Consider the following 84585-nt stretch of genomic DNA (forward strand, 5'->3'; position numbering starts at 1 on the left):
CCGGTGACCTGCTGCAGGTCGACCGCGGCCGAGGCGACTACCGACGGGTGCCGGGTATAGGGGTTGGTGACCCCGGTGCCGAGCTTGATCCGCGAGGTCACCGCGGCCGCGATTCCCAGGTGGACGAACACGTCCCCGATGACGTTCTGCGAGTCGGGGAACATCAGCCCGTCCCAGCCCGCCCGCTCCGCGTCCGCCGCGTAACCGGCGATGTCGCGCGCGAAAACCTTGCTGAGCAACCACATTTCCATGACGGCCTCCGCGTGGGTTCAGGAACCGGTCCCGGTGCGGACCCGGACTCCGGCCGCCTCTTCCTGCAGGGAGAAGATCACCCAGGAATCGCGGTCGTCCCAGCCGCGGCGGGTCGCCTCCTCGGCCAGTTCATGACAGCTCGATCCGAGCGGCGTGGGCACCTCGACCTCACCGGCCAGCTCCATGGCCAGCCGAATGTCCTTCAGGCTGAGTGCGTGCCGGAACCACGGGGTTTCAGTGGTCTCGAACTCACCGTTGAACACGCGCGTCGGGAGCCACTTGAGCTGGTCGTGGCGCCCAAAGGAGCCGGTCCGGACGAACTCATACACCACTGCCGGGTCGACGCCCGCCTTGGTGGCGATGGTGAACATCTCGGCCATCGCCTGGCGCAGGATGTGCAGCCCCAGGTTGTGGATCAGTTTGCACACGTCCCCCGCGCCGATGTTCCCGGCGTGCAGGACCAGCGTGGCGAACGCCTCCATGTACGGCCGGGCCCGTTCCACAGCCGCGGCCGTACCGCCCACGCCGAGCGTCAGCCTGCCCTCTTCGGCACCGGTCTTGCCTCCGCTCACCGGGGAGTCGACGAGCTCGATGCCTTGCGTGGCAAGCTTTTCCGCCGCCTCGATGACCGTTTCGCGGCGGTTGGTGGTGAGGTCCACGATCAGCGCGCCCGGGCGCAGCACCTCGGCCAGGCCGCCTTTGCCGAACACCACCGCCTCGAACTCCGGGGGCCCGGGCAGGCTCAGGAACACCAGCGTGCGGTCGGCCAGATCCGGCAGCGACGTGGCCGGTTTGGCGCCTTCGGCGGCGAACGCCGCCACTGCGTCCGGCCGCGCGTCGAAGACCATCAGATCGCCATCGAGGCGGCGAAGCAGGTTGCGAGCCATTCCGGCGCCCATCGAACCGAGTCCGATGTAGGCGACGCGCTCGGTTCCGTTGTGTGGTCCGGTCATCAGCCTTCCTCCGTTTCATCGAGGGTGGTTCACACGCGGGCGGGCACACCCAGCCGCGGGAGCACCTCGGACCCCAGCAGGGCCAGGGACTCGCGTACCGCGGATTCCGGCGTGCCAGGCGTGCCCACCTGGAAGATGAACTCGTCGAACCCGAGCCGCTGGTAGGCGCCGAGTTGCGCGACTACGGTGTCCGGGCTGCCGAGGATCACGCGGCCGGGCGGCACGTCGTCCCCCGGTTCACCGGTCGCGTGCTTCTCGCCGACGACTTCTTTGAAAATCCCCCAGCTGCCCAGCGCCCGGTAATAGGCGTTGTACGCCTCGGTGAATCGGGCTTCCGCCAGCTCGTCGGTCTCGGCCACCATGCAGTGCCGGAGCAACGGGCGCCGCGCAGGACGGCGACCGGCCTCCGTGAGCGCCCGGTCGTATTCGGTGGCCAAATCGGCCAGCACGGAATACGGCGTATGACTGCTGCCCAGCCAGCTGTCGCCGACGCGCGCCGCACGCCGCACTCCCGGAGCCGAACTTGCCGCGATCCACGCAGGAATCCCGCCCGGCCGTTGCGGTCGGGCCGTCATCTTGATGTCGCGGAAACTGAAGTACCGGCCCTCGAAGTCGAACGACTCTTCCGACTCCCACAGGCGGCGCATAACGTCGAGCGTCTCCTCGAACCGGCCGGCCCGCTGGCGGATCGGCACTCCGAGCGCGTCGAACTCGCGCTGCGCCCAGCCCAGAGCCGCGCACAGCGCGAACCGGCCGCCGCTGAGGTTGTCCAGCGTCACCAGCGATTCCGCCAGCCGGATGGGGTGGGACAGCGGGAGCAGATACACACCACCGATCTCCAGGTCGCCGGTCGCGCCGGCCAGCAGGCCGAGGTAGGTACTCGTGTCGAGCACCGGCCACGGGTCCGCCAGGATGTGCTGACCGACCCAGATCGAGGAGAAACCGGCGGCCCGCGCCGCGGGGATCCGGTCCAGCAGAGTGTCCACTGTGGACCTCGGCGACGGTGCCGCCGGGTCGAGCCAGCCGGACAGGAACAGGCCCATCCGGACCTGCCCAGGCGAATTCGGTACACCGGTCATGACGTTGCCTCCTTGCAACGCGGGCGGACGCCGCCCGGTCAGATCGTGACGTCGGGCGTGCCCGCCCAGGCGCGGTCCCAGTCGTTGTGGTGCACCACCGTTTCCAGCGGTTTACGCCGCGGCGCCTTGAGGTTCTCGTCGCCATAGCCGAGGAACACGCCGCATTCGAGGAACATCCTCGGCGGCACCCCGAGCAGCTCCTTGAGCTGTGGCTCGACCCGGTTGAAGAACGTCGTGAACAACGACTGCACGCCGAGCGCGCGAGCGGCGAGGATCATGTTCTGGCAGGCGGGGAACAGGCTCGCGCCCCGGCCGCCGTCGTGCGGGCGCAACTCCTTGAGCGTGCCGTCCGGGTTCTCCTCGTACTCACCGTGGAACCGGATGCCGCGGTCCGGGTTCCAGAAGACCAGGACGATCGCGCCGACGTTCGGCACGTTGGCGACCGCGTCCCGCCCGGTGATCGAGCGCCCCGCACCGTCGACGAGCTGATCGGCGGGCTGCGACCGTTTCGCGTCCACCTCGGTGGCCCACACCGGCGCGATCAGGTCGTGCATCTTCTGCTTGAGCCCGTCGTCGGTGACGACGACGAACTCCCACGGCTGCGTGTTGCCCGAGCTCCCGGCGAAGGTCGCGGCACGCAGGATGCGTGCCAGCACCGGCTCGGGCACGAGCTCCCTCTTGTAGATGCGGGTCGCCCGCACCGTGAAGAGTGTGTCGAAGATGCCGAGCTCACTCCAGCCTTCCCACGGCGCGGACTTCTGGGTCTCGACCACGGAACCGTCCTCTCTGTCGGCCTGTGAACAGACAGAAGAGTGTCAGACATTACATAGCCAGTCAATCGCAGATCTGATTAATCAAAACCGATACATCAGCCTTAGACTTGACGTTCAGCGGAGCTGTCGGACACACTGACCGCAGCGCCACTTCCCCAGCGCGGACCCGCAACGACGCAGGTCAGGAGCATTGATGCACCCCACCGGCACTTCGCTGCGACGCGTCGCCGTCGCCACCTTCACCGGAACGTTGATCGAGCTGTACGACTTCGTCATTTACGCGACAGCCGCCGCGTTGGTTTTCCCGCACCTGTTCTTCCCGGCGCTCGGGAGCTCGGCGGGCACCGTCGCGTCGTTCGCCACCCTCGGCGTCGCGTTCGTGTTCCGGCCCATCGGCGGGGTCCTTTTCGGACACATCGGCGACCGGCTCGGCCGCAAGAGCACCCTGGTGGCGACCCTGCTGATCATGGGCGTGGCCACCGCGTGCATCGGGCTTCTGCCCCCGGCAAGCAGGATCGGCGTCGCGGCACCGATCCTGCTCATCCTGCTGCGCCTGGTGCAGGGCATCGCGGCAGGCGGCGAATGGGCCGGGGCGACGCTGTTCGCCGTGGAGCACGCGCCCGCCCACAAACGTGGGTTCTGGGCCATGTTCCCGCAGATCGGCGGCACGTTCGCACTCGCGCTCGCGAACGCGACGTTCCTGGTGACCAGCGTCGGGATGAGCAATGCCGCGTTCCTCGCCTACGGCTGGCGGATCCCCTTCCTCATCAGCTTCCTGCTCGTCGGCATCGGCCTGTGGGTGCGGTTGCGGATCGAGGAGACACCGTCGTTCACCCGGCAGCAACGGGATGCCGGCAGCCCGGCGCTGCCCTTCTTCGAGGCCTGCCGCCACCAGCCGCGGGAGATCATTTTCGCCGCGGGTACCGGGCTCATGTTCTTCGCGTTCTTCTACATCGGCGCCACCTACCTGGCCAGCTACGCGACAACCACAATGCACCTGTCGAGGATCTTCGTCCTGACGGTGGGAATCGCGGGCGGCATCGCCATGCCGATCGGCATCGTGATCGGGTCGGCACTCTCCGACCGGTGGGGACGCCGCCCCGTCATCGGCACGGCCAACGCGATCGCCGCACTCTGGGCGCTGGCGATCGCCCCGCTCCTCACCGGCGGTACCGGCGCCGCGTTCGCTGCGACGATCTGCGTCACCATGCTGATCGCGGGAATCGCCTACGGCCCCACCGGCGCCTTCCTGCCCGAACTGTTCCGCACCCGCTACCGTTACACGGGCGCCGGGCTCGCCTACAACCTCGCCGCGTTGTTCGGCGCCGGAATCGCTCCCTTGGCAGCGACCTCCATCAGCTCGTCGTTCGGCCTTGCGGGAGTGGGAATTTTCGCCGCGGCACTCTGCGTGGTGAGCACCGCGAGCACGTTCGCGTTACGGGAGACAAGGCACGAAACGCTCGACCCGGCCACCGCCCCGCGCGGTTCCCGGCAACTGACCCGCCTCGAAGACCCATGATCCTGCTACCAGAACGAGGGTTGACTTGAGTGAGATCTTCCAATCCGGCCTGCTGAAAGACCGCGTGGCACTGGTGACAGGCGGTGGCACCGGGCTGGGCCTGGAGACGGCGACGTTACTCGCCTCGCTGGGCGCCCACGTGGTCATCGCCGGGCGCCGGATCGAGGTCGCAGAAACGGCCGCCGCCGGCATCGCCGCGGCGGGCGGCCAGGCAACGGCCCTGCAACTCGATGTCCGGGACTACCCGATGGTCGAGCAGATCGTCGGCGAGATCGTGCACCGCACCGGGTCGCTCGACATCCTGGTCAACAACGCCGCCGGGAACTTCCGCTGTGACACCGAGAAACTGTCGGCCGGCGGCTGGCGCGCCATTGTGGACATCGACCTCAACGGCACGTTCCATTGCTGTCGCGCTGCTTTCACCGCGCTGTCGGCGTCGCCGCACGTGGGCCGCATCATCAGCATCATCAGCTCGTACGCCTGGAGCGGCTGGCCCGGCTGCGCGCCGGCCGCGGCGGCGAAGGCCGGTATCCAGTCATTGATGCGGACCCTGGCCGTGGAATGGGGCGACCGCAACATCCTGTGCAACAGCGTCGCGCCGGGCGCGATCGCGGACACGGAAGGAACGAAGCGCATCCACGAGGACACGGGCCGTGGCGCACACGAGCTTGCGCGAGTTCCCGTCGGACGCTTCGGCAGTCGCGCCGACGTCGCCGGGGCCGTCGCCTTTCTCGCCTCACCCGCCGGCCAGTACATCAACGGGACCGACCTGGTCGTCGACGGCGGGCGGCAGTTCTCGTTCGCCCAGGAGCAGCGATCATGAGCACCGAAGACGTCATCGAGGTCACGCGCGACGGGCATGTCGGCATCATCCGGCTCACCGACGAACGCCGCCGCAACGCACTGTCGAACCCGATGCGCGACGGGCTCGCCGCGGCCGTGGCGGACTTCGTGGCCGACCCGGACGTGCGGGCCATGTACCTCACCGGAACAGGCAGCACCTTTTGCGGCGGCGGTGACCTGCGCATGATGCGTGCGGAAGGGGACACCTGGTCGTCGTATCAGCGACTGACGCGGACCGGCAAATGGCTCATCGAGCTGTTCCGCTGCCCGAAACCCGTCGTGGTGGGGGTGAACGGCGTCGCAGTGGGCGGCGGCATCGGCATCGCCATGGCCGGAGACGTGGTCTACGCCGCCGAAAGCGCCACGTTCATCTCGGGCTTCCTGCGGCTCGGCCTGATCCCGGACATCGGCATGATGTACACCCTCCCCCGGGCCGTCGGCATGACCCGTGCACGGGAGTTCCTTCTGGGCCAGGAGACGTGGACGGCGCAGCGGGCCGAGACAGCGGGGCTGATCACGGCGGTGGTCCCCGACGACGAACTCGACGCCCGCTGCCTCGAACGCGCCCGTGTGATGGCGGCGGGCCCGCTCGAAGCCTTCGGGCTCGCCAAGTCGATTCTCGCCCGCACCTTCGAAACCTCACTGGACGACCTGATGCACTTCGAAAGCCTCGGCCAGTCCGTCGCCTACGCCACGGAGTCCATGCGGGAAGGGCTGTCGGCGGTGACGGGTGGCCGACCCGCCGACTTCGTCTCGGCGACGGAACGAGAACCGGCGACGCGCATCGCCCGGGCACGCCACGCGAACGGATAGCCTTCGACGAGCGAGGACGAGACCCTGTGCCATTTTTCCCTTCATTTCCCGAAAACTCCGGCCCGCCCGTGGTTTTCGAAAAGCACCCCGAGGTGTACCGCCATTGGTCCGAGATGAGCGAACGCCTCATGAACGGGCCGTCACCCCTGAGCCGGGGCGAGCGGGAACTGATACTCGCCTACGCCGCCGGCGTGGCCGGGTGCGAGTTCGTCTACACGGCACATTCCGAGGTGGCGTACGCCCATGGCATTGCGGCCGGCACGCTCGACGCACTGCTGGAGAACCCCGAGGCCGCAGATGTGGCGCCTCGGCTGAAACCGTTGCTGGCCTTCGTGCGCAAACTGACGCTGGCTCCCGATGAACTGACCCAAACCGACGCGAACCGCGTTTTCGAGGCGGGCTGGGGTGAACACGCGCTCCACGACGCCATCGCGATCTCGGCCAGAGCCGCGTTCATGCAGCGGCTCGTCGAGGGCCACGGATTCACCCGTGTGCCGCGAGAAGTCGCCACGAAACACGCGCAACGCCGGGTGGCGAAAGGCTACGTGAACCTCTACCCACGATTCCGCACTGGCAGCTGACGACGGTTTCCTACCAGTCAGGGAATCCAGGCGAAGGTGTCAGGATCAGGACCGATTCGCCCGGCGGGGCCGCGGTCAAGGCCATCGATGGCGGCCATCTCCTCGGCCGAGAGTGCGAACCCGAACACGTCGAGGTTCTCCGCCATCCGCTGCCGGTGCGTCGTTTTCGGGAACACGACGTGGCCGTGCTGGATGTGCCAGCGGAGGACGACCTGCGCGGGTGTCTTCGCCTGTGCGAGGGCGATGCGGTCCAGCACGGGGTCGTCGAGGACGGCGCCCTGGCCCAGCGGGCTCCAGGCCTCGACGGCGATCCCGTGAGCGGCCGACGCGTCGCGGGCGGTGTCGTTGCGGAAGTACGGATGCACCTCGATCTGGTTGACAGCCGGGACGATTCCGGTTTCGCCGATGACGCGGTCGAGGTGGGCGGGCTGGAAGTTCGACACCCCGGCGGTGCGCAGCCGCCCGTCCCGCACCAAGTCGGTCACCGCCCGCCAGGTCGTGACGTAGTCGCCGTTGTAGAGGCTGGGCAGCGGCCAGTGGATCAGGAACAGATCGAGCCTGGCGAGGCGGAGTTCGTTCAACGTCCGGTCGAATGAACGGTGCACCTCACCGGGATCGTGGTTGCCATTGCCGAGTTTGCTGGTGACGTGCAGTTGCTCACGCGGAATACCGGAGGCGGCGACAGCTCGCCCGACTCCGGCCTCGTTGCCATACATCTGCGCGGTATCGATGTGCCGATAGCCCATGCCGAGGGCGCTTCCGACGATTTCGGCGGTCGCGGCGGTATTCTTCTCCGATCGGGTCCGGTCCCGCGAGACGTTGAGCGTGCCGAAGCCCAGTTGCGGGATCGTGGTGCCATCGTTGAGCGGCAGCGTGGGAATCACGGATTTTCCTTCCAGGGCCGGGAATCTGGCTAGCCGAAGGTGTGCGCCTCAACGAGGTCGGGATCAGAGCCGCCCCGCAGGACGATGTCGATCGCGTCGATCGCATCGATGTCTTCGGAAGTGAGTGCGAAGTCGAAGACGTCGATGTTCTCCGCGATCCTGTTCGCGCGCACCGACTTCGGGATCACCGCGCGTCCCTGCTGCAGGTGCCAGCGGAGCACGATCTGCGCCGGGCTCTTGCCGTAGCGCGCCGCGAGGCCGGCCAACGTCGGGTGTTCCAGCGGCCGGACGAGATCATCGGGATCGGCCGGGTGGTTGGAGTACACCCCACCTATCGGCGACCACGCCTGGGTGATCACGCCATGCGTGGCGTCAGCGTCCCGCACGGCGGGCTGGGTGAAGAACGGATGCAGCTCGACCTGGTTGACCGCCGGCACGACCGTGGTGCGGCTGATCAGGGTTTCCAGGTGCTTCTCGGTGAAGTTCGACACCCCGATGGCCCGGACTCGTCCCTCGTCGAGCAGCTTCTCCATTGCCTGGTAGGAGGCGATGGTCGCATCGAATTCAGCGGGGATGGGCCAGTGGATCAGGTACAGGTCGAGGTAATCCAGTCCCAGGCTGTGCAGGCTCGTATCGAAAGCGCGCAGTGTCGCATCGAACCCGTGCTCGCTGTTCCACAGTTTGGTGGTCACGAAAACCTCGCTCCGGTCGAGGCCAGAGCCGGTGATGCCTTCGCCGACCTGGGCTTCGTTGCCGTAGGCGGCTGCGGTGTCGATCAGGCGGTACCCGTTGCCGAGCGCTGTCCGGACCGCGCCGGCGGTGTCTTCCGGGGCACTCCGGTACACGCCGAGGCCGAGAGCGGGCATCGACACGCCGTTGTTCAGTGTCAGCAGCGGACTGGCAGGGGTGGTCACGCTTGTCTCCTTGTGCGGGTCAATGGATCTCGGTGTAGGTGTCGCCATTTCCGGCGTACTGCTGCCACAGGTGCTCGGCGACCGCTGCGGGCTCGTGCCGACGGCCAGGACCGACCGGGCCGACGATGACGACGTGGTGCACGCGCACGCCGGTGGGCGCCAGGGCCTCGGCGAGCAGCCGGGCGTAGACGGTCTGGGCGGTGGTAGTCACACCGGACACCGCGCGGTCGGCGTTGGGGTTCAGTCCGCCGCTGCCGGTGGTGAACAGCAGGACTCCCCGGCCCTTGGCGCGCATCCCTGGCACGACCGCGCCGACCACCGCCGCGGCGCCGACCACATTGAGGGCCAGCGAGTTCCGCAGATCCGCGGGCCCGGTGTCCAGGACTGGTTTGATGAGGTTCACATCGGGGTGGGGGCTGAAAACCACCACCTCAGGCTCACCGAGAGTGTCGGTGAGTTGCGTGATGCCTGTCCGCAGCGCGTCGACATCGAGGATGTCGGCCGCCGCCCAGGCGACACGGATCCCATCGGTGTCCAGCTCGCGCGCCTGCACGGCCAGCCGGTCGTCGTTACGGGCAAGCAAGCCGACCGGGTGGCCTTCACGGCCGAACCGGCGGGCCAGGGCGTCACCGATCCCTGGCCCTGCCCCGATGATCAGCACGGGTCCTGGCGTGGTCATCGGAGAACCTCCTTGTCGCGGGTGATGGCGAGCACACCCAGCGGGCCGAGCGCTACGACGGCGATCACGAGGCCCACCACAGGTGGCCCGTGCACGCCGAGACTGGACGAAAGTGCGAGCCCGCCCAGCCAGGAGCCACCGGCGATGCCGACGTTGAACGAGCTGGTACTCAACGACATGGCCAGGGTGTTGACCGGCCCGGTGGCACGGACGACCTGGGCGACCAAGATCGGATTCGCGACCAGCCCGAAGGCGCCAAGCGCCAAGACCAGGGCAACGGCGAGGACACCGTTACCACCCCACAGGGTCAGTGCCGCGAGGGTCACCGCGATCAGCCCGGCGGCCGGGATGGCGATGCCGAACGGATGGATGTCGCCGAGGCGCCCGCCGAAGGTGATGCCCGCCAGCGCACCGGCGCCATAGCCGAACATGGCCAGCGGTACCACGGCCTCCGGCAGCCCGGCGAGCTCCGTCAGCAGCGGGGCGACGTAGCTGTACGCGGCTACGAACGAGCCCTGAACCAGCGCGGTGGCGAGGTAGACGAGCCACAAACGACCGCGACGCAGGGAAGCCAGCTCGGCTGCGAACGACGTCTGCGGTCGGGTCTCGGCGGCCGGCAGCTTCCGGGCGAGCACTGCGGCCGCGATCAGGGCGAGCGCCGCCAGTACCCAGAACGGGCCCTGCCAGCCCAGCAGCTGGCCGCCCGCGGTGCCCAGCGGTACGCCGAGCACGTTCGCCAGTGTGACACCACCGATCATCACGCCCATCGCCCGCGCGCTGGCCGCCGGACCGGCCGCGGCCGCGGCGACCACGGCCCCGACGGCCCAGAAAGTGCCGGTGGCGACGGCCGCGGCGAACCGGGCGACGAGCACGACCGCGAAACTGCTGCTGAGCGCGGCGGCCACATGGCCCGCGGCGAAGAGCACCAGCGCCAGCACGAGTGTCGCGCGGGGCGGCAGACGCAGGGTGGCCATCGCCATGGCCGGCGCGCCCACCATCATCCCGACGGCGAACACGGTGATCAGCAGCCCTGCCTGGGAGAGCGTGATGTCCAGGCCGGCCGAGACTTGAGGCAGCAAACCGGCCACGACGAGCTCGGTGGTGCCCATCAGGAAGGCGATGGCGCCGAGCAGGTAGACCACAGGGGGAAGTTTGCGCGCCCTTGGCCTTTCTCTGCCGGGCGGCGAGGTGGCTGAGGTGGAAGTGGAGACCACCGGGTTCCTTTCGAAGATCGGGCGATAGTGCGGGAGGAGGCTCAAGGCCGATTCCACAAGCCGGCTCCCACGTGCTTCGCCATCCAGGTAACCGGCGTACGCGCGGACGGAACAGGACCTCTCGTGACGGGTCACGACGTAACCCCCCTCGCGGCGGCGTCCGCGTTTACAGTGGAAACGTGGACAATCGAGCGGAGGTACGCGACTTCCTGGTGACACGCCGGGCCCGGATCCGCCCTGAGCAGGCGGGGTTGCCGGTCTATGGACAGCGCCGTGTGCCTGGGCTTCGCCGCGACGAGGTCGCGACCCTGGCCAGGATGTCGCCCGACTACTACACCCGGCTGGAGAAGGGCAACCTCGCCACGGCGTCCGACAACGTCCTCGACGCCATCGCAACGGCCCTGCAGCTGGATGACGCCGAGCGGGCACATTTGTTCGATCTGGCCCGGGCCGCTCGCGACCGGAATCCCCAGACACGACGGCGGGCGCCCGCACCACGAATCCGTCCCAGCGTGCAACATCTGCTCGAGTCGATGACTGAATCCGCGGCATTCGTGCGCAACGGCCGCATGGACATCCTCGCCGTCAACGCGCTGGGCCGCGCTTTGTGGGCACCCCTGTTCGACGACCCCACCCGGCCACCGAACCTGGCACGGTTCGCCTTCCTCGATCCCCGCGGAACCGAGTTCTACGCCAACTGGCCCGACGCCGCGAAAGGCGCGGTCGCACTCCTGCGCACCGAAGCCGGCCGTGTGCCCCACGACAAGGCCCTGACGGCCCTTGTCGGCGAGCTGGCGACCCGCAGTGACGAATTCCGCGACTGGTGGGCCACCCACGACGTGCAGTTGCACTGCACCGGGGCCAAGCGACTGCGTCACCCCGTGGTCGGTGAGCTGTCCCTGACCTTCAATGCTCTCGACCTGCCGGCCGATCCTGGCCTGACCCTCACCGCCTACACCGCCGAACCAGGCTCCCCTGACGAAGAAAAACTCAGAATGCTGTCCAGCTGGGCCGCCACGGAAAACCCGGATCCCAGCCGGGTGTTATAGGCGCGGGTCCTGCGAATCGCCCGTGATAGATCAGACAGGGATGCCCCAGACCGGCGAAGGCCGTCCTCGCAGCCCTTTCCTCGAAAACTACGACGGTTCGTCATCCTTTTCTGTCAGGCTATGTCCTGACAGGTCAGTCCCCCTTGCCCTCATCGTCAACTCTAGTTCTGCCCTGTGGCTGGCGAGAACACGCTGGCTGCCACGAAGGTGCAGTTTCGCCGCGCCGAGGTGTTCGAAGAAGTCCCTGCCGTCATTGGGATCGAGTAGATCCGCGCTGATCATGGCGTGGCTCACGATGTCGAGCTCGTGGAGCGCGTCGCGGAGGTGGTCGAGCAGGGCACATGTCTGTTCGTACCGCTGCTGGTAGTCGTCGTCAGGTGGATGCGACATGGTTTTCGTCCTTCGGTTCGGCGAGAACGTCGTCGGGTGCTGTGTTGGGTTCTCGTCGAACAACGTAGGTGCCGCTCGGTTTCGTGAACACCAAGCCGCGGAAGCGGAGCAGCCGGAGGGCGTGGCGCACGGTACCGAGCGACACGCCATACTCCTCCTTCATCCGGTGTTCGGCGGGTAGCGGCCGGCCAGGCCGCAGCTCGCCGGCCTCAATCCGTGCGGCCACGTGGTCGGCAACCTGTTGGTAGACATAACCGACAGTGTCATCGGATTGAAAGTTGATCATCTACTCCTCCCTGCTGCACGATTCGGCGAATCGTCCAGATCGCGCTCTGGCCACTGCCAACCGATTGGCGAGCCGCGAGCGTAGGACAACGGCCGCTCGCCGGATCGCAGCCGCCGTTCGCGCTCGACCCGGGCGATGAGCTGCCACACCGGCAGGCGAAGCTGACGCACATGACGCTGCGTCCGCCAGCGATGCATCAGGAGCAGTGCCAGCGTAACGACAATTGGTCCAAAGTAGACAAGTGCCGCCAGGACCACCCTGCTCATAGTGAATCGGCACTTGCGTCGGCTGTCCAGGTGTCCACAAAGACCGCTGCCGCGTGATTTCCACTAGCTCAGTGGTGAGGTCCGCGTGCTGGTGAAGGAGCTCGCCGAGCTGGATCAGGATCGACCCGAGTTCGTGCTGCCGCTCACACGTCAGCGCTCCCTCTCGAAGTTGCAAGGCGGCCGTGGGCAAGTTGGTTGCACTGGTGACCAACGCGCGCACCAAGGCTTCGGTTTCGTCGATTGACGCGGACATGGTCAAAACGCCTCCCGCAGTCGACAGGCCAGTCGCACCGGCTCGCACGGCCAGACCGCACCACAACGGACACACAGTCCCGTTGACGCGGGACCGTGGACGTAGAGGTTCAGAACGACAAGGGTGTAAAGCTGAGCTGGTTCCGGTGTCAGCGGAACCGGGACAGTCACCAAGGCGTCCCGGTCGTCCTGTGGGCGGGCCGTGAGCTTGGTGCGTTCGACGAATCTGATCGTCATGACCGCACTCCTTCGCCGCGTCTGATGGAATTCATGACGGCGCCCGCGGCGCGGGAACAGGCAGGCCATCACTATGGGTTGTGGATTTCGTTGTTAGCGCTGCGCGATATCGACTTTCGACGCGGCAATTTGTGCGGTTTCCAACGCGTCCTTGGCGACGTAGCTCCCCTTGGAGCGGATCGTGACGACGAGGCCCCGGAAGCGCAGCAGCCTGGTGGCGTGCCGCGCGGTACCAAGTGCCACCCCGTACTGGTAAGCGAGGCGTCGCTCGCATGGGAGCGGTTCGCCGGGGACCAATTCGCCGTCGGCAATCCGCTTGATCAGGTGTTCGGCCATGGCCTCGTAGACATATCCGATACCGTCATCGAGCGTGAATCGTGGCTCGGTAATATCGCCCGGCATCAGGTTCATCGTCGATTCCACAGTAGCTTTCCCTTTCGCCAACCGAGGTGTTGTCATGTACAACCCGGAGCGTAGGGACGCGGTGGGGCGGGGACGAAGCGTGTTTCTCGTTGTTTCTTGATCTCGGCCAAGACGCGGGCGAGTCGGGAACCGACGCGCTCCGGCCTGTTCCTAAGTAGACCAGTGCGCGGCGGCCCTGGTGATCAGGTTGCGGGCCTCGCCGGAATACGAGGTGCCCGTGGCGGTCGCCAGGCGCTCGAAAATCCGGCCGTACAGCTCGATCTCTTGCGGCTGCGCGAGATTCAGCTCGGCGGAGAACGTCTCGATCATGACGCGCTCGTCGTCCAGCAACCAGAAACCGTGCGCCGGCGCAACGTCGTACTCCACGTCGAACCCGATGATCCCCAGTTTCACGTTCGGCAGGGTCGACAACGACAGCAGCCGATCCAACTGGCCGAGCATGACCGCGGGCGGACACAGCCGGTAGCGCAAGGTGGCTTCGGTCAGCACGAAGTGGAAACGCTTCTCCGGCCGGTACAAGATCTCCTGGCGCTGGATTCTGGTCTGGACCGCATCGTCGATGTCACGGCGCTGACCGAAGACGCGACCGGTCTGCTCGAAACGGAACCGCGCGTACTCCGCGGTTTGCAGCAGGCCTGGCATGAAGGTCGGCTCGAACACGCGGAAGAAGCGGGTCCGGGCGTTGATCTCCGTCAGCTTGAGCTGATGGTGTTTCAGCCCCGGGGCGAGCTGACGCTGCCACTCCGCGTGCTGGAACTCCAAATTCTGCAGCCGCGCCACGAGATCGTCAGCGTGATCCTCCGCGTGGGTCGCATGCGTCCAAGCACGGATATCGTCCGCGGTCGGGGTCTGCCGGCCATTCTCGATCTTGGAGATTTTGGAGTGGGGCCACTCCAAGATGGCCGCCAGCTGCCGCACCGTGAACTGGGCATTTCCGCGTAACTCGCGAAGCAGCGCGCCGAGCGTCACTCGTGCTTCTTGAACGCTCGATGTGTGCAAAGGCGTGTTACGGGGCAAAGTCCTCCCGCCCAACTGCCCGGTGCCGGGCCACATCCCGCCAGTAGTTGTGCCGAACGATCTCGGCCGGATCGTCGATGACCTCGCCGCCGAGAAACGTCTCGTCGTCAGCGAACCGCATCCGCACCAGCAGACGTGAGTCGAAAAGCCAGTAGTCGTAGTCCGGCAGCTCGTCGGCGTGAGCCCGGTCGAGATAACGGATATCCTCGCCCGCTTCGTTCGTGAAGCCGGAGCAGAACACGCCAAAACGGCTGTAGTCCGTCAGCGGCACCGTGACCACACGGACACGGGCGAACCGCTTCCCCTCGGCCGTCGCCTCGCGGATCATCGAGAGCCAGTTCTGAAACCAGCCCATGTCCACAGGCTCGCCCGCGACGAACTGGCGCAGGGCTTCCGTCTCGTTGCTGGACTTGTACTCATCGCGCGTCTCGAGTCGAAACGCCGTGTGCTCGAAGGTCCGGAACAACTGGCCGAACTCCGAGCCAGGTTCGATGAAGCGACTCAGCGCTCTCCTCCATCTTGCAGGTAGCGGCGGGCATAGAACTTCAGCACATCTTCCGGGATCTCGATGAGCGTCTCATGGGCCGGTACCGGCCCGACATCGGCCAGCACCTCAGGGTCGGTCACTCGCCACCCCTGGGCGATGTAGGTGATCCGGTCCGTCCGGTCGGTGGCGAACAACGTCGGCGACTGTCCTTCCTGCGACTCCGGGTCTTTCCCCAAGAACTTTGCACGCATCATAACCTCCTGTTTCGAGAACCAAAGTGAACCAGAGAACCAACCATGCCCGCCGGCTCCCCGAAAGTCAACCGACTGCAATCGATCGCTGGCACTCTGTAGTTCACCTAGGGAAGCCCGACGAGCCGCGTACAGGCGCTAAAACGAGAGCACGAAGCCGATCCGGCTACGTTTCGTAGCCAGTCGAACTACCTGGGTGAAAACCGCTCTATGCCGTGACTGACCGCGCCCGATCGCTTACCGCCGAAGGTTGGGGAGGTTAGCGGTATGTGACTGCACCGCTACCTAATGGCAGTTACGCCTTGGGGGGCGATATGGCTGGTCAAGCCCGTTTCGCCAGCGCGTTGCGCGTACCCGAGTTCCGCGCGTTGTGGTCAGCGGAGCTGATCTCGGTCGTCGGTGACCAGCTCGCGCGCGTCGGGTTGTCGCTGCTGGTCTACCGGCAGACGTCGAACGCTGCCCTGACCGCACTCACCTACGCCTTGACCTTCGTGCCGTCCATTCTGGGCGGAGTCTTCCTGTCCGGCCTGGCCGATCGTTACCCGCGGCGCGCGGTACTGGTGATCACCGACGTTGTTCGCGCCGCGCTCGCGGCCGCTATGGCGTGGCCTGGTTTGCCGCTGCCTGCGCTGTGGGTGTCGGTGGGGCTGCTGAGCATGGCGGCCGGTCCCTTCAAGGCGGCGCAGATGGCGGTCCTGCCGCAGGTGCTCCACGGCGAAAGCTATACAGCGGGGATCGCGCTGCGGCAGTTCACCGGGCAGATCGCGCAGCTGGTCGGTTTCGGTGGCAGCGGGATCCTGCTGACTTTTGTCGAGCCGCACCTGGCTCTGGCGATCAACGCGGCGACGTTCGTCGCCAGTGCGCTGATCGTGCTCGGCGGCGTGCACCGACGGCCGGCATCCTCGCAGGCCCCAGCGAGCACCGAGCCGAACTCAGGCTCCGAGCAACCTTCCACGACTGGGCGGCTGGTCGCGCTGTACGCCGTGGTGTGCCTGATCGGGCTCTATGTCGTGCCGGAGGGGTTGGCCGCACCGTATGCGAACGGCATCGGCGCGGCGGCGTTCGGAGTCGGGTTGCTGATGGCCGCCGACCCGATCGGGAGCGCGCTCGGCGCGTGGCTGACGACGCGGCTACGCGTCCCGGCCACCGGCAACGCGATCATCGTCTTGGCCGCTGCCGCGGGGCTACCGCTCATCGCGTCCGTCTTTCGGCCCGGGCTGGTCGTCTCGATGGTCTTGTGGGCCGTCTCCGGCATGCTGTCGACGGCGTACTTGATCAAAACTCAGGCGCTCGTGGCCGAGCTGGTTCCCGATCACCGGCGGGGAACCGTGATGGGCCGAATGGCCACCTGCCTTTATGCGTCCCAGGGCATCACGATCCTGGCCGGTGGCCTCGTTGCCGAGGTCGTCGGCCCATTCCAGGCCGTTGCCGCCGCGGGCCTGCTCGCGGTCGTTCTTGCTCTCGCCATCGGCGTCGCCTGGCACGCGGTTCGCCCCCGGCCCGGTGTCGCCGAAGGCGAACCGACGGCACGTCGTCACCAGTCCTTGTTGCGCAAGACAAGCACCTCCTCCCAGCGGACGGACCGCCTGGCCGATTCCGCTGCGAACGGCACCACCGGGGAACACGGTGAGGAACCGGCACACAGCACCTCCAGTATGAAGGCCCCAGGCCGGAGGCCGAAAAACTGGAAACTCTGGGCGCTCCCCACGCGGGTGAGGGTATTCGTCTTGATCGTCGAAGCCACGGCGCTGGTTCTCGGAGTCGTACTCGCCGTTGCCCGGCCAGCAACCAGTAGTGATTTCGCGCGCGCCGGCGTGCTCGTCGGCCTTGGCCTGATCACGGCGGAGGCCACCCGCCACATCGAGCGCTTGCGTCGCCGAGCGTCCGATACCCCGCACGTGAACATGAGTTCGGTGTGGACGCTGGCCGCTGCTTTGCTCACAACGCCAGCGCTCGCGGCGGCAGTAGCTGTCGTCCTCTACCTGCACATGTGGGTGCGCAGCTGGCGCCGGGTTCGGGTTGAGGTGCACCGCACGGTTTTCAACGTCGCTGCCGTGTCCCTCGCGTGCTTCGCCGCCGCGGGCGTTGAGAGGGTGCTCCCCTGGCATTTGCTCTCGCTGGACAAGCCGTCCGCGCTCGTCGGCCTGGTGATCGTGATCGCGACGTACTGGGTCGTGAACTCGAGCCTGGTTGCGGGCGCGATCGCGTTGTCCCAGGACGACCGATCATTACCTCGGCTGCTCGGCAGCTGGAGCGAAAACAGCCTGGAGTACGCCACCCTCAGCATGGGTGCGATGACCGCGGTCCTGCTGGCGTGGCATCCCTGGGGCGTCGCGCTCGTGCTGCCTGCCTTGTACGTGCTGACGCGGGCGGTGCTCATCCGGCAGCTGGAACACGCGACCATGAACGACGCCAAGACCGGGCTGCTCAACGCGGCCAGCTGGCACAGCCTGGCGATCAAGGAGCTCGAACGAGCTCAGCGCCACCGCGCGCACGCCGCGGTGCTGATGATCGATCTCGATCACTTCAAGCGGGTCAACGACGCATACGGGGAAGCGCTCGGCGACGAGGTTCTTCGTGCCGTTGGGAAATCCCTGCGTCGCGAAGTCCGGACCTACGACCTGTGCGGCCGGTTCGGTGGCGAAGAGATCGTCCTGTTCCTGCCTGACGCGTCGGTTCTCGACGCCGAGAAGGTCGGCCAGCGGGTGTGCGCGGCCGTTCGAACCCTGCGTGTCTCAGATCCGGCCACGGAGCAGTTCGTCGAGGACCTGCGGCTCAGCGTGTCCATCGGCGCCGCAGCCTATCCAGATCACGGCGGGAGTCTCGACGAAGTCCTGCTCGCCGCGGACAACGCTTTGTACCTGGCCAAAGACAGTGGCCGGGATCGTGTCTGTGCCGTCAAGCCTGGTCCCGAGGACACGGAAGTGCCGACCACTCGCTGAAGCAGCTCAGTCGTCATTGGACGGTCGGTGGTTCCGAAGTTCCTGCCGATTCTGCTGCGCCCATTCAGCAAGCGGACGCGTCGCGCGCAGCAGCGAACGGCCGACCGGCGTCAGCTGGTACCAGACCGCGCCGAAGTTGCCGGACTCGGCGCGACGCTCGATCAGCCCGTTCTCCACCGCACCCTCCAGCGTGTAGTTCAAAACGCGAGCGGACAACGGCTTTTCGTGCGAGGACCAACCGATTCGCTCCTCCACGGCGTTGATCTCGGCCAGCAAATCCTTGTGTCGCACCTCGCCCAAGGCCAGCGTCGCGAGGACGGCCAAGGTCCACTCCCGCTTGAAGATCCTCATGACCTCCAGCGCGGCTTGCCGGTATGGCATGTCCCAGGCGTCCTCCATGCCCACCAGGTTTCCGGATCGCGCCGGACTTCGGCCTCCGTTGCGCACGACTCTCCTCCGACCGGGTGAAAGACCGCCCGGGTACAGCGATGTACGTGGGCGCTTACCTTGCTGTTCCTGGGATCCGGCGCGCTATCCCTGGAGTTCCACCGGCGACGGACCGCCTGGTGCTGAAAAGGGAACAGGCGGTGGCCAGCCGCGAACCTGCCCTCGTGGCCGACCACCGCCGCAACTCGCCGACAAGGGGTGAGCAGAAGTGACCAGAGTAGTTCTGGACGAACACCCGCCCAGTGCAACGCGGCTGCGGCACACCGAGCCGTTCGGCCGCCGTTGGTGGCGCCAGCAGGCGATCGTCGCGGCCGTCGCTGTCCTGCTCGGCGGGACCAACGGGTTCCTTCTGGCTCAGATGGACAGGCGCGTTCCGGTCCTGGCGCTCACACATCCGCTCAGCTGGGGCGAGACGATCGCGGACGCCGACCTGGCCGTCATCAAGCAAGCACCGGCCGACGGCGTCAGCACGATCTCAGCGAAGGATCGCAGCCTCGTGCTCGGGAGGACGACTACGGGCGGAACTCTTCCCGCTGGAACGGTCCTGGCGTGGGGGCAGCTGTGCCCCGCTCGCCATTCAGGCCAAGGGAATTGCGGAGAGACCGCTCCGTTCACGGTGGTTTTCCCGTGAACAGGCGACCCGAGTACCGAGGCTCCAGGGAGGACGCTGGTGTGGACCACACTGATCTGGTTCGGCATCATCGCCGGGAGCGTGGCCGTAGGGCCGGCAATGCTCTGCGCGGCGGAGCGCACGACTCGCACGCTGTTGCTGGCCCCCACAAGAGCGCGCTTCGCGGCCGCGATCAGTATCTCGACGATCACCGTATTGTTGAGCTGGCTCGGGTGGAGAAGCTTCGGCATGACGCCGACCTGGCTGGCCTGGTGCTGGGCAGCCGCCCTGAGCTGCGGCCTCGTGCTCACGGACATCCGCTGCCAACGGCTGCCGTTTCCACTCGTGACCGCGTTGGCAGCCGGGTTAATCGCGCCAATGCTGGGTGCTGCGCTGATCGATGGCGACTGGTCGCGGTTCCGTTTTGCTTGCGTAGCCGGAGCGACGGTGTTCACGATCGCGGTTCTCGTGCAACTGTGCGCGCCTACGCACACCGGCGGCGGCGATACGGCCCTGTACGGCGCGATCGCTCTATTTCTCGGCTGGTTCGGCTGGGCCGGGCTGATGCGCGGACTGCTGATGGCCAGCATCCTCACGGGCGTGGTTGCGCTGCTGATCGGGGTGTCGTCCAGGAGTATGAACTCGCGTTTCCCCGCGGGTCCTTCCCTGCTCGCTGGCGCTTTACTGAGCATCCTGCTGACATAGGAGCCGAGCCGGACGAACTGGGGAGGACGTCGTGAAGAACTTCGGAACTGGTCGTTGGTCGCGAAGCATCATCGTCGCGGCGATCCTCCTTCCGCCCCTCGCCGCCTGCAGTAGCGGAACGGGTTCTGATCCGGCTCCGTCATCGCAGCCGAACCTGTCGGCACCCTCGCAGTCGACGAGTCCGTCTGTCCAAAATGAACAGGCCGCTATCGAAGACGCCTACACCAGTTTCTGGACGCACGCTCTCCACACCAGCGATCAGCCGGAGGACCGCTGGCACGACTCGATGGCAGAGGTGGCTGTCGACCCGCAACTCACCACGACGCTGAACGCGATGCAGCAGCAGAAGCAATCCGGTGTCAAGGTCTATGGCGACGTCACCGCGCGCATTGCTTCGGTTCAGGTCACCGGCGCCTCGGCGAAAGTGACCGACTGCCAGGACGCTTCCCGCACGGGCCAGGCCGACGCGAAGACCGGAGACCCGAAGACCGTTGGCGTAGAACGGAATCCGGTCAGCGCGGACTTGGTCCGTGGCACCGACGGCCGTTGGAAGGTCTCGCAGGTCACGTTTCCAGGCGGGACATGCTGATGAGACGACAACAGTTCACCCGAGTCGCATCGGCTGGTTTCCTTTGCCTGGCCAGCACATCGATCGTGACGCCCTCAGCCAGTGCGGACGATCCGTCGTCCAATGACGACGGACAGGTCATCGTCGTGCCAGGAGACTCCTCAGGTCTCGTCGCACCGCCGCACGTCGACATGCAGGCACTGCAGCAACGCGGCCAAGCCCCGGTTCGGGCTGGTGCGTCGAAACCGAAGTCAGCCGGTGCGGGTCAAACCCAGCAGGCCGCCTCCTCGGGCGGAACGACCGCTACGCAAGCGGGCGGAATTCCGGCAGGCTGTTTCCTCGGCGGCTTCGGTTTCAGCGGAGCTCCCGGTGGCCGCATGGGTGGCAGCGCGTTCGGAATGCGGTGCATCCCACCGGTCCCAGCCGACAACGCGCCGCCTCCTGCGAACGCTCCGGCCGCTGCTCCCCTGCCGACACCGGCCGAACTGGCGGCGCAAGCATTCGAGCAACTGCAGCTGCCGCTGCCGGTTCCCCGCCACTCCCCCGATGTCCACCTGCCCAACGGCCAGGACGCGACGATCGTCGGTGAGAACACCTGGATCTGGACCGACCGAGGTGCGTGGAAGCCAGCGGTGCAGCGGGTTCAAGTCGGACCGGTCTGGGCAGAAGTGACCGCGACACCGGTCGGGATGACATTCAACTCCGGCACCGGTGGCTCGGCGTCCTGTTCCGGCCCGGGAACACCATACGACCGCTCGTTCGGACTGCACGCCGCGAGCCCCGACTGCGGCTTCCGCTACACCCGTTCCTCGGTGGGACAGCCGAACGACCAGACCACCGCGGAGTGGGCCATCCAGTGGTCGGTGAGCTGGGTCGGCTCGGACGGAACCGCCGATGTCGGTGGCGTTTCCCACAGATGCTTTCCCGGGCAAGAGCCACGTTCGCCGTCGCCGAGGTCCAGGCGTTGCGCGCGAATCAAGAATGACCCAACCGCATTCCGCGGAGACAACGAACCGAAATTCCTGAAATGGGGAGGAGTTACCCCAGTGGGTACCGCTGTGTCTTTTTCCCGTCCGTCCCAACCTGTTGGCAACGACTCGATCACGACCGAACACCCCGAGGACAGCGATGGTCCGCGGGTGCCGCGACGGCGGCGCTGGTGGCTCCTGGGCGCTGCGGCCGTGCTGACCGCTGTGGTCGCATTCGGCAACTACGCGCTGATCACGGGACAAGACGACCGCATCGACGTGCTGGTGCTGGCCCGGAACGTGGGCTGGGGCCAGTCGATCAGCGATGACGATCTCGGGGTAGCGAAGGCCGTCCCCGATCAACCTCTGGCTTCCGTCGCGGTGGCCGACCGGTCCGAGGTCGTCGGGAAGGTCGCACGCTCGGCCTTACCGGCGGGCACGGTATTGGCGCGCAGCCAGCTGTCCGCCCAGCCCGTTCCGGGGCTCGGCGAGCGGTTGATCGGGCTGCCGGTGAAGCCGGGACACCTACCTGCGCGCGGGTTGTCGCCCGGCGATCTGGTCCAGGTCAGCCCAGTCTCCAGCAGCACCGGGACCGACGCCGGTCAAGCCTCCGCGTCCACCGCGAGCCCCTTCCGCGCACGAGTAGTGGACGTCGGCCCGCCGGATTCGAGCGGCGCGGTCACCGTCGACGTCGTCGTCGGTACGGACGTCGCCCAGGCCGCGACCAGCGCGGCTGCAGGTCAGGTCGTCATGGTCCAGCTCGGGCCTGGCGCTTAGGAAGGCGGTGAGGGCGTTGGCAATGATCACGATCGTCTCGGGCAAGGGATCGCCCGGCGCGACCACGACCTTGGCTGCGCTGGCGGCCGGTTGGCCCGCGCCGGTGCTCCTGGCGGACTGCGACCCCGCCGGTGGCGACCTGGCTACGGGGTGGCTGGGCCAGTGGATCGTGGATGGCGCGATCCGCTCGGACATCGGCGTCCTGTCGCATGCCACCGCGACCCGGCACGCGACGTCCGGCGATCCGGGAACGTTGGCCGAGCACGTGCAGGCGGCACCTCCGGCGCGGCACGTCGGGCTGGTCGCGGGCTTGAATACGCCGGGCCAGCACGCCGCGGTCGGCAGTCCGGGTTGGACTCGTCTGACCGTGGCGCTGGCCGCCTTTGAGACCGCGCAAGGGTTCCCGGCTGACGCGCTGGTTGACGTCGGCCGATATGGCCCGCTGACACCGTGGCCTCTCCTGCTCGCCGCGGACCTTGTGTTGGTCGCGGTACGCCCGACGCAGCGACACGTGCTGGCCGCCCGCTCGATGCTGACCGAACTGGGAGAGCGGATCGCACCGGATCGTTTGGGGTTGGCCGTCTGCGCCTCGACTTCGGCGGCCACGCGGGAAGTTCGTGCGGCCCTGGGCCGGGAAATCGCGATCGAAATGCCGACGGACGCACGGGGCGCAGCGGTGTTCTCGGACGGCCTGGACGCGGGCGCACTCCCCCGCCGGTCACCGCTGTTGCGGTCCGCGCGCCGGGCGGCACGCCGCCTGCACGGGACCTACCACACCTACACGCCCGCTGAACTTCGTGCGCCCGCTCCGCCGACGTTGGCGAGCCTGATCGGTGGAGGTTCACGATGACGTTGCCACACAACGGTTATTCGCTGCCAAACGGCCACACCGCCTTCCCGAAGGAGGCTCGGCTCGATCCACAGACGGTCCGCGAGATTCGGGAGTCGGTCGCGGCCCGGTTGGAGCGAGTAGCTGCCGGCGAGACCCATCTCGACACTCCCTTATCGGCCGAAGAACAACAGGCACGGACCCGCGCATACGTGGCCGAGGAAGTCGCGGCCTGGGTGCAACGCCGCGCCACAGCGGGCCAAGTACCCCTGCCCGTAGAGGAAGAACGCCGACTGACGCGGGCAGTGGTCGCCGCCCTGTCCGGGCTGGGCACGCTCGAGGAACTCTTGGACCGCCAGGACGTCGAGAACATCCACGTGCACGGCTGCGACAACGTGTTGCTGGAGTTGGCCGACGGATCGATCGAACAGTGGCCGCATCCGGTTGCGGACACCGACGCCGAGCTGGTCGAGATGCTCGCCGCCATGTTCGCCCGACAGGGCCAAACCTCGCGCGAGTTCAACGCCGGCCGCCCGCTCGGCAACCTCCGCATCGGCGCCGGCGGACCGTTGGGCGCCCGGGTAGCAGCCGTGATCGAGGTCAGCAACCGGCCGCGGGTAGCGATCCGGCGCCACCGTCTGGTCGATGTCGGCCTCGACGCCCTCGTCGCCAACGGCACCCTCGATCCGCTGCTCGCGACATTTCTCGCGTCGGCGGTACGGGCTGGCTGCAACATGATCGTCTCTGGTGGACCGGCCGCCGGGAAAACCACCTTGCTGCGCGCGTTGTGTGCCGAGATTCCAGCCTCCGAGCACGTGGTCACGGTGGAAGAGGAGTACGAGCTCGGCCTGCACATCGGCTCGCGCCAACTTGTCACCCCGCTCGAAGCACGTCCGGCGAACTCCGAGGGAATCGGGGAAATCTCGTTGGACGACCTTCTCAAGCAGACGCTGCGGCACTCGCCGAGCCGGGTCATCGTCGGTGAAGTCCGGGCCGGTGAAGTCACCGCGATGCTTCGTGCGTTGGGAAACGGAGCTGCGGGCGGCATGTGCACCCTGCACGCCACCAGCGCCTCGGCAGTGTTCGACCGGATCGGCGCGCTGGGACAGCTCGCCGATCCGCCGCTGCCGATCGAGGCAGCCCACCAGTGGACGGCTTCGGCGATCGATCTCGTCGTGCACGTCGCTCGCGCTGATCACGAGGATCCTCGCGGACGACGTCGCGAGCGGTTCGTCTCGGAAGTGATCGAGGTCGGGCCGGTCGGCGATTCCGGCCGCCCGGACACGACGCGGATCTTCGCCCCACGCCCAGTCGACGGCCGCGCGATTCCGGGCTACGCGCCGAGTCGGGATCTCCTGGATCGCTTGGAGCGACAGGGATTCGATCGTTCGCAGCTCAGCACTCCACTCGCGAGCGCCGGCTTCTCGAACGGAGCGAGGCGATGACGAGCGTGTGGCCGAGTGCACTCGGCGTTGCTGCGGTGCTGGCAGTCTTCTGCGCCGTCGCAGCGTTCCTCTCGCCTGGACCGGCTGTTCATCGGCCCCCGGCAGGCTGGCGGCACATCGTCCGCCAGATTCGCTGGCGCCGGGTTCTTGCTGCGCTCGCGGCGGGCGTGATCGTGTGGTGGGGCACCGGGTGGCCGGTTGCCGCATTCCTCGCCGTGGCCACGGTCGTAACCGTGCCGATCTTGATCCACGGAGACGACGCGCGGCGGGTTATCGCGCGGCTGGATGCGCTGGCGAGCTGGGTGAGGCGACTGGCCGACATCTTGGCGTCCGGCGCGGGCGGCTTGGAGCAGGCAATCTCCCGTTCGGCCCGCACCGCGCCCGAGGCGCTGGCGACCGAGATCGAGACGTTGTCGGTGCGCCTGCGCACCCGCGGCCTCGAGCCTGCCCTGCGCGCGTTCGCGGAGGACGTGGCCGACGAAGCCGCCGACGAGGTAGTCCTCGCGCTCATCCTTCGCGCCCGCGCAGGCGGACGCGGTCTGGTCGACATCCTCGACGCCAAGGCAACCGCGCTGGAACGCGAAGTGGGCGCGCGCCGCGACATCGAGGCCGACCGTGCGAAACCGCGCACGGACGTCCGGGCCATCCTCGGCATCACGGTGCTGTTGCTGGCCGGCCTGCTGTTCTTCGCCCACGAATTCCTCACCCCGTTCGACAGCCTGCTCGGCCAACTCGTCCTGGCCGGGGTCGGCGGTCTGCTGGGTGCGGCCGGGTGGTGGATGCACCTGCTGATCCGATCTCGCCGACCTGCTCGGCTGCTCGGCGAGGCGTCGCGCGTTCCCGCCGCAACACCGCGGCCGAAGTCGTTCTCTCGTCTCACTGCGGGGGTGGAGCAATGAATCCCACGGTTTTGCTTGGAGCGTTGGGCGGGCTGGCTCTGGTCTGCCTGATTCTGGCGCTGGTGCGACCGGCTCCGGTCAACGTCGCTGCCGCCGTCGCAGCGTTGGATGACCGTATCAACCGGCAACTCGACGCCGCTTCACCGCGGGGCCGCTGGTCGACGCGGGTGCACCACCTGGCCAGGTACTCGGCGCGGTCGTCGAACCGCTGGTGGGGCATCCCCGCAGCTGATCTCGACGTGCTCGATCAGACCGCCGAACGCTACGTCGCCCGGCGCCTGATCTGGGCCGGTGGCGCCATGATCGTCGCCGGAGCGCTCGTGGGGTTGGCGTGGTTTGGCGGCGTTGCGTTCTCCGGCACGATCGTCGCACTCGTGCTGGTGGTCGCGGCCGCAGTCGGATCGGCCGTGCCGGTCCTGGCTGTGCACGAGGACGCCACGCGAGCCCGCGAGGAATTCCGCCGGGCGACTGCGGCGTATCTCGACCTGGTGGCACAGGAACGTGCCACCGGCCGTGCGCCTAGCCAAGCCCTGGGCGAAGCCGCCGACATCGGCGACTCGTGGGTGTTCGCGCGAATCAACCGCACCCTCGGCCGGGCGATGCGCGCCGGGCACACCCCGTGGGAAGCCTTGTCCCGTCTGGGAAAGCGGATGGGCGTACTCGAACTGGCGGACCTGGCCGACATCCTCGCCGCCGCCGCCGATGGTGCGGCCATCTACACCACGCTGATCGCCAAGGCCAGCGCATTACGCGCCGCCGCGCTGGCCGCGGAGAAGGCCGACGCGAACTCCCGCTCCCAACGCCTGGCCCTTCCCGTAGCGCTGCTGCTGGTCGCGTTCCTCCTGCTGGTGATGTACCCGGCGATGATCCGGCTGATGACCGGCGGCTGAACAGCAGATCTTCGTGTCAAGCAAAGGAGTAAAACAATGATGATCACAGCTCGTTACCGCGTCGCGCAGCTCAGGCTCGCCCTGACCGGCATGGCGATGATTCTGATCGCCAGCGCGCAAAACCAGTACGAACGAGCCCGCGCGTCCGGCGACCGCGGGTCGGAGTCCGTGGAGAAGGCCGTGCTGGTCGCTATCGGTCTGGCCGTCGCAGTCGGGCTCGGCTTCGCCATCCGCGCTGCCGTGCAGAACTACCAGAGCCAGATCCAGTGACCTGACAAGGAAGTTGGGACGAAGATGCCAACCACCGACGAAATCGAACGTCGCGTCGAACAAGCCGATGCCGCCAGAAGCGCGCGGAGGTCCGCCGCAGCACAGCAGATCGGCGAACTCGCAGCACGTCGCGCAACGATCGCAGACCAGCTCCGCAAACTGGAACAGGAACTCGGCGACGTGCTCGCGGAATCCAGCGACGTCATCGAAATCAGCGAGCTGGCCACCTTCACCGACGTCCCCGCCGCCGAGCTGACCCGCTGGCTCCACGACCGGAAATCCAACCGCGGCAGGCGAAAGAAGTCCGCTGCGGGCTCGGCGAACATCAAGCGCCGGAAACCGGCTCCCGCGCCACAGGAGCCTGCTGTCCCGATAGGCACTGTCACGCCCACCGGAGTGACGTGATGACGGCCCCCGTGTGGAAGCGATTGCGCGGTGACAGCGGGGCGGAAACCGTGGGCCTGGCCGTGCTCTTCCCGGTCGTGCTGGTCTTGATCCTTTCAATGGTGCAGGGCGGGCTCTGGTGGCACGCGCATGCCGTTGCAGCCCAAGCTGCTCAAGCCGGCGTGGATGCCGGTCGGCCTGTCGGCGCCACCAGCGACACGGCCTCCGAAGCCGCTCGCTCGTTCGCCGCACGGGCCGGGCGCGGCGTGCTCGCGGCACCTGAAGCCCACGCGACCGCCACCGCGGACACCGTCCAGGTCACCGTTTCGGGAACCGCCGTCAGTCTCTTGCCTTTTCCTGGCTTGGAAATCCGTGTCGACGCGAACGCGCAAGCCACCAAGGAACGCTTCACCGTGCCCACCATCGACGCAGGAGCAAGCTCATGAGCTGCGGGCGGTGCTGGGGTGACGCTGGGTCGGTCAGCGTCGAAGCCGCCGTGCTGGTACCTGCCGCGATCTTCGTCGGACTCCTGATCATCGCGGGCGCCCGGGTCAGCTCTGCGCAGCAAGCGGTCGACAACGCCGCCACCGCGGCCGCGCGAGCCGCTTCAATCGCCCGCACGCCAGCCGCGGCGGAGCTGGCCGGAACCCAGGTCGCCCGCGAACGGCTGGGGCGCGAGGGCATCACCTGCCAGGAATCCAACATCTCGGTCGACGCGAGCCAAATCGCCGTCGGCCGCGCAGGTCTCGTCCGGGCGGACGTGACGTGCCAAGTCGCGCTGAGCGATCTTGCCCTCCCCGTTCCCGGCGGAACACGAACGATCACCGCCACCTTCACCAGCCCCGCGGATCCGTATCGAGGCCTCCCATGACAGCGAAGGAAACACCGCGGGATGCCGGATCGGTCACCATCATGATCGCCGTCCTGGTTCCCGCGCTGCTGCTCGTGCTGGGACTCATCGTTGACGGCTCGGCCAGGTTGCGGGCCATCGCTCGCGCCGACGCGCTGGCCGCCGAAGCCGCCCGCGCGGCCAGCACCGCCGTGGATACGCGGAGTTCCACTGTCGGAGTCGACACCGCCTCCGCGGCTCGCACCGCAGCGGACTACCTAGCACGCGCCGGATATCCCGGCGACGTCCGCATTGTCGGCCCCCGCGCGGTGCGCGTGACGGTGACCGTCACCGAGCCCACGCGCATCGGCCTACTCGGCAGCACCGCCCAATCCACCGGCACAGCTCTAGCCGAACTCGGCGTCGGCACCCGCGACGGTGGTCTGCCATGACTTCCCAGGCGGGACAACGAGTTCGTGGCGTGCTCGCTGGACTGGCCCTTCTCGTTTTCGTCGCCGGCATCCCGCTCGGGCTGCTCGCACTCGGGGCCGGCCCCGCGCGGCTGATGCCCGCCCGCTGGCCCGAGCCGACCCCGATCGTCCAGTGGCCCGAGCACATCTGGAACGCCCTGCGATGGGCATGGCTCACCGGCGACCTAGCGCTCTGGCTCCTCATCGCCACCGCCTGGCTCGGCTGGCTCGCACTGACCGTTTCCGTTGCTGTCGAGGTAATGCGTCAGACCGGGCGAGGAGTCCGGACCGCCGGTATCCTGGTCCGCCGAGTTCCACGACGCAGGTGGATCGCCGGACTTGTGGCGGCCGTTCTCGTGGCAACGTCGGCAGGCACCGCAACGGCCTCCAGCCGCCCTGGCACGCTGATCGCGGCTACCGCACCACCGCGGCCGATCACGGTCTCCCCCAAGCCCGCCGAGAACCTGGTGTCGTGCCCAGTAGTGCACGGCGACACGTTGTGGACATTGGCGGAGCGGCACCTCGGTGCCGGCACCCGCTACCACGAGATCGTGCACCTGAACCTGGCGCTCCTCGGGGAAAATCCCGACGAACTCGAGCCCGGGTGGACGCTTTGGCTCCCTTCGGACGCCGTCGACCTTCCGCACCCGACGGACACCGAGCTGATCGGGCGCATCGTCACGGTGAACTCCACGGACACGCTCTCGCGCATCGCTGAACGCGAGCTCGGCGATCCTGACGCCTGGCGGTTGCTCTTCAGCCTCAACGTCGGACGTGTCCAGCCGGACGGCCGCGCTCTCCGCGACCCCGACTTGCTCATGCCCGGCTGGCGTCTCGTCCTGCCGAGCCAGCCCGAGCCATCCCCTCGGCTCCATGCGACCTCCCCACCAGCGTCGGCCCCGGGCAGCCCGTCCACTCCACCGAAGCCTGCGCCCGCAGCGAACCCTTCGACCGGCATTTCGCTGCCGACTGGAGCGTTCGTCAGCCTCGGACTCGCCGCGTTGGTCACCCTCGCGATGATCACCGTGCGACTGCGGCGTCGCCGCTGGTACCGACCTGGCGCGCCAGACCAGGCTGACCCCGCGGAGCTACCCGTCGTCCGCGCGCTGCGCATCGCTTTCGACACTGCCACGGAGCCCGTGCCATCGGAGCGGATGCGGCCTCGCGAGCTCGAAACCCGGGAGCGCGCGAAGGCCACCGTCCGCAGATCGCCGCAGGACACGCTGCTCGGCATCCGCGACAGCCAGAACGTCGCGCTCGAACTCGCGCGCGCCGGCGGCCTGGGGCTCGTCGGCCCAGGCACGCACGCGGCTGCGCGAGCACTGATCGTCGCCCACCTCGCACAAGCCCTTCGCGATGATGTCGACGCGCTGGTCGTGATCCCAGCGGACGACGCACACGCGCTGTTCGGAAACGAAGTTCCGGAGCATCAACTACTTCTTGCCGACGACTTGCCAGCTGCCCTCGACATCCTCGGGACCGAGTTGCGACGTACGGAGGGCTTCCGGCACCTGCTTCTGGTCGCCACCCCCACCGCGGAAACAGAACAGCGCGTAGCCGCTCTCCTCGACGAAGGCTCACGCCTCGACCTAGCCGGCGTACTCCTCGGCCGGTGGCAACCTGGCGTCACCGCTCGCGTCCACGAAGACGGCACAGTAGATGCGAGTGACGAAACCTTGACCAATACCCGGCTCTTCACCCTGCCTGCCGCCGACGCCCACGACCTTCTCGCTCTCCTGAAAGTCACAGGCTCCGATCGCGACGAGCCGCACCCACCGTCCCCGGGCAACGCCGACTACGACTTCGTCACAGCCGAACCTGAAGCTGCCGCGAAGCTGCCTCCGACGAAGCCGTCGACCACCGATACGACCAACCATGGCGATCGATGCGCGACCACGAGCCCTCGCCCCGCCACTCCCCTGCATCTACAGGTACTCGGCCGACTCCACCTGACTCTCGGAACGTCCGAGCCCACCGACATCATCGAGATCTTCGCGCCGCGGCAGCGCGAGATCCTGGTCTACCTGGCGTTGCACCGCGAAGGCTGCCGACGCGAAGCCCTGACCGCCGCGCTTTGGCCGGACGCGCCAAGCGACCGCCCCTACAACAGCTTCCACGCCACACTGTCCCAACTCCGCCGAAGCCTGCGCCAAGCAACCGAAAAGGACGGCGCGCCCGAGCTCGTCACACAGCAAGACGGCCACTACGCCCTCGATCCGGCGACCGTGGACGTCGACCTTTGGCAGCTGCAAGACGCTCTCGCCGCGGGCCGCCGCGAAAGCCCGCCGGCCGACCGCTTGGCGGCCCTGCGACGAGTTCCCGAGCTGTACCGAGGAGACCTTGGCGGCGGAATCACAGCCGAGTGGATCGAAAGCCCCCGCGAAGCACTCCGACGGGAAGCACTCGACTCGCTTAGCTTCCTGATCGCCGAGATCAGGAACGAGGCTCCCGAAGAGGCTCTCGAACTGCTGGAGAACGCACGCCAGCTCGACCCATACAACGAAGCGATCTACCGCGACCTCATGCGCATGCAAGCGCGCCTCGGCCACCACGCCAGCATCGAGCGCACGCTGCACCTGCTGACCACCTCACTGTCTGATTTGGACCAGCAGCCGACACCAGACACCTTGCGTCTTGCCGAAGCCCTGCGGCAACGGGACGATCCACTGGAAAATCGACAAGCCAGCTGACCTCGATCTTCCACCGCTCCCTCTTGTACGCAATCGCCGTGCAATTGCCAGGCTGCAGCACTTGGCATCTCCATCCTCACCCTCTGCACAGGGTGAGACGACGAGCAGAGCGCGCTCTGCGGCGCCGTGGGTGTGGACTGGATCGTGGCCGCGGCGCTGGCGAGTTACTCGGCGACGAAGTGGTGGTTCCCGTCGGTGATCGGGATGTTCTTGTCGACTGCTGCAGTCGATGGATGTCCCGGTACTGCCCCGGGCGCTGTTCCCGATCAGCCGTTCAGAAGAGACAGCTCGCGGGGTGGCGGGCCCAGGATCTCGATGGCGTGCCTGGCTGCGGCATGCCCCAGTGTCGTCGGGTCGACAGGGCCAGGATCGGGCAGGCGGCGTTGGCGAGCGGGTTCACCCACCTCGGCCGCGAACCGCTCGAAGCCGGCGGGCGTCGTGATCTGCAAGACGCGGAGCGGCTCGTCTGGGCCGACCACGAACGTGTGGGGATGACCGACGGGCAGGTGCACGAAGTCGCCCGGACCTGCTTCGAACACCACGTCGTCGCAGCGAATCCGGACGCTGCCCGACAGGAGGTAGAACATTTCGTCCTCGTCCAGATGCCGGTGCAGCGGCGGGGCGAATCCCGCCGGGTTGACGAACTCCGCAACAGTGACCCGGCCGCGTGTCTGCTCGCCCGCGATCTTGATGGTGACCAGGTTCCCGAGGAACCACAGAGCCTCGCCCTCGTCCGGTCTGCGCACGTACGGGTTCATGGTGGCCTCATTTCAGTAGACATTGTCTAGTCAATATGACACTAGTATCCTCAAACTGTGAGTTCCGTCAACAGGCCCAGCCGCCGCTACGCCTCGCCACTACGAGAGGAAAGCGCCCGGCGGACCAGGCGCGCCGTGGTGGCAGCGGCCACGACACTGTTCTCTGAGCGGGGGTACACCGCGACCTCGCTCGCCGAGGTCGCCGCCGCAGCCGGAGTGTCCCGCCCCACCGCCTTCTCCGCGTTCGGCTCCAAGGGCGCCCTGTTGCGCCAGGTGCTGGACGAGGCGCTGGCCGGTGACGACGAGCCGGTCGCGGTCGCCGACCGCCCATGGTTTCGGCCAGTATGGGACGCGGCGTCGCCGGCCGAGGTGCTGGCGGCCTACGCCGGGGTGTGCACTCTGATCGGCAGGCGTGCGGCCCGGATGTTCGAGGTCGTTCGTCGTGCCGCCGACAACTCGCCCGACGCCCGGGAGCTGTGGGAGACGTTGTGCCGCAACCGGATCGCCGGCGCCCGCATGGTCGTCGAGCGAGCCGTCAAACGTGGCGCCACCGTCGACCTGGAACGAGCCGTCGACTCGTTGTGGATCTTCAACGACCCTTCCCACTACGACGCCCTCGTACACCGTCGTGGCTGGCCGGAAACTGTCTTCACCTCGTGGCTCGCCGCCCGCATGCGTGACGCCGTCCTCGACCTGTGACGCGTCCCAGTCCTGTTCCCGGTTCGCACGGCTCCTTTCAGTGTGGTCACAGCGCGGGCCAGTGCTACTCACCCCCAGGATCATCGAAGCGTTCACGACACAAACGATGAGGACGTCATTTCCTGACAGATCGACGTCAAATCCGCCGAAAGAAGGAAATGGCGCCAAAGGCAAGACCCACGCGCCTGTAGGGTCTGACCGCGTACGACATGTCGATCTTGACTGATCTGCGGCTTCTATCTTGTCTCATGGCGATGTCGTCAAGATCAGTCTCAAACCCGTGGCATTTCCTTAACTGCGATCACGCATCCGCGCCGCACTGGGCACGCCTGGTTTCAGATCTCCGACTCCGTCGCGACGGCCGTTCCTTCCTGCGCGATATCTCCGTTGACGGCCTGTTGAGGATCGTCAGCGTGAGGATGCACGCGAACGAGGCGGATATCGACGAGGAGCTTGTGCGCCGGCTGGTGGCTGGGCAGTTCCCGGCATGGGCGGACCTGCCGATCGAGGCGGTGGCGTCGTCGGGCACGGACAATGCGATGTACCGGCTGGGCGCCGATCCCGCCGTGCGCCTACCCCGCACCCGGTTGCGGCGAACGATGTCGCCACCGGAACAGAAGCAAGTGCTGGAGCTGCACCGTACCTGCCGGTCATGGTGCCGACGCCGGTCGCGTGCGGCGGGCCCGCGCCCAACCGGATCGTGCTCGGTGTCCCGGTCCACCGGACCGACATCCTCCCAGCACTGATCTCCAGTCCAGCTCGGCGAGTTTACGCCGCACCTCGGTGAACTTCCAGATGCACCGCACGGCTGCCTTCACGTGAAGGTTCCAGCGCACGAAACTCATTCCGTTCTGGCGGTCAGATGGGTCTGCCCAGGTCACATTTCGCAGCTGACACACAGCGTGTCTCCCTCGCTGAGCATCTGCATAGTTGTACGGTCCGCGATGTGTTACCGATCGTTTCGGGCCGGTCGCCACGTCCATGTGAGTGGTGCCAGAAGGCGTACGAGCCGCGGCGTCGAGATCAACGCGCGTGTGGACGACAGTGCTCGATCTTGTTGAATCGCGCAAACCAACGGGCCAAGGTCGACCGACCGACTATTGCCGTATGCGAGCAGTGCGAGAAACCGTTTGAAGTCGGACGCTTCGGCAAGGTTCCCGTCCGCTGTACGGCATGTCAAGGTGAGCGAAAGCGGGCGTACGACGCCGAATACCAGGTCATCAATCGTGAGTCGCACGTAGCCGCCAACAAGCGGTACTACGCCAAGGTAAAGGCGCGCCGACAAGACCGGATCATTGCGATCACCTGCCTGGATTGCGAGCAGGAGATCACACTGGTCAATCCGGTAGGCCGTCCCCCTAAACGGTGTTCGTCATGTAGTGATGTTCACCGCTTAGCGCGCATCCGCCAGAATACGAGGATTCGTCGGGAGACGACGGACTACTTCGTCAACTATCGCGCGCGCAACAGCACACGGCTCACGGCCAAAGCCATTGCCTGGGCTAAGGCGAATCCCGAGAAGCACTGTGCACGTGGTAACCGGTACCGGTCACGCAAGTACTCGCCGGTCGTCGAGGGCTTCACACGGGAAGAGATTGGTGATCGAGACGGCTGGCTCTGTTCCTACTGTGGAAGCGTGATAGATCGCGCGTTGAAGTTTCCTGATCCCTGGGCAGGCGAACTCGATCACGTCATCCCGGTGACCGCGCCCGACTATCCTGGCCACACCCGCGCGAACGCTGGCATCATTCACTCAAGGTGCAACAAGGCGAAGGGCGGCCACAAACGAGGCGTGTGAGAATTCGCGGAGCTACCGAGCACCGAATAATGCCTGCCCCTTGTGCCGACGGAAAGTGGGCCACGGCGTTGCTAAAAGCAGTGCGTCGAAGCTGACAGCGGCCCACAACTGAATCGTCTGTGCGAATATATCTGCGCTCCGGTAGCAGAAAGTCGTCCACCTCAGGCTCGCCGCATCCGCCATCGCCGGTCCTCGCAACCAAGTGGCTCCCGGCGGGAATACAATCCCACTAGCCGACGCATCGGTCCGCAGCAACATCTGCGTATCGACAACACCGCCCAGACGACCCAATCTCAACCACGCTTCACAAATGAAGCCGAGACGAAAGCGCTGGTGAGAAAATGAAACCGGCCATGAGACTCTACAGCGCCCACCCGCCTTCCTCCTGTCCTTCCTCTCCACTTTCCTTTCCGGGGCCCCACTAGAGAGGAAGGGATGCGCCGAGACCTTGCCGCAGGGCTACATGGGGCCGCCGCTTCCTCCGTATCGTCCAACTTAGGTGCCGGCAGGCACGTGAACAGTCGGCCGGTTCGACGTCTTGCCCTCATGCATTGTCCACGCTGGCGTCCATAGTTTGCTTCAGCTCCGACACCTTAGTTACGTCTATTTATTTCCCTAGTTCTATTTCCGCTCGTCCTTTCTATTTCCAGTGACGGCACATTCCCTTGCACGCAGGGCGCCAGCCGCGACCACACGCTCCACCTCTGCCGCATATCCGCAGCTCAAGGACCCCGGGCAGCCTTAGGCGGCGATGCAACTTCGAAGGTAACGACGAGATAACGGAACTATTCTTGAGCTTGAAAATGTCTACCCCATATGTCACTATAGACATGTAGGCAAGACAGCATGAGGGGAAGGGCAGAGCAGCACGCGAGCACCGGGGCCGAGCGTCCCGAGAGCGGCCTTCTCTCATTCTTTCCCTTAAATTTCCTCCGCGCGTAATAGAAGGCCCGCATAGCGCGGAAAGCAGCACTTCGTGAGACACTTAAAACGAACTCGTGAAAGAAACTCTCATGTCATACAAGGGTGAACACGTATACTCGCCGAAACAATACGCCGAAACCGTTGAACTGTGGCGCGAATTGCTCGAATGCGACCGGGTGAGCCTCGCCGAGGACCGCACCGGATACCTGTATCCGATCCGAGTGCAGGACCTGACAGACGACGTCATCCACGCGTTAGTGCTATCAGACGGCCAAGAAACGGACGACGACTACGCGATCACGGTGACCCTAGTTGACTACTCGGACTACGGCGGCACCGAGCGCGACGCGGCAAATGTCCGCTACCTGATAGGCACACCAGGAGTTCAGACGTCCACAAACGGCCGACATGGCTATGGATCCGCGTGGGTACAACTCGGCGAACTCCCCACCAACGGAGACGACGTCGGCACAGGGATTGAATGGTTGACCAACCTCATACAAATCGCCCAGTCAATCGACGCGGGCGAAGTGGACGAAAGCACCCTTGGTGAATACGAAACAGAGTTACAAGTGGAAGCATGGGACGCGTGGCTGGAGTCAGATACACGGTCGGAACTAGCAGATTGGTTTGGATGCGATGATCTTGACGACTTTGGATACAGCCATGAAGAGATTCGTGATCTCTATTACTCGTACGAAGGAAACGAGTGGACGTGCGACTCGGCAACATCCGCGACTAACCAAAATCACGACGACGCTGTAGAGCACGTAGCGGAAACAATCCTTGCCGCTTGGTGCAAGCCGTACGTAGACCCCAATCAAACGACACTTTCCATCGCGGTTTGAGGGTCGTTCAGCCCTATTCCTTCGACTGTGTACGGCACAGTGAATGTCTGGCGACTGCTACCGCGAGTGACAGATAACCCCTTGCGCCATTTCGGTGCCGCACGCGTTGGCGCGCGGACGCCGTGACCGCGCAACGGTTTCCGTATCACCTCCAATAATGAAAGTAGGTTCGTCATGTCCAAAGAGACCAGCCAGTGGCTCAACAACAATGTGCTGATCGGGTTCACCGCCAAGCGCGGAAATGCCTGGCACTACCGCGCATCTGCCCAGGGGAGTGAGCCGAACCATTACACCGGCGCCGTTCCGGTTGCTGACGTGCAGCGCCGTCTGTTCCACTGGACCGCCGAACCGGAACCGGTCCTTGTCGCGGGAAAGTTCGGTCTGCGTCGCGTGCCCAACAAGCAAGCCATCACTACCTCGGATACCGGGGATGTCCTTGGGATCTTCGCCGACGGCTATACCGTTCATCAGTACCAGGAATGGTTACTGGACAAGGTCGGCACGATCCTTGACGACGGACTGTCGATCGGTTCCGCGGGCCTGCTGCGCGACCGCAAACAGGCTTGGGTGAGCGTGGAAGTGCCCGAGAACATCACCACCCCTGAGGGAGTGGAGTTCCGGCCGAACTTGATCGCCTGCACCAGCCACGACGGCAGCCTTGCCACCACCTACAAGCGCACTGTGACCAATGTGGTGTGTGACAACACGATGGCGGCCGGTCTGCGGGAGTACGGGCAACAGTTCAAGGTCAAGCACTCCAAGAACGGCAAGTTCAGCATCGTGAAGGCGCGTGACGCCCTCTCGATGGTCCACACGGTGGCCGAGGAGTTCGCCGCTGAGGTCAAGGCATTGTGCGAAACGACCGTGACCGATCAGGCATGGCGTGCCTTCCTGGACGCACACACCCCGCTGCCCGAGGAGAAGGGCCGCGCACGCACCACCGCGACGAATGAACGGGCCGCGCTGACCCGGTTGTGGAACAGCGATAACCGGGTGAGCCCGTGGCGCGGTACCGCGTGGGGAGTGGTGCAGGCCATCAACACTTACACCCACCACGAAGCGATAGTGCGCAACGCATCCCGGGCCGAACGGAACATGTCCCGCGCGGTGGACGGCAAAGCCGACGCGCTCGATCAGGACACCGTGACGACGCTCGGCAAGGTGCTGGCCTCGGTCTGAAAAGGACCGTTGCCGCTTCGGTGCCCGCGCGGCCATCCCGCCGCGCGGCCGCCGTGGCTGCGATGGGCCACATCCGACGCCGAACGAAACCCGGCGCGCCCATCTCTGGCACAGAAAGGGAGAACCATCATGGATATTCAGGCGTTCGCGGCGGCGATGACGGAATCGCTGGAGGGAACGTGGGCGGTCGAACCGGGCGACCACGGTCACCGGGACCGCTACCTCATCGGACCGGAGCGCGAGCAACTCCACGTGCTCTACGTCGACTGGGAGGAGACACCACGGCTGAAACTGTCGGCGAGCTTGCCCGGTGACCTGGCCAAAATCCGGTACCGATACGGCAAGCCCATACCGTGCCACGAAATCACGGTGTCACCTAACACGACCCCGGAGACCGTGGCCGCCGACATCACCCGGCAACTGCTTCCCGGTTACCGGGTCACGCTCACCGAATCCCGGGAGTTGAAACAGCGGCTCGATGAGCAAGCCGCCACGCGAGACCGGCTCGCAGGCGACATCGCGGCACCTCTCGGCGCAACCGTCCACCACCCTGAGCCCAGCGCACTCGAATACGACCCGCAAGTCGTGCGCTACACAGGTCCGTTGGCCGGCACCGCCACGGTGCCCTGCACCGGCAGGCATGTGACGTTCACCTTCACGGTCACACCGGAGTGCGCCGCCGAAGTCGCTGCGTTCCTCGCGAGGTTCCCGAGCACTGATCAGCCCACCGAGCCGGAACGGGATACGTCCTCGGCACCGACAAAGGGAAATCCTCCACCAATCACCCGAGACCAGGTTTCCTGCGCGATCAACGATGGTGCAGACCTGGTGATCAACGAACTGACCACGAGCGACCGTGACCACGATCTGATCAATCTCGTGGTAAACGCCGCGCTCACCCGCCTTGACTCCCCCGCCGCTGACCTGGACCAGGTCATAACCGCGTGCTACGACAGCGATCCCGCCGACGTCCGTAGCTGGTGGGGCGACTGGTGCTGACTTCGCAGTCGCTCTGTCCAATCCGCCACGGGGCGACGAGCAGCAGTCACGGGAGAATCACCGATGAACCAGCACACCGACCGCGACCTGTTCGCCGAGGCCGACTGGGACCGTGCCCGCGCCGACGCGACGGAAAGGACTCGCAGCGCTGCGCGCTGACAGCCTCGCCGAACTCGCCGCCTACGCCGAGGAATTGCGGTGCCACGTCGCCGCGCACGGGTGGTTTGCGCTCCCGGACCATGAACTCGATGCCACCTTGCCGCCGCTCGCGCCCGCCGAGAGGGGTGAGCGGCGAGGCTACCGGCGTGGCTGGATCCGGGACGGCCGCACGCTCGAGTTGTAGTTCACCGGGCCGCACGCACTTGCCTACGCTCGCTCCAGTCTTCGCGGGAGGCTCTACGAGGCAGCCGAGATCCACGCCGCGATCACCGCCCTGCTCGGCACCACCGAACACGTACCGACGGCACCGCCGCAGCCACTCGACGCCAGCTATGCCCAGGTCGCCGAGTTCGTGTGCGCGGTGGGGTGGACTGGGCCCGCGGACGCCTACGCCTGCGACAAGCACGGCAACCGGCGTGCCGCCGGTCCCGGCGTTCACAGCACCTGGACACGTCCCAGCAACCCACAGACCGAACTGTCCGTGTGGGGAATCGGCGACGGCCCAGCCCGCGCCCGCTACTGGGCCGGTCCCATCAACTCCGCCGTCCAACTCGCCCGCATCACCCGCCACCTCTGACCGCGCACGCACGGCGGCAAAAGCCCACGTGCTACAGGAGAAATCGTCATGACCACCACCACGGAAGGCAACCCTGTCCTTGACATTGTTCACGGCATCACCACGACGACCGGCCCCGTGCTCAACCAGAAGGATGGACTGGGCCGAAAAGGAAATCTTCCAACTGACCAGTGTCTACCCGGCCGAGGCAGACACGCTGTACCACAGCTTCCCGTTGCTTCGCCCGACGCACGGCCGGATGTCACAGGAGTTCGTGTACCACGCACACTGCCGCGAGCTGCTCGACCGGGTTGTCAAAGGAACCGATACCCGACCAGGTACGGCAGCGGAAGTGTGCTGCCTGTGCGGTGAGGTGAGCGCCGTGACTCCGATGCGGTCCGCCGCGATCGGGCTCTACGCTCGTATGTGGATCGCTGCCTTTCCCGACATTCCCGTGTTCGGTGACCGGCATTTTCACCACGAAGCGCTTTACGGATCGACCATCGACGATCTCGAAGCCGACGCCCGTCACCGACTCGCCGTCGCACATCGCACCGTCGGCGCCATCGACTGCACTGGACGCCACCACGGCGAAACCGTGCACTGCAAATACGCCGGAACCTAACCACCCCAACGACTTTCCCGGTTTCCACGCGGCGACCGCAGTTCCCGTCTCCTCTTCGAGGTGCATTCGTCATGACCACCAACACTGTCATCGCTAGCGCGAACGTGCTCGATTGCGGACACAGCGCGACGCCCGAAGGAATCAGTACCGGCTTCGCCACCGACCCCGCCACGGGCCTGACGTCGTGCTACACCTGCTCCGACGAACAGCAACGGGACGCACTCCACCACGCATCCCGCTACACCGCATACGTCGCGTGCGACCGCACCACACTCACCACGTGGCCCGGAGGCCACCTCGCGACCATCGACCTGGCCGACCAGTCCCAGACTGGCCGACGAGCGACCACACCCACGGGGCAGTGCTCGACCCGCTTCTCCTGGCACGCCACCGATAACGACGGCGGCCGATGGTTCGGCATCAACGGCGGGCCCGGACTCGTGATCACACTAAGGCGCCTGCGGGTGTGCTCCTGGCAAACCGAATTCGGCAACGGGCGCCCACCGCGCTACTGCCACCAGCGCGCAACACGGCAGGCCAACTCAGCACCGCACACTCTCTACTGCCGCCACCACGCCCGCATGGCACACGACCTCTACGCCTGGACCACTCAGCCGATCAGTACCACCCGATAGTTCCGGCCCTACAAGGAAAGGAATGAACACACCCGCACGACGGCTCCACGCGCGCCGAGCTCGGCGAGTCTGCGAACAAGGAAAAACCCGCAGCACAACAAGAACGGAGAAAACCTATGTGCACCAACCCAAACCAAGTACAGGCATTGGGCATCACCGCGATCACCGACCTAGATCCGGCCTTGTTCTCAGGAGACGGCAAACCACGGGATACCAACGCCCCCAACGACATCGTCCACGACAACACCCGCAAAGCCGGGTTCGCCGCTACGGCCGTAAACGCCTATGCTGCCCAGGTCGGCAACACCTACGAGGATTTCTACTCACTCATCAGCGACTTGATCGGCGACCTGTACCACCTCGCCGACGCCCTCGGTATCGACCTCGCCGACGCAATCCGCCACGGTCGAGACGACTATCTGGCCGAAATTAGCCCCGCTTGAGCAGCGTTGACCAGCGAGCGTTGTCACACCACCTGGAAATGAAAGGAAAGAATCTCATGCCGGAAGTGAAACTCACCAAACTGACTAAAGAAAACATCCGCGCACTCAAGGAAACGAGCAGGCGGCCATGGTCCGGCTCACCGCCACCACCGCCGTGGTCGAGATGAGCGCGACACAAGCGTTCATCATGGTCTGCTACCTGCAGAGTCAGGCGGCGCAAGACCACGGCGCTACAGTGCACCCGTACAAGTCGCTCAATGCCGTTCGCCGCAAGCTAGAAGAACTCGAAGCCGCGGAAACCAGAGAACCACCGGCGCCGCTCCTACGTCGAACAACGCAGAGGCCGCCTCGGTCACTGTCCGAGCTGCTTCGCTTCGATCCCGACGAGTGACGCAGCACGATGGAAAGCCCGACCGGGTGGTCCATGCTCTCGTGAACTCCGGACATCGTTCGCTTCACGAACAGCAACCCGTGTTCCGGTGCAGGGACAGGCCGTCAAGACGCCCCCACCTGAACACGGGTTGTCTTCGCTGCTTGGAGTGAGGCTCAGCATCAATCACAGTCTCTGACCAGCTAGGCGCCCTGAGGCATGTCGCGGGCACGAAGCGTGAACCCTCGACACGGGTGCGTTCGTGCATGGAACTGTCGGTACCTGCCCGTACGCTCTCTGCACGAGACCAGCGGCCGAGACGGCGAACTACACTCCGGGAGGGCTTGGCATGGATGCGCGCAACTACACCGAGGCCACGAGGAAGGCACTCTTCACGCTCAGCCTCGGTCGTTGCTATGAGCCTAATTGCCAGGAGCTGGTCATTCGAATGGCGGACGATGGCACCCCGATCGTCCTTGTGCAGATTGCCCATATCCGCGCAGCTAAACGAGGCGGCCCGCGCTATGACGAGTCAATGAATAACGACTCCAGGCGGGCGTTCACCAACTTGCTCTTACTTTGCACGTATCATCACAAGTTGGTAGATAACCTGCCCACAGGTCTTCGATACAGCGTCGAGACGCTCACTGAATGGAAGGCCGCTCGCGAGGGCCAGATGTCCGACGACCTTCGAATGCTGACAGAGGACCGCCTAATAGACATCTTGGGCTCAGAACTTGGCGATGTTATTCTCGATACAAAAAATGAACTCATGGAGGCGATTGGCGAGGTCGAGGAAATATCACGGGAAGGCGCCGGGATGCTCCGCACGCTCGTTAACGAGACATTCAAGAGACCCCATCTTGACCCAGAAGCCATCGCTTCGCTGGCTGATTCGGCGAACACGCTACGAGGTGTGACTGAATACGCGCCCATGCTGCATGAATCATCAACATCACTCAGTCGCAGCCTGCCCGACTATGCACCTATGCTTGCCCGCTCGTCTTCACAACTACGTGACTTGCCGGACTACGCGAGCATGCTGGCCCTATCGTCTTCCAAACTCCAGGGACTACCAGACTGGGTCGCCATGCTGGAACAGGCAACCAGAAAGCTCTCCTACCTCCCCGATCACACCCCCAGATTCGCCCAGGCATGCGACGCGCTTGCCAACGTCCCCGAGCATGCCCAAATTTTGCACACGGCCGCGAACGCTGTATCCGATACCGCCAACCAACTTCACAATGTTTTGAACAAGCTTTCCGCTCTGCGTGAAACCGATTTAACAAGTAAGCTTGATGGATCAGCGGCACTGATCTCAAAAACCGCAGAAGAAATCTATGACGCTGCGGAAACTGCATCAGCGATAGCGACTGGACAACAACCCGACCGTTTAAGCTATCTCATGCGAGGCGTCGTCATTGGACTAGCGATTGCGGCAATTTTGACTCTTGGCATTTGGTATTTGGCCTCTCGCTAGCACTGCGCGAACCCGGAACTTCAGCCGCGCTGGATCAGGTCCGTCGACTCACTCCTTCGGACCCACGCGGTCCGCCCGGTCCGCCCTTCAGGCGGGTGCGGAAGTTGCGCGACTCAGGCACGGGAGATTCGAGTCTTCGTCCGCGAACCCCGGTCAACCTCGCGGATATCTGCGAACCGTCAGTTAAGCCGCCGGGGTGTCTCGCTAGAGTGTCTAGGGCTACACGGTGATGAACAGCGGAGTAGTCGAAGCCCAGACACGCTCGGACACGCGAGAAGAGGCCCGGAGATGGACAAGGACGAGCACATCGCACGGTTGCGAGCTCGCCGCCAGCGCATCGAGGCGTTTGAGCGCGCGCTGGAGAGCATCCGGGAAGTGGAGACCTCACTTCAGGAGATGAGAGAACTCCTCACCGAGCAGCTGAAATTTCAACGCAGCGCGCGACTGGCCGACATCCGCGACGCAGACGAGGCCGGCGTGCCGAAGACCAAGATCTCCAAGGAAGTCGGCCTCAGTCGAGCGAGGCTCTACGTCGACCTCAACAAGCCAGTCTCAGGCGACAAGTAGTTCGCCGGGGCAGCTTCCAAACGACGCGACCCGATCCCTACAGCAGCCGGACGGCACCTGCGTACTCGCTCAGGTCGATCGGCTGGACCCGCACTACTGTGCCTGATTCGTAGGCGTTGACCATGAGACCGTTGCCGAGGTAGATCCCGACGTGGTGGATTGCCCCGGGGCTGTAAAAGACGAGGTCCGCGGGCCTCAGCGCGGCCAAGGCGGCGGACAGGGGCACTGGCGTGCCCAGCGTGAATTGTCCTTGGCTCTGATGGGGCAAGGAGATTCCGGCTTGGGCGTAGGCGAAGAGGGTGAGTCCGCTGCAGTCGAACCCGATCTTGGCATAGTCGCCGTGTTGGTCGGCGACACCGCCATCACGGATCCCTTGGCTCGGCCCTGCGACGGTGCCGCCACCCCAGGCGTAAGGAACGCCGAGCTGCGACAGGGCGGCGTCGATGACCAGCTTGGCCCGACCGGTTACCGGAATCTGCGAGGTATCGCTGATGCTGCACGTCGCGCCTTGTACCGCGCCGACGATCTGGCGCGCGACTTGCTCGTATTTCGCGTAGCGATCGGGAAACCCTGAACGCTGCACGGTCTGCGCGACCTGAGCGACGGGCATGGTCTGCCAGTTCGGTACCACCGTGAGGCGTTGGTAGAACTGTTCGCTGCTGTAGGCGGGGTCCATGATCTGCGCGACAGTTCCCCAGCCTTGCGACGGTCGTTGTTGGAACAGGCCGACACTGTCGCGGTCGCCGCCGTCGCGGTTCTGCAGTTGCGACTCGGTGATCGCGGTCGTGATCGCGATGACCCAGCCCTGTTCGGGGACGTTCATGCGTTTGCCAACGGCGACGATCGTCGCAGCGTTGCTCATCTCCGCAGGGCCATATCCCACGGCCGAGGTCGCGGTCGCTCCGGCGGGAGCACAGTTCATACTGCCGCCGGAGCTGCCGAAGACGGCTTGGACGACGCCGATCGCGCCGCTACCGATGAGGACGATCAGTACGACGACGAAGACGGCCCCGGCCGCAGCGATCCTGCCCATTACAACGCGAACCGTGCGGGTTCGGGCGGAGGCATCGGCGAAGGCGGCGCCAACTCCGGACTCGCGGTTGGGGATGCCGGGCGATGCCCGGCCTGGTGCGGCGCTGAGGCGGCCAGGTCCGGCCACAGCGTAGCCAACGCAGCCAGCGCCACCCTGCCGGCGGCATCGGATGCGCCGACCCGGCGCCAGCGGGGCGTGGCCATGTCGAGAGGTTCGCCGGTGGCCTCCCCGCTGGTCGTGGCGACCGGCACGCGTGCGGGCCGGTCGAGCCCACGCAACGCCTCGGTCAATGCACGGCGCGCGTTGGCCTCCCGGGCGGCACTGGGCAGCCACACCAGCACCGGCGTGGTGATACCGGTGACGTCGGCCAGGCGCTCGTAACGCGCCAATTTCCCCGCCAAGCGTGACAAAGTTTCGGTGCCGAAGTCGAACTCGACGAACCACTCGACGTCCCGGTCGGCCTCGCGCCAGCGTCCGTATCCGTCCGGGGTGACGATGTCTCCCCAGTGCCGCCCGCACCGCGCGGCCGACCACCACGCGGTCAGCTCGCCGGTGGCCCCAGGCTGGCGTGCCCGGTGGATCAGTGTGGTGAACAGGCCGTTGCAGCCCACGGTGTGCGCCAGCTGCAGCGAGAACGCCCTTCCAATCTCGCGTTCCCGGCTATAGCCCAACTCTTTCGGATCGATGCCCTCTTCGCGGGCCAGCGCGACGGCCCCGGCAGTGTCGAGGACGTAATGCATCGGGTGCGAACCGCGGTCGCGGTGCGGCTGGAACCGATGCACCACGCCCCACTGGTACAGGTTGCGCAGACGTAGGTTCGCTGCACGCCGTCCGGGGAAGGCGATATCGACGATCTGCGTGCTGGTGAGTACGTGGTGCTCGAACAGCATCCGGCAGAGCCACCGGTCGCGGTCGGTGAGACGCCGGGCTAGCCACGCGTGGTGCTCGGCGGTATTGAGCACCCGTGGTGCGGGGCGTTCCGGCCGGTGCGTACGCAGCTCCCGCTGCGGAGTGGGATTACTGGCCATCGTTTCGTGCACCTCCACTCCCCAGCGCACGAAAAGGCACTAAGGGCAATAAAAACGTGAAAACCGGATCAAGCCGCGCGGCGAGGATCGATCACCGTGCGCCGGTCTCTCCCAGCAGACTCCGGCGTGGCTGGGCATGCGGAGTTCACTCGTGCGAACCGCCGAATCTGTTTCGCACGCCCCGGAATCGCGGGCACGAGCTTCTCGGTGACCGCGGTGAACGGCGATGTTTCCTCGCTGTCGAGCACCAGGCGGGCGGCGATGTGGAAGCGGCCGAGATTGGCGAGGTCGTGCTCGGAGATCCGGGGCGCGGTATGCCGGGCCAGATCTCGCGCGTCTTCCGGCGAAGCCGAGAAGATGATCTTTGACCGGGCGTTCGTCGAGATACCTTCTTCGAGCTCGCGAGGAAGCTGGCGTAAGTACTGGTGCGCCAGGATCATCGCCATCCGGTAGCCACGAGACTCGGCGAGCATGTCTTCCAGCGGGTAGGCCAGACTCAGGAAGTTGTGGCACTCGTCAATGTAGAGGCTGCAGTCCTTCCGTTGGCGCTGCGGTATTCGTGCGCGCCTTGTCGCGGCCTGCCACGTGCGGGCCACGACGATCGAGCCCATCAACCGCGCGGTGTCGATCCCGAGCGCGTCCTTGCCCAGGCGTACCAAGCAAATTCCGCCATCGAGTACCGCATCAACATCTACTGTGGACCCGCCTCCCGCCAGCGACGCCCGCACGAAAGGTCGAAGCAGCAAGCCGCGCAGCTTGTTCATCAAGGGGGCGACGACCTGCGCTCGGCTGGCGTCGGAGAGCTCGTCGTACCAGCGCCAGAACCCGGCGAGGACATCGTCGGAGATCTGTTCGAGCGCGCGGTGTCGAAACGCGGGCACTGACAAGAGCTTCGGCAGGTCCGTCAGCGTCGGCGTTCCAGGTAGCTCTCGCAAGGTAAGCAGCCCCGAACGCAGGATGTCCTCGGTGCGTGGCCCCCAGCTGGACGCGTAGACGTGGGAGAAGATCGAGACGAGGTTGTCGACGGTGCGGGCGGTGTCCGGACCCTCGAGCGGGTTGAGCACCGGCGGGCGGGTGCGGCTGTCGGCGTCGAAGAGGACGACCTTCTCCCCCAGCCTCGACGGAAGACGCATCAGGACGTCCGCGACCAGGTCGCCCTTGGGGTCGATGACGACCAGGCCGCGGCCGGCTTCGGCATCGTCGAGGATCATCCGGGCCATGAGCTCGCTCTTGCCCGAGCCGGTGGCCCCGAGGATGTGCACGTGATGGCGGGCGTCGGCGACGCGCAATCCTACTGGCCGAGGGTGGCCGGAGTCGGTGATCCCGATCGGCTTCACGCCAACGCCTTCGCTCGGAATCCCTGGAGGCGGCGGGACTGCTTTCGCGCCTGCGCGCTGAAGTCCGGGGACACCGTCGTCGGTGGGGACGTGGGCCAGCGCCGCCAGCTCGGCGATCGAGAGCAGGTCACCCGATGCCAGGCGCCGCTCGGCCACCGCCTGAACCGGCTTGGCGAGCCGGACGCGGCGGTAGTAGTTGTGCTCGCTGTAAGCCGCGAAGGCGCTGGCGATCGCGTGTCCGCGGCCGCGAAGGTGCTCGCGAACCGGTGCGCGCTCTACACCGGTGGTGTGGTGGTCGACGAGGGTGGCGACGGCGTACCGGACCCGGGTCTCGTATTGGGTTCCCCGTTGCTTGGCCACGATGACGCGGTCCTGCGCCGAGATCTCCAACGACGTCTGGTGATCCACGACCGGCTTCTTCGCTGCCGCGCTGCGTTTGCGTGCTCCGGTGTTCGGGGTGATCAGATCCAGGAGACGTCCAGCCAGCTTCGTCGAACTGCCGGCGCGGACGCGGCGGGCTGCCCGCCGGGCCCTGCGCACACGCGGACCGGTGACAGGTCGCGCCAGTATCTGCACCACCGCTCGTTCATGCGCGGCGAGCCCTGCGGGTGCGCCGAGCAAAGCGCGAACCGGATCGACCGGGAAGTCCGATCGGATCGGCAACGCCTCACTCCGGGCCAGGCGGAGTTCCCCACCCACAGCCACGATCGTTTTATCCACAGGTGGGGACAACGGGATCGGCGGCTTGGCCGGCTTGGTCTGCGTATGCGCACCGGGCCACGCAGCCTCGATTGCGCGCTCAGCCATTCCGGGTGGCACGACGCCCGGCAGCCACACCCGCAAAGCGACCCCGGCCTGAGAGAACACGTACTCCCACACGATGTGCGGCTGCCCGCGGACCCGCCGCTTCCAGCCAGGCCGCAGCAACCCAACCAGATTGGAGTAGAACGCCGCAGCGCCGTCCGGGTCCACCTCGGGCGGAGCCAGAACAGTGATCACCCGAGCGTCGGTGGCCATCCGGTCGTGACAGCGGCGCACCCACCACCTACGTGCGACCACAGCACCAATCACCGCGAACGGTAGTGCCAGCCCGATAACCGGGCCCCAGGACACAGCGAGCGTCTTCAGCACGTGGAGTACGACGCGGAGAGCGGCGTCCGGGTCGCGCAGGTAGTCCTGCAACGGCGACGCATGCGCGTGAGAACGGTCAGATAACACCGGAGCTCCCCTCGTCAGGCTGCCCGCTGCGCGAAATCCCTTGGAGCGCTGTGAACGAGCCGCAGGGGCCGCTTCCGGCGCCGTTCTGCGTCGATCTCCGCCTGCCATTCGGACAGCCGCCGGCCGCCCAGGCGCTTGAGGAAGTGCGGGATACGGTTCGCGGGCACACCGACCAACCGCGGGCCAAGCACCGCAAGGAGATCCGAAGCCTCCTGCGACGACCACCCCGCTTCGGAAATGGCTTCCGCATCCGGAAACACGTCGGCAACGCGGTCCCGCTCTGGGCTGATCCAGGCGTCCTCGCGACCGCCGTAGCTGTAGACCCACAGGAAGTTTTCGGGTGAATTCGGCTCGACCAGGCGCTTGAACCGGCGAACTTCCTTGGTATAGGCGTAGAAAGTCACCTGCGGACACGCTCGCATGATCCGGCACCACGCCAAGGTGTAGGAGTCGCTGAAGAAATCGCCGGCGTCGTGTACTCGGATAAACTTCCCTGTGAAGCGAGGAGCCGAGAGTTCCCTGATCATGGCTGCTTCCCAACCAGGCAGGTCGTCCAGCACGAACGCAAGATTGTCCTGGTGCCGGGATTTCACAACCGGGAACAGGTAAGTTCCGTTGCGGGCATAGCAGATCCGAGCACACGCGCCTGCCGCCGGACAAGTCACCTGCGTGCGCCCATCGGCGAGACGGGCTGCCAGCGCGGGCAAGGTCCAGTTCCAGACACCGATCGCGCGCATCTCGCGGTTCTGCGTCAGCAACCGGTCCGGTCGCACGGATGAAGACATACGCCACCTCACAAACGTGATCAGGCAAGGGAAAGGCAGAACACGACCTGCTCAAGCAGCGATGTCGTCGTCGATCCCGAGGTCCACAAACGTCTCGTCCTCGGTGGTAGGCTCGTGCTCGGCGTAGGTCGCCAACTCGGCCGGATCTGTTGTAATGAGCGCATTTTCCTGCGGTGAAGCCAAAGCTTGAAATGCAACTCTCTGGGTACCAGTGCTGAGCAAGCCCTGTCCCTTGTCCGCAGAGATAAGGAACTGCTTCTCTCCCTCGGACAGGTTGAAGGTCGTCACGATTTCGTCGATGGCTTGCGGGGCTTGGCGTAGCAGGATTTGTGTTGCTGCGTTGGCCACGATCGCCTTGCCCAGTTCAGTCCCGAGAACGTCGCCGACGTCCTGGGTCGCGACGGTCAGGCCCGCCCAGTGCTTCCGGCTGGCCTTCGCCAGCCGATGCAGGAACCGTGCCCCGGCAGGGTCTTGCATCAGCAGCCACGCTTCGTCGACCGTGATCAGCCTCGGCCGCCGGATCGCCGGGTTGGAGACCCGGCGCCACACCGTGTCCAGCGTGAGCAGTGTGCCGATCGGCCGGAGTTCGTCGGGCAGGTCGCGCAGGCTGAACACCGTCAGGTGCCCTTCGGGCCTGGTCGTGGTCGGGCCGGAGAACATCGCAGAGAACGCGCCCTCGACGAACGGGTGAAGCCGGGCGCCCAGGTCCGCGGCGATGGGCTCGGCGGTGGCGGTGAGCACCGAGGCAAGGTCGGCCAGCAACGGCGCCTGCCGGCCCCAGGTGCGCGGATCGCTCGTGATCCCCGCCCGGGAGTAGGTGGTCGTGATCGCTTGGTCGAGCACGGCTCGTTGCTGCGCGGACAGTTCGGTCCCCAGCAGGACCCCGATAACCGTGTGCAGGAACAGCGCCTTGCGCGTCAGCGCGTCTTTCGGCGCGGTGCGGCGACCATCCGGACGGATCGCGATCGGGAGGTCGAACGGGTTGATACGGACGGCAGGGTCGCCGAGGTGGATGTAGGTGCCGCCGATCGCTTCGCAGAGGCGCCGGTATTCGTCCTCTGGATCGATGATCGCCACCTCGACGCCACGGTAGAGCGACCGCAGGGCTTCGAGCTTGACGAGGTATGACTTTCCCGCACCGGAGCGGCCGAGGATGACGCTGTTGTAGTTGTCTGCGGAAAAACGGTCCCAGTGCACGAGGCCCTGGCTTCCGATGTTGAACCCGTACAGGACCCCGGCCGGTGCCGCGACGCTGGTCGGGTCTGCCGGGGGCAGATCGGGGCTGGTGAAGGGGAACGCGGCGGCCAGCGCGCTGGTGTCGAACGTGCGGCGCATGCCGATGAGGTCCAGCGCCAGCGGCAGGGTGGAGACCCAGCCCTGCAGCGCCCGGTAGGTGGTGGGCTGGGCGTTCAGCAACAGCGACGCGGCCAGCGCTCGCACTGCCGCGACTTGCTCTGCAAGCTCGTCCTCGCTGGTGGCGTGCACCGTCAGGTAGAGCCCGAGCCGGTAGAGCTTTCCTTCCCCACGGGCGACCCGGGCGGAGAGGTCGTACGCGTCTTCGGTCGCCGCCTCCACCATCGGGTCCAGCAACCGGCCCTTCTCACTGGTGTGGCGTCGACCCGATTCCAGTTTGGACAGTTGGCGCTTGAGCCGGTTCGCGGCAGTAACCGGGTCGATCGGCTCGATGTGTAGCGAGACGTCCAAGCGGCACGGGTACGACAGCAGCGGCTGGAGCCAGCCAGCGTGCACTTCGCGGGGATACCCGGTGATCGCGAAGGATGCGACCCATTCGCCGCCGATCTCGAGGTGCCGGGGCGTGACCGAGAGGGAGTCCGGGGTGAACGCACTGGCCCTGCCCGAAACCGACCGGTTCACGTTCTTGCTCATAGGTCGCTGCCCTCCCACTCGTCGAGCGTTGTCGTCGCTGGCCCGGCTTCGTCGTCGTCCGAGGCGGCGGTAGTGATCACCTCGTCTGCGCCGGCGAGACCTGCCGAGGGCGGGATCAGACTGTCGGGATTGCAGGCTGTGGCGAGCACGGCGGTCGCCTGCCCGGCGTCCAGCGGCGTGATCGTGATTCCGGCAGGTGCCAAGAGTTCGACCGCTTCTCCCAGGCGACGTACGAGCCGGGTTTCCGCCGAGCGGACCGCGGCCTCGGTGACGTCACTGTTTCGGAAGCGGCGTCGGCGGGCCCGCACCAAGGCGAGCGGAGATGCGCCGCCGAGCCCATCGGTCGACGCGGCGGCACGGACCGGCTCCCGCAGCACCAACAACACCTGGCGGCGCAACAGTTCCGTGGATCGACGCAGCTGCTCGAGGTAGGTCGCGTGCTCGGCCGCAGCAGCCTCGAGCATCGAGTGCGGGAGCCCGGCGGCAGCTTCGCGCAGATCGCTGATCTGCTGGCTGAGGTCCAGTCGTTCGGCGCGAATGAGCAGCTGCACCGGCGCGGAGATCGAATGCAGGTAGCGCCCGAAGCTGGTCACCAACGCTTCCTGCTCGCCCGGCGTGCGCAGCGCGAAGTTCACCGTGCTGGCCACAGCGACGATCGCGACACCGTCGCCTCCGAGGTCCACGACACCGGCCTCGGTGACTCCTTCCGCAGGCAACCGCAGCGCCGCCGGAGAAACCTCCGACTCACCCGGAACGCCGGTGATGGCGCGGCTTGTCAGCCATTCCGGCGCAGCTCGCACTCCCTCTGGCGCGGCCACTCGGTGGCGGGGTTGCAGTCGCAGGCGGAGGGCTGCGAGCAGGAGTCGGTCGAGGCTCACGCCGTCGCGCTGGCCCAGTGCAAGCACAGCTGCTGTGCCGCCGACCGGGACCGCGCCGATCAGGAAGACCGGGATCGGAACCACCGTGCGGGTCAAGGCCCAGACTCCATAAAGGACGAGCCCGGTGACGCCGAGGATCGCGAGTTGCCGAGCGGTGAGGTTGGCCAGCACACGGTCTTCGCGATCGACGTCAGACGGGATGCGCACGGGCTCGGTCATCGCTTCTCACCTCCGCGGGGCAAGGACTTCGGCACGGCGGGCGGGGCTGGTTTCGGCGCTCGGAACGCGACTGGCGGCACCGACGGCGTGCGAGGCCGGGCGTCGCCGATGCGCGGTTCCGGCTGCGCCGTGCGAAACGCGGGCGTCGCGGCTGGTCTCGTCCCAGGTTTGATCGGCCGTGAGGCGTGAGGAGACTCAGGCGTTGGCGCCTGGAACCGCAGGCGGGGCGGGACCGGCGCCATGCGGATCGGCCTTGCCGGAGACGCGGCGCGACCGACACGCTTCGGCCCGCCAGGTGCTTGGAATCGAGGTGCCACAGCGGCTTGCCTGCGCCGCCCGGTCGGCGGCCGGCCCGGCTTCGCGAGGGTGGGCGCGGAGCTGAATTCGGGCACGGCAGATCCTTCTTGCGCGGCCGGGGTGATGGCCGGGTCGTGGGTGGTCTCCTGCGGACTGGGTTGCAGGAACATCGGTCGCTGCGACGGCGTACGCGGGTGCCGGGCAGCGCGGACACGGTCAGCGTCGTAGGCCGCCTGCAACCGCTTGTTGACCGCCTCCGGCGTCGGTGCGATCCGCGGCTGCGCGGGCCACGGCGGATCGGCCGCAGCAGTGCTCCCCCGGCTGCCAGCACCCCGGCTTCCGCCGGCGGCCACCCCGGCTCTGCCGAGCCCACCGGACTTCCCGGCGACCATGCCAAACGTTTTCGCGGCGACGAACGCCTTCGCCAACCCGACCAGAAAGGACCGGCCGTGGCCGATCTTGGTCGCGGACAGGAACCAGAACGGGATCTTGAACAGGATGTAGAACAACGCGATCGCGGTGATCAAGGTCGCGAGGCCGCTCACGAGCCACCTCCGAACAAGTGGATCCCGCCGGACAGGAACACGCGGGCGAACAAGATCAGCACCACGGATTGGGCGACCTGGATCGCCAGCGTCGCCCCAAGCGCTTTCCACCACCAGCGCGCGATGCCGTCGGTGTGCGGCAGGCAGTGACACATGAGGAACAGCGGCCCGGTGATGATCAGGAGCAGGGTGACGACGACCCGAACCACGTACACGATCAGCAACCCGATCCCGGCGATCACGAGCACGAGCGCCAACAGGACCATGAAGAAGCTGCCCGAAACCGCGCCTTGCACGGCGCCCTGGAGCGTGGACCCGAGTGAAGGTGGTTCAACCCCGTCACCGAGGACCGCGGCCGACAGGGCGTTCGCGAGCCGGATGAACTTCTCGGCGAAGAACAGCGAGAGCGCCGAAGCCAGGAACCCGATAGGGATCCGCGGGCCGATCTCCTTGATCGAGTACCGGTTCTGCACCGTCTCGTGCGCCATCACGATGATCCCCGCGACGAGGATCAGCATCCCGTACGCGGCGAGCACGATCTCCCACGAGGTGTTCCACAGCTCGCCGATCCCGGGGAGCTGATCGAGCGTCGGCGTCGACAGCGCCGTGTGGCCGAGCAGCTCCAAGATCGGTGACAACGCGGCGTTGACCAAGTCCTTGAACACCGAGTTGATCGCCTTGGCGACGCAGCCGGTGATGTTGGTGATCCCGCAATCCGGTCCGCCGTCATCCGAGCTGGTTCCCCCGGGCTGCGGGCTTGTGCTCGGTGATCCGGTGGGCTGTGGGATGCAGTCCTCGCCGACGCACGGCGATGCGCTCGCACTCGGGACCGTTGTCGGGCTCGAGGGTGCGCAGGCGAGTTCGCCGGGGAAACAACTCGTCGGTGACGGCAACTCGGTGATCGGCGGCAGGGGCGTCGCCGGCATCGACGGGCGTGACGAACCAGTGGGGAAATGGCAATCCGGGTCCGGCGAATCCGGTGCACACGAGTCCTCCGCCGGGATCGTCGGCAGCGGCACCGAAGGCGGCTGCTGAGGCACGGGCTGCGACAGCGCAACCTGTTCGGCGCCAGCCTGGCCCGGCGTGCCGGGCGAAGCCCAGGCACCGACCGCGATCAACGCACCGAGCACCACGGTCAGTCCGAACGCGAGCAACCACAGCAGCCGCCGCCGGGAGCCGCGGCCCGTCCGTTCCGGCGTCGGAGCGACGAGCTCCCGGCGATCGGATTCCGGCGCGCGCGGCCGCTTGGTTTCCACCATGAGCTCAGGCCCCCCTACTGTGGATCTTGCCCGAGACCAGGGGTTTCGGGTGGCCAAGGAGGCTGGGTATGGCTGTCAGGCCCCCGCCGCGGTTTATGGCCCTTGTGGGTTTGCCGCTCGGCCTCCAAGGACGCTCCGACCACTGATCAGGACGTGCGCGCAGATCGCTATGTAGGGGTGTGTCGGTGGAGTTGTCCGCGGCACACCGGTACGGCGATCGAGGAGGCAGTGGTTGAGCAAGGCGTGGATCGGCATCGACGGGGGCAAGACCCACCACTGGGCGGTGGCCGTCGATGAGACGGGCAGCACTGTGTTGTCCCGCAAGGTGCCCAACGACCAGGCCACCATCGAGCAGTTGATCGCCGACACGACCAGGCTGGCTGAAGAGTTGACGTGGGCTATCGATCTGACCGACAGCTCGACGGCGATCGCGCTGGCCCTCTTGCACCGCGCCGGTGCTCGCGTGGTGTATGTACCCGGGCGCATGGTCAACCGCGCCGCGGACAGCTACCGCGGCGAGGCCAAAACGGATGCGCGGGACGCGCTTGTCATCGCCGACCAGGCACGCATGCGCCGGGACTGCACCACGCTCGTGCCACCAGCCGAGCTGGTCGCCGAGCTCGCGACCCTGGTGACGCACCGGGGCGACGCTGTGGGTGATCGTGCCCGGCTGATCACCAGGCTGCGCGTGCATCTGACCGGCATCTTCCCGGGCCTGGACCGTGCCCTGGACTTGCGCAAGCGCACCTCGCTCGTGTTGCTCGCGCGGTGGCAAACTGCCAGCGACGTGCGCGCCGCCGGCGTCAAGGTGATCTCGGCCCACCTCATCGGGCACGGCGCCCGCGCCGCAGATGCGATCGCCGACCGCGTCATGGCTGCGGCCAAAGCCCAGACCATCGCCGTCCGCGGCCAGGCCACCACCGCGCGGATCGTGGCCGAGATCGCCCGGCAGATCCTTGCCCTGGACAAATGGATCAAACAGGTCGACCACGAACTTGCCGAGAAGGTGGCCGCACATCCGGCCGGCACCGTGATCACAAGCATGCCCGGCATGGGCGTCACGCTGACCGCCGAATTCCTGGTCGCCACCGGCGACCTGGCCAACTTCAGCGGTCCGAACCACCTGGCCGCCTACGCCGGACTCGCTCCCATTCCACGCGACTCCGGACGGATCAGCGGCAACCTGCACCGACCAATCCGCTACAACCGGATGTTGCGGCGGGTCTTCTACATCTCGGCGATGGTCGCAGCCAACGTGCCTGGCCCCTCGCGCGAGTATTACCTGCGCAAACGCGCCGAAGGCAAACGAGCCGTCCAGGCGCAAATCGCACTGGCACGGCGCCGGGTCAACGTGCTCTGGGCGATGGTCCGCGACCAGCAGCCTTACAACCCGACCAGTCGAACAAACATCCCTGACGCTGCTTGACAGAGACATCAGGAACCGACAATCCCGCGCAGGATCTCCACCACGAGTGGCGCCAGCGCGGCGAGCGCGTAACCCCACCCGGCAGACTTGAACGCCTGCTTGGCTTTCTCCACTTCGCCTGGGTCGCCGCCGGCCATCAGGTACCGGACGCCGCCGACGGTCAGGAACACGGTGGCGAGTCCGGCCAGAATGCCGACGAGCCAGTTGCGGACGTTGTCGAAGACCTGGTCGATGCTGGCGGCGAGCGCGAGAACCTGCGTCGAGCCCTGTGCCGAACCCGCGGTGGCAACGGTCAGCAAGACAGCGCCGAGCGCCGTCGCGGCGACGAGACGGAATACTGTCCGGCGCAGCGGTGACGGTCGCGGCGGCACGGCGATGCGCCGGTTCTGTCGCTGGGGTGTCAGGCGCATCGGGGCACCTCCGAAGTCGGCTCGTGCTCGGCGGGTGAGGTCTCCCCGCACCCCAAGAGGCCGGATTTCGGGTCTTTTTTGGACACCAAGCGTGACGATTTCCTCGGGTTCGCCGGTCGTCCGTTGCGACGGCGGCCGCTTACCGCGCGTGACGTGTCGGCGTTCTCGTCGATGGCCGCGGCTTCTTCGCCAGCGGAGATCGACGACAGCGCGGCCTCGGCGACGGGGTCCTCGGGGTCGGCCGTCCCGACGCGGTCGGCCAACCACGAAGCGAGTCGGTGTTCTGCCCGCCGGCGGACTTTGTAGGTCGCCCAGTACTCGCTCTGGTGCTTCGCGCCCCAGTCGGTCAGCGGCACATCACCGAGCCTCGTCGCCGAGATCAGATCTGCCTCGGTCGGTGTCAGGACTCCCTCGGCGACGGCACGCGCGAGCACCAAGTCGGGGTGTCCGTACGGCGGACGGGGAGCAGTGGAGTGGAACTCGGAATCCACCGGCGGCGGCGCATCCAGAGACTCCTCTAACGCCGCTTGCCCGGCACGCCGCGCGGCGAAATGCAGCCGGACGACGATGCCCGGATCGGCCAAGTCCACTGTGGCCAAGGCCTGAACGAACCCCGCGAGTACAGCCGCGTGGGCGTCGGCGCGATCACCCCGATAGCGAGCTCCCAACCATCGCGCGCTGGCGGCCAGCGAGGGCAGCGCCATGCCCACGCAAGCCACCGTCCAAGCGCCTCCGCGGGCACGTGACTGGAGCACCAAATGCGCCCACACGTCATCGCGGGTGCGCCGCGGGCATTGCTTGCTCATCAGCCGGTCGCGGAGCTCGTCGAGCGGCACCGGCCGACGCGGCAATCCCTCGAATCGGGTGCCGTCCACGGCCATCGGATTCGGCCCGGTCACCAACCAGCCAAAGGCATCCCGCGCTGTATCCAGGGGGAGCCATTCATGCGCCTCGCGGCTGCGTCGAACAGCCGCGGAGTCGTTCTCTTCGTTGCCCATTTCGTCGCTCCTGGTCGGATCGCTGACATCGACCAGGCCAGGACACCAGTGCCACAAAAAGAAAAGGACAACAAAATAACAATGATGATCTTCTTAGTAGCAGGTGAAGCGCTCTTAAGCCCGAAGGGACGGACGGGATCTAGCGGCGCTCAACCTGGCGCCTTTAAGCACTTCTTAGTAGCCCACTCCGGGAGCCGGAAAATAAAAATCGCCGCACAACCGGGAACCCCATAGAGCGGTCATCGAGCCAGTCGGGAAATCGAATTTCTTGGTGTCCAAAATCAGCCGAGAATCCGGCCTCTTGGAGTGAATCTGGCAGACCACGCCGATCACACCGCGAGGGAAGGCCACCGATGACGTCGACACCGCACAGCGAGCCCGGGCGAGGTCCGCACCGCACGGTGCATCGCCGGACAACGATCCCGATGCGCGTCGGCCGGCGCCGGCATCGCGGCTCCTCCCGAACAGCTGCAGCGAGTGGTCTCCGCGTAGCGCGGCCGACGACTCTTTGGCCCTTCGCCGACGCAGACGCATTGCCCGGCACAGCACGCCTCGCAGGCTGGCTCGGGCGCACGATCGTCACCCTCGTCAGGACCTACACCAGCCCTGGCGACCGCGTTCTTCTACTCATCCCGCCAACACCCGAGCACGCACCGCCGGGCACCCACAGCACTGACCCGTACGCCGGACTTTCCGAAGCGGTCTGGACCGTGACCCGGCTCGGCCGCAGCGTCGACACCGCGACCGAAACCTCCTCACCGGACCACGCGTGCGACCACACCGACCCACCCGCGGACATCGACGCCGAGTCGGGGTCCGGACACCGACCGAGTCGGCTCGGCCTGCGCGCAGTCGCTGACCCCGACGCAGACTCGGCACATCCCCCGCGACCGACCGACAGCAATGCGCGCGACCGCTTCGATCTGATCATCACTGCGCTCCACCCGCACGCGACCGACTGGTTCAGCCACACCGACTGGGCCGCCATGCTCACCCCACATGGCCTCTCTGCGGTAGTCACGTACAGCGATCACTACCGAGAGCGCCTGCTCGATCCACACTCGGTCTTGACGAAAACTCTGAGTAATCAGGGCCTACGACGTCTCGACCACATCGCTGTGCTGGCTGCAGGTCTTCCAGACCGGTTGGGCGGCTCGGCGGCGCCGCGCCCCTACGACTTGGATCCGTTGCACGTTCGCTCTGTGCACCACGACCTCGTTCTGTTCGGACGGCTGCCCGCACCGAACGACCGGAAGGGAACCGCAGATGTCTAGGCGCCCCGACAACAACGCCCCGGGGCCGAAGCGCGAGCAGTCGGAGCGTCCGGTTTTGACCTCGGTGTGGCCGACCGGGACGGCCAGCATCGAAGCCCAGCTGGACGAGGGCGGCTACCACCGGGCCACCAGCTCGGACCCCGCTCTCATGGCTCCCGCGATCGCCCATTACGCCATCACGGCATTCACCGAACCCGGCGATGTGGTGCTGGATCCAGACTGCGGAGCGGGCACCACCGTCGTCGAAGCGCTCCGTTGCGGACGACACGCGATCGGGCTCACCGGGCAGCGCCGCTGGTGGCGCTTGGCCCGGGCCAACGTGACCGCGACCAAGGCGCGCGGTGTGTTCGTCGACGGCATGGTCCTCGTCCTCGACCGACGTCCAGGCACGGCAGTCGCAGCGGCCACTGCGGGAATGACCGGACGCGTAGGCCTCCTGCTGACCACGGCGCGTCTCGCGGACCCAAACGGTGACACGGCCGGCGGCATGCACAGGTTGCAGCAGCTCTTGTCCCAGTACCGACCGCTCGTCCGCCCCGGCGGCTACGTGGTCATCACGTCCGCGTCACCACGCCATCCGGTGCGGCACGACCTGCTCGACACGTCCGGCCATGTCATCGACGCCGCTCGGGCTGCAGGGTTCGTACCGATCGCGCGTTGCCTGGCTCTCACGGCCGCCGTGCGCCGAGACCGCATCTACTCCCACGCAACGCTCGCCGAGCGGCGGAGCACGGCCCGCGCCGCACGCGCCCTCGGCCGTCCGGTCGCGTTGCCCGCCCACCAGACCGTGCTGGTGTTCCAAGCCGATCCCGAATCGCGCGAGCCAGCCCTGAGCCAGCCAGCGCCCGCGCAGTTCGGCCCGCGCCTTCGTGCTCGCGAACCACAGCTGGTCCAAGCCGCCGCGTGATCGAACCGTCCACTCGCGACTCCGTTGCAAGGAGAGAATTCCATGAACCACCGCGCGCACGTAAACATAAGGCCGCCTCGGTGGCAGAGGCTGCGCAATCTATTTCCCTCTTGCGGGCGCGGAGCCCCGCGAACTCAGCACTCGGTGTCCGGGCTTCGGCAGCTCACGCGCGACGGATGGTGGCTCGGCCCCGCACCTTACGGCTACGTCCTGGACCACAGGTGGGTCGAGCACCATGCTCGGCCTGGTGGCTGGCGGCACCGACTCGCCGTCGACGAACTACGCGCACCGGTTGTGCCGGCGATCTTCGCCTGGCATCTACACGACAAGCTAGGCGAACGCGCCATCGTTCGACACCTCGTTGAACAGCACCACCCGCAGCCCCTCGACCCCGTCTCCGGCCGGCTAAGCGCGTGGAGTCCGGCTCGCGTCCGCACCATCCTGAACAACCCCGCGTATCTCGGATATGTCGTGCGCGGCCGCAAAGTGCGCGGAACCGAGCAGCCGCCAGAACGCTGGACGTGGTCGCGGCAACGAAGCCACGAAGCCTTAGTCAAACCGAGCGTGTTCTGGGCGGTGTACAACAGTCGCTCCCCCTGGGTTCGGACGCGCCCGCACGCTTGGGCGGCGGCATGACCGAGCCATCGACGAGCACGGTTCACTACCGCGACGACGCGATCACGCTGTACACGGGCGACGCCACGACAACCCTATCCAGCCTGCCAGCGCGGAGCGTGGACTGCGTCGTCACCAGCCCGCCCTACTGGGGATTACGGGATTACGGAACCGGGACCTGGGTCGGTGGAATCCCCGGCTGCGAACATCTGGCGGCTGCCGGCCGCGACGGCAAAGCGCCGCAGCGATGCCGCCGCTGCGGCGCACGGCGCGAGGACGACCAGCACGGCCTGGAAGCAACACCGCAGGACTATGTCGACCGGCTCCGCGGCGTCTTCGCACAACTGCACCGTGTCTTGGCCGACACGGGAACCGTGTGGCTGAACCTCGGTGATTCGTATTCGGCCGGCCTGCCCGGCCACACCAGCACCCCAATGCGAGCAAGCACGCTCGCGGGCCGAACTGCGGCACTGCCGCTGCGGGAATCCGTGCGTCGTGCCGCGGTGTCGCGCACGCGGGCGTTGCCGCCGAAGAACCTCATCGGCATGCCCTGGAGAGTCGCGTTCGCGCTGCAGGGCGACGGGTGGATCCTGCGCAACGCCATCGTTTGGCACAAGCCCAACGCCATGCCCGAGTCAGTCCGAGACCGACTGTCCAACCGGTACGAAATGTTGTTCCTGCTGACCAAACAGCAGCAGTACTACTTCAACCTCGACCCGATCCGCGAACCGACCGGCGAAAGTGCGAACAGCCACCGCCGCAGGCAAGGCGGGGACGGCAAGTACCACGACACCAGCGCGTTCGCCGGAAAGGCCCACGGCGACGCGATGCTCCCCACCGGATCACGGCACTCCGCCTCACACTCGCGCGGCAAGAACCCCGGCGACGTCTGGTCCATCGCAACCCGTCCCTTGCGCGAAGCGCACTTCGCCGCCTTCCCCGTCGACATACCGTTGCGGTGCATCGCCGCCGGCTCCCCGCCCGGCGGCATCGTGCTCGACCCGTTCAGCGGCGCCGCCACCACCGGGCTGGCCGCCCACCAACTCGGCCGCGCCTACATCGGCATCGACCTGAACACGGCCTTCCACGACATCGGCTTACGTCGGCTAACGCGGCAAACAGCTCCTGGCCCGGCTGGTCCGCGGGAACGGGGCGCCGCAGCATGAACATGGTCCGAGTTCAATCGTCCCAACCAGCTCTTCGCCTGCTGTCGCTGGGCGCTGGAGTTCAAAGCACGACGGTGTTACTCCTGGCTTGCGAACGCAAGATCCCTCGTTTTGACTACGCCTTGTTCGCTGACACGGGCTGGGAACCGCGAGCGGTCTACACCCAGCTGGCCAAAGTGGCCAAGGTGGCCGAACGCGCAGGCATCCCGATTCGATCCGTATCATCGGGCAACATCCGTCGCGATGCACTGGACAAGACTTCCCGATTCGTCACAATGCCTCTGCACGTGCGCAATCCGGACGGCACCAAAGGCATGGCACGACGGCAGTGCACAGGCGAATACAAGATCAAACCGCTGAAGGCGGCCGCACGCGAGTTGCTGGGGTATCCACACCCGACTCGAGTCCCGCCCGGAGTTTTCGCGGAGCAAGCGATCGGGATCAGCATCGACGAGGTTCATCGGGCCAAAGACGCGGACGTGCGTTACCTGCGCAATGTGTTTCCCTTGCTGGACTTGGGAATGAGCCGCGACGACCGCGTCCAATACCTGGCTGATCGGGGATTTGGCGAGACGGTCAAGAGCGCTTGCGTAGGGTGCCCGTATTCGGGCAACGCCCGGTTGCGCTGGCTACGTGACAACGACCCCGACGCCTGGCAAGACCTCGTCGCGTTCGACAAGGCCATCCGGCACGGTAGTCCTCGGGCGATCGCTGCCGGAAAACCGCTCCGCGGCGAGTTCTTCGTACACCGGTCCCTGCGCCCACTGGACGAGGTCGATCTAGCCCCACGCTCGCGGCGACATCTCACCATCGTTGACGACGATCCCGAGCCTGACGGCTGCTCCCCGTGGTCGTGCCGGTCCGGCGAACCCGTCGACATCGACGCCGTAGCCGAGCAACGTGCCGCTTGAGCACTCGACCCATGCCAAGCCACATGGCGCAACTCGCGACGAAAGACACCCACACATGATCAATAACGACCATCCGGCGGGCTCCGTCGTCGTGGCCAGGGCGAGCTGGACCATATGACCACTGTCCACGAGAACACCCCGCAGGACAACGGTTTCACCTTGATCACCGCGGATGCGCAAGCCGGGATCGCGGAGCTACCGGACACGTCGGTGGACTGTCTTGTCACCAGCCCGCCCTACTGGCGCCTACGCGACTACGCCCGCGATGCGACGCAGGCACATCCGCAGATCGGGATGGAACCGACGGGCGCCGGATACCTCGACACCTTGCGCGCGGTGTTCGCCGCCGCGCGCCGCGTCCTCGCTCCGCGGGCGACGGTATGGATCAACCTCGGCGACAGCTACTCCACCAACTCCGACGGCTACCGGTGCACCGCGCCAGGCCAAGCCGGACAACCGCGGTATCGACCGCCAGCCGACGTGCCCCACAAGAACCTCCTCGGCATGCCGTGGCGACTCGCCCTGGCCCTCCAAGGCGACGGATGGATCCTGCGTTCGGCGGTCATCTGGCACAAGCCACACACCACCCCGACACCCATCCGCGACCGGCTCGCGACCCGCCACGAGACGATCTTCCTGTTCGTCACGCAACCGGACTACTACTTCGACCTCGACGCGATCCGCCAGCCCTACACTGGCGACCGCGCACTGTCCCGGCGCACCCACCGCAGCGGCAACAAGCCCAACACCGCACGCGGAAACTGGCCCCGCACCCCAGATCAGGGCCAGCGTGGACGCAACCCCGGCAACGTGTGGACCATCCCGCCGGACCGGTCACGCACCGGACACCCAGCACCCTCCCCGGTGGAGATCCCGCGTCGCTGCATCGCCGCCGGATGCCCACCCGGGGGTCACGTCCTGGATCCGTTCAGCGGCAGCGGCACCACCGGCGTCGCGGCCCGTGAACTCGGCCGCCGGTTCACCGGCATCGACACCAACCCCGGCTACCACGCGATCGCGCGACGCCGGATCTCTGCGCTCGGGAGCGACCGGACGGCGGGATGAATCGCGCTGATCCGGGCCGGCCACTCGTTTGGGGCCTCCTTTTTCCGACGATCGACGCTACGCTTTCGGGCCCGCGCAAGGGAGGAGTGGCTGGTGAACAGCGAACGCGAGAACGCGGACACTACCGAAAACGCCGTAGTAATCCCGTTCCCTCGACGCTCCACAAACGACGCGACGTGGATCTACCGGCAATCGGGCCACCGTACGCGCTCGCGTCGTTTTGTCGGCACCGTCATCCGCGTGGGTGGAGCCGAAGGACGCCGGTTACGCCGTGAACTCGCCTCGATTACTGCCGACCTCCTGCGGTGGGCTGCACAGCAGCAACGGGATGAAGCCACCGACGAGAACCAGGAGCGCGCAGCATGAATGCCCGCGGAGAAACACCATGAGCATCGAGGACGACCTCGTCGTCAACCCGCCAGCACCGGCCGTTGAACGCCGCGGGATGAACTCCATCCCGGTCTCAGGCCCCTCCGGCCTCTCCGACTACGCGGTATCGCCGCTCGGCGTCTCGACCGCAGCACTGATGCGCGACGAAGTCCGAGTCGCGTTCCTCGGGCGAACCTCCACTGAGGACCAGCAAGACCCGCGCCAATCACTGGTGCGGCAACTCGGGAACTGCAAGACAGCACTCCCCGAATCCTGGGTGATCGTCGCTCACTTCTACGACATCGAGTCCGGCCGCATGGAACTCGACCAACGGGGACGCAAGGAAAACTACGAACGATTCGACATTCCGATCGCCCGAGACGGCGGCATCGCAGATCTGTTGTCCGACGCGGAACAAACCGCGCGCGGCTTCGATGTTGTCATCTGCGAAAGCATCTCCCGCGTCGCACGCCGCGCCTTCGAAGGTCTCACGGTCGAGCGAGCGTTGGAACGCGCGGACGTTCCGCTGTTCGCCTCCAACGAGCCGATCACGTTGTCCGGTAGCCGCGCGCAACGTGTGCTGCAGCGGCGGATCAACCAGTCCATCGCCGAGTACGAAGTCCTCAACACCCTCGAACAGTCCTGGGGCGGACTGTGCACGCACGTCCGCGAGGGCTTCAACATCGGCAAACCACCGTACGGCTACAAGGCGAAAGTCCTGCCGCACCCCAACCCGACCAAGGCCGAGAAGGGGCACACCAAAAGCAGGCTCGAACCGGACGGGCTCCGTGCGGAGACCGTCACCCAGATCGCGAACTGGCGCTACCACGAAGGACTCGGCTACAACACCATCGCCGACCGCCTCAACGCCGACCTCACGAAATACCCGCCACCGCAGCCGCCCAGCAAGACACGAGCACGCAACGCCTGGGGCAAAGCCAGTGTCTACGAGATCCTCCGCAACCCGAAATACACCGGCTACCAGGTATTCAACCGCCGGGCGATGCGGTCCAAACGAGGCAAGATCAACGACCCCGTCAAGTGGGTCTGGTCACCGAAGCCAGTCCACGAACCGCTGATTCCCAAGTGGATGTACGACGAAGTCAACGCCCGCCGCGAAGCACGCCGTGGCTCACGCGCCGACAACGACCTCAACGCCCATCCCGAAACCCTGCAAACCTACGTCTTGCGCGGCATGGTCTTCTGCACCTGCGGACGCCGAATGGCCGGCACCACACGGCACAACATCGGCTACTACGTGTGCGCACCCAAGAAGAACAACCGCGGACGACCCGATCTCCATCACGGACACCCCAAGGCAACCTATCTGCGCGAGCCCTCCCTCCTCGACGCGCTCGCCCGGTTCCTCTCGGACCGCGTCTTCGGCCCCCAGCGCCGCGAAATCCTCATCGCCGACCTCGACGGGCTCAACGAACGAGCAGCCGACCAAAACCGCGCTGAGCGCGAACGCCTCGAACGCGTCCTCACCGACCTGGCCCGCCGCCAGACCTCGATCTTGCGCCAAGCCCAAGACAGCGACCCCGACGACCCGTTCACCCAAGGCCTGCGACGCACCTACAACGATCTGGAGTCCCAGAAGAAGGCAACGCTCGCCGCCATCGCCAACCTCGACACGATCACGGAGACCGCGCCGGACAAACCCAGCGCACGCGAGATCGCACTACTCGACGCACTACCGATCCTCACGTTCAACCTCGCCGAAGCACCCCAAGACCAGCTCAGAAGCCTGTTCGAGGCACTCCAAGTTGCGATCCAGCTCACAGACAACACCGGAGAAGAGGACGAGCTCAGGATCGAGATCTGCCTCCCCGCTGACGACCTGCCCACCATCATCGACCACGCAGAAAGGACCGGCCACGAGATGCCGAAACCAAGAAAGTCGCCTGCTCAACGAGCAGACGACTTTAGTGAGGATGCTGTATGTACCCCCGATGGGATTCGAACCCACGCTACCGGCGTGAGAGGCCGGCGTCCTAGGCCGCTAGACGACGGGGGCTAGGAACTTCTTGCTGTCTTGCGAGGAAGAACTTACCAGAGTAGGTTTTCCACTTCGCAGCTGGGGTACCAGGACTCGAACCTAGACTAACTGAACCAGAATCAGTCGTGCTGCCGATTACACCATACCCCAACGGATTTGCCGTTCCGTTCGCGAACCGGATCAGCACCGCCGGGAAGAAATATTAGCCCACCGCCTCGCGCACCCGAAACCGGGGGCCGGTGTCACCTCGGCGCGGGCACGCCGATCCGGGCGAACTCGCTGACCAGCAGCTGCGGGAGCTCGTCAAGACCGGCGATGACGTGCACCCCGTCGGGCAGCTCGTCCGCCGCTTCATCCCCGGCCACGTCGTACCGGTCGAGCCAGACGCCTTCGAGCCCGGCGTCGCGGGCCCCGACGGCGTCGGTCTGGAGTTTGTCGCCCACGTGCGCGGCTTCGGCGGGATCACAGCCGAGCGCGGCGCAAACTGAGTGGAACATCACTGGATCAGGTTTGGCGACCCCCACCTCGCCCGCGATGGCCACATGGTCGAAGAACCGGGCCAGCCCGAGGTCGGCCAGCTTGGCGCGCTGGTGGTTACCGGAGGCGTTCGTCACGGCCGCCAGCAGTACGCCGGCGGCCCGGAGCCAGTCCAAGCACGGCAGCACATCCTCGAACAACCGCCACGACAGCCGCAGCTGCTCCTTGCGCCGCTTTTCGAACCCGGCGACGTACTCGGCGTCGGCCGCCACCCCCAGCTCCCCGAGAAAGCACTGCGTGCGTCTCAGATGCATCGAGGCGTAGTCGAGCTCCCCCGCCACCACGAGCGCCACATGCCGGTCGGTGACCCGCTCCCAGAGCGGCCACATGTCCGCCCTGCCGATGAGCGCGGCGAGCGCGCGCTGACCCGCCGCCGAGAAGTCGACGAGCGTGTCGTCGATGTCCAGGCACACCAGTCGCAGACTCGGCGGAGTCCAGGGATCGGCCGGGGCGCCCAGCGCGGTTTCGGGGCCAGTCGTGCACGTGCGCGCAAAATCCACCCAGCGAGGTTAGGGGACAGAACGCGTCAGCGATTCGGCCGACAAGGTGATTAGCCCGGTCGATTCGGGATCGTGACCCTCTACGTTCAGTTGCCCGGCAAGGCCCGCTTCAGCCGACCGAGTGAAACGTCGCGACCGAGGAGTTCCATCGACTCGTACAGCGGCGGCGAAACGGTGCGCCCGGTGACGGCGACCCGGATCGGCGCGAAAGCCTTACGGGGCTTGAGACCCAGACCCTCCACGAGCGCGTCCTTGAGCGCCTGCTCGATCTGCGCCGTCTGCCACTCCGGCAGCTTCTCCAGCGCCTCGATGGCCGCCCGCAGCACCGGCTCGGAGTCGGGGCCGAGCGCCTTCGCCGCCGAATCCTCTTCCGGGGCAAAGGTTTCTTCGTCGACGAACAGGAACCGGACGAGTCCGGCGGCGTCGCCGAGCACCGTGATCCGCTCCTGCACCAGCGGCGCGATCACGTTCAGCTTCGCCAGCTGCTCCTCACCCGGCTGCGCCGGAAGTACGCCCGCCGCGGCGAGGTACGGGATCACCCGCCGCACGAAGTCGTCGACCGGCAGCGCGCGCAGGTGCGTGCCGTTGATCGCTTCGGCCTTCTTCACGTCGAACCGGGCCGGGTTCGCGCTGACCTTCGTGATCTCGAAGGCGTCCACCAGCTCCTGCACGCTGAACACGTCGCGGTCGTCGGCGATCGACCAGCCCAGCAGTGCCAGATAGTTCAGCAGCCCCTCGGGGATGAACCCGCGGTCGCGGTAGTTGAAGAGGTTCGAAGAAGGGTCCCGTTTGGACAGTTTCTTGTTGCCCTCCCCCATCACGTACGGCAGATGGCCGAACTCGGGGGTGAAGTCGGTGACGCCGATCCGCCGCAGCGCCGCGTACAGCGCGATCTGCCGCGGCGTGGACGGCAGCAGGTCCTCGCCGCGCAGCACGTGCGTGATCCGCATCAGCGCGTCGTCGACCGGGTTGGTCAGCGTGTACAGCGGATCCCCGTTGGCACGCACCAGAACCGGGTCCGGGATGGTGCCGGCGGGGAAGCTGATCGGCCCGCGCACGAGGTCGGTCCAGCCGAGGTCCTCGGCCGGCATCCGCAGCCGCAGCACGGGCTTGCGGCCTTCGGCGCGGAACGCCTCGCGCTGCTCTTCGGTGAGCTCACGGTCGAAGTTGTCGTAGCCCAGCTTCGGGTCCTGGCCCGCGGCCTTGCGGCGGGCCTCGACCTCTTCGTTGGTGGAGAACGCTTCGTACAGCTCGCCCGCCGCGAGCAGGCGCTGGGCGACATCCGCGTAGATGTCGCGCCGCAGGCTCTGCCGGTACGGGCCGTACTCGCCGCCGGCGTCCGGCCCCTCGTCCCAGTCGATGCCGAGCCAGCGCAGCGCGTCCAGCAGCTGCTCGTAGGACTCTTCGCTGTCACGGGCCGCGTCGGTGTCTTCGATGCGGAACACGAGCTTGCCGCCGTGGTGGCGGGCGAAGGCCCAGTTGAACAGCGCCGTCCGGATCAGCCCGACGTGCGGGGTGCCGGTGGGCGAGGGACAGAAGCGGGCGCGCACTGCGTTCTCAGTCATAGCTCGTTCAGCCTATCCCGCTTGACGAACCCCGCCGCGCACGCCATCCTGAGGTTATTCAACAAGCGATGAAAAAGGGGTGGAGACGATGAACGAGCGCACGACCTGCCTCGTCGCCGGGGGCGGCCCCGCCGGGATGGTGCTCGGGTTGCTGCTGGCCAGGGCCGGGGTGGACGTGACGGTGCTGGAGAAGCACAGCGACTTCCTGCGTGACTTCCGCGGCGACACGGTGCACCCGTCGACGCTCACGCTGCTCGACGAGCTCGGCCTCGGCGAGAAGTTCGCCGCACTGCCGCAGAGCAGGCTGAACCAGGTCTCGCTGCCGGTCGACGAGAACCACAACCTCACGGTCGCCGACTTCACGCGGCTGAACGTCCCGCACCCGTACGTCGCGATGGTGCCGCAGTGGGACCTGCTCGACCTGCTGGCCGAAGCGGGCCGCGCGGAGCCGAACTTCCACCTGCGGATGGACACCGAGGTGATCGGCCTGCTGCGCGACAAGGGCCGGGTCACCGGCGTCGCCTACCAGACCGCGGACGGGCGGACCGGCGAGATCGAGGCCGAGCTGACCGTGGGCTGCGACGGCCGCTGGTCGGTGATCCGTACCCTCGCCGGGCTGATGCCACGCGAGTTCCCGGTGCCGATGGACACCTGGTGGTTCCGCCTGCCCCGCGAGGGCGACGAGCGCGACAGCCTCGTTCCCGGCATGCGCCGGGGCAGCTTCGTGATCGTCATCCCGCGCGAGGGGTACTTCCAGATCGCTTACCTGGCAAGGAAAGGCACCGACCGGCAGCTGCGCGCCGAGGGGCTGGACGCGTTCCGCGCGAAGGTCGCCGAAGCGCTGCCCGAGTTCACCGACCGGGTGGGCAAGCTCGAGTCGCTGGACGACGTCAAGGTCCTCGACGTGCGGCTGAACCTGGTGAAACGCTGGCACGTCGACGGCGCGCTCTGCATCGGCGACGCGGCGCACGCGATGTCACCGGTCGGCGGAGTCGGGATCAACCTCGCCGTGCAGGACGCGGTGGCCACCGCCCGGCTGCTCGCCGGGCCGCTGCGCCGGGGCCACGTGACCAAACGCGACCTCGCGCGGGTGCACCGGCGGCGGTGGCTGCCGACCGTGCTGGTGCAGGCGATCCAGCGGGCCATGCACCACTCGTTCGTGCGCCCGGCGATCGAGGGCAGGCGCAACGGCCCGCCCAAGGCGGTCGTGCGCCTGCTCAACCTCGTCCCCGCGGTCCGGCGGGTGCCCGCTTACCTGGTCGGTGTCGGGTTCCTGCCGGAGCACGCGCCGGAGTTCGCTAGGCGGTCTGCGCGGGATTCGTGAGCGTGCCGATGCCCTCGATGGTGATCGAGACCTGCTGCCCGTCGGTGATGGGGCCGACGCCGGCCGGGGTGCCGGTGAGGATCACGTCACCGGGCAGCAGGGTCATCACGCCGGAGATGAACTCGACCAGCTCCGGGATCTTGTGGATCAGCAGCGAGGTGCGGGAGTCCTGCTTGACCTCGCCGTTCAGCTCGGTGCGCAGGGCAAGGTCGGACGGGTCGAGCGCCGTCTCGATCCACGGGCCGAGCGGGCAGAACGTGTCGAACCCCTTCGCGCGACCCCACTGCCCGTCGGCGCGCTGGAAGTCGCGCGCGCTGACGTCGTTCGCCACCGTGTAGCCGAGGATGACGCTCGCCGCGCGGGAGGCGGGCACGTTGCGGATCGGCTGGCCGATCACCACGGCCAGCTCGCCCTCGTAGTCCACCTGCTCGGAGGCGGCGGGCAGCTTGATGGCCGCGTTCGGGCCGATCACGCTGGTGGACGGCTTGAGGAAGATCATCGGCGAGGTGGGCACCTCGTTGCCGAACTCGGCCGCGTGCGCGGCGTAGTTGCGGCCGACGGCGATCACCTTGCTCGGCAGGATCGGGGCGAGCAGCCGGACGTCGGCCAGCGGCCAGCGTTTCCCGGTGTAGTTGGGATTGCCGAAGGGATGTTCGGCGATCTCCAGCACCTGCGCCGCGTCACCCTCTCCCTCGATCGAAGCGAACGCGACCCCACCAGCATGAGCAATCCGAGCTAAGCGCACGGCCGTGAGTGTACGGGCCCGGCGCAACCGCCGCCGGGCCCTGCCCCCTCCTCAGCCGCGCAGGTCCTTGTGCACCAACGCGTCACACAGCGCCAGCCAGCTCGCCTCCACGATGTTCGGGTGCACGCCCACCGTGGTCCACTCGCGCTCGCCGTCACGGGATTCGACCAGCACCCTCGTGGTCGCGTCCGTGCCGGGGTGGCCGGAGAGGATGCGCACCTTGTAGTCCGCGAGCTCCACACTGTCCAACCAGGACAGGAACGGGCGCAAAGCCTTGCGCAGCGCGGCATCCAGCGCGTGCACCGGACCGTTGCCCTCCGCGGTTTCGATCACCCGCTCGCCCTTGACGACCACCTTGACGGTGGCCTCGGAGAGCACTTCACCGTCGTCACGGTGGTCGAGCACCACGCGGTAGGACTCCAGCGTGAACGGCGGCTCCCCGTTGTCCTCCCCCGCTTCCTTGCGCAGCAACAACTCCAGCGAAGCGTCGGCGGCCTCGAACGACCAGCCCGCCGCCTCCAGCCGCTTCACCTTGTCCACCACGCTGGTGACGACTTCAGGCCGGCCGGCAAGGTCCACCCCGAGCTCACGTCCCTTGAGCTCCAGGCTCGCCCTGCCGGCCATCTCGGTGACCAGGACCCGCATGTCATTGCCGACGAAGGCCGGATCGATGTGGTTGTACAACAACGGATCCACCTTGATCGCGCTCGCGTGCAGCCCCGCCTTGTGGGCGAAGGCCGACGCCCCGACGTAGGCCTGGTGGGTGTCGGGGGCGATGTTCGCGATTTCGGCAAGGGCATGGGAGACGCGGGTCAGCTCGGCGGCCCCGTTCGGGAGCACCTCCATGCCGAGCTTGGCCACCAGGTTTCCCGTCACGGCGAACAGATCGGCGTTGCCCGCCCGTTCCCCGTAACCGTTCGCTGTGCACTGCACGTGGCTCGCGCCGGCCTGCACGGCCGCGATGCTGTTCGCCACGGCGCAGGAAGTGTCGTCCTGGCAGTGGATGCCGAGCCGGTACCCGGTGCGCGCCTTGACCTCGCGCACCGTCTCGGCCAGGCCGAGCGGGAGCTGCCCGCCGTTGGTGTCACACAGCACGACGACGTCCGCGCCGCCTTCCGCCGCCGCGTCCAGCACGCGCAGCGCGGTTTCGGGGTCGGCGGCGTAACCGTCGAAAAAGTGTTCCGCGTCAAGGAAAACGCGGCGGCCTTCGCGGACGAGGAAGGACACCGTGTCGGACACCATCGCGCAGGCCTCCGCCACGTCCACGCGCAGCGCGCGCTCGATGTGGCGGCGGTCGGATTTCGCCACCAGCGTGACCACCGGCGCCTGCGAATCGAGCAGCGCGCGCACCTGCGCGTCTTTTTCGGCCGTACCGCCCGCTTTCCGGGTGGATCCGAACGCGACGAGCGCCGCGTGCCGCAGCTCCAGCTCGCCTTTCGCGGCGCGCGCGAAGAATTCGGTGTCCTTCGGCAGCGCGCCGGGCCAGCCGCCTTCGATGAACCCGACGCCCAGCTCGTCGAGCAGCCGCGCGACCGCCAGCTTGTCACCGACAGAGTACGAGATCCCCTCCCGCTGCGCGCCGTCGCGCAGCGTGGTGTCGTACAGGTGGAACTCGTCGCCGAGCGGGGTTCCGGCGGGCTCCGTGCGGGTCACGATGTGCTCCTCGTGGTGGGAAAAAGCGGCCAGGCAACAAAAAAACCTCCCGCAGTCATGCAGGAGGTCAGCGCGCCGGGTGTCCTTTGAGGACGCTAGCCGGCGCGCCTGCCGATAATGATGGCGGAGAAAGTCATGACGCCATGATGCCACAAACCCCGCCCGGCACCAAATGCCGGACGGGGTTCGGGACGGAAATGCTCAGCCCACCGGCCGCGTGTTCGAGGACACCAGCGCGGCCAGCCTGTCACCGATCGCCGTGGTGGAGCCCGGATTCGCCTGATCGCGGGTGGCCAGGTCGAAGGCGACCGAAGCCTCGATCCGGCGGGCCGCCTCGCGCTGGCCGAGGTGGTCCAGCAGCAGCGAAACCGACAGCACGGCGGCGGTCGGGTCGGCGAGCCCCTGCCCGGCGATGTCCGGGGCGCTGCCGTGCACCGGCTCGAACATGCTCGGGTTGCGGCGGGTGATGTCCAGGTTGCCGCTCGCGGCGAGCCCGATGCCACCGGTCACCGCGGCGGCGAGGTCGGTGATGATGTCGCCGAACAGGTTGTCGGTGACGATCACGTCGAACCGGGCGGGGTCGGTCACCATGTGGATCGTCGCCGCGTCCACGTGGGAGTAGTTGACCGTCACGTCGGGGTGCTCGAGCGAGACCTCCTCGACGATCCGCGACCACAACGAGCCGGCGTGCAGCATCACGTTCGTCTTGTGCACCAGCGTGAGGTGCTTGCGGGGCCGCTCCTCCGCGCGGTTGAAGGCGTCCGCCACCACGCGGCGCACCCCGAACGCGGTGTTGACGCTGACCTCGGTCGCGATCTCGTGCTCGGTGTCCTTGCGCAGCAGGCCGCCGTTGCCCGCGTACGGGCCTTCGGTGCCTTCGCGCACGACCACCATGTCGATCTCCGCCGCCGTGTCGGCCAGCGGGCCGCGCACGCCCGGGTACAGCCGCGCCGGCCGCAGGTTCACGTGGTGGTCGAGCTCGAACCGCAGGCGCAGCAGCAGGCCGCGCTCGAGGATCCCGCTGGGCACCGTCGGGTCGCCGACCGCGCCGAGCAGGATCGCGTCGTGCTGGCGCAGCTCGCCCAGCACGGACTCCGGCAGCAGTTCACCGGTGGCGTGCCAGCGCGCGGCGCCAAGGTCGTAGGTCGTGCTCTCCACCGACGGGGCGACTTCCCCGAGAACCTTGAGCGCCTCGGTGATCACTTCGGGACCGATCCCATCTCCTGGGATCACCGCGAGCCGCATCCAGACACCTCTTCTCGACCAGTGCGCCGGGGCGCCCTCAGCCCCGTGCGCACGAAAACTCCAGCGACGGCAGGTTACCGGCCGTCGCCATTAGCCCAAACCGGCACCACCCTTATGACTGAACTTCCCCAGCGCCGAGACACCCATTCAGCGCAAGCTCCCCTCCGCGGGGGAGACCCGATGGGCCTGCTGGACCAGCGGCCGGGGCGTGCCGATCCCCGCCCCGGCTGTGTTGGCCACCCGCGTCGCCGTGTTTGCCACCCGCGTCGGTGTATTTGCCGCCCGCGCCCCCTGTTCGTCGGGGCGGGCGAGGGCGCGAGTGTTGGCCCCGGGCGCCGCCAACGCACCAACGCCGGGGGCCAACACACCGACGCGAACGGCAAACTCGCCGACCGAGGCGGCCAACACACGTGCGGTGGCCCCATCTCACGTAGCGGGACGCCCCGGAACGTGGATCGTGATCACCGAGGCACGGGATCCCGAGCCGTTGTGGTGATACAGCGCGAGCAACCCCTGGACGGTGTCCGTGCTCGCGGCGTTGCGGGTGACGACGAGGTGCGTGCCCGGTTCCGCCGCGTAGACCAGCGCCGGGTCGCCGCGCCCGGAGACCGAGTACGCCGGTGCCAGCGGGTCGAACGACGACGGCGTGCCGATGCTGTCGATCAGCCCGTCCACGCTGCTCGGCGCCACGTAGTAGCCGGCGACGCCCACCGTGTAGCTGATCTTGTGGGTGGCCGCGGCCGGGTCGATCCCGAGCGCGGCGAGACTCACCGGCAGCACGATCACGTCGGTGTCGAAGACGTTCGTGTCCACGTCGCCCAGCTGGCCATTGACCGCCTGTACGTCCACCGAGGGGAAGCCCGGGGCGTTGAGATCCACGGTGTTCACCAGCAGCACGTCGGTGCCGGTCGCCTTCGTCACGTAGGACTCGAAGTCCGGCTTCCCGTCGCCGGTGGTGTCGATGTCCACGAACGGGATCGTGTTGCTGCCGAGGTTCGCCCAGTCGCCCCACGTTGACAGCCCGAACGCGAGCAGCGCGCTCGACGGGTCGCCCGCCGCTTTCGCTTGGGGCGCCGTGGAAGTGGCGCCGACGAACCGCAGATCACCGCCCTTCGCGGTGTCGTTGATCGTGCACCCGTCGGTGAGCTTGCCCTTGCAGCTGGGCAGCCGCGGCGACGACGCCTGCAGCTCCAGCACGCTGATCAGCGACTCGTACCGCTCGCTCCCGGTGCCCTGGTCGAGCCCGCGCCCGCTGAGGTTCAGCGTCGCCGTGTCCCCGCGGAAGTTCACCGAATTCGGCGCGCTGATCGAGGAAACCGGCTTCGGCGCCGAGTACACCGGCACCCGCAGCGCCGTCCCGCCGGACGACGGGCTCAGCACCACACGGCCCGACGCGTCGGCGACGAACTGCCGCGCGAGGCCAGCCTGCTCGGCCTCGACGGTCGGGTCGGCGATCTTGCGCAGCGCGGCCGGGTCCGTGATCCGCAGCGTCACCCGGACCTGCGCGACACCGTGCGGAGCGACGCGCACGGAGTTGGTGGACAGCTGGTACTGCACGCCGGGCAGCTGCGTGATGCCCTCGTAAGCGACCCGGTACGTGACCGGGGTGCTGCCCTTGTTGACCACCTTGATCGTCTTCGTCAGCGACAGTGGACGGCTCACCTCGACGGTGCCGAAGCCGACGCTGACCACGCCCGGGTCGTCCTGCACATAGGCGAGCACCGAGGTGTCCACCGCGGCCTTCGCGTCCACGCGGCCCGCGCCGACCCGTTGCGGCCCATAGGTTTCCCCGTTGGCGGCGAGGTCGTGGCCCGCGGTGGTGACGACGGCGGCCTTGACCTCCTCGACGGACCAGTCCGGGTGTGCCTGCCGCACCAGCGCGGCGATCCCGGCCGTGTGCGGCGCCGCCATCGAGGTGCCCGACAGCACCGCGCGGTCGTTGCCGCTGCCGCGGAACGCCGACGAGATCGTGTCACCGGGCGCGGAAACGTCCGGCTTCACCGCCGGGCCGCGCACACCCCGCGAGGTGAACGAACTCGGTGTGTCCACAATGGACGGATCAGCGGTCGGCAGGCTGGTCCGCCCGGCGCCGTAGAGCCGGACCGACAACGTGCCGGCGTCCAGCGCGGGCCGCAGCCGCGCCGTCGCGGAGGCGGTGAACTGGAACATCGGCACGGCCGAGTTGCCCGCGATCGAGGCCCCGAAGTGCTCCACCGCCGAGGAAAGCAGCACGCCGGCGGCTCCGGCGGCCTGCGCATTGTTCGCCCGCGCGGCCGAACCGCAGGCGCGCGTCGCGTCGTTGTCGTCCCATTCCAGCCACACGAACTTGCCCGCCACGGCCGTCTTGTCGGTTGCGCTGTACGCGGCGCAGCCGTCCGCGTTCGCCGACGAGAGCTTCACGACACTGTTCGTCGCGTCGAGGTTGTCGTAGCCGACGTAGTTCAGGCTGTACTGCCCGCCCTTCGGACCCGCGATGTCCGCCGGCGCCGCGACATCGGCCGCGTCGCGCAACACCGAGGCGTCGCGGCTGCTCGCCACGGTAAGCGCTTCCGGCGTGTTGCCGGGCGAGCCCGCGGCGTCGTAGACGTCACCGGCGTTGCCCGCGGAGATCACCGAGAGCACGTCGTTGTCGGCGAGCTTGCGCACGAACAGCGAGTCCGGGTCGTCCGGCGCGCCGTAGTCGCTGCCCAGTGACATGTTGATCAGGTCGAGACGATCGGAGAAATCCCCGTCCCCGTTGGGATCCAGCGCCCAGTCGAGCGCCTGCGAAGTGACCGTCGTCGACCCCGAGCAGCCGAACACCTTGATCGCGTACAGCGAGGACTTCGGCGCCGTGCCCGGGCCGATCTTCATGGCGTTGAGCGAGTCCGCGGTCAGTTTCGAGTAGTCGCCGGTGAAGGTGCCGCCATCGGCGTCGACCCCGAAACCGCCGACAGTGCCGGCCACGTGGGTGCCGTGTTCGCCGCAGGCCAGCGGGTTGGGGTCCGGCGCCGGTTCGGGCGAGCCCGTGGTGCCGCCCGAGTCGTAGTCGTCGCCCACGAGATCGGTGCCGCCCACGACCTTCGCGGTGGGAAACGCGGGGGTGGCCTTCGACCTGTCGATCGCGTTGTAGGCATCCTTCGTGCCTTCGCCGCCGAAGTCCGCATGGGTGTAATCGATGCCGTCGTCGATCACGCCTATCCGGATCCCGTCGCCGTAGCGTCCGGTCTGCTGCCAGGTGGCGAGGACGTTCGTGAGCTGCGCGGCGCTGCTGTTGCCGCGCGTCTTGGGCACCACCGTGCGGATCGACACCACGTCGTCCCGCGCGGCGAGGTCGCGGATCTTCGCCGCGTCCGCCGTCACCACGACGCCGGGGACCGCGTTCGCCGTCTGGTACAGCACTTTGGTCCCGGTGTCGGCGGAGCGGAGCTGGCCCAGCACGGCGTTGACGACGCCGGTGACCCCGGCCTTCGCCGCGTTGGCCGCCTGCTTGGCCTTGTCCGGCCCGCTCCCCTTCGCCTGCTCGGCGTTGAACGCGTCCACGGCGGGCTGTCGGGCGAGTTCGATGAACGCCGTCGTCTTCCCCGACGCCGCGCCGAGCCGGGCGGAAAGCTTGCCCTGCAAGGAATCCGCGGGGATCGAAGCGACCGGCAGGCCGTCCGCCGACGCGTCCTCGGCCGCGGCCGAGACGGGAAGAGACGAGCTGAGGAGCAGCGCGAAAACGGCCGCGGTAGACCGCCGGGCCCAAGGTCTCATGAACCCCTCCTGATCAGGATGAGGCTGAGAACTTAGCGGAGGAGCCCGGCGGCCGACTAGTGCATCGTGGGATAAATCCGACTTTCGTCGGCTCTTCGGTCAGGAAAAGGTCACGGCGCGAATCGTGCGGGCGCCGACGGTGGCCCCGATCGGCTCCAGCAGATGGGAGTCGACCTCACGGTCCACGCGGAGCAGCATGACCGCGTCGGTGCCGTCGGTGGTCTGGCTGATCTGCGCCGCCTCGATGTTCACCGAGGCCTCGCCGAGCAGGGTGCCGACGCGGCCCATGATGCCGGGCCGGTCCGGATACTCCAGCAGCAGCATGTTGCCCTCGGCGCGGATGTCGAAGTTGCGGCCGTTGACCGAAACCAGCTTCTGCACCTCGCCCTTGCCGGTGACCGAACCCGACACGGAGATCGTCGAACCGTCCTCGTGCACGGCGCGCACGGTGACCAGGCTGCGCCAGTTCGGGCTCTCCGACTCGGTGACCAGCTCGACGCTGACGCCGAGGTCCTCGGCCAGCTGCGGCGCGTTGACGAACGTGACCTGGTCCTCGACCACGCGGGAGAACACCCCGCGCAGCGCGGCCAGCTGCAGGACGCCGACCTCCTCGGTGGAGAGCTCGCCGCTGACGGTGACGGTGACCGACGACGGGGCCTTCGAGCTCAGCGCGGAAACCACGGTGCCCAGCTTCTGGGTGAGCGGGAGGTACGGGCGAAGGTCCTCGCCGACCCGGCCGCCGCCGGCGACGTTCACCGCGTCCGGCACGAAGTCCCCGCGCAGCGCGGCCAGCGTCGAGTAGGCGACGTCGGTGCCCGCCCTGTCCTGCGCCTCGGCGGTGGAGGCGCCAAGGTGCGGGGTGACCACGACGTTCGGCAGCTCGAACAGCGGGCTCTCGGTGGTGGGCTCCTTGACGAACACGTCGATGCCCGCGCCGCCGACGTGGCCGCTGCGGATCGCGTCCGCCAGCGCCTCCTCGTCGATGAGACCGCCGCGCGCGGCGTTCACGATGATCACGCCCTGCTTGGTCTTCTTGAGCGCCTCGGCGTCGATCAGGCCGACCGTCTCCGGCGTCTTGGGCAGGTGGATCGAGATCGCGTCGGCGCGGGAGAGCAGCTCGTCGAGGCTGACCAGCTCGGCGCCCAGCTGCGCGGCGCGCGCGGCCGAGACGTACGGGTCGTACGCGATGATCGTGGTGTCGAAGGAGGCGAGCCGCTGCGCGAACAGCTGGCCGATCTTGCCGAACCCGACGACGCCGATGGTCTTGCCCTGGAGCTCGATCCCGCTGTAGGCGCTGCGCTTCCACTCGCCGCCGCGGAGGCTCTGGTCGGCGGCCGGGACGCGGCGGGCGACCGCGAGCAGCAGCGCGATGGCGTGCTCGCAGGCCGAGACGATGTTGGAGGTGGGTGCGTTGACCACGAGCACGCCCTTGGCGGTGGCCGCGGGCACCTCGACGTTGTCCAGGCCCACGCCGGCGCGGGCGACGACCTTGAGCCGGTTCGTCGCCGCGAAGACCTCGGCGTCGACCTTCGTGGCGGATCGGACCAACAGCGCGTCGGCGCCCTTCACCGCTTCGAGGAGCGCGGGACGGTCGGTACCGTCCACATGCTGGACCTCGACCTCGTCACCGAAAACACTCAGCACGGAGGGTGCCAGCTTTTCGGCGATAAGAACGACGGGCTTGCTGGGGTTGGTCACGATGGGACTCCCAAAGAAGACGCGGCCGTGGATGCCCCCGAAGTCTAGTCGCGCTGTTCAGGCGGGCTGTTAACGGGCGCGCAACCCGCGGAAAACAAGATCGACGACTCGCGCCAGCGAAGGCTTCCCGCCCGCCGCGTGCTCGCTCGCCCAGGCCGCGGAATGCACCAGCAGCAACACTTCCGGCGCTGTCACGTCCGCGCGCAGCTCCCCCGCCGCGCGGGCCCGCTCGACCAGATGGCCGGCGCTCTCCCGCATCCCGTGGCACGACCGGGACAGCTGCGAGGTCTCGTCCGCGAGCGCGTCGGCGAGTGCGTCGGTCAGGCCCCGGTAGACGGTCGACGCTTCGCCCATTTCGATCGCCCACGCCTTGAGCGCGTCGATCGGCGACGGGTGCCCGAGCAGGTCGTCGGCGGCCTTGGCCTGCGCGTCGAACCGCTCGCGCAGCAGCGCTTCGAGCAGGGCCTCGCGGGTGGGGAAATGCCGGTACAGCGTGCCGATGCCGACCCCGGCCCGCCGCGCTATCTCCTCCAGCGACGCGTCGATCCCGCGCTCGGCGAAGGCCCGCCGCGCCTCCTCGAGCAGGCGTTCGTAGTTGCGGCGGGCGTCGGCTCGCATGGCCTTGGGGTTCGCGCTGGTCATCGCGGCCAAGAATAGCCTCGACAAATCGGAGGCAACCTCCGCTACACTCAAGCGGAGGCACCCTCACGTTAAGGAGAGCAGCATGCGGGGAAAGGTCGGAGTCTGGCTCTACGGGGCCCGGCTCACCGATGCCGGGGAGGAGCGCGAGCAGCTGCGCCGCATAGACCGGCTCGGCTACGAATCGGCGTGGATCGGCGAACAGGTCGGCGGCAAGGACGCGATGGCACGATCGGCGATCGCGCTCGCGGCCACCGAACGGCTCACCATCGGCACCGGGATCGCGAACCTATGGGCGCGCCCGGCGCCCACGATGCAGGCGGGCGGGCGCACGCTCGCCGAGGCGTTCCCCGGCCGGTTCGTGCTCGGCATCGGGATCGGGCACCCGTTCCAGGCCGAGAGCCTCGGCGAGCAGTACCGGAAACCGTTGACACTCATGAAGAACTATCTGTCCCGAATGGACGAAGAGGCCGCGCTCAACCCGCCGGCGCGGCCGTTCCGGCGGGTGCTCGGCGCGATCGGGCCGAAGATGCTTGCGCTGTCCAGGGATGCCGCCGACGGTGCACACCCGTTCTTCATGCCGTTGGCGCACACGGTTTCCGCCAGGGAGATCCTCGGGCCGGACAAGCTGCTCGTGCCGCACCAGACCGTGCTGCTCGAGCCGGATCCGCGGCGCGCCAGGGAAATCGCGCGGCCCTTCGTCCGGTTCGTGCTCACCGAAGGGGCGAGCGCGTATCCGAAGGCGTGGCGGGATTTCGGCTACGACCTCGACGGCACTTCGGACCGGCTCGTCGACGCCGCGGTCGCCTGGGGCGACGAGGAAGCGATCGCGAAACGGGTGCGCGAACAGCTCGACGCGGGCGCGGACCAGGTGCTGATCACCCCGCTGGCGGACACGCTGACCGGCACCGCCGACCAGCTGGAACGGCTCGCTCCCGCCCTGCTGGGGTAGACAAACGGAGTCTCCAGTCCGTATCTTGGGCGGCATGAACGACTCCCCCGCCGACGTCTTCCGCCGGCTCAGCGAAGGCATCTCCGGCGGGCGCTGGGGTGAACTGGGCGAGCTCTACGCCGAGGACACCGTGGTCGAACACCCTCAGCGTCCGCCGGCGGGCGCGCGCATGACAGGACGCGCCGCCGTGGCCCAGCGCTTCACGGCGATGGGCTCGGCCATCGAACTCCGCGCGCGGGACGTGGTGGTGCACGAGACGACCGATCCGGAGGTGATCGTCGCCGAATACACCTACGACGGACCCGGTTTCACCAGCGCGAACATCCAGATGCTGCGGGTGCGCGACGGGCTCATCACGCATTCCCGGGACTACCACGACTTCTATCGCATGGCCGCGGCCAGCGACGGCCTCGGCGAGCTGGCGGAACTGTACGAGAACAACCCGATGCCCGAGCTGGCCCCGGACTTCACGCCTTCCGCGACGGACACCCGCGGGAAAGTCGTGGAGGAGCTACTGCTCGGTGTCACCCTGGGAAAGGGAGCGGAGACCGCGGGACTTTACGCGGAGGACGCGTATGTGACGCATCCGTTCGGCATCGACTCACCGCCGCTGAAGGGGCGGGAGGAGCTGCGGGCACATTTCGCGCCGGCGCGCGGGGCCGGGATGGGCGTGCGCGGTCTGGTCCTGCATCGGGGGCTCGACCCGGAGGTGGTGATCGCGGAGTTCGCCTACGTCGGCCGCCGCACGCGGCCGTTCGTCGCGTCGAACATCTTCGTGCTGCGGATCAAAGGAAACCTGATCGCGGAATCCCGCGACTACGGAGACCACCTGGCCCTGGCCGCCGCGGACCAAGGCGTGGCACCACTTCTCTAGTTCTCCGGCAGGTCGAACTCGCCGTCGCGGACGCCGGCCACGAACGCGTCCCATTCCGAAGGCGTGAAAATGAGCACCGTGCCGTCCGGCTCGGACGACTTCCGCAGCGCGGTGTACGTCAGGCCGTCGGTGTGCGGCACGAAAGCGAATTCGAGCGCGTCCTCGATGGTCTCCCCGGCGGGCTCGGCTCGTTGCCAGCGCGCGGTTTCCAGATCGAGTACGTCTCGGACACCGAATTTGTCGTCGATCGCACCCTGGGGTTCAGACATGGCGTCAGACTAACCACCGTCCACAAACCACCTCCGGTGCACCGCGATGCACCGGAGGTGGCCAGGACACCCGTTGTGATCAGGCGGTTTCGGTGATCGGACGGTCCACCCAGGACATCAGGCCGCGCAGCTTGGCGCCGACCTCCTCGATCGGGTGGTCCTTGCCCGCCTGGCGCAGCTTGAGGAAGTTCGGGCGGCCGTTGTCGTCCTCGGCGACCCATTCCTTCGCGAAGCTGCCGTCCTGGATCTCGCCCAGGATCTTCTTCATCTCCGCCTTGGTCGCGGCGTTGACCACGCGCGGGCCGCGGGTCAGGTCGCCGTACTCGGCGGTGTCACTGCAGGAGTAGCGCTGGCGGGCGATGCCGCCTTCGTAGATCAGGTCCACGATCAGCTTGAGCTCGTGCAGCACCTCGAAGTAGGCGATCTCCGGCTGGTAGCCCGCCTCGACGAGGGTCTCGAACCCGGCCTGGATCAGGTGCGACGTGCCACCGCACAGCACCGCCTGCTCGCCGAAGAGGTCGGTCTCGGTCTCCTCGGTGAACGTGGTCTTGATGGTGCCGGCGCGGGTGCCGCCGATGCCCTTGGAGTAGGACAGGCCCAGCGCGAGCGCGTTGCCCGAAGCGTCCTTCTCCACGGCGACCAGGTTCGGCACGCCCTTGCCGTCCACGAACTGGCGGCGGACCAGGTGGCCGGGGCCCTTCGGGGCGACCAGCACCACGTCGACGCCCTCGGGCGGGGTGATGTAGCCGTAGCGCACGTTGAAGCCGTGGCTGAAGAACAGCGCGTCACCCGGCTTGAGGTTCGGGGCGATGTCCTCGGCGTAGACAGTGCGCTGCACGGTGTCGGGCGCCTGGATGGAGATGAGGTCGGCCTCCGCGGCGGCCTCGGCCGGGGTGAGCACCCGCAGGCCCTCTTCCTCGGCCTTGGCACGGGACTTCGAGCCTTCCGGCAGGCCGATGCGCACATCCACCCCGGAGTCGCGCAGGCTCAGCGCGTGCGCGTGACCCTGGCTGCCGTAACCGATGACCGCGACCTTCTTGCCCTGGATGAGGGTGAGGTCGGCGTCGTCGTCGTAGAAGATTTCGGCTGGCATGGTGGGTAGAACTTCCTTCCTGATTTTTTCGGCTAGCGAGGTGAAGTGGCGGTGATCGAGCGTGCGCCGCGGCCGACCGCGACCATGCCGGACTGCACGATCTCACGGACACCGTACGGTTCCAGCATCCTGAGCAGCGCGGACAGCTTGTCATCGGTGCCGGTGGCCTCGATGGTCAGTGCCTCGGGCGAGACGTCGACCACCTTGGCGCGGAAGAGCTGCACGGTCTCGAGCACCTGGCTGCGCACGGTGGCGTCGGCCCTGACCTTGACCAGCAGCAGCTCGCGCTGCACCGAAGTGGAGCCCTCGAGCTCCACGATCTTGATGACGTTGACCAGCTTGTTGAGCTGTTTGGTCACCTGTTCGAGCGGTAGCTCCTCAACGGCGACCACGATCGTCATCCGGGACACCTCGGGGTTTTCCGTGGGTCCGACGGCGAGGGATTCGATGTTGAACCCACGGCGGGAGAAGAGCCCGGCGACCCTGGCGAGCACCCCGGGCAGATTCTCCACCAACACGCTCAGCGTATGCCTGGTCACTTGGTCACCTCGTCGTCGTCGAACAGCGGGCGGATGCCGCGCGCGGCCATGACCTCGTCGTTACCGGCGCCCGGGCCGACCATCGGCCACACCTGGGCATCCTTGCCGACCACGAAGTCGATCACGACGGGGCGGTCGTTGATCTCCATCGCGCGGCGGATGACCGAGTCGACCTCTTCCTTGGTCTCGCAGCGCAGCCCCGCGCAGCCGAGTGCCTCCGCCAGCAGCGTGAAGTCCGGGATGCGGTGCTTGTGCGTGCCGAGGTCGGTGTTCGAGTAGCGCTCGGCGTAGAACAGGTTCTGCCACTGGCGGACCATGCCCAGATTGCCGTTGTTGATCACCGCGACCTTGATCGGCGCGCCCTCGATGGCGCAGGTGGCCAGCTCCTGGTTGGTCATCTGGAAGCAACCGTCACCGTCGATCGCCCAGACCTGCTTGTCCGGCACGCCGAACTTGGCGCCCATCGCGGCGGGCACGGCGAAGCCCATCGTGCCGAGCCCGCCGGAGTTGATCCAGGTGGCCGGGTTCTCGTACTTGATGAACTGCGCGGCCCACATCTGGTGCTGGCCGACGCCCGCGGCGTACACCGCGTCCGGGCCGACGAGCTCGCCGATCCGCTCGATCACGTACTGCGGGGACAGCGTGCCGTCGGCTGGCCACTCGTACCCGGCCGGGAACGTCTCGCGCCAGGCGTTGATCTGCGTCCACCACGGGCCCAGATCCGGCTTGCCGAGGCGCTCGGTCTCGGCCTGGACGGCCTCGATCAGCTCCTCGATGATCTCCGCGCAGTCGCCCACGATCGGCACGTCAGCCTTGCGGTTCTTGGAGATCTCGGCCGGGTCGATGTCCGCGTGCACCACGGTGGCGTCCGGGGCGAAGGAGTCGAGCCGCCCGGTGACCCGGTCGTCGAAGCGCGCGCCGAGCGCGATCAGCAGGTCGCTGCGCTGCATCGCCGCGACCGCCTGCACCGAGCCGTGCATGCCGGGCATGCCGACGTGCTGCGGGTGCGAGTCGGGGAACGCGCCGCGCGCCATCAGCGTGGTGGCCACCGGGATCCCGGTCTGCTCCGCCAGCCGCTTCAGCTGCTCGGACGCCCGCGCCTTGATCACGCCGCCGCCGACGTAGAGCACCGGGCGACGCGCCTCGGCGATCAGCCGCGCGGCCTCACGCACCTGCTTGCCGTGCGGGCGCAGCGTGGGGCGGTAGCCCGGCAGCCGCATCTCCGGCGGCCACGAGAACGACGTCTGCTCCTGGAGCACGTCCTTCGGGATGTCGACCAGCACCGGCCCCGGCCGCCCGGTGGAGGCGAGGTGGAACGCCTCGGCGATCACCCTCGGGATGTCGGCGGGGTCCTTGACGAGGAAGTTGTGCTTGGTGATCGGCATCGTGATGCCGCAGATGTCGGCTTCCTGGAAGGCGTCCGTGCCGATCAGCGGGCGGGTCTGCTGCCCGGTGATGGCGACCACGGGCACCGAGTCCATGTTCGCGTCGGCCAGCGGGGTGACGAGGTTCGTCGCGCCGGGGCCGGACGTGGCCATGCACACGCCGACCTTGCCGGTGGCCTGCGCGTACCCCGTGGCGGCGTGCCCGGCGCCCTGTTCGTGGCGGACGAGGACGTGCCGCACCTTCGTCGAGTCGAGCAGCGGGTCGTACGCGGGCAGGATGGTGCCACCCGGGATCCCGAACACGACCTCGGCGCCGACCGACTCGAGCGCGCGCACGAGCGACTGCGCACCCGTGACCCGTACCGGCGTGCCGGCGGGCGGGGTGGGCTTGGGCCGGGCCGTGGACCCTGGTGCCGGGGTCGGGCCTGCCTTCGGTTCCGAACGCGAGGTGGCGCTTGTCATCAGTTCTGCCTCGTGGTCACTCGTTCGTGGGCTTGTCAGTCTGGGCAACAAAAAACCCTCGCCGACCAAGAGGTCGCACGAGGGTCGCGCGTCGACGCAGGCGGGTGTGCTTCCCTACGCGTCGACGCGCTGGGAAAGTACAAGGCCGGTCTGCGGTGTCACGGCAACGACGTTAACGAATGCCCGCGAACGGTGTCAACTCACTGGGATCGTGATCCCGGATACTGGGCAGCCCTACTGTCGGACTCCCCGTTGTAGGAAGCCCCGCCTTTCCGCTCCTCACGCGCGCGGTGCACCATCGTGTGGTGGCCGAGACAGAACAGCTGCGGAAGCGCCGGAAAGCGGTCTTCCGGATTCCCCTGATCGCCCTGCTCGCCATTTTCGGGGCGATGGTGTGCATGGCGCCCGCGGCGTTCGCGGACGTGCCCGGTCTGTGGGCGATGTACGTGATCCCGCTCGGGCTGATCGTCTTCGTCATCCGCACCCGCACCGTCGCCACCCCGGAGGGGCTGGCGATCCGCACCATGTTCGGGCACCGCGAACTGCCGTGGGACGCGCTGAAGGGGTTCTCGATCACCAAGCGCGCGAAGGTGCGCGCGGTGCTGAGCGACGACAGCACGATCGCGCTGCCCACGGTGCGCGCGCGGCATCTGCCGGTGCTGTCGCTGGTGAGCAACGGCCGCGTGAAGGACCCGACGGGCCTGGTCGACGACCTCAACGAACAGCAGGCCGGGCAGGCCGAAGAGAAGCCCGCTGAAGAGAAGCCCGCCGAAGAGCCGGAGAAGTCCGAACAGCAGTGAGGCCCGCCCGCGTGTTGGC

83 protein-coding genes, 2 tRNA genes and 1 pseudogene are annotated in these 84585 nt (G+C 67.1%); 46 read left to right on the forward strand and 40 right to left on the reverse strand.

The genetic code is table 11. The features are described 5' to 3' along the window. From FPZ12_RS20060 to FPZ12_RS20075, 4 genes are all read right to left on the reverse strand, one after another. A partial coding sequence (locus tag FPZ12_RS20060; RefSeq protein WP_150980418.1) for an LLM class flavin-dependent oxidoreductase occupies window positions 1-251 on the reverse strand: 251 nt, incomplete at its 3' end. An 18-nt stretch (window positions 252-269) separates the two neighbouring features. Continuing rightward, complete coding sequence (locus FPZ12_RS20065; protein ID WP_144747425.1) at window positions 270-1205, reverse strand: NAD(P)-dependent oxidoreductase; 936 nt, start codon at window positions 1203-1205, stop codon at window positions 270-272. Between the two features lie 29 nt (window positions 1206-1234). Beyond that, window positions 1235-2284, reverse strand: coding sequence for an LLM class flavin-dependent oxidoreductase (locus tag FPZ12_RS20070; RefSeq protein WP_144747424.1), 1050 nt, complete (start codon window positions 2282-2284; stop codon window positions 1235-1237). Between the two features lie 38 nt (window positions 2285-2322). Beyond that, a complete protein-coding gene (locus FPZ12_RS20075) occupies window positions 2323-3057 on the reverse strand; it encodes a nitroreductase family protein (RefSeq protein WP_144747423.1) in 735 nt (244 codons plus the stop codon). A gap of 193 nt (window positions 3058-3250) precedes the next feature. Between FPZ12_RS20075 and FPZ12_RS20080 the strand changes: the two genes are divergently transcribed. The 4 genes from FPZ12_RS20080 (at window position 3251) to FPZ12_RS20095 (ending at window position 6813) form a co-directional block, all read left to right on the forward strand. Further along, entirely contained in the window at window positions 3251-4576 is a 1326-nt protein-coding gene (locus FPZ12_RS20080; RefSeq protein ID WP_144747422.1) for an MFS transporter, read from the forward strand. 25 nt (window positions 4577-4601) lie between these two features. Then, entirely contained in the window at window positions 4602-5399 is a 798-nt protein-coding gene (locus FPZ12_RS20085) for an SDR family oxidoreductase (protein ID WP_208025924.1), read from the forward strand. Further along, entirely contained in the window at window positions 5396-6232 is an 837-nt protein-coding gene (locus tag FPZ12_RS20090) for an enoyl-CoA hydratase/isomerase family protein (RefSeq protein ID WP_144747421.1), read from the forward strand. The genes FPZ12_RS20085 and FPZ12_RS20090 overlap by 4 nt, the downstream gene beginning before the upstream one ends. Before the next feature lie 92 nt (window positions 6233-6324). Then, on the forward strand, window positions 6325-6813 hold the full coding sequence (locus FPZ12_RS20095) for a carboxymuconolactone decarboxylase family protein (RefSeq protein WP_279537825.1): 489 nt from the start codon (window positions 6325-6327) through the stop codon (window positions 6811-6813). Window positions 6814-6830: 17 nt separating this feature from the next. Here the strand turns inward: FPZ12_RS20095 and FPZ12_RS20100 are convergent, their stop codons facing one another. The 4 genes from FPZ12_RS20100 to FPZ12_RS20115 form a co-directional block, all read right to left on the reverse strand. After that, entirely contained in the window at window positions 6831-7694 is an 864-nt protein-coding gene (locus tag FPZ12_RS20100; protein ID WP_243769943.1) for an aldo/keto reductase, read from the reverse strand. A 32-nt stretch (window positions 7695-7726) separates the two neighbouring features. Further along, on the reverse strand, window positions 7727-8563 hold the full coding sequence (locus FPZ12_RS20105) for an aldo/keto reductase (protein ID WP_243769944.1): 837 nt from the start codon (window positions 8561-8563) through the stop codon (window positions 7727-7729). Window positions 8564-8630: 67 nt separating this feature from the next. Beyond that, the gene (locus FPZ12_RS20110; RefSeq protein WP_144747417.1) at window positions 8631-9290 is read right to left on the reverse strand and encodes an SDR family NAD(P)-dependent oxidoreductase; all 660 of its coding nucleotides are present in this window, start codon (window positions 9288-9290) and stop codon (window positions 8631-8633) included. Next, complete coding sequence (locus FPZ12_RS20115) at window positions 9287-10432, reverse strand: MFS transporter (protein ID WP_208025925.1); 1146 nt, start codon at window positions 10430-10432, stop codon at window positions 9287-9289. Before FPZ12_RS20115 ends, FPZ12_RS20110 begins: the two co-directional genes overlap by 4 nt. Before the next feature lie 251 nt (window positions 10433-10683). Here FPZ12_RS20115 and FPZ12_RS20120 point away from each other — a divergent pair, with 251 nt between their 5' ends. After that, a complete protein-coding gene (locus tag FPZ12_RS20120) occupies window positions 10684-11553 on the forward strand; it encodes a helix-turn-helix transcriptional regulator (RefSeq protein WP_144747416.1) in 870 nt (289 codons plus the stop codon). A gap of 87 nt (window positions 11554-11640) precedes the next feature. Here FPZ12_RS20120 and FPZ12_RS20125 read toward each other — a convergent pair whose 3' ends face one another. Beyond that, window positions 11641-11943, reverse strand: coding sequence for a hypothetical protein (locus tag FPZ12_RS20125; RefSeq protein WP_144747415.1), 303 nt, complete (start codon window positions 11941-11943; stop codon window positions 11641-11643). Next, window positions 11927-12229, reverse strand: a complete 303-nt coding sequence (locus FPZ12_RS20130) for a winged helix-turn-helix domain-containing protein (protein ID WP_144747414.1) — start codon at window positions 12227-12229, stop codon at window positions 11927-11929. The genes FPZ12_RS20125 and FPZ12_RS20130 overlap by 17 nt, the downstream gene beginning before the upstream one ends. Window positions 12230-12580: 351 nt before the next feature. Here FPZ12_RS20130 and FPZ12_RS45660 point away from each other — a divergent pair, with 351 nt between their 5' ends. Further along, entirely contained in the window at window positions 12581-12739 is a 159-nt protein-coding gene (locus FPZ12_RS45660; RefSeq protein WP_166462837.1) for a hypothetical protein, read from the forward strand. Between the two features lie 338 nt (window positions 12740-13077). Here the strand turns inward: FPZ12_RS45660 and FPZ12_RS20135 are convergent, their stop codons facing one another. The 4 genes from FPZ12_RS20135 to FPZ12_RS20150 form a co-directional block, all read right to left on the reverse strand. Then, window positions 13078-13395 (reverse strand): winged helix-turn-helix domain-containing protein, encoded by a 318-nt coding sequence (locus FPZ12_RS20135; RefSeq protein ID WP_243769930.1) that lies wholly within the window; start codon window positions 13393-13395, stop codon window positions 13078-13080. A gap of 162 nt (window positions 13396-13557) precedes the next feature. Beyond that, complete coding sequence (locus tag FPZ12_RS20140) at window positions 13558-14376, reverse strand: helix-turn-helix domain-containing protein (RefSeq protein WP_243769931.1); 819 nt, start codon at window positions 14374-14376, stop codon at window positions 13558-13560. Between the two features lie 37 nt (window positions 14377-14413). Further along, complete coding sequence (locus FPZ12_RS20145; protein ID WP_243769932.1) at window positions 14414-14890, reverse strand: DUF6879 family protein; 477 nt, start codon at window positions 14888-14890, stop codon at window positions 14414-14416. Window positions 14891-14925: 35 nt separating this feature from the next. After that, the gene (locus tag FPZ12_RS20150; RefSeq protein ID WP_144747410.1) at window positions 14926-15162 is read right to left on the reverse strand and encodes a hypothetical protein; all 237 of its coding nucleotides are present in this window, start codon (window positions 15160-15162) and stop codon (window positions 14926-14928) included. Window positions 15163-15431: 269 nt separating this feature from the next. On the opposite strand from FPZ12_RS20150, the gene FPZ12_RS20155 reads away from it, so the two are divergent. After that, window positions 15432-18104: an MFS transporter gene (locus FPZ12_RS20155; protein ID WP_243769933.1), complete on the forward strand. Its 2673-nt coding sequence runs from the start codon at window positions 15432-15434 to the stop codon at window positions 18102-18104. 6 nt (window positions 18105-18110) lie between these two features. On the opposite strand, the gene FPZ12_RS20160 is transcribed toward FPZ12_RS20155, so the two are convergent. Further along, window positions 18111-18503, reverse strand: a complete 393-nt coding sequence (locus FPZ12_RS20160; RefSeq protein ID WP_144747408.1) for a winged helix-turn-helix transcriptional regulator — start codon at window positions 18501-18503, stop codon at window positions 18111-18113. A gap of 256 nt (window positions 18504-18759) precedes the next feature. On the opposite strand from FPZ12_RS20160, the gene FPZ12_RS20165 reads away from it, so the two are divergent. From FPZ12_RS20165 to FPZ12_RS20235, 14 genes are read left to right on the forward strand one after another with little or no spacing between them, the layout of a single operon-like run. Then, window positions 18760-19182, forward strand: a complete 423-nt coding sequence (locus FPZ12_RS20165) for an SAF domain-containing protein (protein WP_144747406.1) — start codon at window positions 18760-18762, stop codon at window positions 19180-19182. Window positions 19183-19221: 39 nt separating this feature from the next. Then, entirely contained in the window at window positions 19222-19866 is a 645-nt protein-coding gene (locus FPZ12_RS20170) for an A24 family peptidase (RefSeq protein ID WP_243769934.1), read from the forward strand. Window positions 19867-19897: 31 nt separating this feature from the next. Further along, on the forward strand, window positions 19898-20455 hold the full coding sequence (locus FPZ12_RS20175; protein ID WP_144747404.1) for a hypothetical protein: 558 nt from the start codon (window positions 19898-19900) through the stop codon (window positions 20453-20455). Next, window positions 20455-22179, forward strand: a complete 1725-nt coding sequence (locus FPZ12_RS46490) for an SAF domain-containing protein (protein ID WP_243769935.1) — start codon at window positions 20455-20457, stop codon at window positions 22177-22179. Before FPZ12_RS20175 ends, FPZ12_RS46490 begins: the two co-directional genes overlap by 1 nt. 22 nt (window positions 22180-22201) lie before the next feature. Continuing rightward, window positions 22202-23029: a hypothetical protein gene (locus FPZ12_RS20190; RefSeq protein ID WP_144747400.1), complete on the forward strand. Its 828-nt coding sequence runs from the start codon at window positions 22202-22204 to the stop codon at window positions 23027-23029. Continuing rightward, a complete protein-coding gene (locus tag FPZ12_RS20195) occupies window positions 23026-24453 on the forward strand; it encodes a TadA family conjugal transfer-associated ATPase (protein ID WP_144747399.1) in 1428 nt (475 codons plus the stop codon). The genes FPZ12_RS20190 and FPZ12_RS20195 overlap by 4 nt, the downstream gene beginning before the upstream one ends. Continuing rightward, window positions 24450-25352 (forward strand): type II secretion system F family protein, encoded by a 903-nt coding sequence (locus tag FPZ12_RS20200; RefSeq protein ID WP_144747397.1) that lies wholly within the window; start codon window positions 24450-24452, stop codon window positions 25350-25352. The genes FPZ12_RS20195 and FPZ12_RS20200 overlap by 4 nt, the downstream gene beginning before the upstream one ends. After that, complete coding sequence (locus FPZ12_RS20205; RefSeq protein WP_144747395.1) at window positions 25349-26242, forward strand: type II secretion system F family protein; 894 nt, start codon at window positions 25349-25351, stop codon at window positions 26240-26242. Before FPZ12_RS20200 ends, FPZ12_RS20205 begins: the two co-directional genes overlap by 4 nt. Before the next feature lie 36 nt (window positions 26243-26278). Next, window positions 26279-26512 (forward strand): hypothetical protein, encoded by a 234-nt coding sequence (locus tag FPZ12_RS20210; protein ID WP_243769936.1) that lies wholly within the window; start codon window positions 26279-26281, stop codon window positions 26510-26512. Window positions 26513-26536: 24 nt separating this feature from the next. Further along, window positions 26537-26917, forward strand: a complete 381-nt coding sequence (locus tag FPZ12_RS20215) for a hypothetical protein (RefSeq protein WP_144747393.1) — start codon at window positions 26537-26539, stop codon at window positions 26915-26917. After that, window positions 26917-27342, forward strand: a complete 426-nt coding sequence (locus tag FPZ12_RS20220; protein ID WP_144747391.1) for a TadE/TadG family type IV pilus assembly protein — start codon at window positions 26917-26919, stop codon at window positions 27340-27342. The genes FPZ12_RS20215 and FPZ12_RS20220 overlap by 1 nt, the downstream gene beginning before the upstream one ends. Beyond that, window positions 27339-27767 carry a TadE/TadG family type IV pilus assembly protein gene (locus FPZ12_RS20225; protein ID WP_144747389.1) on the forward strand — a complete coding sequence of 143 codons (429 nt, stop codon included), beginning with the start codon at window positions 27339-27341 and terminating at the stop codon, window positions 27765-27767. Before FPZ12_RS20220 ends, FPZ12_RS20225 begins: the two co-directional genes overlap by 4 nt. Next, window positions 27764-28177: a hypothetical protein gene (locus FPZ12_RS20230; protein ID WP_144747388.1), complete on the forward strand. Its 414-nt coding sequence runs from the start codon at window positions 27764-27766 to the stop codon at window positions 28175-28177. Before FPZ12_RS20225 ends, FPZ12_RS20230 begins: the two co-directional genes overlap by 4 nt. Continuing rightward, window positions 28174-30885 carry a BTAD domain-containing putative transcriptional regulator gene (locus tag FPZ12_RS20235; protein WP_144747386.1) on the forward strand — a complete coding sequence of 904 codons (2712 nt, stop codon included), beginning with the start codon at window positions 28174-28176 and terminating at the stop codon, window positions 30883-30885. Before FPZ12_RS20230 ends, FPZ12_RS20235 begins: the two co-directional genes overlap by 4 nt. 266 nt (window positions 30886-31151) lie before the next feature. On the opposite strand, the gene FPZ12_RS20240 is transcribed toward FPZ12_RS20235, so the two are convergent. Continuing rightward, complete coding sequence (locus tag FPZ12_RS20240; RefSeq protein ID WP_144747384.1) at window positions 31152-31643, reverse strand: quercetin 2,3-dioxygenase; 492 nt, start codon at window positions 31641-31643, stop codon at window positions 31152-31154. A gap of 57 nt (window positions 31644-31700) precedes the next feature. On the opposite strand from FPZ12_RS20240, the gene FPZ12_RS20245 reads away from it, so the two are divergent. The 12 genes from FPZ12_RS20245 (at window position 31701) to FPZ12_RS20305 (ending at window position 42925) form a co-directional block, all read left to right on the forward strand. Continuing rightward, complete coding sequence (locus tag FPZ12_RS20245) at window positions 31701-32342, forward strand: TetR/AcrR family transcriptional regulator (protein ID WP_144747382.1); 642 nt, start codon at window positions 31701-31703, stop codon at window positions 32340-32342. Window positions 32343-32551: 209 nt separating this feature from the next. Further along, entirely contained in the window at window positions 32552-33088 is a 537-nt protein-coding gene (locus tag FPZ12_RS46045) for a hypothetical protein (protein ID WP_208025926.1), read from the forward strand. A 308-nt stretch (window positions 33089-33396) separates the two neighbouring features. Then, window positions 33397-34140, forward strand: coding sequence for an HNH endonuclease (locus FPZ12_RS20260; protein WP_144747380.1), 744 nt, complete (start codon window positions 33397-33399; stop codon window positions 34138-34140). A 998-nt stretch (window positions 34141-35138) separates the two neighbouring features. Further along, window positions 35139-35912 (forward strand): hypothetical protein, encoded by a 774-nt coding sequence (locus FPZ12_RS20265; protein WP_144747378.1) that lies wholly within the window; start codon window positions 35139-35141, stop codon window positions 35910-35912. 174 nt (window positions 35913-36086) lie between these two features. Further along, window positions 36087-37091 carry a DUF932 domain-containing protein gene (locus FPZ12_RS20270; RefSeq protein WP_144747376.1) on the forward strand — a complete coding sequence of 335 codons (1005 nt, stop codon included), beginning with the start codon at window positions 36087-36089 and terminating at the stop codon, window positions 37089-37091. Between the two features lie 129 nt (window positions 37092-37220). Beyond that, entirely contained in the window at window positions 37221-38090 is an 870-nt protein-coding gene (locus FPZ12_RS20275) for a hypothetical protein (RefSeq protein ID WP_144747374.1), read from the forward strand. An 869-nt stretch (window positions 38091-38959) separates the two neighbouring features. After that, complete coding sequence (locus FPZ12_RS20280) at window positions 38960-39430, forward strand: hypothetical protein (protein WP_144747372.1); 471 nt, start codon at window positions 38960-38962, stop codon at window positions 39428-39430. Between the two features lie 71 nt (window positions 39431-39501). Then, window positions 39502-40065, forward strand: a complete 564-nt coding sequence (locus FPZ12_RS20285) for a hypothetical protein (protein WP_144747370.1) — start codon at window positions 39502-39504, stop codon at window positions 40063-40065. Between the two features lie 116 nt (window positions 40066-40181). Continuing rightward, a complete protein-coding gene (locus FPZ12_RS20290; RefSeq protein ID WP_144747368.1) occupies window positions 40182-40508 on the forward strand; it encodes a hypothetical protein in 327 nt (108 codons plus the stop codon). A 127-nt stretch (window positions 40509-40635) separates the two neighbouring features. Next, entirely contained in the window at window positions 40636-40899 is a 264-nt protein-coding gene (locus tag FPZ12_RS20295; RefSeq protein WP_144747366.1) for a hypothetical protein, read from the forward strand. 328 nt (window positions 40900-41227) lie between these two features. After that, window positions 41228-42358 (forward strand): hypothetical protein, encoded by a 1131-nt coding sequence (locus tag FPZ12_RS20300; protein WP_144747364.1) that lies wholly within the window; start codon window positions 41228-41230, stop codon window positions 42356-42358. A 288-nt stretch (window positions 42359-42646) separates the two neighbouring features. After that, window positions 42647-42925 (forward strand): hypothetical protein, encoded by a 279-nt coding sequence (locus FPZ12_RS20305; RefSeq protein WP_144747362.1) that lies wholly within the window; start codon window positions 42647-42649, stop codon window positions 42923-42925. A gap of 37 nt (window positions 42926-42962) precedes the next feature. On the opposite strand, the gene FPZ12_RS20310 is transcribed toward FPZ12_RS20305, so the two are convergent. The 8 genes from FPZ12_RS20310 to FPZ12_RS46500 all read right to left on the reverse strand — a co-directional run bounded on the left by FPZ12_RS20310 (window position 42963) and on the right by FPZ12_RS46500 (window position 53411). After that, window positions 42963-43958, reverse strand: coding sequence for a C40 family peptidase (locus tag FPZ12_RS20310; RefSeq protein WP_144747360.1), 996 nt, complete (start codon window positions 43956-43958; stop codon window positions 42963-42965). Further along, on the reverse strand, window positions 43958-44986 hold the full coding sequence (locus FPZ12_RS20315; RefSeq protein ID WP_144747431.1) for a replication-relaxation family protein: 1029 nt from the start codon (window positions 44984-44986) through the stop codon (window positions 43958-43960). Before FPZ12_RS20315 ends, FPZ12_RS20310 begins: the two co-directional genes overlap by 1 nt. A 68-nt stretch (window positions 44987-45054) precedes the next feature. Continuing rightward, window positions 45055-47505, reverse strand: coding sequence for a helicase HerA domain-containing protein (locus FPZ12_RS20320; protein WP_243769937.1), 2451 nt, complete (start codon window positions 47503-47505; stop codon window positions 45055-45057). Between the two features lie 50 nt (window positions 47506-47555). Further along, a complete protein-coding gene (locus tag FPZ12_RS20325) occupies window positions 47556-48326 on the reverse strand; it encodes a GP88 family protein (protein ID WP_144747356.1) in 771 nt (256 codons plus the stop codon). A 51-nt stretch (window positions 48327-48377) separates the two neighbouring features. Then, window positions 48378-50213, reverse strand: coding sequence for a VirB4 family type IV secretion system protein (locus FPZ12_RS20330; RefSeq protein WP_144747354.1), 1836 nt, complete (start codon window positions 50211-50213; stop codon window positions 48378-48380). After that, complete coding sequence (locus tag FPZ12_RS20335) at window positions 50210-51310, reverse strand: PrgI family protein (RefSeq protein ID WP_144747352.1); 1101 nt, start codon at window positions 51308-51310, stop codon at window positions 50210-50212. Before FPZ12_RS20335 ends, FPZ12_RS20330 begins: the two co-directional genes overlap by 4 nt. Beyond that, on the reverse strand, window positions 51307-52152 hold the full coding sequence (locus FPZ12_RS46495) for a hypothetical protein (protein ID WP_243769938.1): 846 nt from the start codon (window positions 52150-52152) through the stop codon (window positions 51307-51309). Before FPZ12_RS46495 ends, FPZ12_RS20335 begins: the two co-directional genes overlap by 4 nt. Then, window positions 52149-53411, reverse strand: a complete 1263-nt coding sequence (locus FPZ12_RS46500) for a TrbL/VirB6 family protein (protein WP_243769939.1) — start codon at window positions 53409-53411, stop codon at window positions 52149-52151. The genes FPZ12_RS46495 and FPZ12_RS46500 overlap by 4 nt, the downstream gene beginning before the upstream one ends. Before the next feature lie 232 nt (window positions 53412-53643). On the opposite strand from FPZ12_RS46500, the gene FPZ12_RS20345 reads away from it, so the two are divergent. Beyond that, window positions 53644-54837: an IS110 family RNA-guided transposase gene (locus FPZ12_RS20345; RefSeq protein ID WP_144747350.1), complete on the forward strand. Its 1194-nt coding sequence runs from the start codon at window positions 53644-53646 to the stop codon at window positions 54835-54837. An 8-nt stretch (window positions 54838-54845) separates the two neighbouring features. Here FPZ12_RS20345 and FPZ12_RS20350 read toward each other — a convergent pair whose 3' ends face one another. Both FPZ12_RS20350 and FPZ12_RS20355 read right to left on the reverse strand, forming a co-directional pair. Next, window positions 54846-55247 (reverse strand): pilin, encoded by a 402-nt coding sequence (locus tag FPZ12_RS20350; RefSeq protein WP_243769940.1) that lies wholly within the window; start codon window positions 55245-55247, stop codon window positions 54846-54848. Continuing rightward, window positions 55238-56245 carry a hypothetical protein gene (locus FPZ12_RS20355; protein ID WP_166462838.1) on the reverse strand — a complete coding sequence of 336 codons (1008 nt, stop codon included), beginning with the start codon at window positions 56243-56245 and terminating at the stop codon, window positions 55238-55240. Before FPZ12_RS20355 ends, FPZ12_RS20350 begins: the two co-directional genes overlap by 10 nt. Window positions 56246-56778: 533 nt before the next feature. Between FPZ12_RS20355 and FPZ12_RS20360 the strand changes: the two genes are divergently transcribed. From FPZ12_RS20360 to FPZ12_RS46505, 8 genes and pseudogenes are all read left to right on the forward strand, one after another. Then, on the forward strand, window positions 56779-57519 hold the full coding sequence (locus tag FPZ12_RS20360) for a hypothetical protein (RefSeq protein WP_144747348.1): 741 nt from the start codon (window positions 56779-56781) through the stop codon (window positions 57517-57519). Further along, complete coding sequence (locus tag FPZ12_RS20365) at window positions 57512-58426, forward strand: DNA methyltransferase (RefSeq protein WP_144747346.1); 915 nt, start codon at window positions 57512-57514, stop codon at window positions 58424-58426. Before FPZ12_RS20360 ends, FPZ12_RS20365 begins: the two co-directional genes overlap by 8 nt. A gap of 42 nt (window positions 58427-58468) precedes the next feature. Next, on the forward strand, window positions 58469-59062 hold the full coding sequence (locus tag FPZ12_RS47105; RefSeq protein WP_144747344.1) for a recombinase family protein: 594 nt from the start codon (window positions 58469-58471) through the stop codon (window positions 59060-59062). Then, entirely contained in the window at window positions 59059-60207 is a 1149-nt protein-coding gene (locus tag FPZ12_RS20375) for a DNA-methyltransferase (protein WP_144747342.1), read from the forward strand. Before FPZ12_RS47105 ends, FPZ12_RS20375 begins: the two co-directional genes overlap by 4 nt. Further along, window positions 60204-61118, forward strand: coding sequence for an adenine nucleotide alpha hydrolase family protein (locus FPZ12_RS20380; protein WP_243769941.1), 915 nt, complete (start codon window positions 60204-60206; stop codon window positions 61116-61118). Before FPZ12_RS20375 ends, FPZ12_RS20380 begins: the two co-directional genes overlap by 4 nt. 114 nt (window positions 61119-61232) lie before the next feature. Beyond that, a complete protein-coding gene (locus FPZ12_RS20385; RefSeq protein ID WP_144747340.1) occupies window positions 61233-62183 on the forward strand; it encodes a DNA-methyltransferase in 951 nt (316 codons plus the stop codon). A 93-nt stretch (window positions 62184-62276) separates the two neighbouring features. After that, window positions 62277-62549, forward strand: coding sequence for a hypothetical protein (locus FPZ12_RS20390; protein WP_144747338.1), 273 nt, complete (start codon window positions 62277-62279; stop codon window positions 62547-62549). Between the two features lie 319 nt (window positions 62550-62868). After that, window positions 62869-63852 (forward strand): annotated as a pseudogene (locus FPZ12_RS46505) (recombinase family protein); the annotation flags it as partial. Window positions 63853-64496: 644 nt separating this feature from the next. Here FPZ12_RS46505 and FPZ12_RS20400 read toward each other — a convergent pair. The 4 genes from FPZ12_RS20400 to gltX form a co-directional block, all read right to left on the reverse strand. Then, window positions 64497-64569 (reverse strand) — tRNA-Glu (locus tag FPZ12_RS20400). Window positions 64570-64629: 60 nt separating this feature from the next. Continuing rightward, window positions 64630-64701, reverse strand: a tRNA-Gln gene (locus tag FPZ12_RS20405). Between the two features lie 92 nt (window positions 64702-64793). Next, complete coding sequence (locus FPZ12_RS20410) at window positions 64794-65501, reverse strand: HAD family hydrolase (RefSeq protein WP_144747427.1); 708 nt, start codon at window positions 65499-65501, stop codon at window positions 64794-64796. Between the two features lie 173 nt (window positions 65502-65674). After that, the gene (gltX, locus tag FPZ12_RS20415) at window positions 65675-67153 is read right to left on the reverse strand and encodes a glutamate--tRNA ligase (RefSeq protein ID WP_144747336.1); all 1479 of its coding nucleotides are present in this window, start codon (window positions 67151-67153) and stop codon (window positions 65675-65677) included. Between the two features lie 88 nt (window positions 67154-67241). Between gltX and FPZ12_RS20420 the strand changes: the two genes are divergently transcribed. Next, a complete protein-coding gene (locus FPZ12_RS20420; RefSeq protein WP_144747334.1) occupies window positions 67242-68477 on the forward strand; it encodes an FAD-dependent oxidoreductase in 1236 nt (411 codons plus the stop codon). Here FPZ12_RS20420 and FPZ12_RS20425 read toward each other — a convergent pair. The 6 genes from FPZ12_RS20425 to FPZ12_RS20450 all read right to left on the reverse strand — a co-directional run bounded on the left by FPZ12_RS20425 (window position 68452) and on the right by FPZ12_RS20450 (window position 78195). Then, entirely contained in the window at window positions 68452-69222 is a 771-nt protein-coding gene (locus FPZ12_RS20425) for a fumarylacetoacetate hydrolase family protein (protein ID WP_144747332.1), read from the reverse strand. The genes FPZ12_RS20420 and FPZ12_RS20425 overlap by 26 nt on opposite strands. Window positions 69223-69273: 51 nt before the next feature. Next, window positions 69274-70875, reverse strand: a complete 1602-nt coding sequence (gene cimA, locus FPZ12_RS20430; RefSeq protein WP_144747330.1) for a citramalate synthase — start codon at window positions 70873-70875, stop codon at window positions 69274-69276. 201 nt (window positions 70876-71076) lie between these two features. After that, window positions 71077-72120, reverse strand: a complete 1044-nt coding sequence (locus tag FPZ12_RS20435; protein WP_144747328.1) for a 3-isopropylmalate dehydrogenase — start codon at window positions 72118-72120, stop codon at window positions 71077-71079. 426 nt (window positions 72121-72546) lie between these two features. Further along, window positions 72547-75855 (reverse strand): S8 family serine peptidase, encoded by a 3309-nt coding sequence (locus FPZ12_RS20440; protein ID WP_144747326.1) that lies wholly within the window; start codon window positions 75853-75855, stop codon window positions 72547-72549. A 99-nt stretch (window positions 75856-75954) separates the two neighbouring features. Next, window positions 75955-77553, reverse strand: a complete 1599-nt coding sequence (gene serA / locus FPZ12_RS20445) for a phosphoglycerate dehydrogenase (protein WP_144747324.1) — start codon at window positions 77551-77553, stop codon at window positions 75955-75957. Window positions 77554-77622: 69 nt separating this feature from the next. Continuing rightward, the gene (locus FPZ12_RS20450) at window positions 77623-78195 is read right to left on the reverse strand and encodes a TetR/AcrR family transcriptional regulator (protein WP_144747322.1); all 573 of its coding nucleotides are present in this window, start codon (window positions 78193-78195) and stop codon (window positions 77623-77625) included. Window positions 78196-78277: 82 nt separating this feature from the next. On the opposite strand from FPZ12_RS20450, the gene FPZ12_RS20455 reads away from it, so the two are divergent. After that, a complete protein-coding gene (locus FPZ12_RS20455; RefSeq protein ID WP_144747319.1) occupies window positions 78278-79144 on the forward strand; it encodes a TIGR03620 family F420-dependent LLM class oxidoreductase in 867 nt (288 codons plus the stop codon). A gap of 34 nt (window positions 79145-79178) precedes the next feature. Further along, entirely contained in the window at window positions 79179-80018 is an 840-nt protein-coding gene (locus FPZ12_RS20460) for a nuclear transport factor 2 family protein (RefSeq protein ID WP_144747317.1), read from the forward strand. Here FPZ12_RS20460 and FPZ12_RS20465 read toward each other — a convergent pair. The 4 genes from FPZ12_RS20465 to FPZ12_RS20480 all read right to left on the reverse strand — a co-directional run bounded on the left by FPZ12_RS20465 (window position 80015) and on the right by FPZ12_RS20480 (window position 83766). After that, window positions 80015-80287, reverse strand: a complete 273-nt coding sequence (locus FPZ12_RS20465) for a DUF397 domain-containing protein (protein WP_144747315.1) — start codon at window positions 80285-80287, stop codon at window positions 80015-80017. The genes FPZ12_RS20460 and FPZ12_RS20465 overlap by 4 nt on opposite strands. 79 nt (window positions 80288-80366) lie before the next feature. Continuing rightward, window positions 80367-81380 (reverse strand): ketol-acid reductoisomerase, encoded by a 1014-nt coding sequence (gene ilvC, locus FPZ12_RS20470; RefSeq protein WP_144747313.1) that lies wholly within the window; start codon window positions 81378-81380, stop codon window positions 80367-80369. Between the two features lie 32 nt (window positions 81381-81412). Further along, entirely contained in the window at window positions 81413-81919 is a 507-nt protein-coding gene (gene ilvN / locus FPZ12_RS20475; protein WP_144747311.1) for an acetolactate synthase small subunit, read from the reverse strand. Beyond that, window positions 81916-83766 carry an acetolactate synthase large subunit gene (locus FPZ12_RS20480; RefSeq protein WP_144747309.1) on the reverse strand — a complete coding sequence of 617 codons (1851 nt, stop codon included), beginning with the start codon at window positions 83764-83766 and terminating at the stop codon, window positions 81916-81918. The genes ilvN and FPZ12_RS20480 overlap by 4 nt, the downstream gene beginning before the upstream one ends. Before the next feature lie 305 nt (window positions 83767-84071). On the opposite strand from FPZ12_RS20480, the gene FPZ12_RS20485 reads away from it, so the two are divergent. Beyond that, window positions 84072-84566 (forward strand): PH domain-containing protein, encoded by a 495-nt coding sequence (locus tag FPZ12_RS20485; RefSeq protein ID WP_150980421.1) that lies wholly within the window; start codon window positions 84072-84074, stop codon window positions 84564-84566. Window positions 84567-84585 lie beyond the last annotated feature (19 nt).

Origin of the sequence: Amycolatopsis acidicola, from assembly GCF_007713735.2 — a bacterium.
GTDB lineage: Bacteria > Actinomycetota > Actinomycetes > Mycobacteriales > Pseudonocardiaceae > Amycolatopsis_E > Amycolatopsis_E acidicola.

Bases quoted from the DNA above. Each gene is read 5' to 3' on its own strand.
- FPZ12_RS20440 (WP_144747326.1), bottom strand. From the start codon at position 75,855: ATGAGACCTTGGGCCCGGCGGTCTACCGCGGCCGTTTTCGCGCTGCTC.
- FPZ12_RS46490 (WP_243769935.1), top strand. From the start codon at position 20,455: ATGAGACGACAACAGTTCACCCGAGTCGCATCGGCTGGTTTCCTTTGC.
- FPZ12_RS20135 (WP_243769930.1), bottom strand. From the start codon at position 13,395: ATGAACCTGATGCCGGGCGATATTACCGAGCCACGATTCACGCTCGAT.
- FPZ12_RS20105 (WP_243769944.1), bottom strand. From the start codon at position 8,563: ATGCCCGCTCTCGGCCTCGGCGTGTACCGGAGTGCCCCGGAAGACACC.
- FPZ12_RS20195 (WP_144747399.1), top strand. From the start codon at position 23,026: ATGACGTTGCCACACAACGGTTATTCGCTGCCAAACGGCCACACCGCC.
- FPZ12_RS20305 (WP_144747362.1), top strand. From the start codon at position 42,647: ATGGACAAGGACGAGCACATCGCACGGTTGCGAGCTCGCCGCCAGCGC.
- gltX (WP_144747336.1), bottom strand. From the start codon at position 67,153: ATGACTGAGAACGCAGTGCGCGCCCGCTTCTGTCCCTCGCCCACCGGC.
- FPZ12_RS20225 (WP_144747389.1), top strand. From the start codon at position 27,339: ATGAGCTGCGGGCGGTGCTGGGGTGACGCTGGGTCGGTCAGCGTCGAA.
- FPZ12_RS20380 (WP_243769941.1), top strand. From the start codon at position 60,204: ATGAACATGGTCCGAGTTCAATCGTCCCAACCAGCTCTTCGCCTGCTG.
- FPZ12_RS47105 (WP_144747344.1), top strand. From the start codon at position 58,469: ATGAACCACCGCGCGCACGTAAACATAAGGCCGCCTCGGTGGCAGAGG.
- FPZ12_RS20200 (WP_144747397.1), top strand. From the start codon at position 24,450: ATGACGAGCGTGTGGCCGAGTGCACTCGGCGTTGCTGCGGTGCTGGCA.
- FPZ12_RS20435 (WP_144747328.1), bottom strand. From the start codon at position 72,120: ATGCGGCTCGCGGTGATCCCAGGAGATGGGATCGGTCCCGAAGTGATC.
- FPZ12_RS20295 (WP_144747366.1), top strand. From the start codon at position 40,636: ATGGTCCGGCTCACCGCCACCACCGCCGTGGTCGAGATGAGCGCGACA.
- FPZ12_RS46045 (WP_208025926.1), top strand. From the start codon at position 32,552: ATGTCGATCTTGACTGATCTGCGGCTTCTATCTTGTCTCATGGCGATG.
- FPZ12_RS20110 (WP_144747417.1), bottom strand. From the start codon at position 9,290: ATGACCACGCCAGGACCCGTGCTGATCATCGGGGCAGGGCCAGGGATC.
- FPZ12_RS20160 (WP_144747408.1), bottom strand. From the start codon at position 18,503: ATGGAGGACGCCTGGGACATGCCATACCGGCAAGCCGCGCTGGAGGTC.
- FPZ12_RS20290 (WP_144747368.1), top strand. From the start codon at position 40,182: ATGTGCACCAACCCAAACCAAGTACAGGCATTGGGCATCACCGCGATC.
- FPZ12_RS20365 (WP_144747346.1), top strand. From the start codon at position 57,512: ATGTCTAGGCGCCCCGACAACAACGCCCCGGGGCCGAAGCGCGAGCAG.
- FPZ12_RS20080 (WP_144747422.1), top strand. From the start codon at position 3,251: ATGCACCCCACCGGCACTTCGCTGCGACGCGTCGCCGTCGCCACCTTC.
- FPZ12_RS20210 (WP_243769936.1), top strand. From the start codon at position 26,279: ATGATGATCACAGCTCGTTACCGCGTCGCGCAGCTCAGGCTCGCCCTG.
- FPZ12_RS20285 (WP_144747370.1), top strand. From the start codon at position 39,502: ATGACCACCAACACTGTCATCGCTAGCGCGAACGTGCTCGATTGCGGA.
- FPZ12_RS20465 (WP_144747315.1), bottom strand. From the start codon at position 80,287: ATGTCTGAACCCCAGGGTGCGATCGACGACAAATTCGGTGTCCGAGAC.
- FPZ12_RS20420 (WP_144747334.1), top strand. From the start codon at position 67,242: ATGAACGAGCGCACGACCTGCCTCGTCGCCGGGGGCGGCCCCGCCGGG.
- FPZ12_RS20310 (WP_144747360.1), bottom strand. From the start codon at position 43,958: ATGGGCAGGATCGCTGCGGCCGGGGCCGTCTTCGTCGTCGTACTGATC.
- FPZ12_RS20450 (WP_144747322.1), bottom strand. From the start codon at position 78,195: ATGACCAGCGCGAACCCCAAGGCCATGCGAGCCGACGCCCGCCGCAAC.
- FPZ12_RS20315 (WP_144747431.1), bottom strand. From the start codon at position 44,986: ATGGCCAGTAATCCCACTCCGCAGCGGGAGCTGCGTACGCACCGGCCG.
- FPZ12_RS20235 (WP_144747386.1), top strand. From the start codon at position 28,174: ATGACTTCCCAGGCGGGACAACGAGTTCGTGGCGTGCTCGCTGGACTG.
- ilvC (WP_144747313.1), bottom strand. From the start codon at position 81,380: ATGCCAGCCGAAATCTTCTACGACGACGACGCCGACCTCACCCTCATC.
- FPZ12_RS20275 (WP_144747374.1), top strand. From the start codon at position 37,221: ATGGATATTCAGGCGTTCGCGGCGGCGATGACGGAATCGCTGGAGGGA.
- FPZ12_RS20330 (WP_144747354.1), bottom strand. From the start codon at position 50,213: ATGAGCAAGAACGTGAACCGGTCGGTTTCGGGCAGGGCCAGTGCGTTC.
- FPZ12_RS20070 (WP_144747424.1), bottom strand. From the start codon at position 2,284: ATGACCGGTGTACCGAATTCGCCTGGGCAGGTCCGGATGGGCCTGTTC.
- FPZ12_RS20205 (WP_144747395.1), top strand. From the start codon at position 25,349: ATGAATCCCACGGTTTTGCTTGGAGCGTTGGGCGGGCTGGCTCTGGTC.
- FPZ12_RS20190 (WP_144747400.1), top strand. From the start codon at position 22,202: ATGATCACGATCGTCTCGGGCAAGGGATCGCCCGGCGCGACCACGACC.
- FPZ12_RS20480 (WP_144747309.1), bottom strand. From the start codon at position 83,766: ATGACAAGCGCCACCTCGCGTTCGGAACCGAAGGCAGGCCCGACCCCG.
- FPZ12_RS20230 (WP_144747388.1), top strand. From the start codon at position 27,764: ATGACAGCGAAGGAAACACCGCGGGATGCCGGATCGGTCACCATCATG.
- FPZ12_RS20355 (WP_166462838.1), bottom strand. From the start codon at position 56,245: ATGGGCAACGAAGAGAACGACTCCGCGGCTGTTCGACGCAGCCGCGAG.
- FPZ12_RS20385 (WP_144747340.1), top strand. From the start codon at position 61,233: ATGACCACTGTCCACGAGAACACCCCGCAGGACAACGGTTTCACCTTG.
- FPZ12_RS20460 (WP_144747317.1), top strand. From the start codon at position 79,179: ATGAACGACTCCCCCGCCGACGTCTTCCGCCGGCTCAGCGAAGGCATC.
- FPZ12_RS46500 (WP_243769939.1), bottom strand. From the start codon at position 53,411: ATGGTGGAAACCAAGCGGCCGCGCGCGCCGGAATCCGATCGCCGGGAG.
- FPZ12_RS20130 (WP_144747414.1), bottom strand. From the start codon at position 12,229: ATGATCAACTTTCAATCCGATGACACTGTCGGTTATGTCTACCAACAG.
- FPZ12_RS20280 (WP_144747372.1), top strand. From the start codon at position 38,960: ATGGACTGGGCCGAAAAGGAAATCTTCCAACTGACCAGTGTCTACCCG.
- FPZ12_RS20090 (WP_144747421.1), top strand. From the start codon at position 5,396: ATGAGCACCGAAGACGTCATCGAGGTCACGCGCGACGGGCATGTCGGC.
- FPZ12_RS20300 (WP_144747364.1), top strand. From the start codon at position 41,228: ATGGATGCGCGCAACTACACCGAGGCCACGAGGAAGGCACTCTTCACG.
- FPZ12_RS20350 (WP_243769940.1), bottom strand. From the start codon at position 55,247: ATGCGCCTGACACCCCAGCGACAGAACCGGCGCATCGCCGTGCCGCCG.
- FPZ12_RS20065 (WP_144747425.1), bottom strand. From the start codon at position 1,205: ATGACCGGACCACACAACGGAACCGAGCGCGTCGCCTACATCGGACTC.
- FPZ12_RS20220 (WP_144747391.1), top strand. From the start codon at position 26,917: ATGACGGCCCCCGTGTGGAAGCGATTGCGCGGTGACAGCGGGGCGGAA.
- FPZ12_RS20125 (WP_144747415.1), bottom strand. From the start codon at position 11,943: ATGTCGCATCCACCTGACGACGACTACCAGCAGCGGTACGAACAGACA.
- FPZ12_RS20375 (WP_144747342.1), top strand. From the start codon at position 59,059: ATGACCGAGCCATCGACGAGCACGGTTCACTACCGCGACGACGCGATC.
- FPZ12_RS20240 (WP_144747384.1), bottom strand. From the start codon at position 31,643: ATGAACCCGTACGTGCGCAGACCGGACGAGGGCGAGGCTCTGTGGTTC.
- FPZ12_RS20455 (WP_144747319.1), top strand. From the start codon at position 78,278: ATGCGGGGAAAGGTCGGAGTCTGGCTCTACGGGGCCCGGCTCACCGAT.
- FPZ12_RS20335 (WP_144747352.1), bottom strand. From the start codon at position 51,310: ATGACCGAGCCCGTGCGCATCCCGTCTGACGTCGATCGCGAAGACCGT.
- FPZ12_RS20150 (WP_144747410.1), bottom strand. From the start codon at position 15,162: ATGCGTGCAAAGTTCTTGGGGAAAGACCCGGAGTCGCAGGAAGGACAG.
- FPZ12_RS20215 (WP_144747393.1), top strand. From the start codon at position 26,537: ATGCCAACCACCGACGAAATCGAACGTCGCGTCGAACAAGCCGATGCC.
- FPZ12_RS20270 (WP_144747376.1), top strand. From the start codon at position 36,087: ATGTCCAAAGAGACCAGCCAGTGGCTCAACAACAATGTGCTGATCGGG.
- FPZ12_RS20325 (WP_144747356.1), bottom strand. From the start codon at position 48,326: ATGTCTTCATCCGTGCGACCGGACCGGTTGCTGACGCAGAACCGCGAG.